The sequence below is a fragment of the Hymenobacter actinosclerus genome, assembly GCF_900111515.1.
In the GTDB taxonomy this organism is placed as follows: Bacteria; Bacteroidota; Bacteroidia; order Cytophagales; family Hymenobacteraceae; genus Hymenobacter; species Hymenobacter actinosclerus.
Genome location: NZ_FOHS01000007.1, coordinates 1 through 88197, shown reverse-complemented (window position 1 = coordinate 88197; position 88197 = coordinate 1). Strand labels below are relative to the sequence as shown.

At 58.9% G+C, this 88197-nt stretch carries 87 protein-coding genes, 1 tRNA gene and 1 pseudogene; 46 read left to right on the top strand and 43 right to left on the bottom strand.

What is annotated here, in order from left to right; translation table 11 throughout:
- From BMY67_RS18350 to BMY67_RS18335, 4 genes are all read right to left on the bottom strand, one after another.
- On the bottom strand, window positions 1–273 hold a 273-nt coding region (locus tag BMY67_RS18350), incomplete at its 3' end, for a transposase (RefSeq protein ID WP_177189932.1).
- A gap of 135 nt (window positions 274–408) precedes the next feature.
- On the bottom strand, window positions 409–1302 hold the full coding sequence (locus BMY67_RS18345; protein ID WP_092774244.1) for a nucleoside triphosphate pyrophosphohydrolase family protein: 894 nt from the start codon (window positions 1300–1302) through the stop codon (window positions 409–411).
- A 12-nt stretch (window positions 1303–1314) separates the two neighbouring features.
- Window positions 1315–2385, bottom strand: a complete 1071-nt coding sequence (locus BMY67_RS18340; RefSeq protein ID WP_177189931.1) for a nucleotide kinase domain-containing protein — start codon at window positions 2383–2385, stop codon at window positions 1315–1317.
- Window positions 2382–3017, bottom strand: coding sequence for a dTMP kinase (locus BMY67_RS18335; protein WP_092774243.1), 636 nt, complete (start codon window positions 3015–3017; stop codon window positions 2382–2384). The genes BMY67_RS18340 and BMY67_RS18335 overlap by 4 nt, the downstream gene beginning before the upstream one ends.
- Before the next feature lie 110 nt (window positions 3018–3127).
- Between BMY67_RS18335 and BMY67_RS18330 the strand changes: the two genes are divergently transcribed.
- Complete coding sequence (locus BMY67_RS18330; protein ID WP_092774242.1) at window positions 3128–3595, top strand: TIR domain-containing protein; 468 nt, start codon at window positions 3128–3130, stop codon at window positions 3593–3595.
- 3 nt (window positions 3596–3598) lie between these two features.
- Window positions 3599–4210, top strand: coding sequence for an Nmad2 family putative nucleotide modification protein (locus tag BMY67_RS19205; protein WP_143069925.1), 612 nt, complete (start codon window positions 3599–3601; stop codon window positions 4208–4210).
- Between the two features lie 201 nt (window positions 4211–4411).
- Here BMY67_RS19205 and BMY67_RS18325 read toward each other — a convergent pair whose 3' ends face one another.
- Together BMY67_RS18325 and BMY67_RS18320 are read right to left on the bottom strand one after the other, a co-directional pair.
- Window positions 4412–4708 (bottom strand): transposase, encoded by a 297-nt coding sequence (locus tag BMY67_RS18325; protein ID WP_092774241.1) that lies wholly within the window; start codon window positions 4706–4708, stop codon window positions 4412–4414.
- A gap of 132 nt (window positions 4709–4840) precedes the next feature.
- A complete protein-coding gene (locus tag BMY67_RS18320) occupies window positions 4841–5416 on the bottom strand; it encodes a hypothetical protein (protein WP_143069924.1) in 576 nt (191 codons plus the stop codon).
- A gap of 103 nt (window positions 5417–5519) precedes the next feature.
- Here BMY67_RS18320 and BMY67_RS19880 point away from each other — a divergent pair, with 103 nt between their 5' ends.
- Window positions 5520–5786, top strand: coding sequence for a helix-turn-helix domain-containing protein (locus tag BMY67_RS19880; RefSeq protein ID WP_092774239.1), 267 nt, complete (start codon window positions 5520–5522; stop codon window positions 5784–5786).
- A gap of 348 nt (window positions 5787–6134) precedes the next feature.
- Here the strand turns inward: BMY67_RS19880 and BMY67_RS18310 are convergent, their stop codons facing one another.
- A complete protein-coding gene (locus BMY67_RS18310; protein ID WP_245745092.1) occupies window positions 6135–6575 on the bottom strand; it encodes a TIR domain-containing protein in 441 nt (146 codons plus the stop codon).
- 18 nt (window positions 6576–6593) lie between these two features.
- Here BMY67_RS18310 and BMY67_RS19200 point away from each other — a divergent pair, with 18 nt between their 5' ends.
- Window positions 6594–7157, top strand: a complete 564-nt coding sequence (locus BMY67_RS19200) for a hypothetical protein (protein ID WP_143069923.1) — start codon at window positions 6594–6596, stop codon at window positions 7155–7157.
- Window positions 7158–7175: 18 nt separating this feature from the next.
- Here the strand turns inward: BMY67_RS19200 and BMY67_RS18305 are convergent, their stop codons facing one another.
- Complete coding sequence (locus BMY67_RS18305) at window positions 7176–7595, bottom strand: TIR domain-containing protein (RefSeq protein WP_092774237.1); 420 nt, start codon at window positions 7593–7595, stop codon at window positions 7176–7178.
- Between the two features lie 204 nt (window positions 7596–7799).
- On the opposite strand from BMY67_RS18305, the gene BMY67_RS18300 reads away from it, so the two are divergent.
- Genes BMY67_RS18300 through BMY67_RS19190 form a run of 4 tightly spaced genes read left to right on the top strand, consistent with a single transcriptional unit; the run spans window position 7800 to window position 11528 of the window.
- The gene (locus BMY67_RS18300; protein ID WP_143069922.1) at window positions 7800–9110 is read left to right on the top strand and encodes a tetratricopeptide repeat protein; all 1311 of its coding nucleotides are present in this window, start codon (window positions 7800–7802) and stop codon (window positions 9108–9110) included.
- Window positions 9111–9124: 14 nt separating this feature from the next.
- Window positions 9125–10471, top strand: coding sequence for an alpha/beta fold hydrolase (locus tag BMY67_RS18295; RefSeq protein WP_143069921.1), 1347 nt, complete (start codon window positions 9125–9127; stop codon window positions 10469–10471).
- A 23-nt stretch (window positions 10472–10494) separates the two neighbouring features.
- Window positions 10495–11106: a RipA family octameric membrane protein gene (locus tag BMY67_RS19195; RefSeq protein WP_143069920.1), complete on the top strand. Its 612-nt coding sequence runs from the start codon at window positions 10495–10497 to the stop codon at window positions 11104–11106.
- Window positions 11106–11528 (top strand): nucleoside 2-deoxyribosyltransferase, encoded by a 423-nt coding sequence (locus BMY67_RS19190; RefSeq protein WP_143069919.1) that lies wholly within the window; start codon window positions 11106–11108, stop codon window positions 11526–11528. The genes BMY67_RS19195 and BMY67_RS19190 overlap by 1 nt, the downstream gene beginning before the upstream one ends.
- A gap of 134 nt (window positions 11529–11662) precedes the next feature.
- Here the strand turns inward: BMY67_RS19190 and BMY67_RS19875 are convergent, their stop codons facing one another.
- From BMY67_RS19875 to BMY67_RS18275, 4 genes are all read right to left on the bottom strand, one after another.
- Window positions 11663–12706, bottom strand: a complete 1044-nt coding sequence (locus tag BMY67_RS19875) for a TniQ family protein (protein ID WP_394333382.1) — start codon at window positions 12704–12706, stop codon at window positions 11663–11665.
- The gene (locus BMY67_RS18285) at window positions 12703–13683 is read right to left on the bottom strand and encodes a TniB family NTP-binding protein (RefSeq protein WP_092774233.1); all 981 of its coding nucleotides are present in this window, start codon (window positions 13681–13683) and stop codon (window positions 12703–12705) included. The genes BMY67_RS19875 and BMY67_RS18285 overlap by 4 nt, the downstream gene beginning before the upstream one ends.
- Window positions 13601–15430, bottom strand: a complete 1830-nt coding sequence (locus BMY67_RS18280) for a helix-turn-helix domain-containing protein (protein WP_177189928.1) — start codon at window positions 15428–15430, stop codon at window positions 13601–13603. The genes BMY67_RS18285 and BMY67_RS18280 overlap by 83 nt, the downstream gene beginning before the upstream one ends.
- Before the next feature lie 231 nt (window positions 15431–15661).
- Window positions 15662–16372, bottom strand: a complete 711-nt coding sequence (locus tag BMY67_RS18275; RefSeq protein WP_177189927.1) for a TnsA endonuclease N-terminal domain-containing protein — start codon at window positions 16370–16372, stop codon at window positions 15662–15664.
- 10 nt (window positions 16373–16382) lie between these two features.
- Between BMY67_RS18275 and BMY67_RS18270 the strand changes: the two are divergent.
- From BMY67_RS18270 to BMY67_RS18260, 3 genes and pseudogenes are all read left to right on the top strand, one after another.
- A pseudogene (locus tag BMY67_RS18270) lies at window positions 16383–16934 on the top strand (magnesium chelatase subunit ChlI family protein); the annotation flags it as partial.
- Between the two features lie 147 nt (window positions 16935–17081).
- Window positions 17082–18134 (top strand): quinone-dependent dihydroorotate dehydrogenase, encoded by a 1053-nt coding sequence (locus tag BMY67_RS18265; protein WP_092774230.1) that lies wholly within the window; start codon window positions 17082–17084, stop codon window positions 18132–18134.
- A 357-nt stretch (window positions 18135–18491) separates the two neighbouring features.
- Window positions 18492–18905, top strand: coding sequence for a DUF4332 domain-containing protein (locus tag BMY67_RS18260; RefSeq protein ID WP_092774229.1), 414 nt, complete (start codon window positions 18492–18494; stop codon window positions 18903–18905).
- Window positions 18906–19052: 147 nt separating this feature from the next.
- Here BMY67_RS18260 and BMY67_RS18255 read toward each other — a convergent pair whose 3' ends face one another.
- Together BMY67_RS18255 and BMY67_RS18250 are read right to left on the bottom strand one after the other, a co-directional pair.
- Window positions 19053–19727: a DUF2306 domain-containing protein gene (locus BMY67_RS18255; RefSeq protein WP_092774228.1), complete on the bottom strand. Its 675-nt coding sequence runs from the start codon at window positions 19725–19727 to the stop codon at window positions 19053–19055.
- 144 nt (window positions 19728–19871) lie between these two features.
- Window positions 19872–20984, bottom strand: coding sequence for an acyloxyacyl hydrolase (locus tag BMY67_RS18250; RefSeq protein WP_092774227.1), 1113 nt, complete (start codon window positions 20982–20984; stop codon window positions 19872–19874).
- A 261-nt stretch (window positions 20985–21245) separates the two neighbouring features.
- Between BMY67_RS18250 and BMY67_RS18245 the strand changes: the two genes are divergently transcribed.
- From BMY67_RS18245 to BMY67_RS18225, 5 genes are all read left to right on the top strand, one after another.
- Entirely contained in the window at window positions 21246–21983 is a 738-nt protein-coding gene (locus BMY67_RS18245; protein WP_177189926.1) for a porin family protein, read from the top strand.
- A gap of 234 nt (window positions 21984–22217) precedes the next feature.
- Window positions 22218–22820, top strand: a complete 603-nt coding sequence (locus BMY67_RS18240; protein WP_092774225.1) for a porin family protein — start codon at window positions 22218–22220, stop codon at window positions 22818–22820.
- Between the two features lie 219 nt (window positions 22821–23039).
- Window positions 23040–23642 (top strand): porin family protein, encoded by a 603-nt coding sequence (locus tag BMY67_RS18235; protein WP_092774224.1) that lies wholly within the window; start codon window positions 23040–23042, stop codon window positions 23640–23642.
- 29 nt (window positions 23643–23671) lie between these two features.
- Window positions 23672–24475 (top strand): outer membrane beta-barrel protein, encoded by an 804-nt coding sequence (locus BMY67_RS18230; protein ID WP_092774223.1) that lies wholly within the window; start codon window positions 23672–23674, stop codon window positions 24473–24475.
- 115 nt (window positions 24476–24590) lie between these two features.
- Complete coding sequence (locus tag BMY67_RS18225) at window positions 24591–25250, top strand: porin family protein (protein ID WP_092774222.1); 660 nt, start codon at window positions 24591–24593, stop codon at window positions 25248–25250.
- Between the two features lie 108 nt (window positions 25251–25358).
- On the opposite strand, the gene BMY67_RS18220 is transcribed toward BMY67_RS18225, so the two are convergent.
- The 7 genes from BMY67_RS18220 to prmA all read right to left on the bottom strand — a co-directional run bounded on the left by BMY67_RS18220 (window position 25359) and on the right by prmA (window position 36883).
- Window positions 25359–26723, bottom strand: a complete 1365-nt coding sequence (locus BMY67_RS18220) for a dipeptidase (RefSeq protein WP_092774221.1) — start codon at window positions 26721–26723, stop codon at window positions 25359–25361.
- Window positions 26724–26796: 73 nt separating this feature from the next.
- Complete coding sequence (locus BMY67_RS18215; RefSeq protein WP_092774220.1) at window positions 26797–27213, bottom strand: STAS/SEC14 domain-containing protein; 417 nt, start codon at window positions 27211–27213, stop codon at window positions 26797–26799.
- Window positions 27214–27256: 43 nt separating this feature from the next.
- Window positions 27257–27700, bottom strand: a complete 444-nt coding sequence (locus BMY67_RS18210; protein ID WP_092774219.1) for a hypothetical protein — start codon at window positions 27698–27700, stop codon at window positions 27257–27259.
- Window positions 27701–27865: 165 nt separating this feature from the next.
- Window positions 27866–28507 (bottom strand): glycerol-3-phosphate 1-O-acyltransferase PlsY, encoded by a 642-nt coding sequence (plsY, locus tag BMY67_RS18205; RefSeq protein WP_092774218.1) that lies wholly within the window; start codon window positions 28505–28507, stop codon window positions 27866–27868.
- Between the two features lie 201 nt (window positions 28508–28708).
- Window positions 28709–30301, bottom strand: a complete 1593-nt coding sequence (locus BMY67_RS18200; protein ID WP_092774217.1) for a GMC oxidoreductase — start codon at window positions 30299–30301, stop codon at window positions 28709–28711.
- A 286-nt stretch (window positions 30302–30587) separates the two neighbouring features.
- A complete protein-coding gene (locus BMY67_RS18195) occupies window positions 30588–35747 on the bottom strand; it encodes a hypothetical protein (RefSeq protein ID WP_143069918.1) in 5160 nt (1719 codons plus the stop codon).
- Window positions 35748–36046: 299 nt separating this feature from the next.
- Entirely contained in the window at window positions 36047–36883 is an 837-nt protein-coding gene (gene prmA / locus BMY67_RS18190; RefSeq protein WP_092774215.1) for a 50S ribosomal protein L11 methyltransferase, read from the bottom strand.
- Between the two features lie 173 nt (window positions 36884–37056).
- Between prmA and BMY67_RS18185 the strand changes: the two genes are divergently transcribed.
- Both BMY67_RS18185 and BMY67_RS18180 read left to right on the top strand, forming a co-directional pair.
- Window positions 37057–37770, top strand: a complete 714-nt coding sequence (locus BMY67_RS18185) for a hypothetical protein (RefSeq protein ID WP_092774214.1) — start codon at window positions 37057–37059, stop codon at window positions 37768–37770.
- 14 nt (window positions 37771–37784) lie between these two features.
- On the top strand, window positions 37785–38111 hold the full coding sequence (locus BMY67_RS18180) for an OmpA family protein (protein ID WP_177189925.1): 327 nt from the start codon (window positions 37785–37787) through the stop codon (window positions 38109–38111).
- A gap of 111 nt (window positions 38112–38222) precedes the next feature.
- Here BMY67_RS18180 and BMY67_RS18175 read toward each other — a convergent pair whose 3' ends face one another.
- The 8 genes from BMY67_RS18175 to uvrA all read right to left on the bottom strand — a co-directional run bounded on the left by BMY67_RS18175 (window position 38223) and on the right by uvrA (window position 46661).
- Complete coding sequence (locus tag BMY67_RS18175; RefSeq protein ID WP_092774212.1) at window positions 38223–39611, bottom strand: hypothetical protein; 1389 nt, start codon at window positions 39609–39611, stop codon at window positions 38223–38225.
- A complete protein-coding gene (locus tag BMY67_RS18170) occupies window positions 39587–40348 on the bottom strand; it encodes an ATP-binding cassette domain-containing protein (RefSeq protein ID WP_177189924.1) in 762 nt (253 codons plus the stop codon). Before BMY67_RS18170 ends, BMY67_RS18175 begins: the two co-directional genes overlap by 25 nt.
- A gap of 182 nt (window positions 40349–40530) precedes the next feature.
- Complete coding sequence (locus tag BMY67_RS18165; RefSeq protein ID WP_245745091.1) at window positions 40531–40920, bottom strand: 7(1) septoil knot domain-containing protein; 390 nt, start codon at window positions 40918–40920, stop codon at window positions 40531–40533.
- Window positions 40921–41036: 116 nt separating this feature from the next.
- Complete coding sequence (gene tpiA / locus BMY67_RS18160) at window positions 41037–41804, bottom strand: triose-phosphate isomerase (RefSeq protein WP_092774210.1); 768 nt, start codon at window positions 41802–41804, stop codon at window positions 41037–41039.
- A 24-nt stretch (window positions 41805–41828) separates the two neighbouring features.
- Complete coding sequence (locus tag BMY67_RS18155) at window positions 41829–42647, bottom strand: hypothetical protein (protein ID WP_092774209.1); 819 nt, start codon at window positions 42645–42647, stop codon at window positions 41829–41831.
- Between the two features lie 42 nt (window positions 42648–42689).
- On the bottom strand, window positions 42690–43154 hold the full coding sequence (locus tag BMY67_RS18150; protein ID WP_143069916.1) for a hypothetical protein: 465 nt from the start codon (window positions 43152–43154) through the stop codon (window positions 42690–42692).
- A gap of 143 nt (window positions 43155–43297) precedes the next feature.
- A complete protein-coding gene (locus BMY67_RS18145; protein WP_092774207.1) occupies window positions 43298–43672 on the bottom strand; it encodes a VOC family protein in 375 nt (124 codons plus the stop codon).
- Window positions 43673–43763: 91 nt separating this feature from the next.
- Window positions 43764–46661 (bottom strand): excinuclease ABC subunit UvrA, encoded by a 2898-nt coding sequence (gene uvrA, locus BMY67_RS18140; protein ID WP_092774206.1) that lies wholly within the window; start codon window positions 46659–46661, stop codon window positions 43764–43766.
- A gap of 150 nt (window positions 46662–46811) precedes the next feature.
- On the opposite strand from uvrA, the gene BMY67_RS18135 reads away from it, so the two are divergent.
- The 7 genes from BMY67_RS18135 (at window position 46812) to BMY67_RS18110 (ending at window position 55132) form a co-directional block, all read left to right on the top strand.
- On the top strand, window positions 46812–47723 hold the full coding sequence (locus BMY67_RS18135; RefSeq protein ID WP_092774205.1) for a hypothetical protein: 912 nt from the start codon (window positions 46812–46814) through the stop codon (window positions 47721–47723).
- A gap of 260 nt (window positions 47724–47983) precedes the next feature.
- Entirely contained in the window at window positions 47984–48139 is a 156-nt protein-coding gene (locus tag BMY67_RS19440) for a hypothetical protein (RefSeq protein WP_177189923.1), read from the top strand.
- 171 nt (window positions 48140–48310) lie between these two features.
- The gene (locus BMY67_RS18130; RefSeq protein ID WP_092774204.1) at window positions 48311–48979 is read left to right on the top strand and encodes a hypothetical protein; all 669 of its coding nucleotides are present in this window, start codon (window positions 48311–48313) and stop codon (window positions 48977–48979) included.
- 250 nt (window positions 48980–49229) lie between these two features.
- A complete protein-coding gene (locus tag BMY67_RS18125; RefSeq protein ID WP_092774203.1) occupies window positions 49230–50255 on the top strand; it encodes a hypothetical protein in 1026 nt (341 codons plus the stop codon).
- Window positions 50256–50366: 111 nt separating this feature from the next.
- Window positions 50367–51374 carry a hypothetical protein gene (locus BMY67_RS18120; RefSeq protein WP_092774202.1) on the top strand — a complete coding sequence of 336 codons (1008 nt, stop codon included), beginning with the start codon at window positions 50367–50369 and terminating at the stop codon, window positions 51372–51374.
- Window positions 51375–51860: 486 nt separating this feature from the next.
- Window positions 51861–53258: a hypothetical protein gene (locus BMY67_RS18115; RefSeq protein WP_177189922.1), complete on the top strand. Its 1398-nt coding sequence runs from the start codon at window positions 51861–51863 to the stop codon at window positions 53256–53258.
- Between the two features lie 482 nt (window positions 53259–53740).
- The gene (locus BMY67_RS18110; RefSeq protein WP_177189921.1) at window positions 53741–55132 is read left to right on the top strand and encodes an alpha/beta hydrolase family protein; all 1392 of its coding nucleotides are present in this window, start codon (window positions 53741–53743) and stop codon (window positions 55130–55132) included.
- Between the two features lie 84 nt (window positions 55133–55216).
- On the opposite strand, the gene BMY67_RS18105 is transcribed toward BMY67_RS18110, so the two are convergent.
- Window positions 55217–56497 carry an MFS transporter gene (locus BMY67_RS18105; RefSeq protein WP_092774200.1) on the bottom strand — a complete coding sequence of 427 codons (1281 nt, stop codon included), beginning with the start codon at window positions 56495–56497 and terminating at the stop codon, window positions 55217–55219.
- Window positions 56498–56716: 219 nt separating this feature from the next.
- On the opposite strand from BMY67_RS18105, the gene BMY67_RS18100 reads away from it, so the two are divergent.
- From BMY67_RS18100 to nth, 4 genes are all read left to right on the top strand, one after another.
- Window positions 56717–57292, top strand: a complete 576-nt coding sequence (locus tag BMY67_RS18100; RefSeq protein ID WP_092774199.1) for a DUF6799 domain-containing protein — start codon at window positions 56717–56719, stop codon at window positions 57290–57292.
- Window positions 57293–57627: 335 nt separating this feature from the next.
- Window positions 57628–58263, top strand: coding sequence for an RNA polymerase sigma factor (locus tag BMY67_RS18095; RefSeq protein ID WP_092774246.1), 636 nt, complete (start codon window positions 57628–57630; stop codon window positions 58261–58263).
- Window positions 58241–58432: a hypothetical protein gene (locus BMY67_RS18090; RefSeq protein WP_245745090.1), complete on the top strand. Its 192-nt coding sequence runs from the start codon at window positions 58241–58243 to the stop codon at window positions 58430–58432. Before BMY67_RS18095 ends, BMY67_RS18090 begins: the two co-directional genes overlap by 23 nt.
- A gap of 122 nt (window positions 58433–58554) precedes the next feature.
- Window positions 58555–59253, top strand: coding sequence for an endonuclease III (nth, locus tag BMY67_RS18085; protein ID WP_092774197.1), 699 nt, complete (start codon window positions 58555–58557; stop codon window positions 59251–59253).
- A gap of 58 nt (window positions 59254–59311) precedes the next feature.
- Here the strand turns inward: nth and BMY67_RS18080 are convergent, their stop codons facing one another.
- The 8 genes from BMY67_RS18080 to BMY67_RS18045 all read right to left on the bottom strand — a co-directional run bounded on the left by BMY67_RS18080 (window position 59312) and on the right by BMY67_RS18045 (window position 67584).
- Complete coding sequence (locus tag BMY67_RS18080) at window positions 59312–60535, bottom strand: glycosyltransferase family 4 protein (protein ID WP_092774196.1); 1224 nt, start codon at window positions 60533–60535, stop codon at window positions 59312–59314.
- Between the two features lie 129 nt (window positions 60536–60664).
- Window positions 60665–61276, bottom strand: coding sequence for a D-sedoheptulose 7-phosphate isomerase (gene lpcA, locus BMY67_RS18075; protein WP_092774195.1), 612 nt, complete (start codon window positions 61274–61276; stop codon window positions 60665–60667).
- 12 nt (window positions 61277–61288) lie between these two features.
- Window positions 61289–61729, bottom strand: a complete 441-nt coding sequence (locus BMY67_RS18070) for a hypothetical protein (RefSeq protein ID WP_092774194.1) — start codon at window positions 61727–61729, stop codon at window positions 61289–61291.
- Between the two features lie 131 nt (window positions 61730–61860).
- Complete coding sequence (locus BMY67_RS18065) at window positions 61861–63708, bottom strand: ABC transporter ATP-binding protein (protein WP_092774193.1); 1848 nt, start codon at window positions 63706–63708, stop codon at window positions 61861–61863.
- Between the two features lie 134 nt (window positions 63709–63842).
- A complete protein-coding gene (locus BMY67_RS18060) occupies window positions 63843–64283 on the bottom strand; it encodes a CHRD domain-containing protein (protein WP_092774192.1) in 441 nt (146 codons plus the stop codon).
- A gap of 40 nt (window positions 64284–64323) precedes the next feature.
- Entirely contained in the window at window positions 64324–64935 is a 612-nt protein-coding gene (locus BMY67_RS18055; RefSeq protein WP_245745089.1) for a YceI family protein, read from the bottom strand.
- 222 nt (window positions 64936–65157) lie between these two features.
- Entirely contained in the window at window positions 65158–65496 is a 339-nt protein-coding gene (locus BMY67_RS18050; protein WP_092774190.1) for a hypothetical protein, read from the bottom strand.
- A 207-nt stretch (window positions 65497–65703) separates the two neighbouring features.
- Window positions 65704–67584: a hypothetical protein gene (locus BMY67_RS18045; RefSeq protein ID WP_092774189.1), complete on the bottom strand. Its 1881-nt coding sequence runs from the start codon at window positions 67582–67584 to the stop codon at window positions 65704–65706.
- Window positions 67585–67821: 237 nt separating this feature from the next.
- Between BMY67_RS18045 and BMY67_RS18040 the strand changes: the two genes are divergently transcribed.
- The 3 genes from BMY67_RS18040 (at window position 67822) to BMY67_RS18030 (ending at window position 70085) form a co-directional block, all read left to right on the top strand.
- Window positions 67822–68766, top strand: a complete 945-nt coding sequence (locus tag BMY67_RS18040; RefSeq protein ID WP_177189920.1) for a GNAT family N-acetyltransferase — start codon at window positions 67822–67824, stop codon at window positions 68764–68766.
- The gene (gene upp, locus BMY67_RS18035; protein ID WP_092774187.1) at window positions 68754–69452 is read left to right on the top strand and encodes a uracil phosphoribosyltransferase; all 699 of its coding nucleotides are present in this window, start codon (window positions 68754–68756) and stop codon (window positions 69450–69452) included. The genes BMY67_RS18040 and upp overlap by 13 nt, the downstream gene beginning before the upstream one ends.
- Window positions 69453–69632: 180 nt before the next feature.
- Entirely contained in the window at window positions 69633–70085 is a 453-nt protein-coding gene (locus BMY67_RS18030) for a hypothetical protein (RefSeq protein WP_092774186.1), read from the top strand.
- On the opposite strand, the gene BMY67_RS18025 is transcribed toward BMY67_RS18030, so the two are convergent.
- Complete coding sequence (locus BMY67_RS18025; RefSeq protein WP_092774185.1) at window positions 70075–70947, bottom strand: urea transporter; 873 nt, start codon at window positions 70945–70947, stop codon at window positions 70075–70077. The two genes, BMY67_RS18030 and BMY67_RS18025, sit on opposite strands and share 11 nt — an antisense overlap.
- A 190-nt stretch (window positions 70948–71137) precedes the next feature.
- The gene (locus BMY67_RS18020; RefSeq protein WP_092774184.1) at window positions 71138–72571 is read right to left on the bottom strand and encodes a DEAD/DEAH box helicase; all 1434 of its coding nucleotides are present in this window, start codon (window positions 72569–72571) and stop codon (window positions 71138–71140) included.
- A 246-nt stretch (window positions 72572–72817) separates the two neighbouring features.
- On the opposite strand from BMY67_RS18020, the gene BMY67_RS18015 reads away from it, so the two are divergent.
- The 3 genes from BMY67_RS18015 to BMY67_RS18005 all read left to right on the top strand — a co-directional run bounded on the left by BMY67_RS18015 (window position 72818) and on the right by BMY67_RS18005 (window position 74524).
- Window positions 72818–72891: transfer RNA gene (locus tag BMY67_RS18015), tRNA-His, on the top strand.
- A gap of 161 nt (window positions 72892–73052) precedes the next feature.
- Window positions 73053–74000 carry a PfkB family carbohydrate kinase gene (locus BMY67_RS18010; RefSeq protein WP_092774183.1) on the top strand — a complete coding sequence of 316 codons (948 nt, stop codon included), beginning with the start codon at window positions 73053–73055 and terminating at the stop codon, window positions 73998–74000.
- 218 nt (window positions 74001–74218) lie between these two features.
- Window positions 74219–74524 carry a hypothetical protein gene (locus BMY67_RS18005; protein ID WP_092774182.1) on the top strand — a complete coding sequence of 102 codons (306 nt, stop codon included), beginning with the start codon at window positions 74219–74221 and terminating at the stop codon, window positions 74522–74524.
- A gap of 169 nt (window positions 74525–74693) precedes the next feature.
- Here BMY67_RS18005 and BMY67_RS18000 read toward each other — a convergent pair whose 3' ends face one another.
- Together BMY67_RS18000 and BMY67_RS17995 are read right to left on the bottom strand one after the other, a co-directional pair.
- Window positions 74694–75575 carry a hypothetical protein gene (locus tag BMY67_RS18000; protein ID WP_143069915.1) on the bottom strand — a complete coding sequence of 294 codons (882 nt, stop codon included), beginning with the start codon at window positions 75573–75575 and terminating at the stop codon, window positions 74694–74696.
- Window positions 75576–75840: 265 nt separating this feature from the next.
- Window positions 75841–77574 carry a M61 family metallopeptidase gene (locus tag BMY67_RS17995; protein ID WP_092774180.1) on the bottom strand — a complete coding sequence of 578 codons (1734 nt, stop codon included), beginning with the start codon at window positions 77572–77574 and terminating at the stop codon, window positions 75841–75843.
- A 245-nt stretch (window positions 77575–77819) separates the two neighbouring features.
- On the opposite strand from BMY67_RS17995, the gene rpmH reads away from it, so the two are divergent.
- The 5 genes from rpmH to BMY67_RS17970 all read left to right on the top strand — a co-directional run bounded on the left by rpmH (window position 77820) and on the right by BMY67_RS17970 (window position 81009).
- A complete protein-coding gene (rpmH, locus tag BMY67_RS17990) occupies window positions 77820–77978 on the top strand; it encodes a 50S ribosomal protein L34 (protein ID WP_092743544.1) in 159 nt (52 codons plus the stop codon).
- Between the two features lie 210 nt (window positions 77979–78188).
- Complete coding sequence (locus BMY67_RS17985; RefSeq protein WP_092774179.1) at window positions 78189–78638, top strand: ribonuclease P protein component; 450 nt, start codon at window positions 78189–78191, stop codon at window positions 78636–78638.
- Between the two features lie 68 nt (window positions 78639–78706).
- Entirely contained in the window at window positions 78707–80419 is a 1713-nt protein-coding gene (locus BMY67_RS17980; protein WP_177189919.1) for a S41 family peptidase, read from the top strand.
- Between the two features lie 27 nt (window positions 80420–80446).
- Complete coding sequence (locus BMY67_RS17975; protein ID WP_092774178.1) at window positions 80447–80671, top strand: DUF433 domain-containing protein; 225 nt, start codon at window positions 80447–80449, stop codon at window positions 80669–80671.
- The gene (locus BMY67_RS17970) at window positions 80668–81009 is read left to right on the top strand and encodes a DUF5615 family PIN-like protein (protein WP_092774177.1); all 342 of its coding nucleotides are present in this window, start codon (window positions 80668–80670) and stop codon (window positions 81007–81009) included. The genes BMY67_RS17975 and BMY67_RS17970 overlap by 4 nt, the downstream gene beginning before the upstream one ends.
- A 3-nt stretch (window positions 81010–81012) precedes the next feature.
- On the opposite strand, the gene BMY67_RS17965 is transcribed toward BMY67_RS17970, so the two are convergent.
- Window positions 81013–81813 (bottom strand): DUF1223 domain-containing protein, encoded by an 801-nt coding sequence (locus tag BMY67_RS17965; protein WP_177189918.1) that lies wholly within the window; start codon window positions 81811–81813, stop codon window positions 81013–81015.
- Between the two features lie 134 nt (window positions 81814–81947).
- Between BMY67_RS17965 and tsaB the strand changes: the two genes are divergently transcribed.
- From tsaB to BMY67_RS19520, 6 genes are all read left to right on the top strand, one after another.
- Window positions 81948–82646, top strand: coding sequence for a tRNA (adenosine(37)-N6)-threonylcarbamoyltransferase complex dimerization subunit type 1 TsaB (tsaB, locus tag BMY67_RS17960; protein ID WP_092774175.1), 699 nt, complete (start codon window positions 81948–81950; stop codon window positions 82644–82646).
- A 116-nt stretch (window positions 82647–82762) separates the two neighbouring features.
- Window positions 82763–83281 (top strand): DUF2480 family protein, encoded by a 519-nt coding sequence (locus BMY67_RS17955; RefSeq protein ID WP_092774174.1) that lies wholly within the window; start codon window positions 82763–82765, stop codon window positions 83279–83281.
- Window positions 83282–83503: 222 nt separating this feature from the next.
- Window positions 83504–84814: an APC family permease gene (locus BMY67_RS17950; protein WP_092774173.1), complete on the top strand. Its 1311-nt coding sequence runs from the start codon at window positions 83504–83506 to the stop codon at window positions 84812–84814.
- 21 nt (window positions 84815–84835) lie between these two features.
- On the top strand, window positions 84836–86050 hold the full coding sequence (locus BMY67_RS17945; protein WP_092774172.1) for a hypothetical protein: 1215 nt from the start codon (window positions 84836–84838) through the stop codon (window positions 86048–86050).
- 363 nt (window positions 86051–86413) lie between these two features.
- Window positions 86414–87706, top strand: a complete 1293-nt coding sequence (locus BMY67_RS17940; protein WP_092774171.1) for a serine hydrolase — start codon at window positions 86414–86416, stop codon at window positions 87704–87706.
- A gap of 102 nt (window positions 87707–87808) precedes the next feature.
- On the top strand, window positions 87809–88197 hold a 389-nt coding region (locus BMY67_RS19520), incomplete at its 3' end, for a hypothetical protein (protein ID WP_218144634.1).

Here is an 88197-nt window from a genome sequence, read left to right as displayed (position 1 = left end):
CACGACTTTTTTTAAAATATCGCGCTCCATTTCCACGCGCCGCAACTCGGCGCGTAGCTGCTTGATTTCGTCGCGCTCGGCACTACTGGGCACCGCCTTTTCCAGGGCCTCGCGTTGCCAGCGGCCGAGCAAAGCCGGCGAAATGCCTTGGGCACGGGCCACGTCCGTCTGGCGGGCTCCGGCCGCTACCTGGCGCACGCACTCGGCTTTGAAAGCGGGCGTATACTTCTTGCGTGTGGCGGACAAGCCGCCAGGATTCAGTTTCTCGGTCATGGGCAGTGGAAGATAAGACTTCTCACTGTCCGTTTTTACTGGACCACCCCACATACCCTTCTTCCCAATATACCAAACTCGGGTTAGTGAGGTGGCTTGGTGAATGCATAACGCATTGATTTCCCTAAAGAAGTATCAAATCTTACGGAGATTTTCTTCAGATATAAATGATATTGAACGCTGTATCAAATCTACTTCGATTCTTCCTGTATGTCGTTTCACGACTTGTCGCCAGACATCAAACCCAGATAGAATGGCTTTTTCCCACTGCCCAAGCGATTGACTACTTACTTCCAAATGAGAGGTAAGCTCTTTTATTGTTTTTAGTAAATTTATATCAACTTCTCTAACACCTTCAAAAAAATTATATGACTTTGCATTGGAGAATATTAGAGCAGCAATTCCTTCTTCGATTGCGGTTGCTCGCCCACCGTCTTCAATTTGATCGACACTTGCATTGCTCTTGCGTTTTACATCCATGAGCTTACGCATTACAGGAGACCAACCAAGTACGCCTGCAAATGCGAGATGGAAAATATCATGGTATCTGTAGCCATCTTCATCATAGGCATTATCACTTAATGGATCACCTAATGATTTGCCATTAACAAGGAGTTGCACCTTGCTGCTACTCGTCTCATCTAAATAATCAACCGTAGCAAAAAAAATACGTGGTAGCTGTTCTTCAACCTGACACGACTCATCATACAAAGGGATTACTGAACTTTCATGTCCAGTACGAACACCCCAACGGCTTCTATTTTTCTCTATGTTTCGCCTAGCTACTTCTGCTAAATCTATATCGAATTTATAACTAACACTAGCAATATACCAGAGTAAATCCCCTAACTCTTCTGTGATTTTATCATCAAATAATTGGTGTGCTTCACCATCGCGAAGAAATTTTTTGTATTCGCTTAGTAGTTCGCCTACTTCTCCAGCCAATCCAAGTAGTGAGATCATCATACCCTCACGCCCTGGATTCAAATCAGTGAGAATAGCTTGTTCCTGATATTCGTTTAGGTTCATGAGACAAATATTTTAAACAGTAGTTATTCCCCACTTTGGGGGAAAGAAATAGCTCATTGGGTTCGGATTAACAGAGAAAAGCTGTTTTATTCTAGTCCTTCCTGAAATTCCTGCAATATCGGGGTGACGAGCACGAGCATACTTTCCCACCTCACAAAACATATTCTGACAGTCAATGAGCTGTAATGAGCGGCTCCACATTGGCTGAAAATTCAAATTGCGTTTCTCAAACTCAATAGACTGGTTTTCCATCACAGCCCTAATTATAGTAGAATAGTCGATTTTCTTTGTGTCTACAAAACACTTTTCAATTCCGTCCTTCGCACCAGGTCCAGCAATTACAAATTCATTTTCATCAAAATTAGTTACTTCACTGTAATTTATATCCGTTGCATATTGGTAAGCTAAAAAATCTCCAATGGTCGGATAAGATTTTAATAAGCTGAAAGCATTAGCCATTGATTTTGATTCATTCAACTTCTCTGGTAGGCTCTCGGCCATCATCTTCTCTATTAGACGTAGATGGTTTTGATGTTTACGAATATATCCGAATTGCCGGCCTCCGGGAGGCATCATGTATGCAGCAGAGTATATCTGCTTAGCTTCCTTTAGCAGCTGTGATAGAATGCTATCGTATTCGTCAAAGTTATACTCTGAATAAGTAATACTGCCAAACGCTTCTTCTAAATATTTCCAAGTTTCAATTTTATTGAATATCTTAAATAACAATATTCGAAATACTACTTCTTTCGGAGTAGAAGGCAGGTCTTCCCGGTAGATAACATTTCTTATTAAATACTGACTTGTGCGGTCAGCTGCTCGATAGGCGTTAGTAAATTTATGTTTTAAAAGAATGGGGTCGTTTGTCCAAGGTACTGGCTGACCTTTTAGCCTGTTGAAAAATATATTTTGTCGTTCACACGCAAGGTACCAGTAACTATCATACACTGGAGAAGTAGTTAATAATTTGCCATCGACACACAGCGTGTTTTGAAGAGGACGTGATGCGCGATGGCGGCTATATTCTAGCGTCTTTGAATCGAAGAGCAAATATTGACTTTCATTATAAGTGGAGAGATTCATATCCGGGTTTCTAAGGGCAGTATTGCTTTAAGAGCCTCTTCTGCCGCGGTCAATGAGATGTTGTTATCAAACGTATCCACTACTAGTCTGGTGGCAGTATCCATTTCTTCATCTGCCAGTATTTGGTAACCCTCAACTAGCTTGTGCCACTGTTCCAAGTTCTCATTATCTCTATCACGAGGAGCAGCTGCTTTGACGAGCAGGATACGGAATGGTCTAGTAGCGCCCCAGCCAAGCTTTTCTACCTCAATCAGTGAATGAAGTAGTTCGCGATTTATTCCAGCGCTCAATCCATACACCCAGGTAGACCACCAATATCTGTCTAGAATGACATGCTTGCCACTGTCAAGTAGTGGGCGTATCTTTCTTTCAATCACATCCAAATGAGCCGCTATGTGGAGCGTTTGTTTGGCTACATTGCTGATAGAGTTAATGGCGAACTTATCAGGCTGGTGGTGAACCTCATATATCAGATGGCCTAGCGTACCCACTTCCCTGCCTGGAAAACTAAGCCATTCTGTAGGTTGCCCATCTGCCATAAGCAGTTCAACTGCCAGCTTTGACAAGGTAGTCTTACCTACACCGTCTGGCCCCTCAAAAACAATCAACTTGCCTACGTTATGTCTTTTCATGGTGGAATGATAGAGAAAAAAAGCTAGAGGTTTTGCCAGCTTGATTTTAAAGTGGTATCTAGCGTAGATTTTACTTCACTGCACGATGATCTTTACCTTTATCCTCTCAAATGGCAAACCGTAAAAACGTATTCTTAAGCCATCACAGTGTTGATGAACACCAAATCGGAAAGCTGAAGGCTCTACTAGGGCGTAAGGGTTACGAAATAAGAAACAGTTCTATTGATAGCACGAAGCCTAATAATGCCACAAGCCCTGACTACATCAAGAGCATTCTGAGACCTCTAATCAATTGGGCAGGAACCTTTGTGTGTATTATAGGCAAAGATACCGCTACTCGGGAGTGGGTCAACTGGGAAATAAAGCAAGCCCATTTGCAGGGCAAGCATATCGTGGGCGTGTTTGCTCATGGAGCAAGTGATGCAGACGTGCCGGAAAACCTCAATAAGTACGGTCACTCACTGGTTAAATGGACTGGTGATAATCTCATTAACGCCATCGAAGGTGATACAAAGTGGTGCAACGATGATGGAACAAGTCGTCCAAATTTTTCAGGAATACTAAGAAGCACCTGCTAACATATGAACTTCCACTCTTACGTTGTTACGCGCGACTACGGTTTCGCCCCCAATCCTTTCGGAGAATACTGTACATTAGCTACTTGCAAACCCAAAATACGCTCTGCCGCTGCAATTGGTGACTGGGTTCTGGGTACAGGTTCTAAAACGCTGAGTATGGAAAGCAAACTCGTTTTTGCGATGCAAGTCGGTGAAGCGCTGACATTCGATGAGTATTGGAATGATGAACGGTTCGCTTACAAAAAGCCAGTAATGAATGGCAGCATAGTTCAGATGTTTGGTGACAATATCTACCATCACTCAGGGGAAAACTGGATACAGGAAAATTCGCATCATAGTAATGATGATGGGTCCATTAACCCTCTTAACCTAGCCAAGGACACAAAAGCTGATCGAGTTTTGATTGGAACAAAATTTTATTACTTTGGCAAATCCGCACCAACTGTTCCTTCAGAATTTGATGAAATATTCAAAGAAGGTATAGGCCACAAAAAAGTTGACGTAGAAGTAGGACAGCGATTAGTCGATTGGCTTACCAGTACTCAAGAGGTTGGTCTGTTGGATGACCCTATACAATTTGATAATAATCAATTTGACCGCTACAGCGGTAAATAAGAATCCTATCGTTTCCAATAATAACGGCCTCCTATGATATATAGGAGGCCGTTATTGCTCTGTTTAACTACACCAGACACCATTACTCTAGAACGTAGAGTCGACTATAGCGTAATGAAGGCGGCAGACTGTTCTAGTGGGCGGGACTAGCACAACAAGTTCGAAAAATGCTGTCGTTAATTGTCTTAGCGTGATAACTACTCACAGCGCCGATTGATTTGAGACGATACCAATAGCTTTTTTCAGAATTTCCAACTCTTGAGCCTGCCGTAGTGACGTAGCCCGCAATTGGCGTAACTCGGCAGCCGAATCTATACTAGACTCAAACACGGCCACCGGCATCTGCGCGGCATCTCGCCACTTATAGAGTAGCTTGACCCGAATATTGAGAGCGCGGGCAGCAGCGGCAAATGAGCGGCTCTGGTTTGCTAGGCGTAAGGCCTCGGCGCGGAAGGCGGCGTCGTATTTCACTCGCTTATCAGTGAAGTTGTCAGGCATGGTAAAGAAGTTTATTGTCCTAAACCGGCCCGGTTAGTCGGGCTACCCCAAAGTTGTTTTTATGCAGAGCGGGTTGATTGTGCAGAGGGAGTCGTAATCTTTTTCCCCACTGTCTTTTTTCACTCCGCTTGGCTATTCGGCATTTTCCGCCTTGAGGCGATTCTGCTCACGCACTTTCAATTCCTCCTCCACCGGCTTACTTAATACGGTGAGCCTACCCTCCCTGCCAAAAGCTACAGCCTGTTCAGAGTAGATGGCGCGTGCCCGTGGACCATCCCAGAAACGATTTGGACTTTGCTCAAGTCCTGGTCCGAACAAGTAAGTAGCTTCGGTCCGTAGCGCCTCGGCGTTACCTACAGCGTAAAATTGGCAGAACTTGCCATCTAGAAAATAGTAGAACTGGCTGGGTACTTCCTGCTTATGTTTGCCGAACCAGCCTTTTGTTCCCCGGTAGATATACGTGTCCATTACATCTCCGGGGTTCTTGTCCATTAGCTCCAGGTCGGAGAAGGCGCTCAGGGGCTGACCGAACGTATGGCCCGCAATACCGTTCATCGAATCGACTTTACCACCGAACGGAAATTCGAGCGCAGACGCTCGATTATTTGCGTTGCCGGCTTCTGAGGTAGAATCGGAGCAACTACTTAAAAGCATAGTCGCCACCAGAGCCAATACAGGCAGTGGGGAAAAAAAGGTTGATGAACGCATGAGGAGAAAATGAGGATAAACACGACAGGCCCTCGCTCGCCGTACCCCCGCAATTTATAGCATAAAAACGAATTAAGGGCGCATACGCCCTTAATTCGTTTAAGTGGTCGCGGCAGATTGCCGTGTGAAAAATCCTGCCGGCCTACATGCGTTCTCCGAGCGACTTCGCTACCTGCGCAAACAGCAGGGCTATTCCCAGCAAAAGCTGGCGGACATTGCCAACGTTGAGCAGTCTACCATCCGGCGAATAGAGCGAGTGCAACTGGCCCCTACGCTGGATTTGCTCATTTCTCTAAGTAGAGCACTAGGATTAGAGGTGCGTGATTTAGTAGACGACCCCGCAATCACACATTCGGACGGCGCACTCTAGCCCTCAGTAGTGCGGTTGGGCTATTGATGCTAACGCCGTGCAGCTGCTATGTGCTCAGCACATGACTGCACCGCAAAGGGCTGCGGGTGCTAAGCCCCGCACTGCTTCCGACTACGTGTGGTAACTCACCTATTTGCCCCCGGTGGGCAGGCGCTAGTGTTATAAGCCACGTATGGCCACACCCATTCATTGCGGGCATGCCAGCTAGCACCTGGCTACATACATGCCTACTGAACTTTACTCTTCGTGCTCGAATATGCCCTAACGCTGTAGTAACCCGCACAGCGGTTACTTTCATATCAATTGCGGCAGTCAGTATACTAGCTCCGCCCGCCGGGCTGGCATAGCCTATGCGTCCTTCAGCGCCTGAATGATTGCCTTTTCGGTGAATGAATAAGCGAAAGAGGTGCCAGCATTAAGCAAGCCAGTAGGTGTTTTGTATAATTTATCTAACTTAACCGCAACAAGCTTCAGATCAACATCACTTCGCTTTGCTCGATTGATTTCCCAGTTAACCCATTTACTGGTGTGGGTCTTTTCCCCTACTATAACCAAAAGGTAGTCGGATTTCTTCATCATTCTTGTTAAGGACCTTTTAATAACAGCGGCCCGTTTGCTGTTTATAGCAACAGAAGGAGAACATTGATTGAACTCGAATTCAAAAGCAGAGTTAGCGTCCCATGCGGATAATAAGTTTCGATACCTAACATCCTCGCTATGATCGTAGCTTATAAAAACCCGTCTTTTCGACAAGCCTAAGAAATTTAATAAGTTTGACAATACACTCACAGGAGCCAATTATATGATATGAGTAGAGCAATTGGAAATAATCATTACCGGGTAACAGCATTAGCCGGGCGTAGGCCCGATGAGATAAATGCAGAAGTTGTTCGTTTTCCCTTGGATAATATTATTGCTGTCAGAGAACAGATAAAACAACTATTTTCTAAGCAACGATTCACTCATTTAGTTTGCGCAGCAGCATGCGGAGCAGATTTGCTTGCATTGGATGTGGCAACAGACTTAGATGTAGAGTGCCATATAATTTTGCCTTTTGAACCGTCAGAATTTCTCTTGGCATCTGTTACTGATCGTCCTGGTGGCTGGAAGCAACTATACGATCGACTTATTATAGCCGCTGAAAAGAGCGATAATCTATATCTGCTGGGGTATTCAAGGGATGACGATGAGGCCTTTTCTAAAACAACGAAGGCCATTGTTGCTCATGCAAAAAAGCTGGCAAATGGTAAACCAGCCTCTGCAATCGTTGTGTGGGAGGGCCAAAGCAGAGGTAATGATGACGCAACGGAGGAGTTTGCCATCTTAAGCCGCAATGAGGGTCTCCACACAGTGGAGATTATAACAGTATAGAGACCCCCTCATCAGGTACTAATAAGAGTTATTAGCCGCGTTCAAAGCAGTGATGATTTTATCATGCTCAAAACTCGTAGCAATAGCTGCGCTGCCAACGGCAGATAGTCCGGAAGGCAGCGTGTTAGTGCTAACTATCTTCACCGCCGCAAGCCTTAGCTTAGTATCGCTTTCTTTTGCACGGGATATTTCCCAATTCATCCATTTACTGGAAGCAGACTTTGCTCCAACGATTACCAGCAGGTAATCAGCCTCCTTCATCTTGGTGGTTAAGGCTGACTTGATAGCGGATGCCTGTGTACTGTCGATGGCGACATTTGGTGACCTTTGATCAAATTCGAAGTCAAAATTATCATTTGCATCCCATGCACGAAGGATATCTTTGTAGCGCAAATCTTCACTGTGATCGTAACTGACGAATACTTTCTTTTTGGCCATTGTAGTGAGAGAAAAGTGAGTAAGGGAATTGAGGATTTTACTTGTGATGCAATATAACTGATAGCCGCGTATGGTGCATCACTAAACAAATGATTATAATAACAAGGGTATTAAAAATAGCAAATAACAAGTGTAATACAAAATTTTTAATTACACTTCGTGCCGAAAAACACAATAGTACTGCCAACTGTAGAGCCAGCTATCATGCCTGAAGTAGACCTTTCAAGTATATGTTTTGTCGTGATGCCATTCGGTATCAAACGAGTAGGTGATAAGGACGTGAACTTTGACTTTATTTATGATGAGGTCTTCGTGCCTGCTATAGCTGCTACTCCTCTCCCTGAAGGAGGATACCTAGAAGCAAGAAGAACAGATAAGGACTTTTTCTCTGCTGATATTGACATAGAGATGTATCAGTATATCGAATATTCTCGCTTATCCCTGACGGATATAACGGGCTTGAATCCTAATGTGTTCTATGAGTTAGGCGTTCGTCATAGAGCGCGCTCATCTGGTACCGTTATATTCCGCCAAGTGGATGCGGCAATTCCGTTTGATGTAAATCATATCAAAGCATTCCCATACGAATATGAGCCTGAAACGCAGGTTGAGGAATCAAAATCCTTAATAACTAGGGTGTTAACTGAATCGTTGCTCAACAACCGACTTGATAGCCCGGTGCAGATAGCACTTGCTGCCCAGCGTGCGATGGGATTGAGTATCGACCGACTCTTAAAAGATGCTGAGAATGCCATTCGCCGGCATGATAGACCTCAGGCCATTAGGAAGTACGAACAAGCCATTAAGCTAAATTACGGCAACGCGACGCTATATCAGGAAGTTGGTTTACTGTATAAGGATGATGGCAAGTGGAATAAAGCGGCAGAAGCATTTGCTAAAGCCACTCGTTTTATCCCTGCTTACAGCGAAGCACACCGTGAGCTTGGGATAGCTCAAAACAAGTTGTTTTCCAAGCCGGGTTCTTCCCTTGAAATGACTACTGGCGAGGAATCACTAAAGAGAGCGATCGAGTTAAATGACCAGGATTTTGATGCGTACGCTTCGCTTGGTGGTATTCTAAAACGACTCCAGCGTTTTGAAGAGGCTTATGTAATGTATCAATTAGCAACTGATGTATCCCGAGGTCACCCATACCCTTTACTGAATGCGATTAGGCTACAAGTTCGCCAAAGGGGGAGTATGTCCTTGACGGCTAAACAAACGTCGCAACTTAAGAGGGCGGAACAAATGGTGAGGTTACAGACGCAAGACTCTCCCCCCTCAAACATTCCCTGGTGCTTCTTCGACTTATCTGATATATATGTTTTTCTTGGGAGAAAAGACGCCTGTTTTAATGCTCTAGAGGAAGGTGTATACAATTGTACCAGTGCTTGGCAAGCCGAAACGCATTTGAATAGTTTGCAGCTAATGAGCAATGTGTTAGCCGAAGATGAGATATTCAAAAGGTGCATCGATTTTCTGAAAGAAGAAATCCCTAATTTGCCACAGGATTAATTACATCTAATAGCATGAAGCAACAAACTTCCTTTTCAGTTAGAAAGACAGACAGTACCAAAGCAATTATATTTATTCACGGATTTAGCGGTGAGGCACATACCACTTTCGGGATGCTTCCGGCTTTTCTAGCTGGGGATAGGGAGCTGGTAGACTGGGATATTCACTGTTTTGGTTACCCAACAAGTCTATTTCCTGATATCACGGGTGTATGGTCTGCTGACCCTGACTTAACGGTGCTCTCTGGCTATTTATCCAGCGCGCTAATAAGTACGCGGTACAATCAATATACCGAGATTGCTATAATTGCGCATAGTATGGGTGGCCTCATAGCGCAACGATCTTTACTTAATGATACTGTAGCCCAGCGAATAAACCACGTCTTTTTATTTGGCACACCTAGTAACGGATTGCAGAAGGCTGGTTTATTGAGATTGTTCAAGCGTCAAGTACGTGACATGGCTTCGGGTAGTCCATTCATCACGCAACTGCGCCTGGATTGGACAAATAAATATACAGATCAGCTTCCATTTAATTTTCGTGTCATAGCGGGTATCCGAGATGAGTTCGTGCCTGTTTCGTCCTCCGTGAATATCTTTGGGGAACAGCACCGTGCTTACGTTGCAGGTAATCATTTAGAGATGGTTAAACCTGCTACTGCTGAGGAAGAGATTGTCTTTGTTATCAAGGGCGCTCTTTCGGCTAGTGAAGGAGTAGATTCGGTTCTAGGCTCATCTCACCTGGCTGGCTATTTTGAAATAATAGCTACTTTGGGTGACCAGGAGGAACTGGCAACAGAAGACTTAGTTCGACTTGTGCTGGCCTTAGAGATGGTTGGGCAGCAAGAACGTGCTATCACCTTACTCGATAGTCAGCATACGGGGAGTGCAGAACTAACCGGGACCTTAGCTGGACGCTTCAAACGTCAATGGTTAGCCAATCCACTGGAGAAGACACTGGAGGGTGAGCGGGCATATGAGTTATACAAGCAGGGATTTGATCAGGCTTTACAACAGCTTGACCATTACCAAGCCTTCTATAACGGTATAAACGTAGCCTTCCTAGAACTCGCTCTTCATCGCAACCGTTATAACGCACGCACTATGGCAGTGCATGTGCTTGAGCAATGCAACTTAGCGCCGAGGGAGAAGTGGCGTTTAGCGACGGAAGGAGAAGCTCAACTATATCTGGGAGAGTTCGACTACGCATTGGATTGCTATGACGCTGCCTTACAGATGGAGCCTGAGCCGCGAGAGATAGACTCTATGTATAAACAGGCGATTTGGTCTGCTCGTTTGTTAGAATCAGTGACGTCTGAGCAACGCTTAGAGAAGCTATTTGCTCCTTTCGTTAGCCTTTAATTCACACCATTAAGCCATCGAGTATGCTTTGCCGATTCTTTTCAAGTGATAAGGCCCCCATTACAAATGAAAAATATTCTTTCGATGAGCTTAAGTTGATATATGAATCGACAGAGAAGGTGGTAGATAGGAGACTTGCTAATAATAAACAAAATTATACCATCTGTGTTGCTATATTAGTTGGTATAGCTATTGTGTGGAAGTGGGGAAGCGATAATAGCGATAATTTTTTTGGAGCGATTCTTCTAGTGGGTATTATCTCTGTCTTTGCAGCCCTATTCTGTTTTCTATGGATTGATCAAATTGAAGACTTTAAAAAGCTAAATGAAGCAAAGTTTTTTGTGATTAATGAAATGGCCAAAAATATATATTTCCCATCTCCAAGTGACAATATATCAGTTATATCATATAGACCTTTTGAAAAAGAGTGGATCAAGCTAAAGGGTGAAGATGCAATTGATTTTAATAAGAATGTAAATGCCGTGGTTTTGAAATCTTCGCGATTTGAATTTTACATACCTATTGTTTTCAGAATAATGTTTATAACTATTGCAACAATTTCATTCCTTTCGTGCTTTTTTAACGGTTCTGCAACATGGATTAGTGTTTTGAAAATAATACACATACATGCGTAATGAAAAAGGTATTCATTGTTGCTCCTTACACTATTGACTCCCTCTACAATAAGAAGAAGAGGATTATGGAGGAGTTATGCACAAAATACAATATTGAATTTGTCAGAGCTGAAGATAGTCTATCAGCTAGGAGCTTAAATGCAGAAGAAACAGCTATTTTACTACAACAGTGCGATTTTGCTATAGCTGATTTGTCTTATGAGAGACCAAGCTGTTATTATGAAGTTGGTTATTTGCAGGCGCTTCAAAAAAAAGTTTATTTAATTTGCGCTAAAAATACTACAATACATCAAGTTCTGGGAAGAAACAACGTTGTATTATACAGCAATTTGGGGGATTATAAAGCAACAATTGAAAATATTATAATGAGAGCATTTAATAAGGAAAATAGACTGGTAACAGGGGATATAGTATATGTGTAATTATGTTTGTGTCAGCAGCATGCAGCCCATTGGTTCCAGTTTGTAACAGTTAAGGGAGTTGAAGGCAGTAGTCAGTAATTGGTTCTTACCAACTGGAGTTCCCTATCTGTGAATCTATGCTCGGTTTCTCTCCATCAGCGTAAATGCCTGCTTTTGGCGATAAATAGATGCTCGACCAGAACGGTACCGAACCAAAAAGGCATCTCTTCGGCCATGTCCCTCCGTATAGTATAGCTTCTGATCCGGTTGTCATGCATTATGGCAATGAATCGTTCTGGCCACTCCTCCAATAGCCACATAGCTTGCTTTAGTAAGTAGATACGCCTAGCAATGGGCATTTGCTCGAACATCCCTCCGCCTGCGGGCCACTCCGTTGACCGTCCCAGCCGAAGTCGCCGCCGCACGTCGACTTGTAATCGTAATGCCTCCCCAAAAGGGCAAGACAGGATTCTGACCAGTTGGCGTAGTACCCGAAAATACTGGTGGGGATAGGGTATGGCCCGGTTCCACCCCTCCCGACTGACGCGGTACAGGAACCGGTAACGACGCATCTCTCGGGTGGGAACGGGTATGGCGGGTGCACGGCTTAGGTCGAAAGCACATGCATGGCAGGTCGTTAGGGGAGCATCAGAGCCATCCTCGAGTCCTATGTCGAGGCGGAAGAAATTGACGGGTGCTCCGCAAGCCGGGCACTCTTCCCGTAGGTAGACCTCGCAAGTCGGGCAAGCTACGTGGAAGGCCAATCGCCAACTGGTCCGATAATAAGCGTTGGCCCCGTCCCGTTGAAGGCAACCTGGGCAGTACACCAGCCCGTTTCCTTGGCGCGTGCGGTGCTGGATGCCCACGGGCATCAGCCAACTGGTCGGTCCTTCCCGGGAAGTAGTCACCACGGTCCCGGTCAGGCGCTCGACGACCGATGCCAATGTCGTACTGGCGATGAGCTGGGGGGCGGTCAGCGTTCGTGCTGCCAGCGTGTCCAGTATGGCGGGTAAGGCGAGCTTGTCTATGTCCCGCTTCCAAACGACAATTTCGGGCCAGAGGTACCGAGAGAACGACTGCACCTTGACTCGGTGGGACCGGGCCAGCCGGACCAACCAACTAGACAGCAACTCGTCCTTGCCAGGGTGAAACGTACAGGGAAGTATCCCCCTCCCCGGCAGGTCGGCCGGGGCATTCACGAAACCAGACGAACTTCGCCGGAAAGCAGCCCGTCCGGTAGCGGGTGGTCGTTGCCGGTCAGGTAGCCGGGTTCCGCTCCCTCTTTGACGGAGAAAAGTCGGTGATAGATCATCCGCTCGGAGGGGATCGTATAGTCCAGTCGGCTCAATCCATTCAGCGTGATGCACTCGGACTTCTCATCAATGGCCTGGACGGCGGCCAGTCGCAGAATCCTGGCCAACTCACCGAGCCTGCCTTCGCTCATGTCTAATAATTTATAAGCCAGCACGTCGTCCACCAAGTTCGAGGGGTGCTGTAGGGGCAACAACAGTTCGAAGCTCAGCAAAAGGCGACGGTACTCGTCTCCCATTGACCAGCTCTGCAGGGCTACGGGCTCGAAACGATTGGCAAGTTGCTCGTCGTGTTGGATGGCGTTGAAGGCTGTACGTATGCCGGCGCACACAAGCGGGATCATCAATTCGTTGGACAGGTATTTGAGTACGTTCAGGAAGAGGCGCTGCTTTGCCTGGCTGCCCGCCAGTACATGCTGAATCTCGTCAATGATGAGCATTCGGACGCCCAGATGGCGTAACGTGTGAATCACCTGCCGCTGTTTCTTATCCACCCGGTCGTTCGTGCGGTACGGCGCATATACCTGGTCTAAGAGTATGTTGTAGAACCTGCCTTCGTCCGGGCCTGGCGGGGCCTGCATGAAGACGACCGGCCGCACCAGGCGACCATCCTCCTCGTGGGCATATGAGGGGTGCGTTTCGGCGTAGTGACGTAGGATGACCGTCTTGCCGCTGTTCGTGTCTCCCACCAACAGCATATTGGGCATCCGGTGAGTGGGCGGGTAGGTGAGCAGGTCGTCCAGCTTTCGGATGACGTGCTGGGCACGCGTGTACGGAATCCACTTATAGGTGAACAGGGACTGTTGGCGTTGGCGGTCGGGGAGCGTCAGTAGTTTCGCTACGCTCGGGTGCAAATGAGGCGTCATAAATTCCGTCGAATGGTTGAAGTGGAGTGAGGCGTGGGAGCGGTTTGGCAGGGCTCTGCTGCGGGATGGGAGTCGGCCGTTTCTCATCAGAGGAAGGATTGATCACCGCGGCGGTGCTGCCAACCGTTGCGCCATGTCGGCCATAGGTGCCGGTCGTACCGTCCGGTACGCCTTGTGCCATCCGGTTACGTTGCTTATTCGTCTTCCTCGTGCGGGCAAGGGCCTCCATCTCTATTGCCCGCATCTTATCGTAGGCTTCGAAAATGGCTTGCTCGTCGATGTTCTCGCGACCGGCGGCTTTAACGGAATCTAGCGCCTGCCGGAACTCCCAGACCGAGATGGCCGGTAGCGAAGTGTCCCGGTAAGGGATGCGATGGTACTGCTTGGTTTCGGGTTCGAGAAAATACAGGCAGCTGATATTGCGTGGGTCGCGCTTGAAAAGAAATTTGCGTTTCAACCGGGTTTTGCCCGGACCGGGCTCCAGGCTGTGGATGTGCGGGCGCAACACGTCGGCATCGTAGTGCACATGGTCCATGACAACCCCGTATTCTTGGATGGTGCGATACTCCCCCGGCATGAAATCCAACCGGACCTGGGACTCGTTGTAGATGCGCTCCGGCAGGCCGGTACCGACGAAGCGTAAGCTTCCCATGATTCCCTCGTGGTAGCGATCGTACGGACTTTGGTGCAGCGCATGGTGCATCCGGCGATGGTACACGTTGACGATGAACACGGTCAGCCATTTTTCCAGTTCGCGCAGGGTGAGAACGGCCTCTTTTTCGGATTCGTACTCCTTGCGTTCCTGCACGTTGGAGAAAGTCGTTCCCCGTAACGTGTGGATTTTCTTCATGAACGTTTTGATGAGCCGCTCGACATGGCCGGACCAGTGTGGCTTTTTTACGGGCCGCCATTCCAGGCGCATGCCGTACTCTTCGGCCGCCCGGTGTATCATATGTCCACGAAACTCCTTGGCGTTGTCAGCATTGATCACCCGCGGCACACCCCAGCAAGGCCAATCCCCCTGTACGTCCATCCGGCTGAGCCACATTTCTTTCGGTAACACCGCGTGGGCCAAGCACAGCCCTGTACCGACGGCTCCGGGTGGGTCGAAGGAGAGATAAAAGCCGACGACCATACGGGAAAACACGTCAGTAGCTACCGTTATATTCGGCCGCCCGATGGGTCTTCGGTGCTCTTCGTCGACAAGAATTATGTCGACGAGTGTATGGTCGATTTGTACGACTGCCAAGGGAAAGTCGGCACCGGGGAACTCGCCCTTAAGGGGGGTGAACTTCGCAGCGGCAATTCGGCGACCCCACCGGCGGCGGGTAGTCTCTTCCTCCGACAGTTGGCGAATGCGGCGGCGGATGGTATTGGGCCCGGGGGGCTTTAGTCCTTGCTTGAGGCACTGGCCCCTTACTTCCAATATCACCGCCGACGCCGGCTTGCGTTGCTGGGTGAGATAATGCTCCTCGATGGCTTGGCGAACGATGGCATCCCGGACGGCATCTAATCGCTCTTTTTTTCCCCCACTACGGGGCCGTTCGACTAGAGAGCGTACTGACCCAGTCTCCCGATAAGCCTGCAACCAGCGGTAGAGCGTTGCGGCGCTGACTTGCTGCTGCTCGGCGACCTCTTCCACCAGGGCACGGCCGCCGCCGCCTTCCAGTATGGGGCGTAATACGTCCAGGCGCTGCCGCGCCTTTTGCCAGGCAACCTCGGGAATAAGCAGTAAATCCTCGACCATTCCGGTAGCGGTATCCGCCTCCGAGCCGTCGGTCCCTTGCCATGCAGGTAGGAGTAGGGGCACAGGAGCCGCTTTCAGGGGGAGTAAGTCACAAACGGGTATCCGATCAATGATCCCGGTGACTTCAAATTCTCCAACGATGTGATTTAGATCCAGTACCCGGTGTACCCTGATAATCTGCTTCCGGTAAAGATGGCGGGACCCCGATACGAGTGAAATAGTTTCCATAACTTATTTGTACAATTCTAATGTGTCGTCGGCATCGATACTCCATATGGCGCTGCTCATTGTCAGCGGCAGTAATAGGTTGCATCCAACCTGTCCGGTGGCAACTAATTGCCACAGCACGGGTAGCAACTCAGTACGGCGGTCCGAATCAGCGAAGGCCACGACGAGTACCTCTTGCGGGGTCGTTTCGTCCAGTTGGGCTATGCACTCCAATAGTAGCCGTGCGTACTCGACCCGGATGACGGGCAACGCTTGGGGGCGGTAACCAGAAAGAAATTTGACGTTTTTTAGGTAAGGAGTTTGGATTTCCACCTCCGTCACAAGGCGGAATTCCCACCCCTGCCGGGCGGCGTAAGCGGCGGCACAACGGAATTTGGGCTTCAGTTGCGTCCACTTTTTGCGTAGGTCGGAGCGATACTTGACCTCTATCAATGCGGGGCGCCGTTTGGCGCTCGCCGCATACTGCACGAAGAAATCGGGCGTGTACCGGCCGGCTCGGCCGGTATCGGTAAGTGCTTCGACTTCTAGCGTTATAGGTTGTTCGACGTAGGAACTCACTTGCAAGTCGAATTCCAGTAGGCAGCAATAATCACGTTCCAGGGCCGATTCCAACTTCACGGCGCGCCCTCCCGCTTTGGGCGAGGGTTGGGAGGCACGTAAGGAACCTGAGTGACCGAGACCAATATTTCGTTGGGGTTCCATAACTTGTCGCATCTGATGTAGTGAAAAATTAAGAATTGTGCTCTCCGATAGAGGTATTCGTCTCATCTTCCAGCGTAAATGCTCACCCACATTCCCCCATAATGTCGCAATTCCTATGGAAACTTACATGTGCGGCCCCGGCGTGGTGCAGCGCTACCTTAATAAGGTGTCGGGCCCGCTACTCGACCGCATCGACCTGCACGTGGAAGTAACCCCGGTCACGTTCGACCAGATGACCGAAACGCGCCCCGCTGAAACCAGCCGGGCCGTGCAGGAGCGCGTAGCCGCGGCCCGCCAGCGCCAGGCCGCCCGCTTCCAGGATTTCCCCGACATCCACTCCAACGCCCTCATGCCCTCGCAGATGGTGAAGGACATCTGCCGCATCGACGAGGCCGGCCGCACGCTGCTCAAAACGGCCATGGAGCGCCTCGGCCTCTCGGCCCGCGCCTACGACCGCATCCTCAAAGTAGCCCGCACCATTGCCGACCTGGCCGCCGCCGAACACATCGAACTGCCCCATCTGGCCGAAGCCATCCAGTACCGCAGCCTCGACCGCGAAGGCTGGGCGGGGTAGCGGTGAGATGGTGAGGTAGTGGGGTGGTGAAATGGTGAGTTGACGCTCCACGAGCCGGTTGGCGCGACTGGGCCGCCGGAGTCAAATTCACCTTAACAACGCCTGGGCCCCGGTCCCTCAAAACATCAACTCACCATCTCACCGCTCATGTACCAAGCCCTCGTTAAGCCGCTGCTCTTTAAGCACGATGCGGAGAAGGCGCACCATCTGGTGTTCGATAACCTGAAGCGGGCGTACCGGCTGCCGGGCGCGCGGGCACTGCTGCGCGGCATCTACGACTTCCGGCATCCTAACCTGGAGCAGGAAGTTTTCGGGCTGCAATTCCGCAATCCGGTGGGGCTGGCCGCGGGCTTCGATAAGAATGCTGAGCTGACTGACGAGCTGGGGGCGCTGGGCTTTGGGTTCGTGGAAATAGGCACAGTAACGCCCGGGGCCCAGCCGGGCAACCCCCTGCCCCGGCTGTTTCGGCTGCCGTCCGATGGGGCGCTGCTCAACCGTATGGGTTTCAACAACGAGGGAGCCGCCGCCGCCGCGACCCGCCTGCGCCAGCGCCGCAACCAGGACCTGATCATCGGGGGCAACATCGGTAAGAACAAGGACACGCCCAACGAGCACGCCGCCCACGATTATGTGGCCTGTATGGAGGCGCTGCATGAGGTGGTCGACTATTTTGTGGTGAACGTATCGTCGCCGAACACGCCCAACCTGCGGGCGCTGCAGGAGCGCGAGCCGCTGATTGCGCTGCTCCATCAGGTGCAGGAGCGCAACCAAACGCTGCCCGTACCGCGGCCGCTGCTGCTCAAAATTGCGCCCGACCTCACCGACCCGCAGCTCGACGACATCCTGCTCATCGCCCGCGAAACCAACCTCAGCGGCCTCGTGGCTACCAATACCACCATCGCCCGCACCGGCCTGACCACGCCGGCCGACCACGTGGCAGCTCTGGGAGCCGGGGGGCTGAGTGGAAGGCCGCTGCGGCAGCGCGCCACCGAGGTTATCCGCTACCTCAGCCACCACAGCCGCGGGCAGCTGCCCATTATCGGGGTCGGCGGCATCCACTCGGCGGCCGATGCGCGGGAGAAGCTGGAGGCCGGCGCGACCCTGCTGCAGCTGTATTCGGGCTTCATTTACGAGGGCCCGGGGCTGGTGCGGCAGATAAATGAGTCGTTGGCTGCCGCCAAACGTTGGGAAAAAGCGTAGTCAGGGCGAGCCGGAAGTGTCTGTGCGCCTGGTTCTCTGAGCTGGCTATTGGCAATACTTTTCTCCCCCTCAGAATAATGGCGGCGTTGTTGAATCACTGCCTTGGTGCTATTATATTTCAGTCATCAGACTGTAGAATTAATATTCATGCGTGTATTTTTTTGTAAATAAATTACGCTAATTGTATAAAAGTGTAGACGGTTGTTTAGTTGTTGATGGTCAGTTTGATAAGAGTTTAAATTCAGGATAAATAATGTTGGTTGATTTTGGCAGGTGTATGTTTTGATTTGCTATTTAATTAAAAATTGCCTATATTTGTATCATATCGAAATATAATTTTCACATAAGCCATATTAAATGCAATACGCAATCAATGAAATCACGAGTATTCCCAACAACCAGGTAAAGAAGCTGCAGGAGCAGGGCATTAAAACCGCCGACGAGCTGCTGGAAGCCGCCCGCACCCCGGCCGACCGCCGGGCCCTGGCCTCGGCTACGGGCATCGAAGAAATCAAGCTGTTCAAGTGGGTGAACTACGCCGACCTGACCCGCATCGACGGGCTGGACCCGGAGCTGACCACGCTGCTCGAGGAGGTAGGCATTACCACGATGCTGGATTTGCGCGGCCGCTCACCCTTCAGCCTGCATAGCAAAATGGTATCCACCAACCAGAAGCGCAACCTGGTGGATGAAGTGCCCGATATGCTGCACATGGCCGATATTGTAAACCACGCCAAAAGCATGGAGCCCGAAGTTTCTTACAAAGACTAACCCGGGCCGCGCGGCACTCTGCCAGCTGGTTATGCTCCCGTTCCCGCCGGCTGCCCTTGCCGCCGCCACGCTCCCGGTCCGGTTTAGGCTCCAATGAAAAGCGCCATCCTGTTCGCAGGATGGCGCTTTTTGCATCGGCACAACGGGCTACTCGCTTTCAGCAACGGATACCAGCTGCCGATTGACGCCGGTTTTGGGCACGTAGTGGCGTTGCAGCCAGATGAGCAGCGGCACAAAAACCAGCGTGGGCCACAGGAAATTCAGCGGGAAGGAGATGAACTTGAGGCTGGTGGCCGAAAAGGCCGATACCGCCGCAATGTAGGCGCCCACGAAGCCCGAAATATGGTTGCGCAGCCACTGCCCCTGGGGCCAGGGCCCCGGCCGCCGGAAACCCCGCAGCTGCCGCACCGTCGTCATTACCCCAATAGCCCCGAACACGGCCATGGCCAGGTTGAAAGGGCGGCTGAGCAGTCCGTAGCCCAGCGTGCCGGCAAAAATCAGCAGCCCCAGCGTTACGCTTACCCAATCGTAGCGTTCCGGCTGCCGGCTCTGGCCCATGCCTTTGTGGCGCAGTGAGCGGTAGCCAAACTGGGCCAGGTAAAGGCTGAAAATGCCCGTCAGGAGCAGGAACGTGAGGCCGTTGAGGCTGGCCGACACCAGGGCCGTGCTACCGGCCACCAGCATGGCCCAGAAAAACACGCGCCCCCAGAGCCGGTGCGCGGCACCGCCCTTGCGCACTACCAGCGCCACCGGCGCCACGAAAAAACCCGTAAAGCCCGCTGCAATGTGCAGCCAGCGGTTGAAGAGCAGAAACGTTTCCATGGCAAAGGGGCTTAGGCAGATGAGGAGCTAAAGCACGGCATCTGGCCGCACAGTTGCGCGCATTTGTTGCCGAAGCGTCGGCAGAGCCATACCGGGCCGCAGATCGGGCCGCTGAAGCGCTGCCGCCCTGGCCAACCGCCTGCTTTACAGTTTCACTCCCAGCCGCCACTCAATTACGTCGGCCGCGCCGCGGTGCACTTTCAGGTCGATGCCGCCGAAGACGCGGGGCGTGAGGTGGTACTTGAGGCCCAGCCGCTCGTAATAGAACTTGTTGGACTTATAAGGATTGTACAGATACACGCCCAGGTGCGAAACGAAGGCCAGCCGACCAAACAGCAACTCGTGACCCACGTAGGCGCCGGCCTTCTTCACATCGGGCAGCGGGTCTGCACTGGGGGGCGAACTGAGCTGCTGGGCCTTCAGGCTGCGGTCGTAGAAGCCTTCGAGGCCGGCCACCAGGTTGGACTTGCGGTTGATGCGCCGGCCCGCGGCCAGCGTTACCGAATTCACCAGGTAGCGCTGGTGGTCTGAGGCGCTCCATTCTTTCCAGCCCACCGAAGTGCTGATGTTGAAGAAGTTGCGGCCGATATCGGCGGGTTCGGGCTCGGGCGGCTGGGCGAGGGGCCGGAAGGGGCGTTGCTGGTGGTAGTTGAGGCCCACGAGCACGGTGGGCAGGTTGATGCCGAAATTAGGCTTGGTCGTAGCTCCGTTGGAATAGTGGTTCAGCCCCACTCCCAGCAGCAGGCCCACATGCTCCGTGAGGGCCACATCGTACTCCAGCCGCGCCTGAATGGTGGCGTTGAGCCGGGAGCTGACGATGTTGTTCTTGTGGTTGGAGGCCTGGTCGAACTGCACCGGGAAGTAGCCCACGCCGGTACCGATGCGAAAGTTGAGCTCGGTGCGCCGGCTGCGCCAGAACGACTTGTTGAGGTACACCCCGGCGGCGTAGGAACGCCCCAGCCTGGGGTTGTGGTAGTCGTAGTAGGTGAGGGCCAGCCCAACCTTGGGGTAGCGGTACCAGGCGTGCCAGGGGGCGCTGCCGTTGGTCTGGCGCTGCACGTTCAGCTCGATGCCCGTCGGGTGCGACACGGCCAGGTGGCGGATGGAAGGGGTGTGCGGGATGATGAAGCTGCCCAGGCCGGTGGCCCCGATTACCAGCGGCCCCTCCGGCGGTGGCCCCGGCTGCTGGGCGTAGGCCCCACCCGAAGCCAGCGCTGCCAGCCCACCGGCCAGCCCCAAAACGTACCAGTTCGTCATAAAAAGCGTGCGGGCATAAAGGCCAAAAGTAGGCAAAGAGGCCCGAAGCGCCGGCCGGAAACCTAAGATATTTCTGCTTCCGGCAATCCGTTAGAAACCTGCAGATTAGGCGGAAACCATTGAGTTACAGGTGTATTGGTAATAGGCTCCGGGGCAACCCTGGGCCCTGCTTTTACGATATGAGGCCCTGAAACCATGAGGGACGTGGCTATGATGGTCGGTGAAGTGGTTTATAACCCGCGTTTTCAACTCCTTACTTCTATGAAAAAAATTGCAGCACTCACGCTGGTTCTTGCTTCGGCAGCCACCGTGGCCCACGCGCAAAGCGGCTACCGTTTCGGCCTGCGCGTCGGCGGTACGTACTCGACTATCGGTGGTAAAGACGCCGATCAGGTACGTGGCTTCACCGGTTCCAACGATTACAAGCTGGGCTACAACGCCGGCGTTTCGGTGCAGATTCCGCTCAGCGCCGACGGTTTCTGGACCATTGCTCCCGAGGTAATCTACAACCGCAAAGGCTTCGAGCGTAGCTACAAGCTGTCGGACCGGAATACCCTCACCAACAGCGGCTACGCGGCCGATGTAAACAAGGTGAGCTTCGAAGACAAGCGCGTGCTCAGCTACATCGATCTGCCAATTCCAGTGCGGATCAACACGGCCCCAGGCGGTTCGGGCCTGTACTTCGAGCTTGGCCCGCAGGTTGGCTACATGGTAGCTTCCAAGCAGGAAACCACGCTTACCGTGAAGTACGACGGCAACAAGTCGGACATGGTGACCAAGTCGCCCTCCAACAAAGCCAAAGAGGACCTAGCTAGCTTCGACATTGGCGGCGTGGCTGGCCTGGGCTACCAGACCGAAGGCGGCATCAGCATCGGCGTACGCTACAACCAGGGTCTGAAGACGCTGTTCGACACCAAAAACGTGTCGGCCAAGAACGAGCCTAAAGCCTTCAACCGCGCCTTCATGGTGCAGGTAGGCTACTTGCTGCCAACCCGGTAAACTGCCGGTTTACTAAAGCCAAAAAAGTGGCTCTTCTTCGGAGGAGCCACTTTTTTTTGCGGCTACTTAATAAATTTTTGGCGCAAAAAAAGGGCGAAAATCCCCGAAAGTCTACTTAATATGCAGATTTGCAAATAATGCCCAACCGTTAAGCTACAAGCTGTTACTGGGCAGTATTGTCAAACTGAATTACTGCTCTACCTTCGTTGCTTCACACAATCTTCATACGCTTTTATGAAAAAAATATTTCTCGTTTTGCTGGCCTCGGCTGGCATTACTTCAGCCGCCCACGCGCAGGGTGCTCGTCTGGGGGTAAAGGCTGGTGCCAACCTTAGCAACATTGTTGGTAAAGATATCGAAGGGCCAACCAATAAGTTTGGGGCGCATGCTGGCTTCGTAGCGGAGTTGGGCATCACCGACAATTTCGCCATCCAGCCGGAGGTACTCTTCTCGATGAAAGGCGCCCAAGACGAGGATGACAGCGACTTCCGCATCAACCAAAGCTACATTGATGTACCGGTACTGTTGAAAATAAAGGCCGACGGGCTGTTTTTCGAAGTAGGTCCGCAAGTTGGCCTGTTGGTAGGTTCTAAAATTAAGGCTGATAAGCTTTCCATCGATTCGAAGGATGCCTTTAAAACGCTGGATTTTGGCTATGTAGCAGGTTTGGGTTACGAACTCAGCAACGGTCCGATGATTGGCCTGCGCTATAATGGCGGCCTCAGCGACATCGTAAAAAAGGAAGACAGTACCGGCGTCAGCATCGACTTCGATGGCAGCAAGGCCCGTAACAGCGTATTCCAGCTCTACGTCGGCTTCATGTTCGGCGGCAAGTAAGAACCAGCCGGATACTGCCGGCCGGTTGTAATAAAAAAAGGCCTTCCTCATCTGAGGAAGGCCTTTTTTGTTGGCTGAGATTCAGTGGCGTTGGCTACCAACGTGCGGCCAACAAAGGTCCGAACCAACGGCATGACAGCTTGCAGGCAGCTTCGGGCTATCAACTTTCCATGTAGCTTCGCGCCTGATTTTGCCTTTCCATTCTGAAGCCGCTACTTTATGCACAAGCTTTTTTTCTCCCTGCTCTTCACCGGGGCCACCGTGGGCCTGTCGGGTACGGCCCTTGCCCAGCGCAATGTGTCGCTGGGCCTGAAGGCGGGGGCTTCGCTCTCCAATCTGGTGGGTAAAGATGCCAAGCCTTACAAGGATATTGTGGGGTTTCAGGCCGGCGGCTTTGCCAACATCGGCTTCACCAAGCTGTTCGCCTTCCAGCCCGAAATCATCTATTCGCGCAAGGGCGCAAAGCTCGAAACGCCCGACCTGACCACGCGGCTCGACTACGTGGATGTGCCGCTGGCTTTCCACGCCAACGCCGGCGGGCTGTTCTTCGAGGCGGGTCCGCAGGTGGGCTTCCTGGTGTCGGCCAAAGACAAAATCGGCAACGCCACCGTCGACGTGAAAGACTTTTATAACGCCGTCGATTTTGGTTACCTGTTCGGGCTGGGCTACCAGCGCAAAACCGGGCCCGGCATCGGCCTGCGCTACAACGGCGGCTTCACCAACGTGCGCGAGGCCACTACGGTCGGCAGCACCAAATACCAGGAGCAGCGCCGCAACAGCGTGTTCCAGCTCTACGCGACGTTCTCGTTTCAGGGCCGGTAGTACCGGTGGCCCGTCTTTCTGCTTTGCTCATGGTGTTCGTCAGCCGGTGGCTACCCGCTTCGTTGCCTGCTCTGTTGCTGCCCGTGCTGCTGCTGCTGAGCGTTGCCGCTTCGGGGCAGCGGGTGCTGGTGGGGCTGAAGGGCGGCGGCGCCTTCAGTAAGGCCATCGGGGCCGATGCCACCGCCAGCCGGCTGCGGCTGGGCGGCACCGCGGGCCTGCTGCTGCGCCTGGAGTTGCCCGCAGGCCTGGCCCTGCAGGCCGAAGGGCTGTACGCCCAGCGCGGCGACAACGGCAGCACCTACGGCTTCTCGCTGGGCCACCGCCTCGACTACCTGGCCCTGCCGCTGCTGCTGCAGTACCACCGCGACGGGCTGTTTGTGGAGGGCGGCGCGCAGTACGGCTACCTCTGGCGCACCAGCCCCAACGAGCCCCCCGTTTTCCGGCTGGGCGAGCTGGGCTTTGCGCGGCGCGACCTGAACTTTGTGGCCGGTGTGGGTTTCCAGGACAGCTCGGGCGTGTCGGTGGGCTGGCGCTACGTGGGCGGGCTCAACAACGTGTTTCGGCCCGGCGAAATCAGTGGTACCGGCCAGCGCCAGCTGCGCAACAGTTCCCTGGAGCTGTACCTGAATTTCGTGTTCGAGCCCCGGCAGATGGGCCAGCTGACCGTAGCCACGGGCCGGGGCATCGGGCGCGGGGCAGTTGGGGCGGCCCGGCTGCTGGGTCGGGCACCGGGGGCGCTGTACCGGGCCGCCCGCCAGGTGGGGCGCAAGCGTCCCGCGGCCCCGCGGCCGGCCCCCGCCGCCGCCCCGGCACCACCCGCACAGCCCGACTAATGCCGTGCTGCCGCTTTGGCAAACCTGCCATAAGCGGGCAAATAAGCTGTTCTGGCACGCTTTTCGTCGTTGAGGCTTTCATACCCACTTTTTTTTCATCAAAAGGGTTTCTCCTATGAAAAAGTCTCTGCTGGCTGCGGCCGCTCTGCTCGCTACTTTCGCCGTTACCGACTCCAAGGCCCAGGGCATCCGCCTCGGCCTGAAAGGCGGCGCCAACCTCTCGAACCTGGCCGGCGACCTGGCCAATAAGGATGGCTACGACAACAAGGTTGGCTTCCACGGCGGCCTGATGCTCAACGTCGGGCTGATTGACGACGGCTTCCTTTCGCTGCAGCCCGAAGTGCTGTACTCGCAGAAGGGTTACAAGTACGACACCAAACAAACCTTCGGCCTCTACAACCGCCAGGGCGACGTCACCTACAACTACATCGACGTGCCGGTGCTGCTGAAGGTGAAAGCCGGCAACCTGTTCTTCGAAGCCGGCCCGCAGTACAGCTACCTGCTCAAGGTGAAAGACGAATCGACCCGCTCGCTCAACGGAACGGCCATCGCCCGCACGGCGGCCGAAAAGGACCTGAAGAACGTGAATCGCAACGAGTTCGGCTACGTGGCCGGCCTGGGCTTCCAGACCGATATGGGCCTGATGCTGGGCCTGCGCTACAACGGCGCCCTCACCGATTTCGCCAAGAACGACAGCTACAACAACGGCGACCTGACCAATGCCCGCAACCAGGTGTTCCAGCTTTCGCTGGGCTACCTGCTGCCGAGCCGGTAAGCAGCCGTTCGCCGGGCGCTTAATAGAACTCCGGCACTAAAAAAGCCCGCCCAGCAACGTTGCTGGGCGGGCTTTTTTAGTGCCGGAGCTGAGAGAACTCCAGACGGCTTACTTCATGGCCGCCGCGTAGTTGCGGTAGAAGTGCGGGATGGTTTCGATGCCTTTCATAAAGTTGAAGACGCCGTAGTGCTCGTTGGGCGAGTGAATGGCGTCGGAGTCGAGGCCGAAGCCGAGCAGCACCGTATCGAGGCCCAGCTCGCTCTTGAACATGGCCACGATGGGGATGGAGCCCCCGCCGCGGGTCGGAATCGGGCGCTTGCCGAAGGTGGTTTCCATGGCATCGGCGGCCGCCTTGTAGGCCACCGAGTCGGTGGGCGTTACCACGGGCTCGCCGCCGTGGTGGGGCTTCACCTTTACGGTTACACCGCTGGGCGCAATGCTTTCGAAGTGCTGCTGGAACAGGGCCGTAATTTCTTCGGAGGTCTGGTTGGGCACCAGCCGCATCGAGATTTTGGCGTAGGCCTTGGAGGCAATAACCGTTTTGGCACCCTCGCCGGTGTAGCCGCCCCAGATGCCGTTCACGTCCAGCGTCGGCCGGATGCCCACGCGCTCGACGGTGGTGTAGCCTTTCTCGCCGTACACGTCGGGCAGGCCGATGCTCTTTTTGAACTCCTCGTCGGAGTGAGGCACGCGGTTGAGCTCCTCGCGCTCGGCGGCGCTGAGCACGGCCACGTTGTTGTAGAACCCGGGGATGGTAATGTGGTTGTTCTCATCGTGCAGCGAGGCAATCATCTTACAGAGCACGTTGATGGGGTTGGCCACCGCGCCGCCGTACAGGCCCGAGTGCAGGTCGCGGTTGGGGCCGGTTACTTCCACCTCGTGGTAGCTCAGGCCCCGCAGGCCCACCTCGATGCTGGGCTCGTCGTTGGCCAGCATGCCGGTATCCGACACCAGAATCACGTCGGCCTTGAGCTTCTCCTTGTTGGCCCGCACGAAAATGCCGAGGTTGTTGGAGCCGACTTCCTCCTCGCCTTCAATCATGATTTTGATGTTGCAGGGAAACGCGCCTTCCTGCTTCATCACTTCCAGCGCCTTTACGTGCATGTACACCTGGCCCTTATCGTCGCAGGCGCCGCGGGCGTAAATCTTCTCGTCTTTGATAACGGGCTCGAAGGGCGGCGAGTCCCACAGCTCGTAGGGGTCGGCGGGCTGCACGTCGTAGTGGCCGTACACGAGCACGGTGGGCAGGCTCGCATCCACCAGCTTCTCGCCGTACACGATGGGGTTGCCGGCCGTGGGGCACAGCTCCACGTTATCGAGGCCAACTTCCTCGAAGCGGGCCTTCAGGTACTCGGCGGCCTTGGTGATGTCGCCGGCAAACTTGGGGTCGGCCGAAACCGAGGGAATGCGGAGCCAGTCGATGAGCTCGGTGAGGAAGCGGTCCTGGTTTTCTTTCAGATAGGTCGTATCCATACGGGTTGGGTTAGAAGTGGGAATAAAGAGAGAAAGTAGAGCTGTGCCAACCGACGGTCGGTGGTGTCAGAGCCTACCGGGCCACCCCGGAGCATTTTTGCAGCCAGTGTTTGGCTTCTACCTCGTCGTCAAACATGCGAACTTCGAATGACTTTATCTGGGCGTAGAAGCTCTGGGCCGAGCCATCGGCCAGCGAATCGGGCGTGGTCACCATCGCGAAGTAGCGCAGGCCGGCGGCGGCGGCGTTGGGCGCCCACTCGTTCAGGGCCCACTCCAGCGAATGGTCCCAGGGGCCGATAACTCTGCGCGTATCATTGAGCACGCATTTGTATCCCGCTTTGGCCAGCGCCTGGGTGTAGGCATGAGCCCCAGCCTGTACACTATCAGCCGTGAGGTAGCCCACCCAGTCAACAGTAATTATGTGGTTGGCCGCATCATCTTCAATCGTGACGTAGGGCCGGCCCAGGGAGCTTTTAAGTTCTTGTTTCATGAGGGCTAAAGGAGGCAGCGGATAGTAAAAGGGAGAGGGCGCATCAGCCGGCGGCCGATCTGTGGAGCGCCCGGCGCAGCCATTGCTTGGCCTCGGGCAGGGTCTGATGATGAACTACCTCGATAGCGTAGGCGTCGGCAGATTGGGTATTAGCCGTGTAGCCCTGCACTGCCATCTGGCCAAACACGCTCTCGGGCGCCACGAAGCTCACGTGCCGGATGCCGGCGGCGTAGGCCCGCGGGTTCCAGTCGGTGCGCAGCCAGTTCTGGTCGTCGGGCGTGATGGCGCTTATCTGGCGGGTGTCGGCCAGCCAGCCCAGCGGTTGGGTGCGGTGGCTTTCCTGGATATACAGGTCCAGGCCCCGGTCCATGAGGGAGCGGAACTGCTGGCGGTTGGCAAACGTGTGCCACTGCCCAATCAGGCAGGGTACTTCGGGGGCCAGCAGCATGCTGCCGTAGGATTCGGCAATAAGGGTACTATCGGGCACAGGCGAAAAGATGGGGTACAGCTACCGGGAACGGGCTGAATACCCGGCGCTACGCACCGGCGACAGTTCCCGCGCAAACATACCGAAATCAGGCCGTATGCCCAAGCGGGACCGGAATCCTGTTGCCGTCCGGGCCGGGTAGAACTGTGCTGCGGGAGCCGGCGGCTATTTCTTGTCCCAGGGCATGGGCACGCGGCTTTCGGTGCCGGCGCGCAGGCGGCCGATGTTGGCGCGGTGGGTGTAGATGAGCAGGGCCGCCAGCACAAAACCGAACCAGAGCAGCAGCGGGTTGTCGGGCCGGAAGCCGGGCAGCAGCTGCAGCAGCGCAAACGTCAGGCCGGCCGTCATGCTGCTCAGCGACACGTAGCGCGAAAGCAGCAGCACCGCCAGAAACACCAGAATGCAGACGCCCACCGTGGCCGGGGCAATGGCCAGCATCATGCCCAGCACCGTAGCCACGCCCTTGCCGCCCCGAAAGCCGGCCCAGATGGGGTAGATATGCCCTACCACCGCCAGCACGCCGCAGGCCAGCTGAAAGTAGAGCAGCTGCTGGGGCAGAATGGCGCCCTGGCCCAGCATCAGGGAGGCCAGCGAGGTGGCGGCCCAGCCCTTGAGCACATCCACGGCCATTACAAACGAGCCCGGCTTCTTGCCCAGCACCCGGAACGTGTTGGTGGCGCCCGAGTTGCCCGAGCCATGCTCGCGGATGTCGAGCCCGAAAAAGGCCCGCCCCACCCACAGGGCCGTCGGGATGGAGCCAATCAGGTAAGCGGCCACCAGCAGGCCCAGCACTAACGGTAGATTCATGAGGAAGCGAAAGGGGAGGAGTAAAGATAAGCAACCGCCCGTAGCACCATCCTGGAACGGTATGGTATGGGTGTGGCAGTGCCCGCCCCCAAAGCGCGAAGCCAGCGGGAGTGCTAGGGCCTGCCTATGGGCCGGGGCTTAACGGCCGCCGCCGGCCACTTCGGATAAATCCGAAATGGCCGGCGGCGGCCGTTGGGTTAATCAACTGAAATCCTCTTTAATTACATGCTCCATGCAGTATTCGGCAATGGCCGTAATGGTTACGAACGGATTTACTCCAATTGTTCCCGGAATTAAAGAGCCATCCACTACGTACAAATTCTGATGGCCATTCAGTCTGCCAAACTGGTCGGTTGCCTTGCCTAAAACAATGCCGCCCAACGGATGATAACAGATATCAGCGCCAAACCCGTTGTGAAATAATAAGTGCGAGCGGGTGCCGCCGTTGGCTTTATTCATGGTGCGCAGAAAGTACTTCGCATTGTCTTTCATGTGGGCCGTGTGCGACTCATTCCAGTTTAGCCGTAGTTTGCTGGTTTGCGCGTTGTAGCTGACGTCGCCGTATTTCTTCAGCTTATTTACCATCAGGTACAGGGACGTTGCCACATCCATGCCCATGGGCAAGGGGGCAATTTCCACGAAGAACGGATGCTTCTTGTCGTGCCAGTGGTCAATGCCCCCGACGGGAATCGTGGACTGCTGCGCGCCGGTGCCACCCGAAAACGTGTTCACGAAATTGCGGCCGGTCATGAAGTTGCCATTGTTGCCCCATTGTTGCCCGATATGCTTATCAAGCGGGAATTGGGTTAGGGCGTTTGACTTCAGCAGCAATTCCAACGAACCCATGGTTCCGGCAGACAGAACCAGTTTTTTGGTTCGGATAAGTTTGTGCTCAACTTCCTCGCCGGCGGTATTGATGATCGAAATATCCAGCGTGTAACTTTTATCGGGGTTTTGCGCCACGGAATTCACCCGGTGCAGTTCCAGGATTTCCAGCTTGCCGGTAGCGCCTGCTTTCTTCAGGTAGGTTTTATCGAGTGAAAGCTTGCCGTGGTTATTGCCATAAATAACTTCTCCGGCCAGGGCCGAACGCGGAACCTCGTTCCGGTACTCCTGCTCCATGTACTTGAAATCGTAAACATTCGGAACGCGCACGGTTTTGAAACCGGCCTTTTCCGCTTCCTGCTCCCCTACCTTGTTGAACTTATAGAAGTCGCAGCTTTTCAGGAAATCCTCGGAGGCCGTGTTGGCTCCCAGTTCTTGGTTGGCTAACGGGAAATAGTGCGCATAGAATTTCTCGGCATCCAGGCTCGGGAATATTTCCTGGAAGTATTCTTTTTTAGGCGTAACGGCCATTCCGCCATTCACCAAAGAGCCGCCGCCAACGCCTCGCCCGAGCCAGATTTTAATGTGCTCAAAATCCAGACGGTCGAGGGCGCCGGTGAATTTTTTCAGCGGAAACAAGTTCAGGAAGGGCGCGATGGTTCTGGTTTTCAGCCAGGCCGCCGAATGACCGGGGCTGATCATGGGCGAAAACTTCTCCCCCGACTTCTCCCAATCCAGGCCCATCTCCAGCAGCGTTACCGGAATGCCTTTCTCACAAAGCCGCAGCGCCGCCACCGAACCGCCGTAGCCTGAGCCGATGATGACGACTTCCTTTTCTATGATTACAGCAGGACTGCCGGAGGTCCGGCGCCTGGTGCCGGGGGCTTTGCCCGATACGCTGCCCGCACCCAAAAACAACAGGGCGGCAAGCCCCATACTGCCCGTCTGAATAAATTCTTTACGATCCATACAGCCGGCCGAACAAGAACTGAACCACACTACAGCCCGCAAAACCGGCCGTTCCCGGATAGTACTCTTCCGGGCTTTCGCAGTTCGGTAAGCTGTTGGAGAAGAGTCGTATAAAAAAGCGCCTGCTGAGCCGTGCATGAGGGCCCACAAGGTGAGGTTGGCACGAGCTGGCCCCCGGCCGGCCACGGGTGTTTCCTGTGCGTGCCGTTGGGCCCTGCCTGAGGCAATGCCCTGGGCGCTTCAAGCAGAAAGACCCGGTAGCCAGGCCACCGGGTCTTTTTTAGGTTTAGTCGGCGAAGGGGTCGTCGCCGGCTTTCTTCTTGCGCTTCTTCTCCTTTTTCGAGTCCTCTACCGGGGGCTCGTCGGCGGGCGGGGCGGCTTCCACGGCCTCTTTCTTCTTTTTCTTGCCGGTTTCCTCCGCCGGCGCGGCGGCCGGTGGGGTCGGGGCATCGGCGGCGGGCTCGTTTTTCTGCTTGCGGCCCTTGCGGCCGGTTTCTTCGGCCGGGGCCGGCGTATCCTGCATCACGTCATCAACGGGGTCGTTCTTCTTCTTTTTCTTCTTCTTGCCCGTATCCTCCATAAAGTCGAAGTTGCCGGTGGGCTGGGGCTGGGTCAGGTCGATTTTGCGCTTGGTGGTTTCGTTGAGGTAGTCCTTGCGGAAGTGGTTGAGGAAAAGCTGCACTTCCTGGTCGTCGCCGAGGTAGAAACCGTACTGGGTGGCCGTGTTGTAGTCGCCCTTGGCCTTGAGGCCGATGATTTCGTCGAACGAGCCGTGCTGGGCCTTGGCCAGCAGCACATTGTTGCTGTACTTGAGGTAGTACCAGGTGCGGGGCTCGGCCTCCAGGTAAATATCCACGGCGTCGCCGGTGCTTTCCTTCTTGATTTCGATGTAGCCGTCGACCAGCGCGTTGATGTCCTTCTTGCCCACGCTCACGAGCCCGATTTTGCCCACCGAGTACCAGGCTTTGCGCTTCTCATCCCAGCGCATATTTACCTGGTTGAGCACCAGCGTGTGCAGGAACTTGGCCGACAGCTTCTGCAACGACAGCGCCCCGCTCTTGCGGGTGGCATAGTCGCGGGCCGCCGCGTTGCCGCCAATTTCGCCCACCTTATACAGCTGGCTCAGGCTGGTATTGAGCGCCTCGGGGTTACCGCGGGCGCCGGTGGCTAAATCCTGGCCCATGGCCTCCACCGCCTTTTCGGGCAGCACGATATCGAAGGCCATAAAGGCGTCGAGGTCGTAAATGGTGCTGTCGGGCTTGGCGTAGCCCAGGCCGGCGGCCGTGAGGGTGTAGTCTTTGTTGGAGTTGATGAGGTTGAGCTTGCCGCGGAAGTTGAGGGCTCCGGTCGAGTCCTGCAGCGTCAGCACCGAGCCCTCGTAGATGTCGGGGTCGGCGTAGTTGTGGCGGCTGATGGCGTACTGGCGGCGGCGCTGGTCGTAGCTGAGCGTGCCGTCCACGGTAAACAGGTTGGCGTCCGTTACGCTGGGCTTGGTGGCCACAAACAGCGGGTACACCTTGCCCGTGCTTTCCGACATAAACAGGCCCGAGAGCATGGGCGTGCCGCTTTCGTCCTTGGGGCCGTTGAGCTTGATGCGGATGCGCTTCGGGTCGATGGTATCCTGCACGGCAAACCAGTCGGAAGCCGTTGCCGACTTCACGAAGTTGAGCTTGGCCTGGCCATCAAACGAGAAGCCCTTTTTCTTCGAGTTCATCAGCACCCCGCCCCGGAAACCGATGCGCGGGGCCAGGTTGAATTTGTCGGCGGCCGCAATGGTGGCCACGGCCAGCGTGGGCGGCGAAAGGGGCGCATCGTCGGCGTCGGGGCCGCGCTTGAGCAGCCCGCCGCCCTTCTTGCCGCCGGTATTCATGGCCACGGCCGTCGCCAGCGAATCAACCCGGAAGTTGGCAAACTTAATGGCAAACGAGTCGGCCGAGGTTTTGTAGTTATACAGGGCGTTGCCGCTGAAGGCCGTGCGCGAGGTCACCCGGATTTCGCCCTTGTACAGCTGATGGTACTTCTGCAGCGTGTCCATAATAATGCCGGCATTCTTGAACTCGCGCATGCGGGCGTTGGGCAGCACATACACCCGGTTCGAGTCGGGCATAATCCAGGCATCGGCCGCCGAAATGCGGGGCACGCCGCCGGCCACCAGCTGGTAGCGGCTCAGGTCGTACTGGCCCGTGGAGGCCTGGAACTTGAGGCCCTGCTGTTCGGGCAGCGTGCTGTAGAAGTAGGAGCGCGACGAGTCGGCGCCGGGGGCCACGCGCAACTGCACGAGCTTCTTCTTGAAATCCCACCTGCCGCCCGACAGCGTGGTGCGATAGTCGGAGTACGGCAAATCGATGCTCGACTTGTTGTCGGACGATTCGCGGGAGAAATCGGTGTTGCCGGCCTTCAGATCGTACAGGAAGCTCACGTTGTTGGCCGTCAGGGCCGGCTTGTTCACCTCGGCCGATTTGATGTTGAACGTGGCCCGCTCGCCGCTGTACTGGGTGGGCTTGAACCGGAAGGCCGTGGAGCGCACAAACGACTGCGGACCGTCCATCACGCCGTCGCCGCGCAGGCCACCGGGCGAGTACGTGAGCGTGCCGCGGAAGCCGTAGGCCACGTCGTAGATGCGGAAGGCCTCGCCCTTGCGCTGGCTGGTCAGGTACATCGAATCCTGGCGTACGGCCCACTTCATCTGGTAGCCGGGCAAAAAGTCCACCTTCGCGAATTCGGTGCCGTTGAGCGGACCCGGCAGAATGCTGGCCGTTTTGCCCACCGTCACCACCGAGTCTTTATAGAAAATGAACTGGTCGCTGTTGAAGCTGCCGGTCAGGTACTTGATGTTGCCGATGCCCTGCAGGCCCCGGTTGCTCATGCTCACCTTGTTATAGAGTGTGCCCTTGTTGCCGTAAAGCGGGAAACCGGCCTTGGGTACATCGTACACGAAGCCCAGCGAGCCGTCGTCCTGCATGCTGAGCTTGGTTTTGAACTCGGGCATAATGCCGCCTGACACAAACGTGCCCTTGAAGCCCACCGCCGCCCGGTTCTTGTTGTTGAGCGAGTCGATTTTGAAGGGCGGAATGTCGAAGTACATCGTTGTGTCGTAGGCGCCACCGAGTACTTCGGGCTTGTTGAAGAACACGTAGGCGCCCGTGCTGGCATCGAACGAAGGGTAGGCCCCCAGCTTCTTGCGGCCCGATTTGTTGTTGGGCGCGTTGATGTAAAGGCGGCCGGTGGAGGTGCGGCCCTTGTTGGTCAGGGCCCAGTCGGGGTCCTTGCGGGCCTTCATCACCGAGCCCTTCGTGCCCTTGCCCTTCACGATGATGGAGTCAATCTTCACCAGATCGATGTAGAAGCCGTCGTAGTCGAACTTGAACTCCTTGCCCTTGAAGATGAAGGCCGAGGCGACCACCGTGCCGTTGAACTGCACGCCCCGATTTTTCTGAATCCGCACGATGCTCGAATCGGGCTTCACGAATACAGTTACCGAGTCGTCGGAGAAGTTGAAGCGGTCCACGCCCCGCACAATCAGGTCGTTGGAGTTCAGGTCGAGGGTGGCGTTTTTGCCCGAGGGCGAGAGGCTCTTCAGCGAGAGGTGGTCGTAGTCCTTCTTGCCGCGCGAGGAGTTGACGTAGTGCAGGGCCTTGGGCAGCAGTACCACCTGGTCGGTCTGCGGGTACCAGCCCACGTAGCCGTCGCGGGCCAGGCCCGCGGCCACGGCGCGCACGTTGTCCACCTTCAGCTTGCGGAACGTGGCCACGTCCTGCACCGTGAACAGGCGCTTATTGCCGTTTTCGAGGCTGTAGCCCACCATCATCTGCAGCGGGTGCAGCTTGTTGATGGTCTTGATCTGCTGGTAGCGGGTGTTGGTGTAGAACTCCTTCGACTCGAAGCCGGCGGCGACCTGGTTTTTGGCCGTCAGGATCGAGAAATCGATGAACGGTGTGCGCACCGGCCAGCTCAGCAGCTCGGTCGTAATCTCCATCTGGTGGTAGGAGTCGTAGTAGGCCGTGTTCTTGTAGAGGCCCTGCTCGCGGGTGAGCTGGAGCAGCTGGGTGGCCTTGTTGTACTTGAGCTTCACGCCGGGGTGCGTCACCGAGTCGCTCTTGCCCTGGAAGATAGTAATGGCCGCGTGCTGGGCCGTAATCAGCGAGTCGCCCAGCAGGTAGGAGCGCGACGAGGCCCGGAATTTGGGCACGCCGGCCACATCCACGATAATATTCGACAGCGAGCCATCGAGGGAGGCCGACAGGGCCTGGGTGCCCGCCAGCGAGAAGCCCCCGAAGTAGCGGATGTTGTCGCCGATGTTCTTTACGCGGGCGTCGTTGGTGGTCGAGATGAAGCGCGGGTAGCCGGTGTCCTTTTTCTCGCCGGGCTTGCGCAGCACGCTCTTAAACGCCAGCCAGCCCTGCACCGGGTTTTCGAGCACGGCCGGGTAGGTAAGGGTCACGGGGTTGGCCATGAACTCGGCCTTCGTGATGTCGAAATCGAAGCTGCCCAGCGCGGCCGAGGCGGGGTTGCCGTTCACCAGCCAGGCAAACGTGCCGCCGTAGCCTACAAAACGGTTTTGGCCCGGCACCACGGCGCCGCTGGTTTTGGCAATGTACACCGAGTCGGAGGCCGTGGTCAGGAGCAGGTCGGCGTTGTCGAGCAGGATAACCGCGCCGCGGGTCGGTGGCATGGCGTAGCCCGTGGCGTAGGCCGTGCCGGCGTCGCCCCAGCCCGAATCGGCGGGCTTGGCGCCTTTTTTGGCGGACGCGTCGTCGGTGGCCCAGGGGTCATCATCACCCCAGCCGCCGTTTTTGGGGCTGGCTTTACCGGCCGGGGCAGCTGGCGCGGCGGCGGGGGCTGCCGGTGGCGCGAAGGAGGGCAGGTCGGCGGCGTTGTAGGCGAAGCGGAACTGCCCGCCCACGGCGCGCAGTGCGCTGTAGCGAGAGCGGTGCAGGTACTTGGTGTCGAGAAACTGGGCGGCCGTGGCCAGGAACTTCGCGGCATCGGCGGGCGGCTCTTTTTCCAGCGCCTTGCCCACTGTATTAAGCAGCTGGGTCATCTGGTCGTCGCTCAGGTTCTGCACCAGCGCGCCAGCCGCAATGGCCGTAAAAAAGTCCTCGAAGTGAGGTTTTGCCCGCATCTTGCGCGCCAGCATATACTGGCTCAGCGACACAATGTAGCGCTGCTGGGTGGCCGTGAGGCGGTTGCTGGCCCACACCTGCTGCAGGCGGGTGCCGGCGGCCTTGGCGGCGGCGTTGTTGGTGGTGGCCATCAGGGCCTGCACGTCCACCATAAACTGCTCGGGCTCCGAGCTGAGCTTGCCCGCAAACCGGGGCGGGGCGGGGGCCGGCGCCGGGGCCCCGGGCTTGGCGGCCGGAGCCGGCTTCTGCTGGGCCACTGCCGGAACCGTCAGGCCCAGGCCCAGCACCAGCATCCAAAGCCATGTGAAAGCAACCTGCTTCATAGTGTGTAGCGTGTTCGTCAAATCAACCATAAGTAGGCCGGGCCGACCGGCAGCCGGCGCGGCGCGCTGAAATTGTACTCTTGCCGGCCAGCCCTGCGCGCCAACCCGGGCGGGTGTTTCGCGCATTAAGTCAGCTAACCGCCTACAATTTCGGTAAAAGCCGGCAATTTCCGACGCTACTGTTCGCCCGCCTCGCTACATTCCTACTCTTCCCAACTTTACTTATATTCTGATAGTCACTGGCTTCCTGTTACAAAAAACGGCCCCGACCGGTTGGTCGGGGCCGCGAACCGGGCGGGTTAGGCCGGTTGCCGGAAAATGGCCGACACCCAGTGGTTCTGGACGCGGTGACTCTCGTAAACGAAGCCGGCCTGCTCGGCGGCGGCCCGAATCTGGGCCAGGTCTTCCTCGTAAAAGCCCGAGAACAGGATGGGGCCGCCGGGCCGCAGGTAGCGGGCGTAGGCCGGCATATCGTCGAGCAGTACATTGCGGTTGATGTTGGCCAGGATGATATCGAAGGGCTCCTCACCATCCAGGGCTGAAATGTCGCCGAGGCGGGCTTCCACGGTGCCCTGCACGTTGTTTTCGCGGGCGTTGTCGGCGGCGTTTTCGGCCGTCCAGGGCTCCACATCCACGGCCAGCACCGATTGGGCCCCGAGCTGGGCGGCCATTACGGCCAGAATGCCGGTGCCGCAGCCCATATCCAGCACGCGCTGGCCCTGGTGGTTTACGTCGAGCTGGTTGGTGAGCATCAGGGCCGTGGTGTCGTGGTGGCCGGTGCCGAACGACATGCGGGGCATAATCACGATTTCGTGGGCCAGATCGGGCCGGGCGGCGTGGAACGGTGCCCTCACCGACACGCGGTCGGCAATAACCAGGGGCTCAAAGTTCTTCTCCCACTCGGCGTTCCAGTTCTGGCGGGTGATGATGCGGTCCTCGAACTGCAGCTCGCCCTGGCCCTGGTAGCGGGCCATGATTTCGGCCACGTCGTCGGGCGAGAACTGGTCCTCGTCGATGTAGGCGCAGAAGCCCTCGTCGTTGTCCTCGAAGGTATTGAAGCCCACCTCGGCCAGCTCGGCAACCAATATATCGGCCAGCTCTTGCGGGGCCTGCACGCGCAGTTCAACGTAATCCATACCGGGAATTAGAAAGTTATGAAGTGGGGCCGCCAGCAAGGGCAGCGGGCGGCAAAGGTCGGGCAAAAACGGCGCTTTCCCGCGGCTGCCCGTCCAGAAGGCGGTGGTCCATCATATGTATTAATTCAAATATCCTTTTATTTGAAAGCTCAACCTTTCTTTCTCTCTTCTATATGAAGCATTGCTTCCGCTACCTGCTTTCCGCCACGTTACTGACCGCGCTGCTCAGCGGCTGCGGCAGCAAGGATAAAGCCGATGAAACGGCCACCGACGTAACCGCGACCACCGAAACGACGACCACCGAAATTCCGGCCGAAACCACACCGGCTGAAACTGCCGCACCCGAAACGGCCGCCGGGTCGGCCGCCGCAACGTTTGACCTTAGCAAGGTGCCGCTTTCCACGGCTAATCTGGGCCGGTTCCCGTACGTGAGCGGACCCAAGGGCTACAAATTCCCGAACCCCAGCGACAGTGCCTACTACGAGTTCGACCGCAGCTACGTGTACGACGGCAAGCAGCTGATTCCGATTGAAGGCAAAGTGCTGCGCCGCCAGTACCGGGTAATCGATGAAGCCAAGAAGACCTCGGAGCTCATGCAGCAGCGCAACTACGAAGCGCTGATCAAGAGCCTGGGGGGCGTGCAGGTATCGTCGGCCGAGTTGCCGAGCGAAGCCATTGAGAAAGTCGGCAGCGATACGTACCGAAAATATGCCGGCAACATCTCCAGTGGTGAGCAGGTAGATACCTACCTCATCCGGCAAAAGGACAAGGAAGTCTGGATTCAGATTCAGCCCGGCGACACCTACATGGACGTGGTGGTAACCGAGCGGGCCGCCATGCCCCAGCAGGTCTCCACGATTCCGGCCGACGAGCTAAAAAAAAACTAGACACCGAGGGCCGGGTGGCGCTCTACGTGAACTTCGACACGGATAAAGCCACCATCCGGCCCGAATCGGGGCCCACGGTGGCCGAGGTAGTGACATTGCTGCGCCGGAACCCCGCGCTGCGCCTGGCCGTGCAGGGCCACACCGATAACGCGGGTACCGCCGCTCACAACCAGCAGTTATCCGAGGCCCGGGCCCAGTCGGTCGTGGCGGCCCTCACTGCCGCCAGCATAAGCCCCGGCCGCCTGCAGGCCGCCGGCTTTGGCCAAACCCAGCCCCTGGCCGACAACGCCACCGAAACCGGCCGCGCCCAGAACCGCCGCGTGGAGCTGGTGAAGCGGTGAATGAGTGAGTTGGCGCTTTCCGAAGCACGAAGGCCAGGCACAGCACAGCCCCTGACGTCCGCTTGGATCAGGGGCTGTGCTATGCCTGGCCTTCCCGCAGCTGAGCCGAAATCAGGCGTGCATGAGGCGATGCCAGAGCTGCCGCCGGGTGGGGCCGTGGTTGCTTAGGATGCGCCGCACCGGCACCAGGGCCGAGAGCGTGACGACCAGCGCCAGCGCCACCCGGGCCCACCACCAGGGCATCAGGTACAGGGCGGCCGCCAGCCCAACGCTGCAGATGCTGATGAGCTTGGAGGAATTATTGCGCATGGTGCTGAAGTCAATTTTCTTGACAATGGGCTTGGCTTTCCAGAAGCTGCCCCAGATACCCAGGGCCATGAGCGCGCTGCCCGCCAGCGGCAGCAGCCCCAGCAACGGCCACATAGACCGCGGGAATACGGCCAGCAGCAATACCGCCGAAAGCAGGCAATCAACCAGCACGACAGTTCCCGCCAGCCGCAAATACCGCCGTAGCAACTGGCCCGTAAGGCCCAACCGCTCCAGCTCATCGGTGGTAGCGGTCCAGAGGTAGCCCAGCAGGTTGTTGTTGACATAGGTAAAGCTAAGTACGGGCAGCAACGGCAGGTACAGAACGCTCTTGGCGGAGCTGATGCCGGAGTCGTAGACCATGTAGGCGCTCCACCCCATCATTAGCACCTTAAACCCCACGGCGGTTAGCAACGCCGGCCGGGTTCTACGCAGGTACATTTTCCACTCTGGAGAAAGCCGGCCCAGCCAGCGGCCCTCAGCGGAAGACGATTCGGCCTGATCGGGCATATAGCGGGCGCTGAAGCAGGGAGCCACCAGATACAGCGCCGCCGCCCACAGCAGCAGTGGTCCGCCCACGGCCAGGACCGCTGCCCAGTAAGCCAGCGGACCGGCCGTAACATCAAACTCCTGGCTCAGCCAGACTGCCGCCGCGCCCAGGCACAGCAGGTTCAGCCAGAACAGCGGATGCCGCCAGCGCCCCACCGACAGCAGCAGCCGCAGGTTGAAGCTCACGGCGGCCGCGCTCAGCCACACCAGCAAACTCAGGCCCAGCGGCCGCCAGAAAGCGGGCGCAACGAGTAATACCACCAATACAAACAGCAGTAGCAGCCCGCGCCGTACCGACACTAAATCGAGCACGAAGGCCGTCACCGCATTCAGGCGGGCCGATACCGGCAGCGGCTCGGGCAGCGGCCGTTGCACGGCCCGGTAGGAAGGCAGAAAGTCGGCCAGCAGGACGGTTACGAAAAGCATGGTATTGATGCCCGCCAGCAGCATAGGCAGCGTTCCGGCCGACAGTATGGCGGTATGATTGAGCGAGTAGCCCAGCGCCAGCGCATAGGCCACCGCTATCAGGCTTAGCAGCAGTGTAGCGGCCCGGCCTTCGCCGGCGCCAGGCCAGAACACGGCCCGCAGCTGCCGGCCCAGCAGGTAGGGCAGGAAGTGGCCTAACTGGCCTGATGGGTGAGCCATGTGAGGTCGTGGGCAGACGTGGTGGGGTGGAGCAGCTGGAGCAGGGCGTCGGAGAGGATGGCTTCGCGGCCGGCCTTGAACTCGGCCATGGTGCCCCAGAACTTCACTTCGGCCTCATCAATAACCAGCAAATGGGTGGCAATCTGCTCGATGTGGGCCAAGTTGTGCGAGGAAATGAACGTGAGCGACTGGGGCCGGTAGCTGGCCAGCAGCGCCAGCACCCGCTCGGCCGAAAACACGTCGAGGCCGTTGAGCGGCTCGTCCAGTAGCAGCAGCTCGGGGCGGTGCAACAGGCAGGCGGCCACGGCCACCTTCTGCTTCATGCCAGTCGAAAACGCGCTGAGCCGCTTGTGGCGCACCTGGTCGAACTCTTCCAGCAAATGCCCCAGCAAACTGGCAATGCGCGGGGCGGCGTCGGGCAGTTCGTAGATGCGGGCCACGAACTGCAGGTACTCCTCGGCCGTGAGCTGCTCGACGAGGTGGCCCTGGTTGATGAGCGCCCCGATGCGCCGTTTGGTAGCCACCGGAAACGTTTCGCCCAGCACCTCGCCGTCGAGCACTATCTCACCCGAAGTAGGCAGCAGCACGTTCACCAGCAGGTTGAACAAGGTGCTTTTGCCGGCCCCGTTACGGCCCACCACGCCCACGCAGCAGCCGGTTTCCACTTGCAGGCTCAGGTCGCGCAGCACGGTTTTCGGCCCGAACGATTTGGTCAGGTTTCGTAATGCTAATTCCATCGATAAGTAGTTGCGCCTAAGCGGCTGCCCGCCGCGGCGTGTGGCAGGGCGGCGGCAAGTTATAGCAGCGGCGGCGAAAACGGCTTGCCGGTGAATCATCAAAGGCCCGCACGAAAAAGCCCCCGGCGTCAGCATGAACGTCAGGGGCTTTTTCGTGTTTGATTCTGCCTGGAGCCAATAACTCACCGCTTCTGGCAGCCGGCGTAGTTGCGCACTTTGGTGTACTGAAACGAGAAGTCGGCCAGGTTACGGTTGTCGGTTACGAACAGGGCGTAATCAGCGAAGTCGCGGGCCTCGGTGGAATACCAGAGGCCGGCGCGGTCGGCGAACAGCTTGTTGGTTTCCGGGTACACCAGCAGGTCGCAGAAAGCCGACTCGGGCTCCAGGTACACTGTGGCAAAGCAGTAGCTGCGGCGGCTGGGGTCGCGCTCCAAATACACCGAGCCGTAGATGCGGCAGGGGTCGATGGAGCCGGCCACCACTCCCGGCGCCGCCGGAGCCAGCGGCACTCGCAACGGCGCGGCAAACGGGTTCAGTGCCAGAAAACCGGAAAGCAGGAAGGAGAGAAGCATTATAGAGATATGAGTACAGAGAGGTGAGCAGTGAAACCGACGAAGCAAAAATGCAGCCGACTGTCATAGCAGCCTGCCGCATCTTGCCTCTCACTTCGCTGTACTCGCTTCTAACCCTAAAACGACTTGATGATGTCGGTGAAGTCGCGCGACTTGAGGGCCGCGCCGCCGATGAGGCCGCCATCCACGTCGGGCTGGCTGAACAGCTCGCGGGCGTTCTGAGCGTTGCAGGAGCCGCCGTAGAGGATGCTCGTGTTGAGGGCCGCCTTGGCGTCGTAGGCGCGGGCCAGTTGCTCGCGGATGAAGGCGTGCACCTCCTGGGCCTGCTGGCTGGTGGCCGTTTTGCCGGTGCCAATGGCCCAGATGGGCTCGTAGGCCACGGTTACCTGGTCGAATTCCTCGTTGGAGAGGTGAAACAGCCCGTCTTTAAGCTGCTTTTCGATGTACTTGAACGTGTCGCCGGCCTCGCGGGCCTCCAGCGTTTCGCCCACGCAGAAGATGGGCTTGAGCCCGGCCTCCAGGGCCGCTTTCAGCTTCTGGCTCAGCAACTCGTCATCCTCGCGGAAATACTGCCGCCGCTCCGAGTGGCCCAGAATCACGTACTCGCAACCCACCGACTGCAACATGGGGGCCGACACTTCGCCGGTAAACGCGCCGCTGGCTTTCTGGTGGCAGTTCTGGGCGCCCAGGTGGAAACTGCCGCCCTCGGGCATCAACTTGCCCACCGGCAGCAGAAACGGGAACGGCGGGCACACCACCACTTCTACGGCAGGCGAGCCGGTGGTTTCATCCTGCACCATGTGCACGATTTCGGAAATCAGGGCCTGAGCCTCAGCCAACGTGGTGTTCATCTTCCAGTTGCCGGCCACAATATTCTTACGCATAGCGGAAAGGGTTGGGGTGGGGGATTAGGCCTGCAAGTTAGGGCTTGCCTGCTTACGCCGCGCCGTCCACACCAGCCCCAGCGCCCCAACAGCCACCACGGCCGCGGCCAGCAGCGCCGTGCCGGCCAGAAACTGCGTGTCGGGCCCGCCGTTGCGGGCCACCCAGATGCCTGCCAGGCCCCAGGCCACGGCGGCCGGGTAGGCCAGCTCCCGGAACCGGCCGGTTACGTTCAGGGCCAGTCCGGCCACAATACCCATCAGAATAATGCCCCACTCCACGCCTTTGGCCGGCCCCGGCTGCCAGTACTGGCCCAGCGCCACCGTGGCATTTACCACCAGCGCCACCGAAATCCAGCCCAGGTACAGCCCGAACGGCAGGTTCACCCATAGCGGCACGGTGGCCGGCTCCTGCCGGGCCTGCCGCCGCAGCCGCCCGTAGGCCAGGGCCAGCGCCGCCAGAATGCCCACCATCACCAGCGCGCTCAGCGGCAGCAACTCGTAGGCAAATAGCACCAGCCAAAGCCCCGTCAGCCCGTTGGCCAGCACCAGCGGCCGGGCCAGCAGGTCGGGCAGCGGGTTGCGGCGCTGCGCCGGCAGCAGCTGCCACGCGGCGTAAACCAGCAGGCTCAGAAAAATCAGCCCCCAGATGCTGAACGCGTAACCGGCCGGCGTAACCGGCGTGGGGTACTTGCCCGACACCACGGCGTTGGTCTGCCCATTGAACGGGTACGCCTGCGAGATATAGTTGAGGGCGATGTTACCCGCCGTAGCGGCGGCGGCGGTCCAGCGCCAGGCGCGGCTGGCCAGGGGCGAAGCAGAAGAGGCGGAGGCAGTAGGGTTCATGGCATCAAGAACCGCAAAATTTGCCGATTCCGGCCCAGCGGCTTAGCCTAGGCGCAGGCTGGGGTCGGAGGGGTCGGGCTCCCACTCGTGCCAGAGCCGCTCTCGTGTTGGCTCGCTTTCCATCAGCCAGCCAAACGCCGAAGCCACATCGGTGAAAAAATCCAGCTCGAAGGGTGGGGCCAGTTGCGGGTTGTGCACCGGCGCGGTGGCCACCAGGTAGTTGTGGATATCCGAGGGCAGCACCAGGGCCAGCTGGCGCACCGGCGTGGTCGTCATGGCGGCAAACCACTGGTCGGTAATCCAGGCCTGCTCGGCGCTGCCCAACGGGGGCAGGTGGTGCATATCGACAAGCCAGCGCGTCACGTGGTGCTCCTGGCTGAACTCCATCAGCCACTCCAGCGCCGACTGAAATGCCGCTACCGGCTGCCCGGCGCGCCAGGCTACCCGAATCAGGCCCGTTGCCTCATCGTGTTGCAGCTGCAGCCGCGCATTGCGAATCATCGCCATAGCCTAAATCGGAAAAACACGAAAGGAGGGAGCCCGCCGGCACACAACCAGCTATTGCGGCAGTAATGTATTCAAACGCTTACTAAAGTGTTACCGCAGGCGTAAAAAAACAGCGGCGGCAACCGCTGCCGCTGCTGGTAATGCTATACCCGCCAGGGTGGATTTTTGCGGTTTTCGCCGCCATAAAACAGAACGAGCTGGTTGCCGGCCGGGTCGCGCAGCCGGGCCTCGCGCCAGAGCCAGCTTTGGTCGGTGGGCAACTCGTCAAAGGTAATGCCCTGCTGCTGTAGCGCCGCTACCCATTCGTCCAGTCGCTCCTGCTCAAAGTAAACCATTACGCCCGCGCCCCGCGGCAACTCCGTCACCTGATGAACAGAGAACGTGGCCTCCCCGTCGGGGCATTCCAGCCGGGCGTAGCGGGGGCAGGCATCCACGATCAGTCGCAAGCCCAGTTGCTGGTAAAACGCCACCGATTTGGCCACATCCAGCGCGGGCACGGTTACCTGGTTGAGAATCATAGATGTTGCAGATGAAAAGGATAGCGCAGATGCGGAGATAAATGGTTCACGCCTGCATCTGTGTTATCCCCCTCATCTGCAACATCTGTGATTAAAGCTTCTCGGCCAGGAACCGCGCCGTGGAGTTGGTATCCTTGAGCTTGATGAACTGCTCGGGGGTGCCTTCGAACAGCAGGTGGCCGCCGTTCAGGCCGCCTTCGGGGCCGAGATCAATCAGCCAGTCGGCGCACTTGATGATGTCCATGTTGTGCTCGATGATGAGCACCGAGTTGCCCTGCTCGACCAGGGCGTTGAGGGCCAGCATGAGCTTGTTGATGTCGTGGAAGTGCAGGCCGGTGCTGGGCTCATCGAAGATGAACAGGATTTTATCGTTCTGCAGCGTGTTGCCCTTGGTCAGGAACGAGGCCAGTTTCACACGCTGGGCCTCGCCGCCGCTTAGCGTGTTGGCCGACTGCCCCAGCCGGATGTAGCCCAGGCCCACGTCGTCCAGCGGCTTAAGGCGCTCGATGATTTTGGGCTGGTCCTTAAAGAAATCCAGGCTGTCCTCGATGGTTAGTTCGAGCACGTCGTTGATGCTCTGATTCTGATACTGCACGTCGAGCACGTCCTGCTTGAACTTGCGGCCCTCGCAGGCCTCGCAGGTCAGGAAGATGTCGGCCATGAACTGCATCTCGATTTTCACCTGGCCCTCGCCCTGGCACACCTCGCAGCGTCCGCCTTCCACATTGAAGCTGAAGTGCGAGGGCTTGAAGCCCCGGGCCTTGGCCAGCGGCTGGTCGGCAAACAGGCTGCGGATGGTGTCGTAGGCCTTCACGTAGGTAACGGGGTTCGAGCGGCTGCTCTTGCCAATCGGGTTCTGGTCGACGAACTCGACGTGCGTTACCTGCCCGGCGGCGCCGGTGAGGCGGTCGAACTTGCCGGTGCTTTCGCCCGCGCCGCCGCCCAGCTGCTTGAGCAGCGCCGGAGCCAGAATGCGCTTGACCAGCGTGCTTTTACCCGAGCCCGACACGCCCGTGACCACCGTCATCACATTAAGCGGAAACTTCACGCTCACGTTCTTGAGGTTGTTCTCACGGGCGCCCGTCAGCTCCAGGGCGTTGCGCCAGGGGCGGCGGGTTTTGGGCACCGCCACCTCGCGCCGGCCGCTCAGGTACTGACCGGTGTAGGTGTCGGAGGTCAGCACCTCGGCGTAGGTACCCTGGAATTGTAAAATGCCGCCGCCGCTGCCGGCCTCGGGGCCGATGTCAATAATCTGGTCGGCCTGCTCCATCATCTTGTCCTCGTGCTCCACCACAATTACGGTGTTGCCCAGCTGCTGCAACGAGCGGAGCACGCCAATCAGCTGCTCGGCATCCTGGGGGTGCAGGCCAATCGAGGGCTCATCGAGAATGTACATTGAGCCCACCAGCGCCGAACCGAGCGACGTGGCCAGCGAAATCCGCTGGCTTTCGCCGCCGCTCAGGGTGCTGCTGAGGCGGTTGAGCGTGAGGTAGCCCAGGCCCACCCGGTGCAGGTAGCCCAGCCGGTTCGTAATTTCCGTTACGAGCCGCTCGGCCACCTTGGCCTCGTGCTCGGGCAGGTCGAGCTCCGCAAAATAAGTCAGCGCCTCGCTCACCGGCAGCAGCACCAAATCGGTGATGCTTTTACCCTCAATTTTCACGTACTGGGCATCCTTGCGCAGGCGGCTGCCCCGGCAGTCGGGGCAGGTGGTGCGGCCCCGGTAGCGGCTTTGCAGCACCCGGTACTGGATTTTGTGGGTCTGGGTGGCCACCCACTTGAAGTAGTCGTCCAGCCCGTCGAAGTACTTGTTGCCCTTCCACAGCAGGGCGCGCTCCTTCTCCGTCAGCTCGTTGTAAGGCCGGTGAATCGGGAAATCAAACCGGATGCCGTTCTTGATAAGCGGCTTGAGCCACTCGCTCTGCTTGTCGGTGCGCCAGGGCGCAATGGCCCCCTCGTACACCGTCAGGCTCTTGTCGGGTATCACCAAGTCCTCGTCAATCCCCAGCACCGAGCCGAACCCCTCGCAGGTCTGGCAGGCGCCGTACGGGTTATTAAACGAGAAGAAATTCACGCTCGGCTCCTCAAACGCCAACCCATCCAACTCGAATTTATCGGAGAAAGTCCTTTGAGTTGTCAGTGGTTGGTTGTCAGTTGTTAGGCCGGTCTGCTGGTCATCCGCACTAACAACTGACAACTGATAACTGGCAACTAAACTCCCGTGTCCCTCGAAAAACGCGGTTTGCACCGAGTCGGCGAGGCGAAAGGCCAGGTCTTCGTCTTGGGGGATGATGACGGCGCGGTCAATCATGATGAAGATGTCGCCATCGGTGGGCTCGGGCTGGCCTTCGGCGAGCAGGTCTTCGATGAAGGCGGTTTCGCCGTTTACCACCACCCGGCTGTAGCCTTTCTGGAGCAGCAAGTCCAGCTCCTTGCTCAGGGGGCGGCCATCCTCGGCGCGCAGCAGCGGGGCCAGCAGCATCACGCGGGTGCCTTCGGGTAGGCGCATGAGGTAGTCCACCACGTCGGCCACGTTGTCTTTGCGCACCTGCTCGCCGCTGATGGGCGAGTAGGTGCGGCCCACGCGCGCGAACAGCAGCTTGAGGTAGTCGTAGATTTCGGTGCTGGTGCCGACGGTGGAGCGGTTGTTCTTGATGCTCACCTTCTGCTCGATGGCAATGGCCGGCGAGATGCCCCGGATGTAGTCCACGTCGGGCTTGTCCATGCGGCCCAGGAACTGGCGGGCGTAGGAGCTGAGGCTCTCCACGTACATGCGCTGCCCCTCGGCATAGAGCGTATCAAACGCCAGGCTCGACTTGCCCGAGCCCGACAGGCCCGTCACGACGATGAATTTGTTGCGCGGCAGGGCTACGCTGAGGTTTTTCAGATTATGTACCCGCGCGTTCTTGATGAGAATGAACTCGCGCGGGTCGAGCTGGTCAATCGGGTCGGCCGCGGGGGCGGCGAGTTGCAAAGCGGAATTGTCGGCCATAGGTCGGTAAACAGCAAGCGGGCCGCGTTTGGTTTCGGCCGGGTGTAGTTTGGGGTTGGCGAAGGTACGGCGGGGGCAGTAGTGAACTTATATAAAGCATGAAGCGCACAAATCCTTAACATTGTGGCTCACATATCTACACTGCCATCGATGCCCATTCCCAGTCCGTTAGCTACCCTCTACGCCGTTTTGCAGGCTGTTCGGACCAGCGCCGAAATCAACTCGCAACTGCTGCGTAAAAATGAGGCGGCCACCCGCGCCGCCCTCATCGACCCGGTACTGCGGGCCCTGGGCTGGGATACGGCCGATGTGCGCATGGTGGAGCCGGAACGGACGATTGGCGGTGAACTCAGGGTCGATTATCTGCTCCACGACAGTAACGGCAACCCCCGATTAGTAGTGGAAGCGAAATGCCTGGGGGCCAGCCTCGACAAACATGGCTACGTGAGTAAAGTGCTGGGTTACGCCCTGGGCTTCAAAGTGCAGACCGTTTTTATTACCGACGGTTTGCAGTGGCATTGCTATTCCAATCTGCACAAGGGCAATACGGAAGTAATTGCTTTTTCTTTAGTGGAAGGTGATTTATTGAATGCTGCTCTGGAGTTGATTCAATGGCTTGATGCCGCTCGAAGCGGGCATGGGGTTCAGGTGGATGAGAATAGGAGTATAAATAATGTGATTGTTGATATGGAAAATAAGTCAGATATTATTAATGACATACCGAATAGGAGTAATGCTTCTTATAATAGTGCGATGGTATCATTTGAAATGAAGACAATAGTCATACAGCTTGGGAAAACTTATTACAATAGAGGGTTTTTTAATATTCAAACAAAACACAGGAACATCTTTGGGGGAGATTTGAAAACCTTGGATATTCAGCTTGGGTCGGAAACAGGCACAGTAATCAAAGGGGATATTAATAGAACACACAATAAGGATGGTAGGCCAAGAATAATGGGAGGTAAAATATTGACTAAATGGATGAAGGATAATTTTTTATTAGATGAGGAAATGAAGGTTGATATTATTTCCTCTAATCTCATACGTTTGTATAAATAAATATTTATAATCAGCATTGATTTTTGTGATAAGCGCTTATTAGTAATTATATTCGTATCGAATTATCATTGAAGAACCAAGGTAATTTTCTGGCTTAATTCCTCACAACACAAGCCGCTAAATCTGTACACCAACTCCACTGCTGGTCGCAAGTCCCAGATGGAGTGGCTGAATCAGCGTCAGTAGCCATAATGTTCTAAGCTTGCTTAGTAAAGCTTCAGCCGTCGCACCCAATAAAATTCAAACCGTCACCCTGCCCCATGTTCACCCTCCTGACCATCCTTCCGCTACTCCTGTATTTCCTCGGCATCCTGTTCCTGGCCCTCGGGGGCTGGCAGTTACTCAAGCTGCTGGCGAAGCTGAACGTGTATGTGCAGTTGCTGATTGATAAGGAGCAGCACAACGAGCAATTGTAGCCGCGACGTACGCCGCTACTGTTTCTGACCGCCGCATCCGAAACCGCCGCAACCCGCTCACCTGCAAAACGCCGCCCGCCTCCAAGGCCACACCTCACCAACTAAGCGAATCCAGCGGCTGAATCATAGAAACTCGTAACATTGTGCTGTTACACGTTACGCCCGCTGCTCATGCCTGAACCAGACAATTCGCTCGGCCACAAAATTCTGGGCTTCTTTATTAAGGATGCGCCCACGCCCGCTGGTGCGCCCGCGGCTGCTCCGGCGGCTGGCTCCCCGGCCGCTGGCTCGCCGGCGCCCGCGCCCCGGCAGCCCGGCGCCGTTGACTTACGGTTTTCGGAGCACCTGGCCGATGTGTTGGTCAAGCACAACCTGCCGGGGCCCGACTACTTCGAGTTCCGCGACGCGCTCCGGGGCCTGAGCAGCCTCGATTTGAGCGAGCACAAGCAGTTTCAGGCGGCCTGGGCCAGCTTCAAGGCCCTGGGCGGCTCGGCCGATGTCAACCAGCTCGTGAGCACGGCCAACCAGTACCTGGACGTGCTCAACGACGACCGCGCCGGCTTCACCAAGAGCGTGGACGCCACCATTGCCGAGCGCGTGGGTGGCCTGCAGCAGGAGCAGCAGCAGCGCCAGGCCGACAACGAGGCCCTGACCCGACAGTTGGCCGAAATTCAGCAGAAAATCGAGGCCAACACTGCCCGGCTAGCCTCTATCAGCGGCGAAATAGACTTGCAGACCGACAAGCTCAGCCAGAGCCGCCGCAACTACGAGGCCACCCACGAGCACTTCACGAAGCAAATCCAGGACGACATTGCCCGTATAAGGCAGCACCTGACGTAGAACGACCGTAGAAAAGTGGGACATATATAGCACGTCATGCTGCGCATGTGGCGCATCAAGCCAGGGACGTAGCGGAGTCGAAGCATCTCTACCGCAATACTATTGTCATGCTGACGAAGGAAGCATCTCGCGTGCTGGCATCAGGATTAGCATGGCACGCGAGATGCTTCGCTCCGCTCAGCATGACAGGTACTTTGGCTGGCTCAGGCAACTGTCTTCTCTTCATCACCCTAACTCCCTTTCCCCCGCTATGGCAACTCCCGACTTCTCGCAAATTGGTGGCAGTACTGACGTGGAAAAACGCTCGTTCTGGTCGCGGCCCGAAGGTATTTTTGGCCTGGTGGTCCTGGCGGGCATGCTGGGCGCGGGCCTGATTTACTTCAACCAAATCGTGCTGTTTCTGATTGAGGTGGCCTCCAACACCCTGCATCTGGCCTTGCTGCTGGCGGCGCTGGGCGTGGTGGTATTCCTGTTTACCAGCCGCGACGTGCGCACGGCCGTGTTCTTTCTGTTCAAGACGCTGATGCGCAAAATCGTGGGGCTGGTGGTGCAGCTCGACCCCATCGCCATTCTTAAAATCTACGTGGATGATTTGCGGCAGAAGCGCCGGAAAATGCAGGGCCAGATTGACACGCTGGCCGGGCAGCTGGTGAAACTGAACAAGAAGATCAACGAGAACAACGACGAAATCCGGCAGAAATTCGCCGAGGCCAACAAGGCCGGTACTATGCTGGAACGGCCCGGCATGAAGGAAACTGCCTCGCTGGCCACCATTGAGGGGGCGGGCCTGCAGGAGATGAACAACAAGCTGCTGCCGCTGCAACGCAACATCCAGCAGGTGCTGGCCTTCATGGAAAAGGTTAATACCAGCGCCGACTACATCATCAAGGAAACCGAAATCAAGGTGCGCCTCAAGGAGGTCGAGTACAAGTTGGTGAAGGAAAGCTCGAACGCGCTGCGCACGGCCGTCAGCATTTTTAAGGGCGACCCCGACAAGAAGTTCTACTTCGACGAGTCGATGGAGTACATCCAGGACGACATGAGCCAGAAGCTGGGCGAAATGAAGCGCGCCATGGACCTGTCGATGGACTTTATCAACTCGGTGGACGTGCAGAACGGCATCCTCTCCGACAAGGGCGAGGCCCTGCTGAACGCTTACAACCAGGGCGAGTTCAAGTTTGTGACCCCCGATACCCCGGCCGCCCCCGTTTACGTGGCCCAGCCCGGCGCGCCCGCCCCGCCCAAAGACGCCGGCTACCGCAACCTGCTGGAGTAAAAGGAACGGCGTAGAGACGCAATATTTTGCGTCTCTACACCAGTCTGAATGCTCAAATAAACTCTCTCCCGATTGTGGCCCGCGGCCACCGTTTCTCTAACCCTCTTCCCTATGCAACGACTCACGCTGGCCGGCCGGCTCATCATCACGCTGGCCATTCTGGCCGCCGCCTACTTCGGCTTCCGCTACTTCATGGGCGACAAGCTGCTGCCCGCTACCACCACTACCGCTACCAGCCCCTCCATGCCCGACGGGTCGGGTACTGCTGATCCGGGCCAGGCTCCCGCTGTCAGCAATGGCGCGACGCCGGCTGCCTTCACTTACACGCCCCCCGCGCCCGTCAATGGCAAGCTCAAGGGCGTGGTGGAGCTGGGCGCCAGCGGCTTCAACTCGTTTATTGTCCGCATTGATGGCAACAAGAACTGGAAGCTGGAGAAGTCGGAGTTTGGCGCCAGCCTGGCCATCGAGAACATGGCCTCCGACGCCGATATCCGGGCGGGCCTGAAAAACTACATTGCCAAAATGCTCGATTTCGGCGTGGCCGGCCGCGACATCCAGTTCGTGGTAAGCTCGGGCGCCCAGAAGGCCAGCGGCACCCAAAAGATTATCAAGGCCCTCAAATCGTTGGGCTACGTGGTGAACACCGTAACGCCCGAACAGGAGGGCGTGCTGGCCCTGCGCTCGGTGCTGCCCCCCGCCTACGCCGACAAAGCCTTCGTGGTCGACATCGGCTCGGGCAACACCAAAATCTCGTGGCTGGAAAACGGCACGCCCAAATCGGTGGAAACCTACGGGGCCAAATACTTCCAGAACGGCACCGACGACGCCACCGTGGCGGCCGACGTGAAAACCAAAATGGCCCAGGTGCCGGCCAGCCTGCGCAATACCTGCTTCATCGTGGGCGGCGTACCGTTTGAGATGGCCAAGGAGGTGCGCCAGGATAAGGAGCGCTACACCACCCTCAAAGCCCCCGACGCTTACAACCTCGACAACGCCAAATCCAAGGCCGGCCAGAACATCTACCGGGCCGTGCAGGAGGCCTCGGGCTGCCAGCAATTTGTCTTCGACTGGGACGCCAACTTCACCATCGGCTTCCTGCTCAACAAGCCCCAAAGCTAAGCCCGCCCACTTTCCGGCGCTCAATCAACACGCCCGTACCCGCTTCGCTGCCGGTACGGGCGGTTTGTTTAACGGCCTGGCGGCGCCTTATACTACGCCGTTCCGGGCTGCCAGTAGCGGAGAAGCAGCCGATGCCACAGCAGTCTGGCGCGCCGGGTGCATTGCCACCCGCTCTGTAGCCCGGGGCTTCAGCCCTGGGAAACAGGAGGCGCAAAACCGCTATAGGTACGCCTTGTCGTGGAACAGTGCCCCTTGCCGGTACTTCTGCGAGTTACCCGGCGGCGCGGCGTTGTGCGTTTCGGCCTCGTACTCGCAAGGCGCTTTGCCACGGATACGGCAGCGTAATACGGCTGCCTTGCGTAGTAAGGGGGCGCTGCCGCTCCGGCCAATCCGGCAATGTCGGGAGTGAGATTCCTGCTTTTGCCGGCAGAGCAACATGCAACCGCCGCCCGAAACCAACTTCCGTCAACCGAAAGAACACCACCGATGATCAAGCAGATTTTCACCCTCGTAGAATTGCTCGCCGCCTTAAACGACCCGCAACCCGCAACGCTGGAATTGCAGGCGTCTATTCTTTGCCCTTCTTCCATTATCCTGCCCGCTGGTTTCAACATTATCGGCGCTGATAAGGAAAAATGCATGCTGAGTTTTAGCGTCGGGGATGGTATCGGACTGACGGCCAACAATGAAATTTCAACTATCACTGTTCAAACCAACCCCGGAAACCGAGCGATATACGTGCAGGGAAATTCCCCCGATTTAGGGACGATAACCCTGAAAAACCTGACTGTCACAGGCCAGGTTCAGATTTTAACCCGGGCCGGCACAATCAACGCACAGCTGGTTGCCGATACTATCGATATAGTAGCGTGCGATGCCCGCAGATACTCCGAGCAGCCACTGAAATACGGCGTGAATGTTTACCAGGGGGCCTTCACGGTTTATAATTACAATAGCGACGAAAACAGCCTGCTCAACGTTACACTTACCAATATCAGCTTGGGGCGTAAAGGGGCCCCCGTTATTGGGTCCGGTTTGTTCGTCGGCGGCTTCGGTGATATTGGCGGCCGGGTGCTAGCGGATACTATTACGACGGGTGATATTTATTCCAACGGCATGATACCTTTCGGACAACCCAATAGAATTACGGGCGGCGTATTTATTCTCAATGGTGCCAGAGTGAAAAATCTGGTCAATCAAGGCACCCTGACAACTTACGGAGTCAATGATATGGTGCTGGATGCCTGGGGCCACGTAGAGAAATGGACGGCTGAAAAAGCTATAACCTCTTACGGACCAAGCGGAATTGGCTTCGTGAATTTTGGGGTGGTTGACGAATTCGAGGCGAAAGAGAAAATCGAAACTTTTGGTGGCGGCGCCAGAGGGTTTAATCAATACGATGGAACCATTGGTAAAGCAACTTTCCATTCTATCATAACCAACGGCGACGGTTCCATCGGCATGCAGTTCAGCAAGCCGGTGGGCAGCATAACAGTGTTAAATAGTGTGGTGACGCACGGCTCTAAAGGGCAAACCCTGGTGAAGGGCGTGATTTCTACCTTGCCGGCCGATGCCATCAGCGTCAAATCCGGCGGCGAAATCAGGGAGCTGACTATTGCGGGCGGCATCACGACCCACGGCGACAACGTGCATTCCTACAACGTAGAAGGCGGCGTTGTGAAGCAGTTATCTGTAGAAGGTGATATCACAGCCAATGGCAAGAGCTCCGTCGCCGTAAAAGTCAGTGACGACGGGAAGACGCCGCTGGCCAATATCTCCGCGAAGTCAACGCAAGGCACCGCCGTCCAAATCGCCAAAGGGAAAATCACGGACCGAAAAGGCCTTACCGCCAAGGGCGCTAAGGGAAATATAGTAGAAAACTAAGCGCCTGCCGCGCTGTGGAAAGTGACGAAAAGGCGTGAAGCCGGGATTCTGATAAGCCCTGCCCGGAACGCCCGCTGCCCCGCCCGGAACCCCGGCCCGGGCGGCTGAAGTGGCTGCCTACTCCGGTCTGGTAGCGGTGGCCGTAGCCATCCGTTGCGGGCGCCCGGCATTGCCTCCCGGCCCGGCTTGCTGCCCGCAAGTCGGGCCGCCGCGGTTGAGGACCTCCCGGTTCGGTCGGGCGGGGACAGGCAGCGCCAAAAAAAACGGCCCGTTTGGCCTGTGGGCAGCCTTTCCAAAAAATCTGGTACCGGGTTCGCAAAATTGCAGAGCAGGTTTTCGTAAAATTTGATAATTTCAATTCATTAACGCCTTTAAAGCGGAATGAAACCAGTATCAAATTTAACTTTATGAAGAGACTGTTACTTCTTCTCCTGCTCTTTAGCTTCGTGGGTAGTCCGGTTTGGGCGGTTGAGCCACCTAAATTGAACGGCCAGTGGTCGGGCCCGCTGAAGGTGCCCGGCGGCGAGCTGCAACTCATCATAACCATCGTGCCGCTGTCCAACGGCAGCTACTACGCGGCCCTCGATGCGCCCCAGCAGCGCATCAGCCGCATGCCGGCCGAGGCCGTGGTGAAGGGCACCGATATTACGGTGAGCATCGAGCAGGCGGGCAGCCGCTTCGTGGGCAAAATCGGGAAGAACGGCGCCACGCTGCAGGGCACCTGGAGCCAGCCGGGCCTGAAGGCGCCCCTGCTGCTGCGCCGTCTCGAACTCCCCCAACCCGCGCCGATAGCCGGCAAGCCCCGCCTGACGCTGCCGTACCGCGAGGAGCAGGTGAGCTTCTATAACCAGGAGGCCCAGATCAGGCTGGCCGGCACGCTCACGACGCCCGCCGGACCGGGCCCGTTTCCGGCCGTGGTGCTGCTCTCCGACTCGGGCCCCCACGACCGCGACGTGACCGAGCAGGACTACCGCCTGTTTGGTTCGCTGGCCGACCACCTCACGCGTCGCGGCATTGCCGTACTGCGCTTCGACGACCGGGGCGTGGGCCAGTCGCAGGGCAGCCACTTCAATACCACTACGGCCGATGTGGTGAGCGACGCGCAGGCGGCGCTGGTGTTTCTGCGCACCCGCCGCCTGCTCGATACGCGCTACCTGGGCCTGCTCGGGCACGGCGAGGGCGCCAACGTGGCGCTGCTGGCGGCGGCTACGCCCGTGCCGGCCGCGCCGGCCTTCGTGGTGGCGCTGGCGCCCTACGGCGTACCGGGCCGCACCGTTATCAGGCGCCAGCAGCTGGAAATCATGCGCCTCATTGGCTCCAATCCGGCCCAGGTGAAGGCGGCGCTGCACCTCAACCAGGAGATGATTGACATCATCCGCCAGACGCCCAACGACAACCAGGCCCGCGGCAAAGTGGCGGCCCTGCTGCGCTTCCACAACACCGACCTCGACCCCCACATGGCCCGCGCCCGCGCCGTGCAGCTCACCTCGCCCTGGTCGCGCTACTTCCTCGACTTCGACCCCACCCGCAGCCTGCCCGCCGTGAAGTGCCCCGTGCTGCTGCTCGGCGGCACCGACGATTTGCAGGTGGCCACCACCCAGAACCAGGCCCCGCTGAAAAAGGGCCTCAAAAACAGCAGCGTCACGGCCCTGCGCCTGCCGGGCGTCAACCACTGGTTTCAACCCGAAATGAAGGCCTGGCCGGTGGTAAACGGCGAGCCGCAGCCCGTGTTTTCGCCCCGCGCCCTGGACGAAATCCGGGAGTGGGTGTTCCGCAAAACCGAGCGCCCGCACCCCGTAGCCACCGGCGACCCCGCCCCGCAGCCGAAAAAGCAGCTGGTAAAAGGCGGCGGCAGCGGCAAGGTGAGCCGGTGAGGACGGGAAAGAAGGAGGGATGGGGGAATAAGGTTGTCATTCTTCGCGCTGCTCAGAATGACAACCTTATTCCCCCATCCCTATTTACTCCTTCACCGGCGTCATATCCAGCCGGCGGAGCTTATCGGCCTTGAGGGCAGTCAGGCCCACGACCAGCAGCGTCATGGTGCCGCCGAACACGACCGAGGTAACCGTACCCATGAGCTTGGCCGCCGCGCCCGACTCGAAAGAGCCGATTTCGTTGGACGAGCCGATGAAGATGTTGTTGACGGCCGACACGCGGCCCTTGATGTGCTCGGGCGTGAAGGTGTGCAGCAGCGTGGAGCGCACGATAACCGACACCGAATCGAAAACGCCGGTGAAGAACAGCAGCAGCAGCGAAAGCCAGATGTTGGTGGACAGCGCGAAGGCAATAGTGGCCAGTCCGAACCCGGCTACGGCCCACAGCAGCTTGCGGCCGGCGTGCCGGTACAGCGGGAAATAGGTGAGCAGCGTGGCCATCAGCACCGAGCCCACGGCCGGGGCGGCCTCCAGATGGCCCAGGCCGGCGGCACCTACTTTCAAAATATCGACTGCAAACACCGGCAGCAGCGCCACCGCCCCGCCAAAGAGCACGGCAAACAGGTCGAGCGAAATAGCGGCCAGAATCAGCTGGTTGCTCCAGATAAAGCGGATGCCGCTGAGCACGCTGGTTTTGAGGTCTTCCTTGGCGCCTACCGCCGCAGGCAGGGGCCGCGGGGCAATGCTGGCAAACAGCAGCAGGGCCACCGCCAGCAGCACCGTGGCCGTAAAGTAGGCGTTGGCAATGCCCAGGTGGGCAATCAGGTAGCCCCCGATGGCGGGGCCCAGCACCGAGGCGGCCTGCCAGGTGGTACTGTTCCAGGTGATGGCGTTGGCCAGGTGCTGGCGGTCGGGCAGCAGCTGGGGCATAAACGAGAACGTGGCCGGCCCCATAAAGCCGCGGGCAATGCCACTGACGAAGATGACGGCGTACAGCGGCAGCGTGTAGAAGGAATTGCGAGCCAGCAGGCCCACGCCGGCCGGCGAGGCCAGCAGCCACAGCGTTACCGCGCACAGCAGCAGCCCGCCTACGGTGGCTACAATGATGTTTTTACGGTTCACCGAGTCGGCCACGTGGCCGGCGTAGAGCGACACGCCAATGCTGGGCACGGCCTCGGCCAGGCCAATCAGGCCCAGGGCCAGCGGGTCGTTAGTGAGTTTGAAAATCTGCCAGCCGATAACCAGGCCCATGATGCGGGTGGCCAGCGTGAGGCTGATGCGGGCCAGCAGGTAGCGGCGGAAATCCGGCAGCCGCAGCGCGGCGTAGGGGTCGTGGGGGGCAACGCCGGAAGCAGGAGAAGACATAGAACGAGGAAACCGGAAAATCAGTGGCCCGGCAAAGGTAAGCGCCGCCCTGCCTTTTATTGGCCCCGGCGCGGGTTGTTGGCCCCGACGCTGTCTGGCGAAACCAGTAGCCCGGGCCCGGATTTTGCTGGGCGGGGCGTTGCGCCAGCCGAAATTCGGCCGGGCCCGTATCTTCCGGGGGCGAAATCCCGTTTTCTATCGATTAATCCGCTGTTTGCTATGCTCAACGCCCCTCTTCTACCTCGCCTACTGCTGGCGGCCGGCCTGCTGCTGGCCCCCGGTATTGCCGCGCGGGCTCAAACAAATCCCGAGGCCTACCCGGCCGCAACGCAGCTCAAGGATGGCGCCTTTCGGCGCGGCGGCCAGACCTACCGGCTGCTCGGCGGCCAGCAAACCCGACTCACCGAAACTCTGCCCCTCGGCAACGGCTCCGAGCTGCGCCCCGATGGCCGCCTGGTGCGCAACGGCGTTACGCGCCAGCTGCTGCAAAACGGGCAGGCTGTAACCATGGAGGGCAATGTAGTGCTGCTGCGCGACGATATGCTTACGCCCGCCGCCATTGCCCGCGCCGATAAGGCCGCCACCGGCGGCAGCAGCACCACCATCAGCATTCCGGTTGCGGCCAATATGGCGGCGCTGGTGCCGCAGTTCGAGCGCACCGCCAGCCGCCTCGCCCAGTTGCAACAGCTGACGGCGTTGCTGGAGCAGCGCACCGCCGCCCTGGTGGGCGGCACCACCCCGCCCCCCGGTCTGGAAAAGGAAATACAGGCCCTTAGTGCCCAGTTGAGCCGCTAAAGCCGCTAGCGGGCATCCTGATTTCGCCGGGCTTCCGGACTTCGTTCCCAGTTCAAGGGCGAGTCCGGAAGCCCGTGGCGTCTGACTTACCGCCAGCAGGCGCCGGGCCGGGGCCACCGAATATGGCTGCCGGACAATACGGTAGTATAAGTGGCCAGAAAAATATTTTGGCATTTTCGGGGGCGGGCCGTTGTGAATGGCCGGGCGGTTCTTTACATTTGGTTTCTGCCGGTTCTTCATCTACTCTTCACCCGGCCCCGTTCCCCAGCTGCGCTCTATGGTTTAAAGCTCTACGTTTCAATATTTCTTCGTAGTCTTTATCAACCATGGCCTTTATGGACATCCCGCAGCCGAGCGATTCCGCGCTCATTTCCCTCTACATTGCTGGCCAGGAAAGCGCATTCGCCCAACTGCTGGAGCGGCATAAGGCCCGCGTGTTCACCACTATCCAGCTGATAGTGCGCGACCCCGATACGGCCGAAGACCTGCTGCAGGATACCTTCATCAAGGCCATCCACACCCTCAAAAGCGGACGCTACAACGAGGAGGGTAAGTTTTCTTCCTGGATCTGCCGGATTGCCCACAACATGGCCATCGACAGCTTCCGGCGCGAAAAACGTAGCCCTTTAGTGGCCCTCGACACAACAAGTCACCACTTCAACTCGTTGTCGTTGGCAGAAGAGGGTACCGAGGCTATGCTCACGCGGGAAGAAACCCACGAGCGGCTGCGGGGCCTGATTCAGGAGCTGCCCGCCGCGCAAAAGGAGGTGTTGCTCATGCGCCATTACGGCGACATGAGCTTCCAGGAAATTGCCGATGCAACGGGGGTCAGCATTAATACAGCGCTGGGGCGGATGCGTTATGCGCTTATCAACCTGCGGAAAAAAATGGCCGCGCAACCCGTTTTCGATGATTCAAACCTTTACCCAAGACACCCTGCTCCGGTACGTGTACAACGAGTTACCGGCTGATGAGCAGCGCGACGTAGAACAGGCCCTGCTCCACGACCCCGAGCTGGCCACCGCCTGCGCCGACCTATTGCTGGCCCAGCGCAGCCTCGACGGCCTGCGTACTACGCCTTCGGCCCGCACTACCCAAACCATACTGGAGTACTCCCGCACGTTTCCGCAGCTCAAATAAGCGGCTGATTCCTGCCCGACCGGCCTCTGCCGCGCTGCTGCCTTTACCGGCTGCGGCGCGGCTTTGTGGGTTTTGGAAGCAGATGGGGCGGTGGTGTTGGGGTTTCTTCGTAATGTTGCCCCATGCGCAAAGCCGAGCGGTACCGCCACTTCATCGACTATTTCACTACGCACTTTCCGGAGCCGGAAACCGAGCTGACCTTTGCCAACCCCTACGAACTGATTGTCGCCGTAGTGCTCAGCGCCCAATGCACCGACAAGCGCGTGAATATGGTGACGCCCGCGCTGCTGGCCCGGTTCCCGACACCCGCGCACCTGGCGGCGGCTTCGGCCGAGGATATTTTTCCGTTTATCCGCAGCATTTCTTACCCTAACAACAAGGCCAAGCATTTGGCCGGGCTGGGACGGATGCTGGCGCTGGATTTTGGGGGCGAGGTGCCAGGCACGATTGAGGAGCTGCAACGGCTGCCCGGCGTGGGCCGCAAAACGGCCAACGTGGTGGTGTCGGTGGTGTACAACCAGCCGGCTATGGCCGTCGATACGCACGTTTTCCGGGTGTCGCACCGGCTGGGACTAGTGCCTAAAACGGCCACTACGCCGCTGGCCGTGGAGAAAGAGCTGGTCCGCCACATTCCCGAAGAACTGATTCCTAAAGCGCACCACTGGCTGATTCTGCACGGCCGCTACGTGTGCGTGGCCCGAAGCCCCAAATGTGCCCAGTGTCCGCTCACCAGTTGGTGCAAGTACTATGCGGAGGTGGTTAGCAAAGCAGACTTAGCATCTGCAAAAACAGGCTTAGCTGCCCGCAAGGCGGCTAAATAATTGTTGATGGGTACAACATAGTATAAAACCAGTCATAGTCAGTATAAAGGCAAGTGAGCTAGCCAGCGGCCTGCTCCAGAATATGTTGCATTGCGCGGCCTAGCTGTTGGCGGTCAAATTCGGTGGCGGCCAGCTCCCGGCCCCGGGTTCCGGCGGCCCGTAGTTGCGCCGGCTCAGCCAGCAGCCGGGCCAGTAGCTGCGCTAGGGCCGGGGCGTCGTCGGCGGGCGAATACCAGCCGCAGCTGTGGCGCTCCAGCAGCTCGCGCGTCCAGCCCGGGTTGGTCACGATAACCGGGGTACCCACGGCGAGGCTGTCGTAGAACTTGGCCGGCGAGTTGGAATCGAGCACCGGCAAACCCAGAAACGGCGCCACCGATACTTCTGCCAGCCGAAACCAGCTGAATACCGCGTGGCGCGGCTGCGGCGGTACCACCCGGATAGCCGAATTGCGGCGGGCGGCCGCGGCCAGCTCCGCGGCATAAAACCCGAGGCCCATAAACAGCCAGACCACATCGGGCTGGGTGACGGCCAGCGCCTCGGCGGCGGCCAGCAGTAGCGGAATGGCATTGGCCCGCCCGAAAGTGCCGGCGTACAGAATTACCCGCTTGCCCTCCAGCTGCTGCTCGCGGCGTAGCGTGGCTACGGCCGCATCGGTGGCGCGGGCGGCCAGCTCCAGGTCGGTGCCGTTGAGGCTGGTGTGCACTTTGGCCGGATCGAAGGGCCAGCGGGAGTCGGCTGCCTGCCCAATGTGGCGCACATGGCGGCTCATATCAGGCGAGAGCGTGACGACGGCCTTCGCTTGTTGATAGAGCCGGCCTTCGAGCCCGTACAGAGCCCGGCGGGCCAGCGGGTTGGGTACGGCGCCCATAGCAATCGGGAATTCGGGCCACAAATCCTGCACCTCGAACACCCAGGGCACCCGCCGCCGGCGGGCCACCTGCGCCGCGGCCCAGGCGGCCGTCAGCGGCGTACTGATTCCCCAGATAACATCCGGCTTCTCCATGCGCAGCCCCTCGCGCAGGGCGTAGGCGGCATATTGGGCAAAGGCCAGCCCGCGCCGGGCCACGCCCATGCGGTTTTCGTAGGCAATGTCGGCGGCGTGCAGCTCCACGCCGGGCGGCACCCAAGGAAACTCGTGCGTCAGGCGTTGCGGCTCCCAGGTGCGGGTGGTGATGAGCGTGATGCGGTGCGTTTGGGCCAGCCCAGCCAGCAGCGAGTAGTGTCGGCTGGTAGCCGGACAGTCGGGGTTGGTGTGGTACTGGCTGAAAACGGCAATATGCATGGGTTAAGCTGTTAGCTTATAGCTGCTGGCTACCAGCTTTGGCGCACACAAAAGAACGTCATTCTTCGACTACGGCTCCACCTTCGCTCAGAATGACAGTTTCTTTTATCTCCTCACCCCATCACCCCATCACCCCATCACCCCATCACCTTCAGCCACCAGCTGCTCAATCAGCAGGATCATGATATGGATGGCCTTGATGTGGATTTCCTGGATGCGGTCGGCGTAGCCGGTGTGGGGCGGGCGGATTTCCACGTCGCTCAGGTTAGCCAGTTGGCCGCCGTCTTTGCCCGTGAGGCTGACCACGCGCATGCCGGCGGCGCGGGCGGCCTCGGCGGCCCGCAGGATGTTGGGCGAGTTGCCGCTGGTGCTGATGGCCAGCAGCACGTCGCCGGGGCGGCCCAGGGCTTCTACGTAGCGACTGAACACGTAGTCGTAGCCAAAATCATTGGCTACGCAGCTCATGTGCGAGGCTTCGGTGAGGGCCAGGGCGGCCAGGGCGGGGCGGTTCTGGCGGTAGCGGCCGGTGAGCTCCTCGGCAAAATGCTGGGCGTCGCAGAGCGAGCCACCGTTGCCGCAGGTCAGGATTTTGCCGCCGTCGCGCAACGAGCCGGCCATCAGGCGGGCGGCCAGCTCGATGGCCGCAATATTGGCCGGGTTCTGCACGAACTGGGTGAGTACGGTCTGGGCCTCGGTCAGCTCGGCCCGGATCTGCTCGGTAAGCGAAAGGGAAGAATTCACGGAAACAGGGGCTTACAGGGGCCGGTAACTGTCGTCGGCGGGCGGAATGATGGAGTTGGGCTGCTGCAGCGGGGCGTTGCTCAGGCTGGGGTCCGACTGCGGGTACAGTGGCTGGTCGGGGTAGGTGGTAACGCCGGTGCGGGGCGAAACAGGTGGGCGCTCGGCGGCCCGCTGCTGCTCCATCTGGTTGTCGTAAAGGCGGGCCTTCAGCTCGTTTATTTTGCGCTCCGAAGCCGTCATTTCGCGGCGCAGCAGGGTGCTATCGAGGTTTTCGGTGAGCAGGTGCAGGCTCAGCAGTACTACGGCCACCACCAGCAGCGTGTAGAAAAGGCTTTCCGCCGAACCGGCCATGCCCACAAAGCTGGTCTGCACCGAGGGCAGCAACAGCACCAGCAGCGCCAGCACCAGGAAGAGCATGACCAGAATAGTAACCAGGCGTTTGAGAGCAAGCATATCAGAAAGGCAAAGCAGCGTGAAAAAACAACCTATTCATACGGTTAAAACGAATAGGCGGACTAAATATAGTACTTTCCAAATAGCCAGTGAGTTTCCTAAGGTTCAGCTTCGGGGTCCAATGATGCAGCTCAGACCAGTCCGCCGCTGGCAGCCTGCATCGTGCTCAGGCGCTGGTAGAGGCCACCGGCCTGGCGCAGCAGCTGCTCGTGGGTGCCGCGCTCCACAATGCGGCCGTGCTGGAGCACAATGATTTCGTCGGCATGCTGCACGGTGCTCAGGCGGTGGGCGATAACGAGGCTGGTGCGGTTTTGCATCAGCCGCGTGAGGGCCTGCTGCACCAGTTGCTCGCTTTCGGTGTCGAGGGCCGACGTGGCTTCATCGAGAATAAGAATGGGCGGGTTGCGCAGAATGGCCCGCGCAATGCTCAGGCGTTGCCGCTGCCCGCCCGACAGCCGCGAGCCCCGGTCGCCGATGGTGGTCTGGTAGCCCTCGGGCGTGGCCATAATAAACTCGTGGGCGTTGGCAATGCGGGCGGCTTCCATCACCTCGGCCTCGGTGGCCTCGGTATTGAAGCGGATATTGTTGAAAATAGTATCGTTGAACAGAATGCTTTCCTGCGTGACGATGCCCATCTGGTCGCGCACCGAGTGGATGGTGCAGTCGCGCACGTCGATACCGTCGATGAGCAACTGGCCGCCGGTGGGGTCGTAGAAGCGGGGCAGCAGGTCGGCCAGCGTGCTTTTGCCGCCACCGCTGGGGCCCACCAGGGCTACGGTTTTGCCCTTGGCAATGGTCAGGTTGATGTCGTCGAGCACCGTGGCCTCGCCGTAGCCGAAGCGCAGGTTGCGCAGCTCGATGCGGTCCTGGAAGGGGGGCAGCACCTGCGCGTCGGGCCGGTCGCGGATGAGCGGCTCGGTGTCGATGATGCTCAGCACCCGCTCGCCGGCCACCAGCCCGCGCTGGATGTTGCCAAACGACGACGACAGGGCCTTGGCCGGCGTGAGCACCTGCGAAAACAGCACTACGTAGCCGATAAACGTTTCGCCCGTGAGGTTGGACTGGCCGCCCAGAATGAGGGTGCCGCCGAAGTAGAGCAGGCCCGCCACCACGGCCACCCCCGCAAATTCGGAGAAGGGCGAGGCCAGGTCGCGGGTGTTGTCGATGCGGCGCGAGGTGCGGGCGTACTGGTCGTTCTGCTCCTCGAACTTGCCCGTGATGTAGCCCTGAGCGTTAAAGGCTTTTATCACCCGGATGCCGCCCAGCGTTTCGTCAATCACCGACAGCATGGAGCCCAGGGTGCTTTGGCTCTGCTTGGCCTGCTGGCGGAGCCGCTTGGCCACGCCCGCAATCAGAATGCCCGAAACCGGCAGCAGAATCAGCGTAAACAGCGTCAGAGGCACCGACATATAGAACAGCACCACGAAAAAGGCAATAATCTTGAGCGGCTCCTGAATGACGGCCGTCATGGTGTTCACCACGGAGCTTTCTACCTCCTGCACGTCGGCCGTGAAGCGCGACATCAAATCGCCCTTCCGCTCGCCCGAAAAGTAGCCCAGCTGCAGCTGCAGAATGCGCCGGTACAAATCGTGGCGCAGGTTGCGGATCACGCGGGCCCGCACCCTGGCCAGCAGCCGCAGGCTCAGGTAGCGGAACAGGTTGCTGCATAGCACCGACACCACCACAATAATGCACACAAACGTCAGGGCTCCCATGGTACCCTGGGTGGCCAGCACGTCGGCGAAGAAGTAGTTGAACGTGTCCTTCACCCAGTCGAGGCTGAAATGAAAGGCCGGCAGCTGGGTGGGGGCCTGGGTAGGAACCTGGTCGGTTTTCTCGAACAGCACCTGCAGCAGCGGAATGATGAGCGTGAAGTTGGCCAGCCCGAAAAGGGTAGTCAGCAGCGTGTAGAGCAGGTATTGCGGCAGAAAGGCCAGCCAGGGCCGGGCATACTGCAGAATGCGGAGGTAGGTTTTCATGGGCGGCCGCAAAGGTAGGGCATCGGGCGGGCTATGCGCGCCGCACTGCCGCCTAAGCCTCAAAAAGCCCTCCGCACCAGTAAGGCACGGAGGGCTTTTTGCTGAGTTGATAAAGTGCCGGAACGGCCGCTGGCTTACTTAGCCGTTACGTTGCCCCGGATTTCGCCGCCTGGGTAGGCCGTGCTATGCAGGTTCACATAAAGCTGGCCGGCCATCAGGCTGTCGGCGGTGGAAGGCTGCAGGGTAACCGTACCGGTGATGGGCGACTTGCTCACGTCGTCGAAGCCCACGGCGATGTTGCCTTTCTTGCCGGGCTTACCGAAGTGCAGGTGCCCCATTGTCGGGCTCAGGCCCTGATAGGTCACGTTGTACTGAAGCACTTTCGTGGACTTGTTGAACGTACCGGTCATCATGCCGGTAGCAGCCGAAACCGTAGCTGGTACGGCTTGCTTGTTGTCGAGGGTGGCCGAAACGGTCATCATCGTGTTAGCGGGCGTCACGTTGTCATCGTCGTTGTTGCAGGCACCGAGGGTTACTACGCCGAGGGCCAGAAACAGGGAAGTAAACTTGTTCATAAACAGGAAAAAGAGAAAAAAGTAAAGGTGACTTGGCGGGTTATTTGGCCGACAGCTGGGCCACTGGCTCACAGATCAGGCTGACTTTGATGCCCACGACTTTGGCAATGTTTTCGCGCACCAGACGCGGAATCTCAATGCCATAGTCGGCCGGCGAAACGCTGAAATAGGCGTTGACGAGCAGGCTGCCCTGGCTGAAAGCCAGCGCCCCCGGCACCGTGAGCCGCCGCGTAACGCCGTGAATGGTGATGTCGCCCTCTACCGATACGCGCTGCCCGTCGCGCAGCAGCTTGCCCATATCCAGGTCGACGATGCGCCCACGGAACGTGGCCTTGGGGTACTTATCCGACTCCAGGTAGTTTTCGTTGAAGTGCTCCTGCATGAGCGTGCGCTTGAACAGGAACGACTTGACCGGGATGCTAAAAGCCAGCTGCCCGCTCTGGAGGTCGAAAACGGCCGACACCTGCTTGGTAGTGGCCTCAATGTCTTCGATGATGCTGGTCGAAAAGAAGCTGGCCGCGCCTTCCTGGGTCATGTATTTGCCCTGGGCCTGTGCTGGCGTAGTCAGGCCCGCGCTTAGCAGCAGCACTGCCAGCACCCAACGCGCAACGATAGAAGGACTTGGTACTTTAGGTAGTAGGGGTTGGGTCATATAGCGGGCTGAACCGTTTCCACTCCCTCTTCAGCCGGTCAGATGACCCGGTTTTCTGCCAGATAAAGGGCACAGACCCTTCTGTATGGAGAGTGGATAACGAAGCTACTATACGGATGGAGCCCTAATGGTTTAGGAAATATTCATACTATTAGATGAAGGTGCAATTCGGTCGGCCCAACCGGTTATAATGCCTGATAAAAAGGTGAGCCTGAGTTGTGCTTATTCGGCGCCAAGCAGGCCTGCTACCTCAATCCGGCCCGTAATCCGGCGGTTGAATTCGGCCAGCTCGGCGGTCGGAACGCGCAGTTCCGCGGGCTCCGCGGCTGCCGGGGCCGCCGCCTCAAAGTGGGCGACGTAGTCGGCATCAACTGCCAGGCGCAGCAAGTAGCCCGGTCCGGCGCCCGGCAGGCCAGCCGCCGAACCGGGCGGGGCCAAGTAAAAAACCGGCGGCTCGGGCAGTTTCAGCGGGAACTCCAGCCAGTTGGAAGCCGCCACCAGATCCAACTCCGCCTGCCCCACGGGCCGGTAAAGCAGCACCGTTGCAGGGTCGTGGCGCATAATTAGGCGGTGAAGTGATGGGGGATGAAAGGAACGGCTGATCAGAGGGACGTCATGCGGAGCGCAGCCGGAAGCATTATGACCGCCCTGCTAACCCTGAATCAAGGGGTCACCCTTGCTGTAGAGCTGCTTCGGCTGACTCCGCATGACGTTAATTCCTAACCCCTAAGCCCTAACCCCTAAGCCCTAAACCCTAAATATTTACGGCTAAAACTCGTGCAAGCGCTGGGCAATGTTCCAGCGCAGGGCCACCGAGGCCAGGGCCCCGCCGTCGGCCGAGTAGTAGGCCGGCGCGGGCGCGTCGCCGCTGAAGCTGCGGTGGCGGTACACGAGCTTGCCGTCGAGGAACAGGTTGTGGGCAGCCTGGTAGGAGGCGGTCAGGTCGGTGTGCAGCAGGTAGGAGGTGATGCCGCTGCCCACTTTGAAGCCGTACTCGGCGGGGCGGGTGGTGTAGGGCAGCAGCACGTTGGAGCCGTAGTTCTGGTCTACCGGGTCGAGGCCCTGCTTCACCAAAAAGCCCTTGGCCACCACATGCAGGCGGGGCAGGGGCTGGTAGCTGGCAATGCCAATCAGCTCCCACAGGTTGGCGCCCATAGGGTGGGCCAGGGGCTGGGCCGCGTGCTGATAGTCGCGGTACTTATCGATGGCCTGGTAAGTGAAGGGGCGGATGAAGTTGAACTCGCCCTGCAAATCGAAGTTTTTGATGCCGGCCACGTTGATGTACTTGGCCCCGAGTTGGGCGGCCTGCTTGTTGGCCCACCAGCCGTCGCCCGACCGGATCTGGCTCAGCACAAACTCATCGAGCACCAGCTGGCCATACACCTGCACCCGCTGCTTGATGTTCCACTTGAAATCGAGGCCCAGCAGGGCGTTGCCATCGGCCGAGCCCACGCTCTGCTCAATGGCCCGGTAAAAGATAATCGGGTTGAGGTACTGGAGCTCGAAGGTATTGCGCTGCTGCGTCCGGATCTGCCCGTTCACTACTACCGAATCGGTGCGCCGCGAGCTGGACAAAATGCTCTCGAACAGGCCGATATTGAGGTTGGGCAGCACGTCGAGGCTCAGGTGGTGCATGGCCAGGAACTTGCGGTCGTAGGCGGCATCCTTGTCTGAGGGGTCGGTGATGAGCTGGGCAAACAGGTTCTGGTACTTGAACTTCCACACCCGCGTCTGCACCTTCAGAAACAGGTAAGGAGAAGAATAGTCCGACAGAATAAGGCTGCGGTAGCCGTTGCCGATCTGGTTGCGGTCGTGGCCCAGCTGCAGGCTTACGTGGCGGCCGGCGGCATACGTAACGTAGCCGCGGGCCGAGAGGAAGTCGTACTGGCCGGGGGTGGTTTTAAACGGCTTCCAGAACCCCTCGTGGGGCACGGCCCGGTCGCGCTCCACCCGCTCCTGCACGTACTGCGGCACGGCCATCTGGTTGTCGGCCAGAAAGGCGTAGAAGCCCAACCGCTGGTCCACGGTGCCTTCCACCTGCACGCCGCGGGTGTTGAGAAAGGAGTAGCTCTTGGCCCCGTCGTTGTTGCCCAGGCTCAGGCCCGCCACCGGGTTCACGCGCAACGAGAAGTCGGGCGTTTCCACGCTGTACAGGTCGGAGTGGCGCTGGTAGAGGAACCCCAGGTACGGGTTGGGCCGGCTGTTTTCGGTTGAATCCAGCCGGGTGTCGTGCCAGTTGTCGCGCAGAAAGTAGCGGGCGTTGAAACGGTCCTGAGCCGAGAGGCCGGCCCGGCTGGAATCGGCCAGTATGCGCTCGGCCAGCCGGGCCACGGCGGCGCGGGTGTAGGGCCGCACGGCGGTGTAGGGCTCGCCCAGCTCGTCGGCGCCGTGCAGAATGGCGTAGCGGTCGATGAGCCGGTAGATGTCGTTGTCGAGTGGCACGTAGGTGGTGCCCATGGTGGTTTTGGTGCTCCGGCCCACCTGCGGCTCGGTCGTGGCCGGGGTGCGCGGCTCGGCGGGCTTGGGCGGCTGGTCGTACATGAGCCAGTTGCCCTGGCCGTCGGTGGGGCGGGTGGGCGGCGTATCCTGGGCGGCGGCCGGGGCCGCCAGCAACGCCAGCACGGCCAGCAGCAGGGAAGAGTTTTTCATAAAGAGAGCCCGCTACGCCTGAGCTGGTTGACGGGGCAACAAAACTACGATAAGTGCGGGAGGGAAACGGTGACTCAGTGAATGAGTTAAAAGCGAGTTGGTGAACCCGTCTGTCATCCTGAGCTTGCGAAGGACCTATCCGGAAGCTGATATCAAACAATAGCTTCTAGATAGGTCCTTTGCAAGCTCAGGATGACAGACGGGTGCACTCATTCACCGACCGCCTACCTTTGCCCCATGCCCCCGCTTCGCCTGCTGCGCTTTTCCCAACTCGACCTCGCCGCCTGGGATGCCTGCGTGGCCGGCGCCCGGCAGGCCGTGCCGTATGCACATAGCTGGTGGCTGCAAGCCACGGCCGGCCGCTGGGATGCGCTGGTACAGCAGGAGCCCGACGGCCGCTACCGCAGCGTCTGGCCGCTGCCGGCCAAGTGGCGACCAGGCGGCCGGCAGGTGTATCAGCCGCCGTTTACCCAGCAGCTGGGCTTGATTTCGGGCGCAGATGATGCCCCCGCCATCGGCCCGGCGCTGCCGCCGCTGGCCCAACGCTACGCCCGGTTCTACGCCCAACTCAACGAAGCCAACGGGCTGCCCGCCGCGGCTGGCCAGTTTACCGTGGAAGCCCGCCAAACCTACCACCTCGACCTCAGCCCCGCCTACGACACTCTGCGCGCCGGCTACTGCGCCGACTACCGCCGCCGCCTGCTGCGGCACGAGGCCGCCGCCGCGCCCCTCATCGTAACCGAGCTGCCCGACCCCGAGCCGTTGCTGACGCTGTTTCAGCAGACCAAGGGCCCCGCCGCCGGCCTGCGCCCGCGCCACTACGCCCGCCTGCGCCGGCTGCTGGCCGGGCTGCAACGCCGGCAGCTGCTCGAAGCCCGGGCCGTACGCGCGCCCGAAACCGGCGCGCTGCTGGCCGGCGCGCTGTTCGTGCGCTACCGCAGCCGCCTGATTTACCTGTTCGCCGCCGCTTCCGACGAAGGCAAGAAGGCCGCCGCGCCGCTGCTGCTGCTCGACGAGGCCATCCGCCGCCACGCCGGTACGCCGGGGCTGGTGCTCGATTTCGAGGGCGGGATGCTGCCGGCTATTGCCCGTTTTTTCGCCAACTTCGGGGCCGCGCCCGTCCCGTACGCGGCCCTATCGTTCACTTCCGAAAGCCCCTGGTACCTTAAATGGATGCGCTAACGCCCAATTCTGCCGACCCGACTACCGCTGCCCCCGCCAACGCCCGCGTGCGGATTCTGTGCGACCAACCGTCCATTGCCAACCACTTCCTGGCCGAGCTGCGCGACGTGGACGTGCAAAAAGATTCGCTCCGCTTCCGCCGCAACCTGCAACGGCTGGGCGAAATCATGGCCTACAACATCAGCACCGACCTCGATTTCACCACCAAAACCGTGCGCACCCCGCTGGGCGAATCCAGCAGCATGCATCTTGCTGATTTCCCGGTGCTGGCCACCGTGTTGCGGGCCGGGCTGCCGTTTCACCAGGGCTTTCTCAATTATTTCGACCAGTCGCCCTCGGCTTTCGCGGCCGCCTACCGCATCGAGGGCACGGCCCAGGTGCAGGTGCAGGTCGATTACCTCTCGGCCCCCAGCCTCGACGGCCGGGTGCTGATTCTGGTGGACCCCATGCTGGCCTCGGGCAAGAGCCTGGTGCAGACTTACCGGGCCATGCTGCGCTTCGGTACGCCCCGGCAGGTGTACATCGCGGCCGTTATTGCCTCGCCCCAGGGCGTCGAGTACGTCACGCGCGAAGTGCCTGAAGCCACCCTCTGGCTCGCCGCCCTCGACGACGACCTCAACGCCCAGGCCTACATCGTGCCCGGCCTCGGCGACGCCGGCGACCTGTCGTACGGCAGTAAGCTGTAGGAGACATGAGATGGTGAGACATGAGAAGTGAGATGAACGACAACTCCGCAACTCATTCAAGAAATTTACTGTCTGGAACTTGCTGCGCGAAAAGCAGCAGGAGCAGGAACTACACCCTCTAGCTCGCCTCACCCGCCGTTCATCTCACTTCTCATATCTCACCATCTCACATCTAAAGAATTGCTGCCAGCCCTCCTGAAATACGCCGCCGTTTTCGCCTTCGGCATGTTCAAGTTTGTTGGCGCGCCCATTACGGGCGTGGCGGCGGGCCTGCCGGTGGCCGTTACCTGGGCCCTCACGGTGGCGGGCATGATGACGACGGTGGTGCTGATTTCGGGCGTGGGCAAGGCCTGGGCCATGCACCTGCGGCGCAAGCGGCTGGAGAAGGGCAAGCCGCTGTTCAGCCGCCGCTCCCGCGTTATTGTGCGCGTGTACCGGCGCTTCGGCATGATTGGCATTGCCTTCCTGACGCCCATTCTGTTCAGCCCCATCGGCGGTACCGTTATTGCCACCCAGCTGCACGTGCCGCGCTGGCGCATTCTGGTGCACATGACCTGGAGCGCCGCCTTCTGGGGCCTGGCCCTCACGATGCTGGTCGTGCGCTTCAGCCACCTGCCGATTTTCAATCGGTAGCAGCGGGGCTATGGCTGGGAAAGAGGCGTTTCAGCAGCAGCGTGAGCCAGGAGGCCAGCACGAACGGAAACGTGAGGGCCAGCAGCTGCCCCCGGGCCAGCAGGGCGTTGATGGCCACCGACAGCAGTACGGCCACCAGCACCAGCAGTCCGTCGCGGCGCTGGCTGCCGGCGAAGGCCACGCCGCACAGCACCCCGTTGAAGCTGAACAAGCCCAGCGCAATCGACTCCGCCGGCTCGTGCATCAGCAGCGCCGCGGCGGCCCCCAGCAGCGCCCCCACCAGCCCATACAGCGCACTAATGGGCGAGTGGATGAAAATGGCCAGGAAGAAAACCGCCCCCACCAGCACCTCCCCCTGAAAAATAACCTGCCCAAACCCGCGGCTGACCAAAACCAGGGCGCCGATGTTGGGCGCGGGCGCCAGCACCCCGGCAGCTGCCCCGGGGGCGCCCAGCAGGTGCAGCGCGTACACGCCGAGCCAGGTGAGCAGGATGAACGGAAACGTGTAGGCTGGCAGCTCGCGGCGCAAAAACCAGTGCATCACCACCGTAGAAAGCACCACGGCCACCAGTATAACCAGGGCCAACAGGATAGTCGGCGCGAAAAAGACGCTCAGGCCCGCGCCCACCAGCGCCGCGTTGAAACCGTACAAACCGCGGCTGATGTGGCCCTGGTCGTAGCTCAATAGCCGGGCCGTGCCCGTGCCCACCAGCGTGCTGATACCCACGGCCGCGCCCATCAGCGGTGAGCCGTAACAGATGCCCAGCAGCAGCAACGCGCCGGTCCAGGCACTTTCCTGCAAGAAAATCTGGCCCACGCCCCGCAGGTTGGCCGTTAGGAGTTCGGTGCTGTCCGCCCGCATGCGGTTCTTGAATTAGATGCCTGACCAGTAAGGCTAGCCAATGTTTTGAAAGCCATTGACGCAAGTAACGCAGCAATATTTCCTTAGCAGCCAACAGCTGTCAGCGAAAAGCCCGGGCATAGGCTTCCCCTCTCCTTTTTCGGAGAGGGGGCCGGGGGGTGAGGCGCAGCGTAAAGGTGTCTGGGAGGCCCTACCGCCGCTTGCGCTTATTCTCTACGCGCCCCTTGGCGGCTTTAAGGGCCTTGGCGGCGGGGGAGGAGCCGCGGCCCTTGCCGGGGTTCACTTTGTTTCCTTTCAGGCTCCGGGCGGGCTGTGCCACGTACTCGCGGCCCGTGCGCTTGTCGATGGTGACGCCGGGCTTGAGCCACTCCTGCCGCTCGTGGAAGGCCCCTTTGAACGTGGGGTCTTCGCGCTTGCGGCGCTCATCCTTTTCGCGGTCCATTTCCTGCTGCTCCTCAAACGAGGTAGCCACCACCTTTACCTCGGGCGGCAGCGGCAGCAGCGGAATGGGCTGCCGGATCAGCTCCTCGATGCGCTGGATGTGGTGCATTTCGGCCTCGTTGGCGAACGTAATGGCCGCGCCGGTGTGCCGGGCCCGGCCCGTGCGCCCGATGCGGTGCACGTAATCGTCGTAGACCAGCGGCACATCAAAGTTGATAACGTGGCTCACCTCGGGCACGTCGATGCCGCGGGCGGCTACGTCGGTGGCCACCAGAAAGCGCACCTCGCCGGCCTTGAAGCCCTCCATGGCGTTGATGCGCGTGTTCTGGCCCTTGTTGCCGTGGATGGCGCGTACCTCGCCGTGGGCTTTGCGCGCCAGAAAGCTGGCCACGTTCTCGGCGTTGGCCTTCGAGCGGGTGAAAATCATCACCCGGTGGAAGGTGTCCCAGTCGAGAAACAGGTACTCCAGCAGGTTGATTTTGGTGATGAGGTTGGGCACCTCGTACAGGCTCTGGGTCACGTTCTGGGCCGAGGTGGCGGCCGGCGTCACTTCCACCCGCACCGGAAACTCCAGGAACTCCTCGCTCAGCGTCGTCACCTTGTCGGGCATGGTGGCCGAGAACAGCACGTTCTGGCGCTTGCGCGGAATAACTTCCAGCAGCCGCCGAATCTGGGGCATAAAGCCCATGTCCATCATCTTGTCGGCCTCGTCGAGCACCAGCGTCTTGAGCTCCTTGAGCACCAGCGCGCCCTTCAGGTACAGCTCCATCAGGCGGCCGGGCGTAGCAATCAGAATATCGACGCCCCGGGCAATGGTTTCAATCTGGGTTTTGGGGCCCAGACCACCGTAGATGGCGAAAATGCGCAGGTCGGTGTGCGCCGCCAGCTTCTGGATATGCTTTTCCAGCTGCATGGCCAGCTCGCGGGTGGGGGCCAGCACCAGGGCCCGCGGGTGGGTGCCCTGGGCGTATTTCACCTTCATGAGCAGCGGCAGCCCGAAGGCGGCCGTTTTGCCGGTGCCCGTCTGGGCGATGCCCAGCACGTCGTGGCCGGCCAGCAGCAGCGGAATGGTTTGCTCCTGCACGGGCGTGGGCTCCGTGAAACCGGCCTCGGCTACGGCCGTCAGCAGCTGCTTATTGAGCTTGAAATCGGCAAAGGAAGCGGGCGCGGGCGAATCGGACATGATGAAACGGGGTGTAAGGTGCAAAGGTACGGCTTTGGGGGCCGCCTCCGTCTGTCATCCTGAGCATGTCGCGCATTAAGCGAGGACGAAGGACCTATCCAGAAGCTATTGTCTGATGTTAGCTTCCGGATAGGTCCTTCGCTCGGCTCAGGATGACAGGCGCGGAGCCAAATGACAAAAAAAGTGTGCGAATCTTTTGGCAATCCGCCGCAGTACGCTACTTTTGTGGTATCAACACCCAACACGGTAGATATAGCTCAGCTGGTTAGAGCGTCGGATTGTGATTCCGAAGGTCGTGGGTTCGAGCCCCATTATTTACCCATTCCGAAAAAAGGCCTCTCCGCTCTGGTAGAGGCCTTTTTTCTTTGCCACGCCGGGTCCGGCCCGGGCTTTTGCGGCCATCGGCGGGACAATTTTGGGCCGTCGGCTGTTGGCCTGCCAGTTAACTTCGAAGTATGAACCCTTTTTCCTCTTTTGCTCTATGAGTCTGGTAATTATCGGCACGGTGGCTTTCGACGCCCTGGAAACGCCCTTCGGCAAAACCGACAAAATCGTGGGTGGCGCCGCCACTTATATCGGCCTGTCGGCCTCGTATTCGGTGAAACCGGTGAAAATCGTGGCCGTCGTCGGCGACGATTTCCCGCAGTCGGATATCCTGCTGCTCCAGGAGCACGGCGTCGATACCGAAGGCTTGCAGATCAAGGAGGGCGAGAAGTCATTCTTCTGGTCGGGCAAATATTCCAACGACCTGAACTCGCGCGAAACGCTGGTTACCGAGCTCAACGTGCTGGAAAACTTCGACCCCGTCCTGCCCGATTCCTACCAGGATTGCAAGTACCTGATGCTGGGCAACCTCTCGCCCCAGGTGCAGCGCCTCGTTATCCAGCGCCTCGTCAACCGCCCCAAGCTCATCGTGATGGACACGATGAATTTCTGGATGGATATTGCCCTGGAAGAGCTGAAAACGACCATCGAGATGGTCGACGTGCTCAGCATCAACGACGAGGAAGCCCGCCAGCTCTCAGGCGAACACTCGCTGGTGAAGGCCGCCAACGTAATCATGGCGATGGGGCCGAAGTACCTCATCATCAAGAAGGGCGAGCACGGCGCGCTGCTGTTCCATCGCAAGGGCAACACCAACCACGTGTTCTACGCCCCGGCGCTGCCGCTGGAAGAAGTGTTCGACCCCACCGGCGCCGGCGACACCTTCGCGGGCGGCTTCATCGGCCACCTGGCCGCCACCGACGACATCAGCTTCGAGAACATGAAGCGCGCCGTGGTACACGGCTCGGCCATGGCCTCGTTCTGCGTCGAGAAGTTCGGCACCGAGCGCCTGCTCAACCTGAGCCAGGAAGAAATTGAGGCCCGCGAGCAGCTTTTCGCCGACCTCGTGGCCGTGCAGCCGGCTATGGCCGTAGCGCAGGGGTAGGTTTTGGAGCTTTTAGCGGAGAGCTGTTAGCTGATAGCTTTCGGGCGATGAGTTGGCTGAAGCAATAGCAGGTAGTAAAAAAGCGCTGCCCCGGCCGATTGGTCGGGGCAGCGCTTTTTTACGGGGCCGGAATCTTACCTGCCCGCCGTACAACCTTTGGCGGCGCGACGGGGTAAAACAGAGGAGTAATCTATTCTTCCATTTTAAACTCCATCGTCATGAGCAAGGACACGCAATATAAAGAGAATCCCGAGGTACCGAACCTGCAAAACCCCGACGGCGGCGGTGAAAACGTACATCCAGCCAACACCGACAGCAACAACTCGGTAATCCAGAACCCGAGCCGCAACTCGATAACCCAGGATGGCAACCCCACCAAGGGCAATACGGCCGGCGGCAACCTCAACGAAACCACGCAGGCGCCTTACAACAAGCCCCGCAGCAACCCCCAGAACAACAAGCCCGCCTCCGTCGATGGCAATGCCAAAGCCGGCAAAGGCAGCGACAACAGCCAGGATAATTAGGGTTTTGAGCTGTTAGCTGAGAGCTTATAGCTGTTAGCTTTCGTTTTGAAAACCTAATTATTTCGCACGAAAAAGGGCGCCGCACTCAACCGAGTGCGGCGCCCTTTGCGTTTTTCCAGCTAACAGCTAACAGCTAACAGCTAACAGCTAACAGCTAACAGCTCAAAAATTAAGGCACAACCTGTAACCTGACCACGCGCGTGTCCACGTCACCTTTGTCGAAGAAGTCCTGCTCGAAGAGGATGGTGCGGTTGTCGAGCCAGCGGGGTTGGGTGCAGCCCCAGTCGGTTTGCCGCTCCCAGAGCAGGCGGGGGGCGGCGTCATCGAGGCTCCAGAGTTGCAGGCCGCTGGGCTCGAATCGGGCCAGCACATCGGAGTTGCCGCACACGAAATGGCGGCCGTCGGGCGAAACCACGGGCGCGGCCATCAGCTGGGTGCGGCGGCCGGTGCGCTGGTCGACGAGCATAAAGTAGCCACCCTCGTACAGGTGCACCGACAGCAGCCACTGCCGGATTTCGGGCAGCGCCGCCACGTACTCGTAGGCAATGTTGCGCTCGTCGTCGACGGGGTTGTTGGTGAGCCGGATTTCGGCGGCCTTGCCGGGGCGCAGGTGCAGCGTGCGGCCGGTGCGGGTTACGCGCGGGCCGGCCTGCGCCAGCCGCCGCCGCTCTTCCACCGTGAAATCCAGAAACGAATCTTCCTCTTCTTCCTCGGCCGAAGCCGGCTTGGCCACCACCCAGGCCGGGCTTTTCAGTTGCTCGTAGGTAGGCCTTGCCGCCGGATAAATAGTGAGCACCCGCCCGGGCAGCTGCACCAGCGTATCGAGCCGCTCCAGCTTATAGATGCGGGGCGGAATGGGCGGCTGCGCCAGCACCGGAATGTTGGGCCGGGGCTTTTCCGCCGGCTGCATCCGCAACGAACAGGCCGGCAACGCCAGTGCCAGGGGCAGGGCAGCGGCGGCGGTACGAAACCGGAACATGACGGGCAGGGTCGAGGTGAAGCGGAAGGCGCGGCGTTGTCGGGCAGACAGGAAGCGGAGGGACAGAAACAAGCTACTAAGTGCCTAAAAGCCGGCGGTGCGCGGCCGGGGGCCGCGCCAGCAAAACAGGATTTCACCAGCCAGGCAGAATTCGTTCTGCAAAGGTACCAAAACCCCCCGCTCGTTGCGCATGCGGCGGCGGGAAATCATGCGGATAAAGCCGACATTTTCAGCACCGTTGCGCCCGGTCCGCCGCCGTGAGCACAGCGGCGGGCCGAGGCAGACGTTTCGCCGGCCGGTTGCCTCCGGTACGCAGAAGGCCGGAGTTGGTTAAGGGCTAAAAATCCTGCTTGAGCCACTGCTTGAAGCTGGCCTGCTGCTCGGGCGTGGCCGTGGTCAGCTTTTCCACCGTGAACTTCTGCCAGAAGCGGTGCGCCGGATCGGCCTGCACCTCCACCGTCAGCAGCCGGTGCTGGCGGAATACGGTCAGCTCGTGGCGGTCGGCGCCGTCGGCGAGCAGGGTTTGCAGGTTCTGGGCCACGCGGCGGCCATCCACGGCTACAATCTCGTCGTCCACGCTCAGGGCGAGGGCAGCGGGGGCATCGGGCAGGATGTTCGTTACCTCGGTGCGGCCCTCGCGCAGCACGGCCCGGAACCCGTAGGTGCCCTCGGCGGCCGACACGTTTTCTTCCGTCAGCAGCCGGCAGCCCACGAAGCCCAGCACCCGGTTCAGGGGCTCTTCGAGCGGCGCGGTGCCGTAGATAAACTTGTCGAAATACGCCTGCATGTCGCGCCCGGCCACTTCGGTTACGATGCGCTGGTAGTCGGCCTCGGTGTAGCCGGTGCCCGTCTGGCCGAACTCGGTCCAGAGCTGGCGCATCACATCATCCAGGCTTTTCTTGTGGGCCGAAAGCTGGCGCAGCGTCAGGTCGAGGAGCAGCGCCGCCAGGGCGCCCTTATGGTACACCGACACCTTGCGGTCGGGCACGCCGGGCTTGTAGCCATCGAGCCAGAGGTCCATGCTGGCGTCGGCCACCGAGAGGTGGTAGCGGCCGTAATCGTCGTAGTGCTTGCGCAATACGCCGTTCAGCTCCTGAAAATACTGCTCGGCCGAAAACACGCCGGCGCGGGCCAGCAGGTAGTCGCCATAATAAGTAGTCAGGCCCTCGGCCACAAAGCAGGTGCGGAAGTAGTTTTCGCGGCTGAAATCGTAGGGCTGCATTTCAATAGGCCGGATGCTCTTGATGTTCCAGACGTGGAACAACTCGTGGCAGCTCACGCCCAGCAGCTCCTTGTACAGCCCGTCGCTCATCAGCAGCTCGCCCGGCCCCAGCGTAATCACCGTCGAGTTCAGGTGCTCCACGCCGTGGTAGTGGGGGTAGGGCAGAATCTCGTTCAGGAAGTGAAAATCCTGGGCCGGGAAGCCGCCGAACAGTTGCAGCTGCTCCTCGCTGAAAGCCCGGAAGTCGCGCACCAGCCGGGCCCAGTCCACCGGGGCCTCGCCCTGAATCCAGAGGTAGAACGGGATGCCCTGCACCTCGTAGTTGCGGTATTGCAGCGTGGGGCTGACAATCAGGGGCGAGTCGGCGAGGTGGTCGAAGCTCTGGGCCTCCAGCAGCCGGGGGCCGCGCTGGGGCAGTCCGCAGGCAATCTGCCAGTCGTCCGGGATGTCGAGCAGCAGCTGGCAGGTTTCGTTCTGGCGGCCTTCAATGTACATAAAGGCCTGCACGGGGTTGAGGTAGAGCTGGCTTTCATCGAGCCAGGAGCCGCCGGCGTCCATCTGGTGGGCGTAGAAGTTGTAGCGCACCCGCACCATGCGGCCGGCCGCGTTGCTCAGCTGCCAGCGGTCCTTGGTGATTTTGCGGCTGGCCAGGGCCTCGCCCGAGGCGGCATCTTCCAGCACCACGTGCTGGAGTTTCTGGGCGAAGTTCTGGAGCTCGTAGCGCCCCGGTCGCCACGCCGGCAGCTGCAACTCCAGCGGCTCGGTGGCCTCGGCGGGCACCTCAAACGTCATCTGGATCTGGAGGTAGGCGGTGAGCGGGTTGTCGAAGGAAACGTGGTAGTGTAGCATGGATAGCAGTTTGGGAAGGGTAACGAAGGTACGGGTAGGGGGTTGGGTTTGGGGTTGTTTGAAGAGCAAGAAGAACGTCATGCTTCGACTTCGCTCCGCTACGCTCAGCATGACTGTTTTTTCTCAACTATTACTTATACCCTCAACCAACCCGTCCTGCCAAAACTTGCCTGGCAACTTGTCTTTTTAAAATCATCCGCTTACCTTTGCCGGCCCTAGTTGTAACTGAGTCACTCACCAATATCATGAAACGTACTTTTCAGCCCTCGCAGCGTAAGCGCCGCAACAAGCACGGGTTCCGCTCGCGCATGGAAACCGTTAACGGCCGCAACGTAATTGCCCGCCGCCGGGCCAAAGGCCGCAAGCGCCTGACCGTATCTGACGAAGGCCGCCACAAGCGGTAGTCTGTTAGCTGTTAGCCTTTGGCTGATAGCGACTAGCTTTTTATTGCCGCGCTTCCGTGTTTTTCGAGGCGCTGGGCTGTAGTACGAGGCTTCCGCTTCGCGTCCCGTTGACCGATTGCCCGCAACATGGCACCCGGCACCGAGACGCGAAGCGGAAGCTTCTTGCTACAGGGGCATTGCATACAGCCTGAATTCTAAAATAACTGCCCTGTGAACGAGCTAACAGCTGACAGCCAGCCGCTAAAAGCTAGGAAATACTCGTTTCCGAAGGAAGAGCATCTGTGCCGCAAGAAGCTCATCGACGAGCTGTTCGGCCGGGGTTCTTCTTTTGGTTTATACCCCCTGCGGCTGGTGTGGCTGCCCGCGCCCGCGCCCACTACGTCCCCGCCGCAGGTGCTCGTGAGCGTAAGCAAGCGCAGTTTCAAGCGTGCCGTCGACCGTAATTACCTTAAGCGGCTGATGCGCGAGGCCTGGCGCCTCAACAAATTCCGGCTCGTAGAAGCCGAAGGCGGCCACCAGGTGGCCCAGTTGGCCATTATTTATACCGGCAAGGAAAAAAAGAGCTTGGTGCTGCTCGAAAAGAAGCTAAATTCAGGGCTGGAGCGTTTACTGACCGAAGCGGTGCAACCCGTGGGGGCAGCAGCGGTTCCTAAGGTATAGCTTCGCGGCGCGGCGGGCCGGAACCTCCGGCCGGTAGTGCGCCGCTACGTTGCTCTTCAGCCCTTTTTATGCGCAAAAAGTCTATTCTGGCGGCCACCTTTCTGGGCGGCGCCGCCCTGCTCGTATCCTTCCGGCCGGCCGATAACGAGCGATACTTCGAAATTGCCAAGAACCTCGACATCTTCGCCACCCTGTTCAAGGAGGTGAATACCTACTACGTGGACGAGGTGCCGCCGGCCAAGCTGGTGAAAACGGGCATCGACGCCATGCTACGCTCGCTCGACCCCTACACCAACTACATCGCCGAGGACGACATCGAGGACTTCCGCACCATGACGACCGGGCAGTACGGCGGCATTGGGGCCGTCGTGAGCAAGCGCAACGGCAAAACCGTGGTGCAGGCCGCCTACGAGGGTTACCCGGCCCAGAAAGCCGGCTTGCTGCCCGGCGATGAAATCCTGAACATCAACGGCGTGCTGGTCGACAAAAAGTCGAACTCCGATGTGAGCAAGCTGCTCAAGGGCCAGGCCAACTCGGTGGTGAAGCTGCTGGTAACCCGCTTTGGCCAGGATGCACCGGTGGAAATCAACATCACCCGCGACAAGATTCAGGTGGATAATGTGCCCTACTACGGCATGCTGACGCCCGAAATCGGCTACTTCCAGCTCAGTGGTTTTACCGTGGATGCGGGCAAGGAGGTACGGCTGGCCGTGAGCAAGCTCAAGGAGCAGGGGGCCAAAAAGCTTATTTTTGATATTCGCGACAACCCCGGCGGCCTGCTCAATGAGGCCGTGAACATCTCCAACCTGTTCGTCGACAAAGGCCGCGACATCGTGAGCACCAAGGGCAAGGTGGCCGACTGGAACAAAACCTACAAGGCCCTCGACCTGCCGCTCGACACCCAAACGCCGATTGTCGTCATTACCAGCAACCGCTCGGCTTCGGCCTCCGAAATTGTGTCGGGCGTGTTGCAGGACTACGACCGGGCCGTGCTGGTGGGCGAGCGCACGTTTGGCAAGGGTCTCGTGCAGGCCACCCGCCCGCTGAGCTACAACTCGCAGCTGAAAGTGACAACCGCCAAGTACTACATCCCGAGCGGGCGCTGCATCCAGGAAATCGACTACACCCACCGCGCCGACGACGGCACGCTGGGCAAAGTGCCCGACTCGTTGCGCACGGCCTTTAAAACCCAGGCCGGCCGCGCCGTGTACGACGGCGGCGGCGTGGCCCCCGACGTGGCCGTGCAGGAGCGCGAAATTGCCGACATCACCCGGGTGCTGCTCCAGAAAAGCTACCTCTTCGACTACGCTACCCGCTACCGCGCCCAGCACCCCACTATCGTGTCGGCCCGGCAGTTCAAGCTCTCCGATGCCGATTACCAGCAGTTCGTCGACTATCTCAAGGGTAAGGACATCAGCTACGAAACCGACACGGAGAAGGCCCTGACCACTCTCACCAAGAAGCTGAAGGCCGAAAAACACTACGACGACGTGAAAGCGGAGCTCGAAGCCACCCGCCGCAAGGTCACGACCAACAAGGCCAACGACCTGACCCGCTTCAAGCCTGAAATCCGGGAGCTGCTGGAGCAGGAAATCGTGTCGCGCTACTACTTCCAGAAGGGCAGCATCGAGGCCAGCTTCGACGACGACCCCAACATCCTGATGGCCCTGAGCGTGCTCAACGACCAGCCGCGCTATACCGCCCTGCTGCGCCCCGGCACCGTGGAGGCCAAAACCCGCCCCGAAGCCAAGCGCAACATGGGCGGCAGCGGAGGGCAGTAAAGAACAGTGAGCCTAACGCTGCTGACTATGGAAAACCTTCGTTCCCGCATCACCCTGAACCCGCGCCAGTGCGGCGGCCGGCCCTGCATTCGCGGCATGCGGATTCGGGTAACCGATGTGCTGAATCTGCTGGCGGCCGGCCTTACAGTAGAGCAGCTACTAGCCGAAATGCCCGACCTGGAGCCGCTGGACGTGCAGGCGGCACTACAATACGCGGCCCAACGAATTGACCACCCTTCGCTGGCGGCATGACGTTCTGGCTGGATGCGCAACTTTCGCCGTTGCTAGCTGTTTGGCTGCGCTGGCAGTTTAAGCTGACGGTTTTTACGCTGCGGGAAATTGGGCTGCGCGATGCGGAAGACGAGGAAATCTTTCGGGCAGCAAGGTTGGCCGAGGTTGTCGTGATAACCAAAGACGCCGACTTCCCACAACTGTTGGAGCGATTAGGGCCCCCGCCGCAGGTGATATGGCTGACCTGTGGCAATACTACGAACGAGAGGCTCCAGCAATTGCTGCTCCCGCTGTTACCACAAGCGCTGAAATTGTTGCAGGCAGGCGAGCCATTAGTCGAAATAAGCGCTCCTCACTAGCTGTTACTGTTCTGACAACGCTGAATTCAGCCCCAACACCCCCACGCCCACAATACGACGCGAGGCCTTTTCCTGCACCAGCACCACGGCCCGCAAATTGGCGGTCTTCCAGACTGGATTGAGTTGCAGCGGCACGCTGGCGGCAAAGGTGCCATCGGCGGCCGGGGAGCCCAGCGGCCGCAACTCGCGCACCACGGCGGCGTGGCGCAGCAACCGGCCCGAGTTTTCGCCCCGGCCAACCTGGGTGGAAAGGCTGGTTTCGGTGAGAGCCAGCAGCACTTCGGTGGGGGCAGTGCCGGCTGGTAGCGCATCTACTTTAATAGCCAACTTACCGGTAATGGCGCGGCTAAGCTGCACGGTGGCGCGCGGGGCTTGGGCGGCGCGGGCTATGGCCTCTGTAAGCTTGCCGCGCTGGCTACCCACGAACTCGTAGCGGCCGTTCACCACGGCCTGGGGCGTGTAGGAGCCGGTGCCAAACCCCGCGGCGTAGGTACGCTGGCGCTCGGTGAACTGGGCCGATGAAAACGGGTCTTTCCAGCCCAGGCGGTTCCAATAGTCGACATGCTCGCCCAGGGCAATAACTTCCACGCCGGGCACCGACTGGGCCATTTCCAGCTCCCGCAACGCCGCGTCGGCGGCCGGGCAGCTGGAGCAACCTTCCGACGTGAACAACTCGACTACCACCGGTACCCGGGCGGGGCCGGGTGGGGTTTTTGCAACCTGGTTGGCGGAGCCGGAGCTTGTCAGCAATGCGGCAGCAGCCACTGATGAAACAACCGTGGAAAGTAGCAGGATTATTTTCATTGCCAAGAGGATAAAGTAGAACCCAGCCACTGGGCCGTAGCGGGCACTTGGTCGGCAACAGTACCGTGCGCCTGCTGGTTCGTAATAACGCCGGCCCATAGCGGCCCCATCTTACCGGGACGTACCTTTGCCCCATGTCTTCGTTGCTGCTGTCTATAGAAACTTCCTCGCCCGTCTGCTCCGTGGCGGTGCACCACCTCGAAACGGGCCGACTGCTGGGCCAGGCCGAGCTGCGGCTCGAAAAATCGCACTCCACGCACCTGAGCGTCCTCATCGAGCAGTTGCTGGCCAACACCCTGCACGCGCTGTCCGATGTGGCGGCCGTGGCCGTGTCCGACGGGCCGGGCTCCTACACCGGTCTGCGCATTGGGGCGGCCGCCGCCAAGGGGCTGTGTTACGCGCTGGAGGTGCCGCTGCTGGCCGTGGGCACGCTGCCCGCCCTGGCCCGGCAGGTAGCAGGCCGCACCGCTCGCCCCGACCAGTACCTCTACTGCCCGATGCTTGACGCCCGCCGCCTCGAAGTGTACGCCGCCCTCTACCGCGCCGACGGCTCCGAAGTGCTGGCCCCCGCGCCCCTGCTGCTCGACGAAACCACGCTAACCGAACAAATGGCCACCCAGCCGGTGTTGTTCTTCGGAAGCGGGGCCGCCAAGTTCCAGCCGCTGGTGGCCGCACAGCCCCACGCCGTGTTCCTGGCCGGCATCGAACCTTCGGCCGTAGCAGTGGGCGAGCTGGCCCTGGAGGCCTACCAGCGCCAGGAGTTCCGCGATGTGGCTTACTATGAGCCGTTTTACCTGAAGGAAGTATATACGACAACCCCCAAAGAGAAGTGATATTTCAGAAGTAAGTATTGAGAAGGGAGACGAGTAAGCCCACCTTGGCGTGTTATCCGTCTTACCTCTCACCTCTTGGTACTCACTTCTAAACCCTCACTTCTCACCTCTGAAAAATGGAAGATCTCACCAACCGCGTTGCCCAAAGCGCCCTCGTCACGCTCAACCTCGAAGAGTTTATCCACCCCGGTGAGCGGGTGGTGTACGACATCAAGGACAACCTGTTTCAGGGCCTGATGCTGCGCGAAAAGGACTTTCGGGCCTTCGTGAAAGACCACGACTGGAGCCAGTACGACGGAAAAAACGTAGCCGTTATCTGCTCGGCCGATGCCATTGTGCCTACCTGGGCCTACATGGTGCTGGCCGGTAAGCTTCAGGGCCACGCCCACCGCTACGTGTTCGGCGACCTGGCCGCGCTGGAGCAGGAGTTATTCCACGAAGCCATTGCCGGTATCGACGCCGAGCAGTACCACGACGCCAAGCTCGTTATTAAAGGCTGCGGCGAGAAGCCCGTGCCCACCTACGCCTACGTGGCCATCATGCAGAAACTGTTGCCCGTAGCCAGCAGCATTATGTACGGCGAGCCGTGCAGCACCGTCCCGCTCTACAAGCGCCCGAAAGTGGCTACGGCGTAGCAGCAGCCAGCTATTCTGCACTTACATGGCTAGCTGCCTGTATTTATGAAAGAGCCCCCGTAGCGAAAGTTGCGGGGGCTCTTTCGTTGGTTCCAAGGTAATTGGGCCTCCGGTCTGTGCGGACTGTTAAGGCCGTCGGATAGTTTTGTGCCGACAATACGTGGCTTAAGCTTGAGGTAAACATGCATAATTCCGCATCTTTGACCTGCCAATTAGCCCCGCATGAGTCAAACCGCTGCCCCCGCCTACAAAATCAGTGTCCTGACGGGCGTTTCCATCGTGGTGGCCAATATGGTGGGCACCGGCGTTTTTACCAGCCTCGGGTTCCAGGTGCTCGATATCCAGAGCGGGTTTGCGCTGCTGATGCTGTGGGTGGTGGGCGGCGTAATTGCCCTGTGTGGCGCCCTGAGCTACGGCGAGCTGGCGGCGGCCCTGCCCCGCTCGGGGGGCGAGTACCACTATCTGTCGCGCATCTACCATCCGTCGCTGGGGTTTCTGTCGGGCTGGGTGTCGGCCACAGTGGGCTTCGCGGCCCCGACGGCCGCCGCCGCACTGGCCCTGGAGCAGTACGCCGGCAGCGTGTGGCCCGGCCTGCCGCCTAAGCTGCTGGCCGTGAGCGTCGTGCTGCTGCTCACGCTGGTGCACGGCATCAGCAGCCGGGCCGGCAGCCGCCTGCAAGTGGCGGTAACCGCTATCAAGGTGGTGGTGCTGGTGGGCTTTATCGGCTTAGGATTGGTCGTGGCCACGCCCCAGCCGCTGGCCTTCGTGCCCCAGGGTCCGGCCGACTGGAATGTGCTGCTGAGTCCGGCCTTCGCTGTGTCGCTCATTTTCGTGTCGTATGCCTATTCGGGCTGGAACGCGGCCGTGTACCTGACCGGCGAAATCGACCAGCCCCAGCGCAACCTGCCCCGGATTCTGCTCACGGGCACCGCCTTGGTGCTGGTGCTCTACGTGGCCCTGAACTTCATTTTCCTGTACTCCACGCCCATCAGCGCCCTCAAAGGGCAAGTGGAAGTGGGCTTCGTGGCCGCTACCAGCCTGTTCGGGCCCGTCGGGGGCCGGCTCATGGGCGGGCTGATTGCCGCGTTGCTGGTGTCCACCATCAGCTCCATGATTTTCGCCGGCCCCCGCATCGTGCAGGTAATGGGCGAGGACTTGCCGGCATTGCGGTTTCTGGCCAAACGAAGCGCGGCCGGCGTGCCCGTGCGGGCGCTGCTGTTTCAGCTGGCCCTCACGCTGCTGTTCGTCATGGAGTCGTCGTTTGCCCAGGTGGTGGTGTACTCGGGCTTTATTCTGAGTTTATTCACTTTCCTGACCGTGCTGGGCTTGTTCGTGCTGCGGCTGCGGCAGCCGGAACTGGTGCGGCCTTACCGCGCCTGGGGCTACCCGTTCACGCCGCTGCTGTTTCTGCTGCTCAACGGCTGGACGCTGCTCTACATTGCCCGCGACAAACCCACCGAAACCCTCTACGGCCTGGCCACCCTGCTGGCCGGCCTACTGGTCTACGGCCTCAGCCGACTGCGTAAAAGTTAGCAATTTCTCCATTCCACCACCATGCGTTTTTCCACTCCTCAACGCCTGCTGCCGGCCCTGCTGGTACTGCTGGCGGCCTGCAACGAGCCCTCGACCACCAAAACCGAGCAGCCCACCACTACCCCGGCCGCCGCGCCCGATACTACCGTAGCCGTGGCACCACCCGCGCCCGCCAAGCCCGATACGGCCGCCATCCACAACGTGGCCGCCTATCTGGCCGGCCTGCCCGTAAGCCGGGGCAGCGACCTGCAAGAGCTGGAAACCCAGCCCGCCTGGCAGGCCTACGCCGCCGACGCCGACAAAAGCTGGACGAAATACCACGCCGCCCGCACAACTAAAATCGAAGCCTGGGCCGCCAAGGAGCTGGATTCAGTACGCGCCGCCAGCCCCACCATCTTCTATCCCTTCAGCGGCCCCGATTTCCTGAACGTGACCACCATGTTCCCCGGCAGCCAGACCTACGTGCTGCTGGGCCTGGAGCCCGTGGGCACCGTGCCCAGCCGCGCCAACCTCGAAAACCGCAAGCTGTTCCCGGCTCTCAAGGAGTCGTTGTGGTCGGTGCTGAATTTCAGCTTCTTTCGCACCAACTCCATGGCCGTCAACCTGAAGTCGGTAGAGCTGGATGGCGCGTTGCCGCTCATGCTGCTCTTCGCTGCCCGCACCCAGCACCAGGTCGAGGCCGTGCGCTACGTGCAGCTGCTGCCCGATGGCCAGCTCGCCGAGGCCGACTCGACCCTCATCCGTAAGCCCGGCCGAAAAGCCGTGCCGGGCGTTGAGGTGAAGCTGCGCTCGGCCAGCGGCCAGGCCAAAACGCTGCAATACTTCTCCGTCGATATCAGCGACGGGCAGCTGGGCCAGACCCAGGAAGCCGCCCTCAAGTACGTGCGCACGCTGGGGCCGCTGACCACCTACGTGAAGTCGGCCACCTACCTGATGCACAAATCCTACTTCAGCAAAGTGCGCAACCTGGTGCTGGAGCGGAGCAATTTCGTGTTGCAGGACGATTCGGGCATTGCCATGAAGTACTTCAAACCCGCCGACTGGCAGCTGACCTACTACGGCACCTACAAGCGCCCCATCAACCTGTTCGCCAAGCAGTACCAGCCCGAAATGACGGCCGCCTATACCGATAAAGCCAACCCGCCCCGCCCGCTGCCCTTCGGCACCGGCTACAACTGGCGCGAAAACGATTCCAACCTGCTGCTCGCCCGCCGCGCCACTCCCGTAGCCGAGTAGGAGGGAGGTCGCCCCAAAACCGCCGCGCCGGGTTCCAGCAGGAGCCCGGCGCTTTTTTGTGGAATCGGTCAGCAATTGAAGCCCTGTTTTTGGGAACGTAGTACCACGGGCGCTGGCCGTTTGCCGGGGTGCTCCTTATATGTAGTCGCGAAGTGGTTTGCGAAAAGCAGGCGGTTGTAGAGACGCATAATTGCGTCTCGTCGTTGCTGATGTTGTTAGGTAGCATGGTTCCGGTAACTCAACAACGAGACGCATTTATGCGTCTCTACACAGTATAGAGGCTTGCCAAGCTGGGCAGAACTAGTAGCGTCCTTATAGGTAGGACGAGTAAGGGAGGCAAAGTTTTTGCCGACCTTTAGGTATATGATGCGTCCTCTTGCCCTGCTTGCCTGCGGCTTCTTTGCGACCCTGCTGACTTCTTTTGGCCCGGTAGCCGAGCCAAAGATGCCACTCCAAAGCAGCCCCGACAGCCCCCTGCTCGACAGCCTGCTCCGCGCCGATGCCCGCCTGCTGCCCGTTGTGGAGCGCGCCGGGGAATACGAGTTGCAGATTATCTACACCCAAATCAACCGCGACGCCCGGCAGCGGCCCACTTTCGTTGAGCACACCTACCGGCTCGATGCCGGCCAGTACTTCAACCCGGCCAGCCTTGTGAAGCTGCCCACCGTGGCGCTGGCCCTCGAAAAGCTCAACCGCCTGCACCAGCTCGGCCTCAGCCGCCGCTCGCCCATGAGCACCGGCACCGCCTTCCGCTGCCAGACGCCCGCCCCCTACGTCCAGTCCGCCGACTCCGACCGCGTCAATACCGTCGGCAACTACGCCAAGCGCATGCTGCTCGTCAGCGACAACGGGGCCTACAACCGCCTCTACGAGTTCCTGGGCCAGCGCCCGCTCAACGAGCGGCTGGCCGAGCTGGGCTACCCCGAAACCCGCATCGTGCGCCGCTTTGCCCCCTGCGATACCGCCGCCAACCGCCACACCAACCCGCTGGAGTTCCACGACCCCGCCACCGGCCAGGTCAGCTACCAGCAGCCCGCCGCCGTCAACCCGCGCCCATTCGATTCGCCGTTGGGCCGCATCAGCAAAGGCCGCGCCCACCAGGCCGGCGGCCGCATCGTGCCCGGCCCCTACGATTTCACTACTGCCAACTACCTGCCGCTGCACTCCATCACCAGAATGCTGCGCTCGTTGCTTTTCCCGGAGGATGTGTCGGCCAGTCACCGTTTCCAGCTCACCCCCGACGATTACAGCTTCCTGCGCTACTACCTGCACCACACACCCCACGGCTCGGGCTATTCGCTCTACCAGCCCGGCCGCTACTTCGACGCCTACAAAAAGTACCTCTACTACGGCCGCCAACCCGCGGCCCTCGCCGAACCCGGCCTGCGCATCTATAATATAGTAGGCATGTCGCACGGCTACCTGGCCGACGTCGCCTACTTCGCCGACTCCACCCATCAGTCGGAGTTCATGCTCAGCGCCGTGCTCTACGTCAACAAAAACGGCATCATCAACGACGGAACCTACGAATACGACACCGTGGGCCTGCCTTTTCTGGCCGCCCTGGGCCAGCAGATTCGCCACTACGAGGCCACCCGCAACCGCCCTGTGGCCTCTCTGCCAATTGAATTCACGCAGGCAGAAACCATTCGCTAAGCCCGCCTGCAAAAAGAAAGTCGCTGAGGCAGTGGACCGAAGCGAGCCTTGAACGAGTATTTTACCTCCCGGGTTTGCGTAATCCAACGCAAACCCCCACTTTTGCATCCCCAACCGGAACGCGGTCGGGACCACCACTTCTCCGGAAGGGTTCCTGAAAAAAGGTTGCCCTGGCAGTTGCGGAAGTCAAAAAGGATTTACTACCTTTGCACCCCGCTTCAACCGGAGGCGCTGCTACCCACCTTCGCTAAGTCCGCTGAAAAGGCGACTGACACTAGCGGGAAGGCCGAAAAAGAGAAAAACTTTTTCTCTCTAAGCCTTGCACCAACCAAAAAGCTGCTTACCTTTGCAGCCCGCTTCAACCGGAAGGGGATACAGCAGGACGAAAAAAGAAACGCTTCGAAAAAAGTTTTCTTCTTTCCCTTGCAAGTAGCGAAAAGCTACTTACCTTTGCAGCCCGCTTCAATCGGAAGGGCCCACAACAAATCAAC

Coding starts and splice junctions, on each gene's coding strand:
- BMY67_RS18345 (WP_092774244.1), bottom strand. CDS start 1,302: ATGAACCTAAACGAATATCAGGAACAAGCTATTCTCACTGATTTGAAT.
- BMY67_RS18340 (WP_177189931.1), bottom strand. CDS start 2,385: ATGAATCTCTCCACTTATAATGAAAGTCAATATTTGCTCTTCGATTCA.
- BMY67_RS18335 (WP_092774243.1), bottom strand. CDS start 3,017: ATGAAAAGACATAACGTAGGCAAGTTGATTGTTTTTGAGGGGCCAGAC.
- BMY67_RS18330 (WP_092774242.1), top strand. CDS start 3,128: ATGGCAAACCGTAAAAACGTATTCTTAAGCCATCACAGTGTTGATGAA.
- BMY67_RS19205 (WP_143069925.1), top strand. CDS start 3,599: ATGAACTTCCACTCTTACGTTGTTACGCGCGACTACGGTTTCGCCCCC.
- BMY67_RS18325 (WP_092774241.1), bottom strand. CDS start 4,708: ATGCCTGACAACTTCACTGATAAGCGAGTGAAATACGACGCCGCCTTC.
- BMY67_RS18320 (WP_143069924.1), bottom strand. CDS start 5,416: ATGCGTTCATCAACCTTTTTTTCCCCACTGCCTGTATTGGCTCTGGTG.
- BMY67_RS19200 (WP_143069923.1), top strand. CDS start 6,594: ATGAGTAGAGCAATTGGAAATAATCATTACCGGGTAACAGCATTAGCC.
- BMY67_RS18305 (WP_092774237.1), bottom strand. CDS start 7,595: ATGGCCAAAAAGAAAGTATTCGTCAGTTACGATCACAGTGAAGATTTG.
- BMY67_RS18300 (WP_143069922.1), top strand. CDS start 7,800: ATGCCTGAAGTAGACCTTTCAAGTATATGTTTTGTCGTGATGCCATTC.
- BMY67_RS18295 (WP_143069921.1), top strand. CDS start 9,125: ATGAAGCAACAAACTTCCTTTTCAGTTAGAAAGACAGACAGTACCAAA.
- BMY67_RS19195 (WP_143069920.1), top strand. CDS start 10,495: ATGCTTTGCCGATTCTTTTCAAGTGATAAGGCCCCCATTACAAATGAA.
- BMY67_RS19190 (WP_143069919.1), top strand. CDS start 11,106: ATGAAAAAGGTATTCATTGTTGCTCCTTACACTATTGACTCCCTCTAC.
- BMY67_RS18285 (WP_092774233.1), bottom strand. CDS start 13,683: ATGACGCCTCATTTGCACCCGAGCGTAGCGAAACTACTGACGCTCCCC.
- BMY67_RS18280 (WP_177189928.1), bottom strand. CDS start 15,430: ATGGTCGAGGATTTACTGCTTATTCCCGAGGTTGCCTGGCAAAAGGCG.
- BMY67_RS18275 (WP_177189927.1), bottom strand. CDS start 16,372: ATGCGACAAGTTATGGAACCCCAACGAAATATTGGTCTCGGTCACTCA.
- BMY67_RS18265 (WP_092774230.1), top strand. CDS start 17,082: ATGTACCAAGCCCTCGTTAAGCCGCTGCTCTTTAAGCACGATGCGGAG.
- BMY67_RS18260 (WP_092774229.1), top strand. CDS start 18,492: ATGCAATACGCAATCAATGAAATCACGAGTATTCCCAACAACCAGGTA.
- BMY67_RS18255 (WP_092774228.1), bottom strand. CDS start 19,727: ATGGAAACGTTTCTGCTCTTCAACCGCTGGCTGCACATTGCAGCGGGC.
- BMY67_RS18250 (WP_092774227.1), bottom strand. CDS start 20,984: ATGACGAACTGGTACGTTTTGGGGCTGGCCGGTGGGCTGGCAGCGCTG.
- BMY67_RS18245 (WP_177189926.1), top strand. CDS start 21,246: ATGAAAAAAATTGCAGCACTCACGCTGGTTCTTGCTTCGGCAGCCACC.
- BMY67_RS18240 (WP_092774225.1), top strand. CDS start 22,218: ATGAAAAAAATATTTCTCGTTTTGCTGGCCTCGGCTGGCATTACTTCA.
- BMY67_RS18235 (WP_092774224.1), top strand. CDS start 23,040: ATGCACAAGCTTTTTTTCTCCCTGCTCTTCACCGGGGCCACCGTGGGC.
- BMY67_RS18230 (WP_092774223.1), top strand. CDS start 23,672: ATGGTGTTCGTCAGCCGGTGGCTACCCGCTTCGTTGCCTGCTCTGTTG.
- BMY67_RS18225 (WP_092774222.1), top strand. CDS start 24,591: ATGAAAAAGTCTCTGCTGGCTGCGGCCGCTCTGCTCGCTACTTTCGCC.
- BMY67_RS18220 (WP_092774221.1), bottom strand. CDS start 26,723: ATGGATACGACCTATCTGAAAGAAAACCAGGACCGCTTCCTCACCGAG.
- BMY67_RS18215 (WP_092774220.1), bottom strand. CDS start 27,213: ATGAAACAAGAACTTAAAAGCTCCCTGGGCCGGCCCTACGTCACGATT.
- plsY (WP_092774218.1), bottom strand. CDS start 28,507: ATGAATCTACCGTTAGTGCTGGGCCTGCTGGTGGCCGCTTACCTGATT.
- BMY67_RS18200 (WP_092774217.1), bottom strand. CDS start 30,301: ATGGATCGTAAAGAATTTATTCAGACGGGCAGTATGGGGCTTGCCGCC.
- BMY67_RS18195 (WP_143069918.1), bottom strand. CDS start 35,747: ATGAAGCAGGTTGCTTTCACATGGCTTTGGATGCTGGTGCTGGGCCTG.
- prmA (WP_092774215.1), bottom strand. CDS start 36,883: ATGGATTACGTTGAACTGCGCGTGCAGGCCCCGCAAGAGCTGGCCGAT.
- BMY67_RS18185 (WP_092774214.1), top strand. CDS start 37,057: ATGAAGCATTGCTTCCGCTACCTGCTTTCCGCCACGTTACTGACCGCG.
- BMY67_RS18175 (WP_092774212.1), bottom strand. CDS start 39,611: ATGGCTCACCCATCAGGCCAGTTAGGCCACTTCCTGCCCTACCTGCTG.
- BMY67_RS18170 (WP_177189924.1), bottom strand. CDS start 40,348: ATGGAATTAGCATTACGAAACCTGACCAAATCGTTCGGGCCGAAAACC.
- BMY67_RS18165 (WP_245745091.1), bottom strand. CDS start 40,920: ATGCTTCTCTCCTTCCTGCTTTCCGGTTTTCTGGCACTGAACCCGTTT.
- tpiA (WP_092774210.1), bottom strand. CDS start 41,804: ATGCGTAAGAATATTGTGGCCGGCAACTGGAAGATGAACACCACGTTG.
- BMY67_RS18155 (WP_092774209.1), bottom strand. CDS start 42,647: ATGAACCCTACTGCCTCCGCCTCTTCTGCTTCGCCCCTGGCCAGCCGC.
- BMY67_RS18150 (WP_143069916.1), bottom strand. CDS start 43,154: ATGGCGATGATTCGCAATGCGCGGCTGCAGCTGCAACACGATGAGGCA.
- BMY67_RS18145 (WP_092774207.1), bottom strand. CDS start 43,672: ATGATTCTCAACCAGGTAACCGTGCCCGCGCTGGATGTGGCCAAATCG.
- uvrA (WP_092774206.1), bottom strand. CDS start 46,661: ATGGCCGACAATTCCGCTTTGCAACTCGCCGCCCCCGCGGCCGACCCG.
- BMY67_RS18135 (WP_092774205.1), top strand. CDS start 46,812: ATGCCCATTCCCAGTCCGTTAGCTACCCTCTACGCCGTTTTGCAGGCT.
- BMY67_RS19440 (WP_177189923.1), top strand. CDS start 47,984: ATGTTCACCCTCCTGACCATCCTTCCGCTACTCCTGTATTTCCTCGGC.
- BMY67_RS18130 (WP_092774204.1), top strand. CDS start 48,311: ATGCCTGAACCAGACAATTCGCTCGGCCACAAAATTCTGGGCTTCTTT.
- BMY67_RS18125 (WP_092774203.1), top strand. CDS start 49,230: ATGGCAACTCCCGACTTCTCGCAAATTGGTGGCAGTACTGACGTGGAA.
- BMY67_RS18120 (WP_092774202.1), top strand. CDS start 50,367: ATGCAACGACTCACGCTGGCCGGCCGGCTCATCATCACGCTGGCCATT.
- BMY67_RS18115 (WP_177189922.1), top strand. CDS start 51,861: ATGATCAAGCAGATTTTCACCCTCGTAGAATTGCTCGCCGCCTTAAAC.
- BMY67_RS18105 (WP_092774200.1), bottom strand. CDS start 56,497: ATGTCTTCTCCTGCTTCCGGCGTTGCCCCCCACGACCCCTACGCCGCG.
- BMY67_RS18100 (WP_092774199.1), top strand. CDS start 56,717: ATGCTCAACGCCCCTCTTCTACCTCGCCTACTGCTGGCGGCCGGCCTG.
- BMY67_RS18095 (WP_092774246.1), top strand. CDS start 57,628: ATGGACATCCCGCAGCCGAGCGATTCCGCGCTCATTTCCCTCTACATT.
- nth (WP_092774197.1), top strand. CDS start 58,555: ATGCGCAAAGCCGAGCGGTACCGCCACTTCATCGACTATTTCACTACG.
- BMY67_RS18080 (WP_092774196.1), bottom strand. CDS start 60,535: ATGCATATTGCCGTTTTCAGCCAGTACCACACCAACCCCGACTGTCCG.
- BMY67_RS18070 (WP_092774194.1), bottom strand. CDS start 61,729: ATGCTTGCTCTCAAACGCCTGGTTACTATTCTGGTCATGCTCTTCCTG.
- BMY67_RS18065 (WP_092774193.1), bottom strand. CDS start 63,708: ATGAAAACCTACCTCCGCATTCTGCAGTATGCCCGGCCCTGGCTGGCC.
- BMY67_RS18060 (WP_092774192.1), bottom strand. CDS start 64,283: ATGAACAAGTTTACTTCCCTGTTTCTGGCCCTCGGCGTAGTAACCCTC.
- BMY67_RS18055 (WP_245745089.1), bottom strand. CDS start 64,935: ATGACCCAACCCCTACTACCTAAAGTACCAAGTCCTTCTATCGTTGCG.
- BMY67_RS18050 (WP_092774190.1), bottom strand. CDS start 65,496: ATGCGCCACGACCCTGCAACGGTGCTGCTTTACCGGCCCGTGGGGCAG.
- BMY67_RS18045 (WP_092774189.1), bottom strand. CDS start 67,584: ATGAAAAACTCTTCCCTGCTGCTGGCCGTGCTGGCGTTGCTGGCGGCC.
- BMY67_RS18040 (WP_177189920.1), top strand. CDS start 67,822: ATGCCCCCGCTTCGCCTGCTGCGCTTTTCCCAACTCGACCTCGCCGCC.
- upp (WP_092774187.1), top strand. CDS start 68,754: ATGGATGCGCTAACGCCCAATTCTGCCGACCCGACTACCGCTGCCCCC.
- BMY67_RS18025 (WP_092774185.1), bottom strand. CDS start 70,947: ATGCGGGCGGACAGCACCGAACTCCTAACGGCCAACCTGCGGGGCGTG.
- BMY67_RS18020 (WP_092774184.1), bottom strand. CDS start 72,571: ATGTCCGATTCGCCCGCGCCCGCTTCCTTTGCCGATTTCAAGCTCAAT.
- BMY67_RS18010 (WP_092774183.1), top strand. CDS start 73,053: ATGAGTCTGGTAATTATCGGCACGGTGGCTTTCGACGCCCTGGAAACG.
- BMY67_RS18005 (WP_092774182.1), top strand. CDS start 74,219: ATGAGCAAGGACACGCAATATAAAGAGAATCCCGAGGTACCGAACCTG.
- BMY67_RS17995 (WP_092774180.1), bottom strand. CDS start 77,574: ATGCTACACTACCACGTTTCCTTCGACAACCCGCTCACCGCCTACCTC.
- rpmH (WP_092743544.1), top strand. CDS start 77,820: ATGAAACGTACTTTTCAGCCCTCGCAGCGTAAGCGCCGCAACAAGCAC.
- BMY67_RS17980 (WP_177189919.1), top strand. CDS start 78,707: ATGCGCAAAAAGTCTATTCTGGCGGCCACCTTTCTGGGCGGCGCCGCC.
- BMY67_RS17975 (WP_092774178.1), top strand. CDS start 80,447: ATGGAAAACCTTCGTTCCCGCATCACCCTGAACCCGCGCCAGTGCGGC.
- BMY67_RS17970 (WP_092774177.1), top strand. CDS start 80,668: ATGACGTTCTGGCTGGATGCGCAACTTTCGCCGTTGCTAGCTGTTTGG.
- BMY67_RS17965 (WP_177189918.1), bottom strand. CDS start 81,813: ATGAAAATAATCCTGCTACTTTCCACGGTTGTTTCATCAGTGGCTGCT.
- tsaB (WP_092774175.1), top strand. CDS start 81,948: ATGTCTTCGTTGCTGCTGTCTATAGAAACTTCCTCGCCCGTCTGCTCC.
- BMY67_RS17955 (WP_092774174.1), top strand. CDS start 82,763: ATGGAAGATCTCACCAACCGCGTTGCCCAAAGCGCCCTCGTCACGCTC.
- BMY67_RS17950 (WP_092774173.1), top strand. CDS start 83,504: ATGAGTCAAACCGCTGCCCCCGCCTACAAAATCAGTGTCCTGACGGGC.
- BMY67_RS17945 (WP_092774172.1), top strand. CDS start 84,836: ATGCGTTTTTCCACTCCTCAACGCCTGCTGCCGGCCCTGCTGGTACTG.
- BMY67_RS17940 (WP_092774171.1), top strand. CDS start 86,414: ATGATGCGTCCTCTTGCCCTGCTTGCCTGCGGCTTCTTTGCGACCCTG.